Raw genomic sequence first — 112,229 nt, forward strand, 5'->3', positions numbered from 1 at the left:
GTCTTCAAACATGCGGTGGGCATGATCACCGATGTGATCGAGGATGTTTTCCGGAAGGCGGACATTACCGCCGAGGAAATCGACTGGTTCGTGCCCCATCAGGCCAACAAGCGAATCATCGACGCCTCCGCGCGCAAGCTTGGCATTGCCGAGGAAAAGGTGGTCGTGACGGTCGATCTCCACGGCAACACGTCAGCCGCCTCAGTGCCGCTCGCACTGGCTCATGCCACCGGTCAGGGCAAGATCAAACGCGGCGATCTCGTGCTTCTGGAGGCGATGGGCGGCGGCTTCACCTGGGGTGCTGTGTTGCTTAGATGGTAAAATAATTGATCGGGTCCTAGCCGAATCGGGTTCTTGACCTGGCCCGCCCAATTTCTTAACGTCGCGCCGTCGCGTGTATTTTCAATAGTTTCGAACGGTTGGATGGTCGGATGGGGGGAAAGACGGTGACACGGGCCGATTTGGCGGAGGCCGTCTACCGCAAGGTCGGACTCTCGCGTACGGAATCGGCTCAGATCGTCGAAATGGTGCTTCAGGAGGTTTGCGACGCGATTGTTCGCGGAGAGACCGTCAAGCTTTCTTCCTTTGCCACGTTTCAGGTGCGCCACAAGAATGAGCGCGTCGGCCGCAACCCGAAAACCGGCGAGGAAGTGCCGATCCTGCCCCGCCGGGTTATGACGTTCAAGGCGTCCAATGTGCTGAAAAACCGGATTCTGCGTGCGCATCAGGCACGCAAGGCCGAGAAGAAGGCTGAAAAGAAAGCCTGATCCTTCCAGGCCCGGCGGCAACAGATCCGGTTTGAGCCACCTTGTCATGTGGCATTCCGGTTTGTTGAATGAGAAACGAATCGCCGGCCAGGAGGTGAACACGGGATGGAAAAGAGCCCGGACGCATTCCGCACCATCAGTGAGGTCGCCGAGGAGCTCGACCTGCCGCAGCATGTGCTGCGTTTCTGGGAGACGCGCTTTTCACAGATCAAGCCCATGAAGCGCGGCGGCGGCCGTCGCTATTACCGCCCGCAGGACGTGGAGCTGATCAAGGGCATCCGTCACATGCTCTATGATCAGGGCTATACGATCAAGGGCGTGCAAAAGCTCCTGCGTGAGAATGGCAATCAGTTCGTCATCGCCATCGGCCGCGGCGACATGGCCGCCGTGGAGGCGATTGCGCAGCAGAAGCTAGCCGAGAAGAACGCAGCGGCTTCCGAGGAGGAACTTGTCATCGGCAAGCCGAAGGTGAAGCCGCGAAGCCGCTTTTTCGGCCTCGGCCGCGAGGAGGATGGTCCGGTCGCAGCAGACGATGGCCGGCTTTCACGCGACAATCGGGCGCTTCTGCAAGAGACTTTGTTCGATCTTCTGGAATGCAAGCGCCTGCTTGACCAGGTGCGGTAAGCCGCCTTTCGCTTTCAGGAAATTTTGCCAGCAAAAAGGCCCGCTGGGAGGCGGGCCTTTCGGTGTTTTGGTTTTGCCTGCCGTCAGTGCGCCAGCACCGCCAGTAGCAGAAGCGCGATGATGTTCGTGATCTTGATCATCGGATTCACCGCCGGACCAGCCGTGTCCTTGTAGGGGTCGCCGACCGTATCGCCGGTAACGGAAGCCTTGTGCGCTTCCGAGCCCTTCTCATGCTTCACGCCGTCCTTGTCGATGAAGCCGTCCTCGAAGGACTTCTTGGCATTGTCCCAGGCGCCACCGCCCGCCGTCATGGAGATGGCGACGAAAAGCCCCGTGGCGATCACACCGAGCAGCATGGCGCCAAGGGCGGCGAGCGCCTCGTTCTTGCCACCGATGAGGTAGATCACCGCGAAGACCACCAAGGGCGACAGGACCGGCAAAAGCGAAGGAACGATCATTTCCTTGATCGCGGCCCGGGTCAGAAGATCGACCGCACGGCTGTAGTCGGGCTTGTCCTTGCCCTCCATGATGCCGGGCTTCTCGCGGAACTGCCGGCGCACCTCCTCAACGATGGCGCCACCGGCACGGCCGACGGCCGTCATGGACAGGCCGCCGAACAGGAAGGGCAGCAGACCGCCGAAGAGAAGCCCCACCACCACATACGGGTTGGACAGGGCGAAATCGACCGTCACGCCATCGAAGAAGGTGCCTGGCGCGGCATTCTCGGAGAAGAACTTGAGGTCTTCCGTATAGGCTGCGAAAAGCACCAGCGCGCCCAGACCTGCCGAGCCGATGGCGTAGCCCTTGGTGACGGCCTTGGTCGTGTTGCCCACCGCGTCGAGCGCGTCCGTGGTCTGGCGAACCTCGCCCGGCAGGTCAGACATTTCGGCGATGCCGCCTGCATTGTCGGTGACGGGGCCGAAAGCGTCGAGCGCCACCACCATGCCGGCCAGCGCCAGCATTGTCGTGACCGCGATGGCGATGCCGAAGAGGCCGGCAAGATTGTAGCTCACCAGAATGCCGCCCACGATGACGATGGCGGGCAGCGCGGTCGCCTCCAAAGAGACCGCCAAGCCCTGGATGACGTTCGTGCCGTGCCCCGTGACGGAAGCTTGGGCGATCGAGCGGACCGGCCGGTAGCCGACGCCCGTGTAGTATTCCGTGATCCAGATGATGAGGCCGGTGACCACCAGCCCGACCAAGCCGCATACGAAGAGTTTTGCGGCGGTAAAGGACGAGCCGTCGCTGGCCGAGAACTCGGTGCCGCCGCCCAGCCAGAGCCAGACGAGAAGCGCCAGCGCGACCACCGAAAGGATCGCCGTTGCCCAGAACCCCTTGTAAAGCGCGCCCATGATGGAATTGTTGGAGCCGAGCTTCACGAAGAAGGTGCCGATGATCGAGGTGACCACGCAGGCCGCACCGATCGCCAGCGGGAAGAGCATTAGGGTGACCGCGTCCGAATCGGTGAAGAAGATCGAGGCCAGAACCATCGTGGCCACGACGGTGACCACATAGGTCTCGAACAGGTCGGCCGCCATGCCGGCGCAGTCGCCGACATTGTCGCCCACATTGTCCGCAATGGTGGCTGGGTTGCGCGGATCGTCCTCCGGAATACCCGCTTCAACCTTGCCCACAAGGTCACCGCCCACATCGGCACCCTTGGTGAAGATGCCGCCGCCAAGACGCGCGAAAATCGAGATCAGGGAGGCGCCGAAGCCGAGCGCAACCAGCGCATCAACCACCGTGCGGTCCGTGGGCTCAAAGCCCATCGGCCCCGTCAGCACCCAGAAATAGACGGACACGCCGAGGAGCGCCAGGCCCGCCACCAAAAGGCCAGTGATTGCGCCCGACTTGAAGGCGATGTCCAGCCCCGCTGCGAGGCTGCCCGAAGCAGCCTGCGCCGTGCGAACATTGGCGCGCACCGAAACATGCATGCCGATGAAGCCTGCAGCGCCCGAAAGCACGGCGCCGATCAGAAAGCCAACGGCCGCCGCAGCGGTCAGCAGCCACCAGGCCAGGAGAAACACGATCACGCCGACGATGGAGATGGTTGTGTACTGGCGGGTAAGATAAGCCTGCGCGCCTTCCCGAATCGCGCCGGCGATCTCCTGCATGCGCGCATTTCCCTGATCGGCCGCAAGGACCGATTGCGTCGCCCAGACGGCGTAAAGTACGGAAAGCAGGCCGCAGGCGATGACGACGTAAAGCATAGTCATTGCCAATTATCCCTTGATTTCGGCCCGCTGGAACCCCTCCCGGGCCTAGAGAAAGGCCGCCGGCGGATCGCGCCGCGACCTTAACCGAGCGCTTATGCGAAAGACATCGCGCAAGGTCAAGGTTTTGTCGTCTATTGCACCATTTTCGTCTGTTTACCGGTGCGCTTGTTTCATAAGCGGCCCAAGAAATGGGAGCGGCGGCGGACAGTAAGAGCCGCTTCGAATCTCGCTTGACGCAAGAAATGCCGTCAGGCCGCCTTCAGCCACCGCCGGCGCAAGGCGAGAAGCCCAAGCAGGAAAAGACAGAATCCCACCACCGGGAAGACAATCCAGTTAAGCCATTCCCAGCCGAGCGCATTGTAGACGCGCCCTGACATCAGCGAAGCAAAAGCCACTGTGGAAAACAGTATGAAATCATGCGTGCCCTGGACCTTGTTCTTTTCCGCCGGGCGGTAGCATTCGGCCACCATGGCCGTGGCGCCGATAAAGCCGAAGTTCCAGCCCACGCCGAGCAGGATGAGCGCCAGCCAGAACTGCCACAGGGCGATTCCGGAGAGCGCGACCGCGCCGCAAGCGGCAAGCAGAAGAAGGCCTGCAGCCACCACCGTCTCCTTGCCAAAGCGGGCGATCAGGCCGCCGGTAATGAAGCTCGGCCCATACATCGCCATCACATGCCAGGAGATTCCGAGAGTAGCTTCGTCGGGTGAGAAACCGCAGCCCACCATGGCGAGCGGTGCGCCGGTCATGATGAAACTCATCAGCGCAAAGGCGCTGACACCGCTCAAGAGAGCGACGAGGAAGCGGGGCTGAAGGAGGATCTGCAAAAGAGGGCGAGCGGGCTCATTGTCCTGAACGGTCTCAGCGGGCACGTCATCTTTTGCAAGGCGCAAAAAGGAAAGAATGACCGCCCCGATGGCGGCGAGGCCGACAACACCGGCGAAGGCGCCGGCAAACATGATGGGCGCGAACAGTTCACGCGTATGGATCGCCACCTGCGGCCCGATGATGGCCGCGAAGATGCCGCCGCCCAGTACCCAGGAGATCGCTCGCGGCTTGAAGTCGGCCGGTGCGTTGTCGGCCGCCGCAAACCGGTATTGCTGGACGAAGGCATTGCCCGCGCCGATCAGCAGCATGCCGAAGGCAAACAGCCAGAAATTCATCTGAAAGAGGGCGCCCGTCGCGACCACACCGCCCAAGGCCGTCACACCCGCGCCGGAAATAAAACCGTTGCTCCGCCCCACCAGCCGCATCAGCATTGCGGCGGGCAATGCACTGATGGCCACGCCGACCGTGTAGCCGGTCACAGGCGCGGTAGCGAGCGACTTGTCGGCTTCGAGCAGGTAGCTTCCCGCCAGCGCGCCCATCGAAATGGCAATGGTGGCACTGGAACCGACGATCGCCTGTGAGGCCGCGAAGATAAGCGCGGTCCGCCGGGCTTCCCGATAGGCCGCGCCTTGGCTCACCGCCGATCCCGTCCCCTGCCCTCGCCGCGCACGCGGCGGGCTACGCGGTCAAGCACCGCGTTGACGAGCTTCGGTTCTTCCTCCTCTCCGTAGAACGCCTTGGCGATGTCGACATATTCGGAGACGGCCACGGGAACCGGAACGTCCTTGCGTTTCATCAACTCATAGACGCCCGCGCGCAGGATAGCACGCAGCGTTGAATCGAGGCGCGAAAGCGGCCAGTCTTCCGTCAGCGACTGTCGGATGATCGGGTCGATGATCTTCTGGTTCTCCACCACGCCGGCCAGAATAGCACGAAACCACTGGGCGTCGGCCTCGCGATAGGTCTGGCCGTCGATCTCGCGGCCCAAGCGGAAGGCCTCGTATTCGGCAGTGGTTTCCAAAAGGCCGGTGCCTGCCACGTCCATCTGGTAGAGCGCCTGAACGGCGGCTAGCCTTGCGGCGCCGCGCTTGTTGGCAGGACGGACGCCAGCCGGTTTGCCGGCATGATCGGGATCCGCCACGTCAAACTCCCAGTTGTTTTTTCAGCGCGATCATGCGCAGGGCCGCTTCCGCAGCCGCATATCCCTTGCCGCCAGGAGCGTTCGAGCCCTCGCTCTTTTCGATTCGTGCGAGAGCCTGCGCCTCGTTTTCCACCGTCAGGATACCATTGCCGATTGCAAGCTTGTGCGACACAGCAAGATCCGTCAATCCGCGGCTCGATTCATTTGCCACCACATCGAAGTGATAGGTCTCGCCACGGATCACGCAGCCGAGCGCCACAAAGCCGTCATAGGCGGTTCCGCCCTTTTCTGCCGCGGCGTGGGCGAAGGCGATAGCCGCGGGAATCTCCAGCGCGCCTGGCACGGTCACCACGTCATAGGACGCACCTGCCTTCTTGAGCGCGGCCTCAGCCCCGGCTAGCAGGCCATCGGAAAGGTGGTCATAAAAACGCGCCTCGACGATAAGGAGGCGAAGGTCGTTGGTCGTCATGGTTGCTCCTTGTCAGCGACGACGCTCCATGAAACGGCCCCGGTTTCGGCCGCCGCCCGCGGATGGCTATGCTCAGGCACAGTTCCGCATGGTCAAGCTGAAGAATGAGGACGTGGGAAGCATTCCGCCATTCCCGACCAACGGGCCGACAAAAACCTCCCTGTCCCCATCACCCTCGAGCTTGACCCGGGGACCATTCCTGAACGGTCCCAGACCTGCAAGCGATCGATCTGTGAGGCCGTTGCTATTAGGCTTCTTGGCTCGCCTCCGCAAGCCGCGCGGCATAACGGGCCATCATATCGACTTCGAAATTCACCCGGTCGCCCGCCTGCCGTTCGCCCCAGGTAGTTACGGCAAGGGTGTGCTGGATGACCAGCACGTCGAAGCGGTTGCCTTCAACCCGGTTCACCGTGAGCGACGTACCATCGAGCGCGACCGATCCCTTCGGCGCGATGAATTTCGCCAGCTCGGCGGGAGCCTCGATCACGAATCGTATCGCGTCGCCTTCCTCTCGGCGATCGACAATCTCCGCCATGCCGTCCACATGGCCCGAGACGATATGGCCGCCAAGCTCGTCGCCCACCTTCAGCGCCCGTTCGAGGTTGATCCGTGTGCCCTCGCGCCACTCCGCCACGGTGGTCAGGCGCAACGCTTCTTCCCATGCCTCCACCTCGAACCAGCGGCTGTTCGCCCCCTGCTCGGGCAGAGCGACCACCGTCAGACATACGCCCGAGCAGGCGATGGAGGCGCCGATATCAATCGTTGCCGGATCGTAATTCGTCTCGATGCGCAGCCGGAGCCCCTCCCGCAAGGGCTGGATTGAACGGACCGTTCCGACATCCGTGACAATGCCCGTAAACATCAATCCGCCCTCACATATTCGAAATAGTGATCTTCTCCGAAGCTCGCCTGCCGAAGCAGGCGAAAGCCGGAAGGTATATGATCGGGATCGACGGGCGCGGCAATCCCGCGCGCGCCGATCGACCCGGGGCTAATAAAAAGGCAGAGCCGGTCGACCAGCCCCTCCGCAAGGAATGCGGCTGCCGTGCTGGCTCCACCCTCGACGAGAAGGCTTGAAAAGCCGCGCGCGGCAAGGTCGTCCAGAAGCTCCGGCAAGGCGATCTGGCCGTCCATCGCCTCGACGGCGAGAAATTCAGCGCCTGCCTCCTTCAGCATCGCGCGGCGTGCCGGGTCCGCCTCTCCTCCGGCGGCGAGGAACAGCGGAACCTCCTTGGCGGAGCGGACCAGCTGAGAATCGATGGGCAGCCGCAAGAGTCGGTCGAGCACGATCCGTGCCGGCGAGCGCGCGGAAAGCCCCGGCAGACGGCAGGTCAGCAACGGGTCGTCGACTAGCGCGGTGCCAATGCCGACCAGAATGGCGTCGGCCTCCGCGCGCATAACATGCACCTGCCGCCGTGCAATTTCACCGGTGATCGGCACCTGGCCCTCGCCTTGGATGCCAATCTTACCATCGTTCGAAAGAGCAAGCTTCAGAATCACTTCCGGCCGTTTCTTCGTTGACCGGGTGAGATAGGCTTTCAGAAGATCGGCGGCTTCTTCCGCCAGCACGCCTTCCGTCACCTCGATGCCGGCGGCGCGCAGCATGGCATAGCCCCGGCCGCTCACGCGCGGGTCCGGATCGCGCGCAGCACCCACAACGCGGGCCACTCCCGCCCGAATGAGCGCCTCCGCGCAAGGCGGCGTGCGGCCATGATGAGCACAGGGCTCCAGCGTGACATAGGCAACCGCGCCGCGCGCGCGCTCCCCCGCTTCGTCGAGCGCCTGCGGTTCCGCATGGGGACGACCGCCAACCGTAGTCACGCCACGCCCGACGATGTAGGGCCCGATGCCGTCATCGCGCACCAGGAGCGTTGCCACCGAAGGATTGGTGCCGGTGAGGCCAAGATGCCGCCGCGAAAGCCTTATCGCTGCGGCCATGTAGCGCTGGTCGTCATGCGGCGAGAAGGATGCGCCCTGCATCGGCCGGCTATTCTCCGTCCGCTCCTCCGCCCCGAAGTTCGCCCAGCACGTCCTGGAAGTCCTTGGCCTCGCGGAAATTGCGGTAGACGGAGGCGTAGCGCACATAGGCCACGTCATCGAGCGATTTCAGCGCCTCCATGACGAGCAAGCCGATCTCACCCGAAGGTATCTCGCTCTCGCCGGAGCTTTCGAGCTGGCGCACGATGCCCGTCACCGCCCGCTCCACGCGCTCGGGATCGACATTGCGCTTCCTGAGCGCGATATCGAAGGAGCGGAGCAGCTTGTCCCGGTCGAAGGGGACCTTGCGACCAGATCGCTTCACGACGGTAAGATCGCGAAGCTGCACCCGCTCGAAGGTGGTGAAACGGCCGCCGCAGTCCGGGCATGCGCGGCGGCGGCGGATGGCCGCGCCGTCCTCAGCGGGCCGTGAATCCTTCACCTGGGTATCCTCGGATTGGCAATACGGGCAGCGCATGTCAGGCTTCGCGATCTTACAACAGCGGACCTAGCCAAGATAGGGATAGAGCGGGAAACGTTCAGTAAGCGCCAGGACTTTCTTCTTCACCGCTTCTTCCACAGCCCGGTTGCCCTCATCGGAATTCGCACTCTTCAACCCATCCAACACTTCGGCGATCAGCTTGCCAATCTGGCCGAATTCTACAACGCCGAAGCCGCGCGTGGTGCCTGCCGGCGTGCCAAGCCGGATGCCGGAGGTGATGAAGGGCTTTTCCGGATCGAAGGGGATGCCGTTCTTGTTGCAGGTGATGTTGGCGCGGCCAAGTGCCGCCTCGGCGCGCTTTCCGGTGGCGTTCTTGGGGCGCAGGTCGACCAGCATCAGGTGGTTGTCCGTGCCGCCGGAGACGATATGGAGGCCCGTCTCCTGAAGGCTCGCGGCGAGCGCGCGGGCATTCGCCACCACCTGCTGCGCATAGGCCTTGAATTCCGGCTCCAGCGCCTCGCCGAGCGCGACCGCCTTGGCCGCGATGACATGCATCAGCGGACCGCCCTGCAGACCGGGGAACACGGCGGAGTTGATCTTCTTGGCGATCTCCTCGTCGTTGGTGAGGATCATGCCGCCGCGTGGCCCGCGCAACGACTTGTGCGTGGTCGTGGTCACCACATGGGCATGCGGCAGCGGCGAGGGGTGGACATCTCCCGCCACGAGGCCAGCGATATGCGCCATATCGACCATCAGATACGCGCCAACTGAATCAGCGATCTCGCGGAACCGCTTCCAGTCCCAAATGCGCGAATAGGCCGTTCCACCGGCCAGGATCAGCTTGGGCTTATGCTCATGCGCCAGCCGCTCAACCTCTTCCATGTCGAGAAGGTGGTCGTCCCGGCGCACCCCGTAGGAAACCACGTTGAACCATTTTCCGGACATGTTGACGGGCGAGCCGTGCGTCAGATGGCCGCCGGCGTTGAGATCAAGCCCCATGAAGGTGTCGCCCGGCTGCAGCAGCGCCAGAAACACGGCCTGATTCATCTGGCTGCCGGAATTAGGCTGAACATTGGCGAATTCGCAGCGGAACAGCTTCTTGGCCCGCTCGATCGCCAGTCCCTCGATGACGTCGACAAATTGGCAGCCGCCATAATAGCGGCGACCGGGATAACCTTCGGCATATTTGTTGGTCAGGACCGTACCCTGAGCCTCCATGACCGCACGCGAAACGATGTTTTCCGATGCAATGAGCTGAATCTCGTCCCGCTGCCGACCCAGTTCATTGCGAATGGTCGCAAAAATTTCGGGATCGGCTTCTTCGAGCGGCTTAGAGAAAAAGTTCTCTGTCTCGACCGCTGCGGCGGACGCGTGTGCCATGGCAGTGACATCCCTTGCATGAATTGACGGACATGTGGCGGAGCCAAGCGCCCCTTAGCATTTTTCGCACAGCGCAACCACGCCCTGCACGCATTTTTTGCCGCAAGGGACATGCCGCCGACAAGATGCGCACCAGCTCTGGCGATCCACGCGAATGGCGGCCCTCACCCGTCGGAGAGCGGCGAATGCGCTCGCGCCTGCCTTCAAGCCCGCCGTGTCATCCCTCTTTTCATGCGGGTTTCATGCGGGCCTGAAATCGCAGCCCGCTACAGGGCGGTCGAAATCTGCAGTTCCGATGCGCCGTCGAGCCCGTAGATGTCGTCGCGGAAATGCACGACGCCGTCGCCCGTCGACCAGGCGGAAAGATAGACGAAGTAGACCGGCACGGGATTGGCGACCGGAATATGCACGTCTTCCTGAGTTTGGATCGTCGTCTCGATCTGGCGGCGGTCCCAGCCGGGCGTGTCGCGCAGGATCCATGTGACGAGGTCGCGCACATTCTGCACGCGCACGCAGCCCGAAGAATGGAAACGTTCTTGATCGCGGAACAGATTCTTCTCCGGCGTGTCGTGCATATAGACGGCGTGCGGGTTGGGAAAGTTGATCTTTATCGTCGCCATCGCATTGATCTTGCCGGGATCCTGGCGGAAGCGATAGCGCGTGGCTTCATCCGTGGACCAGTCGACCGTCAGCGGATCCACCTCGGAGCCGTCCGGCGCGATCATGCGGATGTTGTTGTCGCGCAGATAGTTCGGGTTCTTCCGCATCAGCGGAATGATGTCGCGGCGCACGATGGAAACCGGCGCGTTCCAGTACGGATTGAGAATGATCTCGTTGATTTTGGAAGAAAGGATCGGGGTCTGACGGTCTACCTTGCCGACGATAGCTGTATGGCGCAACACAACGCGGCCGTTCTCGACCGCCTCGATCGAGGCGGCGGGAATGTTGACCATCACGTAGCGGTCGCCAAGCGGCTTGGAAGTAAGGTCGCGCAGGCGACCGAGATTGGTCTGGAGCTGCCCTAGCCGGACAGGTGCAGAGACGTTGAGCGCCGAATAGGTGTACTGCCCTGTTACACCGTCAGCCGGCAGACCGTGACGGGCCTGAAACCGCTTCAAAGCCGCATCGACATAGGTATCGAAGGCCGGAGACAGGCCAGCCCGCGTCGAAAGGTCGCCCGAGATCATCAGCCTGCGGCGAAGGATTTCCACATCCGGATCGATGACACCGATCTGCAGCTTCTTCGTGGCGGGCACCGTGGGCCACCCGCCGCTCGCCACGATCGTGGAATAATCGGCGATCGCACGCTCCACGAAGCCAACCGTCTGCGGGCTGAGCACGGGCAGTGTGGAAGATACCTCGCCGCCGGCACTGACCTGGGCGTCAAACTGGTCCTGCCAAGCGCCCCGGCGTGGTGCGTTGATGACCGCTTCGAGAAAATTCTGAGCCTGCGCCGAGCCGGAAAAAGCCGCTGCCGCGGCGGCTCCTGCTCCGCCCAGAAACATTCGGCGACTGGTCTTCATCAGACAACCCTCATCATCACGGCAACTCTCGGCGTTTCAAACCCAAGCTTGCGGAAACAGCGTTAATTTTTCGCCAATCGGTGCAAGAACCCTCGCACGGACAAAGCCGACAAGGGATCACCGCTCGTTGCCAACGCGGTGATATGGACCCATTTGTAGGCAATTATGTTATTAGCGTGACGCCTTCCCACGTAGACGAAATACGTTCGCTTACCGTGGCTGATAAGCAACAAAAGACCGGCGCCCTGCTGGACGCCGGTTTAAAAATGTTGCCTCTTTCTGACCGGTCGCCCCCGGCCTCAAACGGCATCGGTCACATGCGGTAGGCGATGGTGTCGTTCCAGAAGCGGTCGAGCCGCTGCAGGGCCCGGTTCATCTGGCGGAACTCCTCCGCCTTGATGCCGCCCACCTGCTCGATCGAGCCGATATGTCGATCATAGAGCCTGGAGACCACCTCCGCCACTTCCCGACCCTTGTCGGTCAGGCTGACGCGTACCGACCGGCGGTCGACGCGCGAGCGCTGATGATGGATGAAGCCCAGATCGACGAGCTTCTTGAGGTTGTAGGAGACGTTGGAGCCGAGATAGTAACCGCGCGAGCGCAATTCCCCCGCCGTCAGCTCGGCATCGCCGATATTGAACAGGAGCAGCGCCTGTATGGCATTTATGTCGCTGCGGCCCTGACGCTCGAACTCGTCCTTGATAACATCCAGAAGGCGGCGGTGCAGCCGCTCGACGAGCTGGAGCGCTTCGAGATAGAGTGAGCGCAGCGCATCGTCACGCTCCTTGCCGACGGGTTTGTTTTGTGTCGCGGATCGCGAATTGATCATGACTGTGCCTTTCGTTTGACGCCGGTGATTTTTTGTTCTTTCACCTGGGGCGACCCTAACGGCGGCACCTAAAATTCGACTTAAACGCCAAGCTTAACAACGCCTTACAGGCGAAAGCCTGCATATAGGGCTAAAAAGGCGTTAACCTCGGTTAATTCTCGGAGCGGCGGCGCTCCAGATGGATGAGGATGCGCAGCCCCGCATAGAGGCCTGCAACGACCGCGTGCAGTATGATGATGAGAGGCCAGCGGCCGTAGAGTTCGGGGAAGAAGCCGTACATCACGACCTCCGCACCAGCACAGGCGAACCAAACCACCGGCCCCCAGGAGGCCAGCATCCACAATCCCACGGCCGCGAAGGGAAACATTACCGCAAGGGGCGTGGCTGCCAGCTGCCAATAGACCGGCATCAGGTCGAAGCGCCACTCCGACCCCTCGTAGAAGCCGAGCAGCCGCACCCAATAGCCCACGCCGTAGACGAGACAGGCAAGGGCCGCCGCCCGCTGCAGGAACTCCAGCGCGATCTCGAACGGGGACTGCCGGGCAGGCAGGCTTGCGGCACCTTCCTCCGTCACCGGTCCCGATCCTCCTCGTTCAAGCCGCGGGCACTCCTGTCTGCATGTCCGGTGATTATGTGCGGCATCCCGTCGCGTCAACCAGCACACGCACTTTGAGAAATCAAAACCCAGCCGAACCCGCTTGCGATATTATACGGCGGCTGCATGATAGGGGCGTAAAGCGGAGAAAAGATTGTGAACAGGACCAATCGGGCGAGGCTCGACATACGCAGCGTCGACGAGATCACCGGCAGCCGCAGGCTGCGCCGCATGCGCAAGGCGGACTGGTCGCGCCGGCTGGTACAGGAAAACCGCCTTTCGGTGGACGATCTGATCTGGCCCATCTTCCTTACGGAGGGAGAAGGCCGCGAGGAGCCTATCGCCGCGATGCCCGGGATATTCCGCTATTCCGTGGACCTGCTGCCAAAGCAGGCCGAACGCGCCGCCCGCCTCGGCATCCCCGCGATCGCCACCTTCCCCAATATCGACATGGCGAAGCGCGACACCACCGGTTCCGCCATTCTCGACCCGGACAATCTGATCAATCGAGCGACCCGCGCTATCAAGGAAGCGGTGCCGGAAATCGGCGTCATCACCGATGTGGCGCTCGACCCGTTCACCGATCACGGCCATGACGGCATCCTGCGGGACGGCATCATCCTCAACGACGAAACCGTGGAGCAGATCGCCGAGGCGGCGGTTCTGCAGGCGGCCGCGGGTGCCGACATCATCGCACCCTCGGACATGATGGACGGGCGCGTCGGCGCCATTCGCGATGCCCTCGACGCCGCCGGCTTCCAGCATGTGGCCATCATGTCCTACGCTACCAAATTCGCGTCGGCATTTTATGGCCCCTATCGAGAGGCAGTCGGCACGGGCGGACTGCTGAAGGGAGACAAGAAGACCTACTATATTGACCCTGCCAACACTGACGAGGCGCTGCGCGAGACGGAGCAGGACCTGTCGGAAGGCGCTGACATGGTGATGGTGAAGCCAGGTCTGCCCTATCTGGACATCGTGCGGCGCATCAAGGACACGTTCGCCGTACCCACATTCGCCTATCAGGTGTCTGGCGAATACGCGATGATCAAGGCGGCAGCGGCCAATGGCTGGATCGATGGCGAGAGCGCCATGATGGAGAGTCTCACCGCCTTCAAGCGCGCCGGATGCGACGGCGTCCTCACCTACTTCGCGCCCCAAGCGGCCGAAAGGCTGCGCAGTTGAGACTGGCGGCTTCTTGACAATCCGCCGGCATTCCCCATCTGCGGTCCAGGCGGATTGCCGCGGTTCACGTGAGGCTCATCAATGGCAGTTAAAACGATCGATATTTCGCTTAATGAGGACCGCTTTGACGCGCGGGCATTTTCCGGCGTCCGAACGCGGCGCATCATCGCCTTCTGTATCGATTACATATTGATTGCGCTTCTTCTCATACCCGTGGGCCTTCTGGTGCTGTTGCTCGGCCTCATCACCATCGGCCTCGGCTGGTTGCTCTTTTCGGTTCTGGGGCCGCTGACTGCCCTTCTGTACGTGGCCGTGACGCTGGGCGGGCGGCACCAATCGACCATCGGGATGCGCATGATGGATCTGCGGCTGGAAAGGCTGGACGGCGGACGGGTGGACCCGTTCCTGGCCATCGCTCACACGGTCCTCTTCTGGATCGGCAATGCGGTGCTGACGCCCTTCATCCTGCTTCTTGCGCTTATCACCCGCTACAAGCGCACGCTGCACGATCTCCTACTTGGCACCGTGGTCGTGCGCGCCTGACAAAAGGCTTCCTGCCCCTGCCCTGTTTGCAAGGTGCAAAGTTGCGCTCAACTGACGGCTCAGGGCAATTCCATCCTTGCGGCATATTTCGCCGTGCTTATTCTCTGGCCCATTCGCGGGCCCGCAGCCCGTGACCAACTGAGCAGTGGTGCGGGCGATGGCCGACTTTCATGTCTGGATGACCTACGCGATCATCCTGGTGACTGTTGTTGCCTATGCAAGCGACCGCTTCGCGCTGGAGCAGGTTGCGCTCGCAAGTCTCGCGGCATTCCTCCTTCTCTTCGGCATCTTCCCCTTCGAGCATCCCGGGCATGGAGCCATCCATGCGGAGAATCTTCTGGCGGGCTTCGCCAATCCGGCGCTCGCGACCGTGCTGGCGCTGCTGATTGTCGGTCAGGGACTTTTCGCCACGGATGCCATGGACGCCCCGGCGCGCATCATCGGCCGGCTTGGCGGCCGCTCTCACTGGCGGGCCATCGCCTTAACGGTGCTCACCGCCGCGGCCGTGAGCTCAGTGCTCAACAACACGCCGGTGGTAGTCATTTTCATTCCCGTGCTTGTGGCGATGGCCGCCAAACAGGGCTTTGCCCCGTCCAAGGCGCTGATGCCCCTCTCCTTTCTCACCATCCTCGGCGGCATGACTACCATCATCGGCTCGTCAACGAACCTGCTGGTGGCCGGCGTGGTCGCGAACTTCGGCATCGGAGTCGGCTTCTTCGACATCACCATTCCCGGGCTGGTCCTCGCCCTTGCTGGTGCAGTCTATGTGCTGGGGATCATGCCGCACATTTTGCGCGACGCGGGCAGCGAAAAGGATTTCCGGCAAAGCGTGTCGGGCACGCACTTCATCGGCGAGATCCGGCTCACCCCTGGCCATCCGTTCCTTGGTATAGAGTCGCGTTCCGGCCTTTTCCCCGGGCTAGGTGAACTCACGCCCAAATTGATCATCCGCCGCGGCATGAGCTTCTATCCGCCCTTTGACAACGTGACGCTCTCAGAGGGTGACCGGCTGGTGATCACGGCCACGCGGCGGGCCTTCATGAAGGCCCTTTCCCAAGGCGGCGCCGGCATCATTTCCAGCGTCGATTCGGAACGCTTCATGAAGACCGGCGATCCGACCCAACCGCTCGGGCCGGACTACCACATCGCCGAGGCCATCATTCCGCCAGGCTCGCGCCACGCCGGCCGAACGATCCGCAATGCCGGCATCGACACAACGCACGGCGTTCATATGTTGGGCGTCCAGCGCAAGCATCGGATGGGACGCACACCGCTTTCGGAAATCCGGCTGGAGCCGGGCGACACGATCCTCATAGGCGGCAGCGACCGCGCGCTGGAGGAGTTGCGTCAAAGCCATGATCTGCTGGTGCTGGAATGGTCTGCAGAACCGGTGCCGCAGCCCCGCAAGGCTGGAATCGCATTCACGATCTTCGCCGCAATCGTGGTGACGGCTGCCTTTGACATACTGCCCATCGTCGCTTCCTCCATTACCGGAGCATTCGCGATGATAGTCACCGGATGTCTTACGCTTCCGCAGGCGGCCCGGGCTTTCGACCGTCAGATCTTCCTGCTGGTCGGATCTTCTATCGCTGCCGCGACCGCGCTGGAGCAGACAGGAGGCGCCCAGCTCATCGCGGAAACAGCCGTCAGCCTGCTGAACGGGCAGAGCGCCGCCGTGGTGATGTCAGGTTTCTTTGCGGTGGTTGCGCTGCTGACCAATGTTCTCTCAAACAACGCTACGGCGGTCCTCTTCACCCCGATCGGCATCGGCATAGCCCAAGCGATCGGCGCGCCGCCAATGGCTTTCATCGCCGCCACGATCTTCGCAGCCAACTGCTCCTTCGCCACCCCGATCGGCTATCAGACCAACCTGCTCGTCATGGGGCCAGGCCATTATTCCTTCGGTGATTTCGTCCGGGCAGGCACGCCGCTGGTCATAATAATCTGGTTGACCTTTTCCCTCTTCGGTCCATGGTATTATGGATTTTGAAGGCCTGGCAGAAGGCCCGCGCGAAGCATCCGCTTGAGAAGAACGCCTGCAGAAATGACGCAGCACTCCGCCCATTCGCCTCAGTTCTTCCTTACGGCGCCCTCGCCCTGTCCGTATCTCGAAGGACAGTACGAGCGGAAGGTTTTCACGCATCTGGTGGGCGCCAAGGCGCCCGAACTCAACGACCTTCTTACCCAGGGCGGCTTCCGCCGCTCGCAGAACATCGCCTACCGGCCCGCCTGCGAGAATTGCCGGGCCTGCGTGTCGGTGCGCATCCTGGCGCAGGAGTTCTGTCTGTCGAAGAACATGAAGCGCATTCTCAAGCGCAACGCCGACCTCATCGGCACCGCGCGCCCGGCGGAGCCATCGACGGAGCAGTATTCGGTGTTCCGCGCCTATCTGGACGCGCGCCACCGGCGCGGAGGCATGTCCGACATGACAGTGCTCGATTATGCAATGATGGTGGAAGATACACATGTCGACACCAAGGTGATCGAATACCGTCGCCGCGGACCCGATTCCTTCGTGACCGGACGTGGCGAGGGAGAGCTTCTGGCCGTGGCGCTCACGGACCAGATGAGCGACGGTCTTTCGATGGTCTACTCCTTCTACGACCCGGAACTGGAGGGTCGCTCTCTCGGCACCTTCATGATCCTCGACCACATCCGGCGGGCAGCGGCGGCAGGCTTGCCGCATGTCTATCTCGGATATTGGGTGAACGGATCACGCAAGATGGCTTACAAGGTGCGCTTCCGCCCGCAGGAGCATCTGGGCCCCAATGGCTGGGTCCGGTTTCAGCAGGAGGACTAACCGAAAGGCGAGGTCCTCCACGCAGTTGCCGTAATATAACCCTTATCTATGCGACAAAATTTAGGTTGATGCCTGCAAGGTTGCGGCTATTCAGGATAACCGGCCGTTGCGGCGGGGTGGTAAGTGCAGCAGTTCGGCGGCGTGAGAAATGAGAGCCGTGTTCGGGATCAATCATGTTCGTGATCGGACAGTAGTGCTCGGGGAGAGCCGATAAGGTCTGCCCATGTCGGCCCTCGAAACGTATCGGCCCATCAGGAACAGTGACATGTTGCAGGTAGCGAACGGACCCAAGAATCTTGCGCTTCTGACGGCGAACGGAGCGAGCATCCGGCGCCATAAGTACTTCCGCGATCTTCGGGTTTTCCTGCCGTTCGTTGTGCTTGCCGCCGCTCTGCAGGTGGCGACCTACCTGTTCATCGTTATTCGCGCGGGCCGGACGGACTGGGGGAACATGTCTACCGTCCTGGCTTTCACCGCCGCCATCCCCCTCATTGCCGCAAGCACGCTCAGTGCCTTCCGGCGCCATGAGGCGCCGATCACGGTTGCTGTCATCGTTTCCATGGTTCTGACGGCGTTCGTGGTCGCCTTCCTTTCTGCAGCGCGTATTCCGCTGAGCTACACCAGCCTTATGTGGTCGCTGCCAGTGTTTCCCCTCGTCATGGCCTATGCGAATCTGAAATTCCACCAGTCCGTGGGAGACCGGGTGGCCATCCTTCCGTTTGACCGGGCCGAGTGGCTGCAGAGCGTGCTCGGCACCAACGTGCCGATCCTGTCTTCGCACGACGTGGATTTCAGCAATGTCGATGCCGTCATCATCGACCCCAGGGAGCATCTCTCGCAGAAATGGCTCGAAATGCTGACCCGCTGCCACATGAGCCGGGTGGAGATCATACCCTGGCCCCTATTCATCGAGACGCGCCTGGGGCGGGTCGACATCAGCACGTTCGAAATCGCCCATATAACCTACAGTCCAAGCCAGATCCTCTACATGCGTGCCAAGCGGGCGCTGGACATTGCCGCCGTCATCCTGACCCTGCCCATAACCCTTCCGCTCGGATGTCTAGTGGCCATCTACATTCTGCTGAAGGATGGCCGGCCGATGCTTTTCGTGCAGAAGAGGCGCGGCTATGGAGCCCGTTCCTTCAACCTCTACAAATTCCGTACGATGTATAACGGGTCGTCGGGAGGAAGCACCGAACGCGGCGACAAGCGCATCATTCCCGGCTGCCATGTGGTCCGGCGGCTGCGGCTCGACGAGCTGCCCCAGCTTTACAACGTGCTCATCGGCGAGATGAGCCTCATAGGCCCCAGGCCCGTGGCCGAATATGTGGAACGCGATTCGATCGCTGTGGAGCCCAAGTACGAGCTCCGCACCCTCATCCGCCCTGGCCTGACCGGATGGGCTCAGGTCACCTCTGGCTACGCTGCGACCGTCGAGGAGGAGCTCGAGAAGCTGGCCTATGACCTGTATTACATCAAGCGGATCTCGTTCGACCTCGACCTGCTGATCATCTTTCGCACCATAAAGACTCTTGTTCTCGGGAAAAGCGCTCGCTGATTACGGCCTCAGGGTGGCCTCTCCCTTCAGAGCGCACCGGGTTAGCTGAGTTCGGAAAGCGGAAGAGCCTCTGTCTTTTTGTTCCTGGCTCCATGAAAGAAGCCAGTGTCCGTCCGCACCCTACGAGCAACAGACTGAACCATCAGGAATTGGATCGAAACCCGGCACATCCTCGCTTTCAGGTTTCCGAGAAAACCCGGAAGGGAGACAGGATCTTGCCCATGCAGATTCCGGACGGAACTGTGGAAAAACAATATGTTAGAGCAATTCAAGGGTTTCCACGAAATCCGAACTGCTCTAATGTAGAATCTGCGACAGGAAGAGCTTTGTGCGTTCGTGCTGCGGGTTGTCGAAGAATTCGGCCGGCGTGTTCTGCTCCACGATCTGCCCCTGATCCATGAAGATCACGCGGTTGGCCACCTGGCGAGCAAATCCCATCTCGTGGGTGACGCAGATCATGGTCATGCCCTCGTGGGCCAGATCCACCATCGTGTCGAGCACTTCCTTGATCATCTCCGGATCGAGCGCGGAGGTGGGCTCGTCAAAAAGCATGATGCGCGGATTCATGCATAGCGCGCGGGCAATGGCCACGCGCTGCTGCTGCCCGCCGGAGAGCTGGCCCGGATATTTGTTCGCCTGCTCGGGGATGCGCACCCGCTCAAGATAGTGCATGGCTATCCGCTCTGCCTCGCGCTTCGGCATTTTGCGCACCCAGATGGGCGCCAGCGTGCAGTTCTCCAGAATGGTCAGATGCGGGAACAGATTGAAGTGCTGGAACACCATGCCGACTTCGCGTCGCACCTCATCGATCTTCTTGAGGTCGTTTGTCAGCTCGATGCCATCGACGATAATCCGGCCCTTCTGGTGTTCCTCGAGCCGGTTGATGCAGCGGATCATGGTGGACTTGCCGGAACCCGAAGGGCCGCAGACCACGATGCGCTCGCCACGCATTACCTTCAGATTGATGTCGCGCAGCACGTGGAACTCGCCATACCACTTGTGCATGCCGATGATCTCGATGGCAACCTCCGTATCGGAGATCTGCAGTTTGGAGCGGTCGGCCTGGGTGTCTACACCGGTCGCGTTCTGGGCAGCCATGTTCCTTCTCCCTGAATCATCGCCTGTGGCCGGTGTGAAGCCGGCGTTCCATGAAAATTGAATAGCGCGACATGCTGAAGCAGAAGAGCCAGTAGATGAATGCCGCAAAGACGAGCCCCGTCGCGGCCGTCGTCGGGGTAATCCAGTTCGGGTCCGAGAAACCGCGCCGCACCGTCCCCAAGAGATCGGCCAGTCCGATGATGTAGACTAGGCTCGTATCCTTGAACATGCCGATGAATGTGTTCACGATACCCGGAATGACGAGTTTGAGCGCCTGCGGCATGATGACCAGACGCATCATCTGCCAGTAGCCGAGCCCCAGTGCCATTGCCCCCTCATACTGGCCTTTGGGCACCGCCTGCAGCCCGCCGCGCACCACCTCGGCCATATAGGCGGCGGAAAACAGCGCCACGCCGATGAGCGCTCTCAGAAGCTGGTTGAAGGTCACGCCGACCGGCAGGAAGAGCGGAATCATGAAGGTCGACATGAAGAGGACGGTGATCAGCGGCACACCGCGCCAGAATTCGATGAAGACCACCGAGAACAGGCGGACCGCCGGCATGCTGGAACGGCGGCCAAGCGCAAGCAGTATGCCGAGCGGCAGCGAAGCCGCAATGCCCGTGAGCGCCACCACCAGCGTCAGCATCAGCCCACCCCAAAGATTCGTGGGCACGGGGCGCAAGCCGAAGTCTCCGGCCAGAAGCACGATCAGCATAGCGACGACGAACGGCGGCAGCAGAACCCTCAGGAGCACGCCGTTCTGCTTTGCTCCCGCACGAACGGCGGCAAGCACGCTCGCGCCAGTCGAGGCAAGCGCCGTAAGGAACGAAAGCAGGGCCAGCGGCGAGAAGCGGAAGGTCAGAAGCACCATCCGTCCGCCCGTAACAACATTGGCCAGTATGAGGAGAAGGAAAGCCAGCGCAACCAGCCACGTGGCAACCCTGATCAGCTTCGGCGATACACCGGGATTGCCGGAGGCGAAGATGATCGAAAGGAAGGCCGCCACGATGAAAAGCAGCGCGATCCAGCTTCCGCTGATAGTAAACCGGCCGCCGGTAAGCAGAACCAGCGCTACGAAGGGATAGACGATCAGCAGAAGAACGGCGTTCAGGCGCTTGTAAGGCACGGCTGGAATGGCCAGCCCAGCCCCCAGAATGACAAGCAGGAGCAGCGCCAGATCGACACGCCAGCGCTCATCCAGCGGATAAAGACCATACATGAACTGGCCGAGCTTTGCCGAAACGAAAGCCCAGCAGGCGCCAACCGGTCCGCCCTCGCCGGCAAGGCAGGCCTGGCGGTCGCTGCCGACGAAAACGCCGGAAAGCAGCGCCCACTCGATAATGTTCCATGCGGCCCAGACGCAAAAGATGCTCAGGGCAATGGTCAGGACCGCATCAAAGGGCGTGGCGAAAAGGTTCTTCCGCACCGTCGCCAGCAAACCATATTCGCTCGGCGGCGGCGGGAGCGCCGGCTTCTGCTCGCGGGCGACGTAAAAGGCGACTTGTTCCTGCATGCCTCCTCCTACCGCTCCACGAGCGCCACGCGGGCGTTAAACCAGTTCATGAAAGCCGACGTGACGACGCTGAGACCCAGATAAACAACCATCCAGATCGCAACCACTTCGACCGACTGCCCCGTCTGATTGAGCACCGTGGAACCGACCGCCACCAGCTCCGGATAACCGACCGCGAGGCCGAGCGAGGAATTCTTGGTCAGGTTCAGGTATTGGCTCGTGAGCGGGGGGATGATGACGCGGAAGGCCTGCGGCACGACGACCAGCCGCAGCGTCGCGCCACGCGTCAGCCCGAGCGCATAGGCGGCCTCCGTCTGCCCCCATGAGACGGCCAGAATACCGGCGCGCACGATCTCGGCAATGAAGGCGGCGGTGTAGAAGGAGAGCGCCAGAAAGAGCGCCAGGAACTCTGGCTTGACCTGCCATCCGCCCACAAGATTGAAGCGTGTCGCCTCCGGAAACTCGAAGGTAACCGGCAAGCCGCTCACAACAAAAACCGCCAGCGGCAACCCTAAGATGAGCCCCAGGTTTGGCCACAGCAGGGATCGGCGTTCTCCGGTGCGCATCTGCCGCAGCCGGTTCAGCCGGGCAAGCACAAGCGCGCCCGCGATGCCGATGAGGAAGGCGACGAGCGTCCAGATCGCCACCGGATCGAACCTTGCCGCCGGCATCTGCAAGCCGCGGTTGGACAAATAGGTGCCGAACGGCAGTTCCACCGCCTGACGGGGCAGAGGCAGAACGGAAAGCACGCCGAAATACCAGAACAGGATAACCAGCAGCGGCGGGATATTCCGGAAGGTCTCGACGTAGACCGTCGAAAGCCCGCGCACGAGATAGTTGCGCGAAAGGCGGCCTACCCCGATGATGAAGCCTATGATGGTGGCAAGGGCAATCCCGGAACCGGCTACAATCACCGTATTGGTGAGCCCGACCAGCAGGGCGCGGCCATAGGTGGAATTGCTGCTGTAGTCGATCGGCAATTGGGCAATGTCAAAGCCTGCCCGGGAGGACAGAAAGCCGAACCCGGACGCGATTTTGGCCTGCGCGAGGTTTTGCACCGTGTTGTTGATGAGCCATGCGGCAAACGCCAGAATGGCAATGATCATCACGATCTGGATGATCAGCCCACGCACTCTGGGGTCGCGCATGAGGGTCACGCGCGGCTCGGAAATGCTTGCAGCTTCAGCCGTCATTTGATCCGCCATAGGCGCCATCGGCCCACTCGGGCCGGGTCGGCGTCGTGTCGCCAGGAACCGCGCCCGCGAAGGCGCGGTTCCTCGTTGTCAGATCAGCGGATCGGCGGCGCGTAATGCAGACCGCCCTTCGTCCAAAGGGCGTTCATGCCGCGCTGAATCTTGAGAGGCGTCTCCGGCCCGACATTCCGGTCGAAAATCTCGCCGTAATTGCCGACCGCCTTGATGACATGAACCATCCAGTCTTTGGTGAGGCCGATGTCCTCGCCAAAGGTTCCGTCCAGGCCGAGAAGACGGCGGACATCGGGATTGTCCGAATTCAGCATCTCGTCGACATTGTCCTGGGTAATACCCAGCTCCTCGGCATTGAGCAGGCCGAAATGAACCCACTTCACGATGTCGAACCACTGTTCGTCACCCTGGCGCACGGCGGGGCCAAGAGGCTCCTTGGAGATGATCTCCGGCAGGATGACGTGCTCGTCGGGATTGGCAAGCTCCAGACGCGAGGCATAAAGGCCGGAGGCGTCCGTCGTCAGCGCGTCGCAGCGGCCCTGCTCATAGGCGGCGTTCACATCCGCCTGCGATTCGATGACGACCGGATTGTAATCCATGTTGTTGGCGCTGAAGTAGTCAGCAAGGTTTAGCTCCGTGGTGGTGCCAGCCTGCACGCACACCGTGGCGCCCGAAAGCTGTAGAGCGGAGGTGACATTCAGGTCCTTGCGGACCATGAAGCCCTGCCCGTCATAGTAATTCACGCCGACAAAGTTGAGGCCGAGCGCGGTGTCCCGGTTCATCGTCCAGGTCGTATTACGCGCCAGCATGTCGACTTCGCCGTTCTGCAAGGCGGGGAAGCGCTGCACAGCCGAAAGCGGCGAATATTCCACCTTGCTGGCATCGCCCTCGAACACGGCTGCGGCCACCGCCTTGCAATAATCGATATCGAGGCCCTGCCATTCGCCCTGATCGTTCTGTGATGCAAAGCCCGGCAAACCGGTATTGACGCCGCAACGCAGAACGCCCCTGCTCTTCACATCGTCGAGCGTGGCCGCGGACGACGGCGCTGCGGCCAGAGCGACAAAGGCCGAGCCGAGCAATACCTTGATCAGATGCTTCATGATTGTTGACCCTTTTTTCTTAACGCGCAGGGCTTATCCCCTATGAAACGTGCAAAGCCAGCCACCTCAGCCACCCCCGCGGCGGCCTGGCGCCGAGCTTTTCTCCCAAGCACGGCGCCCATCGAATGCCATAATTCAGCGCGGGTCAAGAGAGAATACCGCTGAAACACAGGCTTGTGCAGCGCATACGCAGAGCCTAAGCGGGTCTGCAAACGGGAACAATCGTGAGAGGCAAGAATGGCATCCAACGGAAGAAAGGCCGGTCCCAATACGAGGCTCGCCCATATGGGCAACGATCCGCATGGCTTCTACGGCTTCGTCAACCCGCCGGTCGTGCACGCCTCGACGGTTCTGTTCCCCGATGCGGCCACGATGGCCGCGCGCAACCAGAAATACACCTATGGCACGCGCGGCACGCCGACGACAGAGGCACTGGCCCGGGCGATGGACGAGCTGGAGGGATCCGCCGGAACCATCATCGTGCCGTCAGGGTTGGCGGCGATCTGCGTGCCGCTTCTGGCCTTCCTGTCGGCGGGCGACCATGTGCTGATCGTCGATTCGGTCTATCATCCGACGCGCCGTTTCGCCGACACCATGCTTCAGCGCCTGGGCGTAGAGGTGGAGTATTACGACCCTCTGATCGGGGGGGATATCGCCCGGCTGATGAAGCCGAACACGAAGGTCGTCTTCACCGAATCGCCCGGCTCCAATACCTTTGAGGTGCAGGATATCCCGGCCATCGCCGCAGCGGCCCATGCGGGGGGCGCGGTGGTGATGATGGACAACACCTGGGCCACGCCCCTCTTCTTCCGCCCGCTCGATCACGGCGTCGATATCTCGATCCACGCGGCGACCAAATACCCGGCGGGCCATTCGGACGTGCTCCTGGGCACCGTCTCGGCCAATGCCGCGACCTGGGAAACCCTGCACGAAACCTTCATCACGCTTGGCGTGTGCGCCGGGCCGGACGACGTCTATCAGGTGCTGCGCGGCCTGCGCACCATGGGCGTGCGGCTTGCCCGCCACCAGGAAAGCGCGCTCGCCATCGCTCGCTGGCTGGAAAGCCAGCCCGGCGTGGCGCAGGTGCTGCATCCCGCGCTTGAATCGCATCCTGGCCATGCCATCTGGAAGCGCGACTTTTCGGGCTCCAGCGGCATCTTCTCCTTCGTGCTATTCGGCGGCGGGCAAAAGCAGGCGCACGCATTTCTGGACGCGCTCGAAATTTTCGGGCTCGGGTGGTCGTGGGGCGGCTTCGAGAGCCTTGCCACACACGTTTTCCTTGGCGATCGGACGATCGCCAAGGGCGATTACGCCGGGCCGATCATCCGCCTGCAGATCGGTCTTGAGGACGTGGACGACCTCAAGGCCGACATCGAGCGCGGGCTTGCGGCCGCCGCCCGGGTTTGAACTCTGCCTACCGGTCGGGGCGTGCCGAAAAGCTGGGTGTGGCCTTTGGCAAAAGGGAGCGTAGAGGGGAACCAGCCTGTTCTCCCTTCTCTCGCGCTTTAGCCTGTAGAGCGTGTGGGCACCCTCGACGCAGGTTGGCGGCAGGCATTAAAAATCATGGACCGGTCGCCTACTATCGCGCTTTTCCATTCCCGCTGCGTCGACAATTTCCCTCTGCGCAAAATTCGAGTTTTCAGTCGCGCTCCCAACCTGCGACCATTCCTGAGCGCGCCGTAGGATAATCCGCGAACGGCCTTGCATTGGAGGCGGTGTTGACATCCAATTTCATGTGTAATATTTTTCTTACACATGAAACGGAACAACGATACAAACCCGTCGGGAGATCAGTTGCTGCGTGTATTCTCGGCGCTCGCCAATCCACATCGACTTAGGATCGTGGCGACGCTCAGCGCGAACGGCCGCAACTATATCAGCCAGCTGGCGCGGGAGGTGGGCATCAGCAGACCGCTCTTGCATCTGCACCTGCAGAAGCTGGAGGAGGCGGGTCTGGTAACCAGCAAGCTGGAGCTTTCGGATGATGGAAAGGCGCTCAACTACTTTGAGGTCACGGATTTCAAGATCGTGGTCTCTCCACGAATGATCGAGACCGCCGTCCAGACCCTGACGGCAGACAGCAAGAAACAAGGAGACTGAGAATGCCCGGAGATGGCGGTGCCTGGATGGGTGCTGTTGTACTTACACTCGGCACGGTAATCATCGTCACGGTTATCGTGCAATTGACGGCAGCCTGGAAGGCGCGAACAAGCCTCGCGCGCGAAAATGGCTTCCGTGAACTTGCAGAAAAACTGAATGCAGCACTGGCCAACATTGCAGAAAGCGGCAAGCAGATCGAAGCGAGGCTTGCCAGCATCGAATCAAGGCTTGCAGTGATCGAAAAGACGCTTCGCGAAGTCGAGTAACAGTCAGGATCATCTCGCGAGCCGCCCGGACCTAACAACCGAGCTCTGCTCAATCTGCATTCATTCAGCAATCCGGCCGCTGCTCAGCACTGCCGGAAAGGAGAACTGCTATGCTTCAGATTTCACGCCGCTCGTTCATGCAAATGGCCGCTGCGTCAACAGTGGTTGCCGGCGCATCTGCCGGCTCATCCCGCGCAAGCACCCAGTCTGCAGCGGCTGGCAAGCTCATAGATACCCACCACCATATTTTTCCGCCTGGCCTTCAAGACTGGCTGGTGAACCGCGGCGTCCTTCCACAGGATCGCTCGACATGGCCAAACTGGGCTCAATGGAGCCTGGATGAGACGATCGAAATGATGGAATCGGTCGGCATTGTTGGGGCGATCGCAAGCCAACCCGCCCCCCTTTCCCTCTTTCCCACGGCCGGGGAAGCGCGCGAATGGACTCGCGTCATCAACGAGTCGAGCGCGGAGGTCGTTCGCGACAACCCGAAGCGGTTCGGCTTTTTCGCCTACCTGCCCCTGAACCATCCGGCGGTAATGGTCGAAGAGGCGGTTTACGCGCTCGACGAGCTTGATGCGGATGGGGTCATGTGCATCACCCACTCGGGCGACAAGTACCTCGGGCACCCGGATTATGCCGAGCTTCTTTCCGAGCTGAACCGGCGCAAGGCGACCCTGTTCCTCCACCCGGACCGGATTGACCTGCCGTCACCCGGAAGCGTTCCGTACTGGCTCACCGACTTCATGTTGGCGACCACTCGGACTGCGCTCAGCCTCATCCTTTCCGGCGCGCTCGACCGCAACCCCGATCTTTCGATCATCCTGTCCCATGCCGGCGGGTTTCTTCCATACATCCACGGCCGGATCTTCCACCTGGACGAAACGGAGGGGCGCGACGGAGCCAAGGCGGCTGAGAGCCTCAAGCGCTTCTACTACGACACGGCCTTGCCTATGTCGCCTTACGCGACTGCGCCACTTCTTCAAGCGGCGCTGCCCGACAGGATCCTGTTCGGAACTGATTGGCCGCAGGTGCAGACCAAAGGCATAGCTGAACAGTTGGCAGAAATGCGCGAGGATAAGGAATTAGACAGCGCTCTCAGGCAGAAGATCATGTCGGACAATGCAAGGGCGTTATTCCCTCGTTTTGCGTCTTAGTGAACCCGCCGGCCGTTCAGGTCTGTAGCAGCGCTATGGTCCAGTGAAGGCTCGCTTAGCTTTGATCAGCAGGAGGACCGCGTCGAACCCGGACCAAACCCGTTCGTCACAAGGTTATCATCCATGTCTTAGGTACAAACTGTTACCTATCTCTCCGGGCAGGACAACAAAAAGCTGGCGACCCCGGCAGGATTCGAACCTGCGACCATCGGCTTAGAAGGCCGGTGCTCTATCCAGCTGAGCTACGGGGCCCGGCGCGGAGCGGCCAGGATCAGTGGGTCCACGGGATTTTCCGGTCATAGCGGAAATTTTCCGCATAGGAAACCTGGCGGCGCTTCGGCCTCTTGGGCTTCTCGACTTGATAGGGGATGCCGTTCTTCTGCGCATAGGCGATGGCATCCTCCAGGGTCGGGAAGTTGAGGCGCACCTGCCGCCGGGTATCCGACGAGCTGGTATAGCCCATCAGCGGCTCGATCCGGGGCGGCGACTGGGGCTCGAACTCCAGAACCCAATAGCCTGTCTTGGCCGTGCCGGATTGCATGGCTGTCCGGGAAGGGCTGTAGATGCGCGCGGACAAGATGAACCCTCTTCCTGTTTACCGTCACCAAAGGCCCGGAACGACCGCTCCGGGCCTACGCTTGCAAGCCAGGCGGCCTATGGCCGCAAAACCGTTCCTGCAGGGGCGGCAGGCGCCGAAGCAGGCTGGTCGGAGCGGCAGGATTCGAACCTGCGACCCTCTGCTCCCAAAGCAGATGCGCTACCAGGCTGCGCTACGCTCCGAAACGATGTTTTCCCTAGTGTTTGCGTCGGGCAAACGCAAGAGGTCATTCAGCACGCAGGCAGAGCGGCGAGCCGGGCGATGTCTTGAACGATGAAAGGGGCGGATTGAAAAAGGACACCCGCCGCAAACAGTTTGCGGCGGGTGTCAGCTGCGCTGCCTGAGACTTTACTGCGCGCCCAACTGCTGGCGAAGAATGTCCTGCACCAGCATGTCAGGATTGTTTTCGCATTCGCTCATCACCGTTTCGACGGAGATGTCAGGGAAGCCGCTCATGGCTCCGGACCCGCCCGCCGCACTGCCGGTCGTGTCGTTCCTGGTACCGGCGGTGGTGGTAGTGTCGGTGCCCGGCAATGCCTCCTCCGCGCTGGTGTCGGCCCCGGCTGCCATATCCGTTTCCGTTTCGGGGCTTGCATCAGGAGTGGCGGGTGCCTCAGCCGTGGTGCTGGTTTCCGCGTCAGCGCTCGGGGCGGCACCGGCCGTAGTGTCCATGCCAGCATCTGCTCCTGGGGTCGTGCTGGCGGTGCTGTCCATGCCTACGCCTGCGCTCTGAGCGGCCTGATAGCCGGCGATGAAATAGATCCTTTGCTCAGCCTGCTGGTCGTCCAGGCCGGCAAGCTGATCGCAGGTGAAATCCGAGGGCATGGCTCCCATGCCAGAAGATGGCGCGCTGCTGTCCTGTGCCACGGCCATTCCGGCGCCGAACATCAGCGCCAGGACGCCCACGGAGGTCTTGAGAAGGATCTTCATGATCAAACTCCCGTTCAATGTGGTTGGTGCGAATCGTTGCACGCCCGCCGAACAAACTGCCGTCCCGGGTGTTCCCTCGTTTTCGGATTTGGCTTGAGCGGAAGCGGCCTCAGCCTTCAGTCGAAGGCGGCCTCGTTGGCAATCCCGATCACCTCGGCCGCCAGGGCGCGTGTGATGCGCATCTTGCGCTCAAGAGCGGCCCGGTCGAGCTTGTCCACAATGTCCCGGGCTGTGGCCAGAGAGCGCTCGATGCGGCGCATGAGGAACCGCACCACGCGCGGATCGATGGCAATCTGCCGGTCCGCGAACAGCTTGGTGATCACACCCGCCAGCAGCATGTCGTCAGGCGCCTCGATCTCGACGACCGTCGCTGCCTTGAGCCGGGAGAAGAGATCGGGAAGCTCGATACCCCACGCCGCCGGTAGGCTGCGCGCGGTCATTAGGAGATTGGTGCGCGCGACGCGGACCGTGTTGATGAGGTGGAAGAGGCCCGTTTCGTCACGCGGCAGCATATCCGCGCCATCGATGAGGATGGGGCCTTCTTCCGCCGCCGCAAGCGCATCGGGCCCGATCGTTCCAACCTCTATGGGCGTCGCACCGGAGCAGTCGCACCAGATCTCAGAAAGATGCGTCTTGCCCGAGCCCGCGGGGCCCGCAAGCACAACCACGGGCGCCGGCCAGTCGGGCCAGCTTTCCACCAGTGCCACGGCCCGCTCGTTGGCGGGCGTGACCACCAGATCGTCGCGCGAGAACGCCTCGCCATGGGCGAGGTCGAGCGGGAGCTGTCGCGGCCTCAGATCTTTGCGCATTCAGCTTTCCCCCGCCTTTCGTGGAGGCGGCCGGTGACCGCTGTAAAGCGGAGAAGAAAGGTAACGCGAGAGCGCGAATCGCACCAGAACGGCGATCGCCGCCGCCGAGGGCACCGCAATCAGCAGGCCCACAAAGCCGAACAGATAGCCGAAGGCAAACAGGGAGAACATCAGCCAGACGGGATGAAGGCCGACGCTCTTGCCCATCAGCCAGGGCTGCAGGATGTTGCCTTCCACGAACTGGCCGCTGAAGAAGATCGCCGCAACGCCCGCCACCCAGTACCATTCGGGCCAGAACTGCACGACGGCGACACCCAGCGAAAGAGCGAGCCCCACCAGCGAGCCCACGAAAGGAATGAAGCTGATAAGGCCCGCGAACAATCCGATAAGCAGGCCGAAATTGAGACCGATGAGCGTCAGGCCCGCGGCGTAATAGACGCCGAGGATCAGGCAAAGCGTTCCCTGTCCGCGCACAAAACCTGCGGTGGCCATGTTGATGTCCCGAGCGATCTGGCGCACGGTGTCGAGGTGGTCGCGCGGCACCCAGCCATCCACGGTTTCCACCATGTTGTCCCAGTCGAGAAGCATGTAGAAGGCCACGACGGGTGTCACGACGAAAAGGCTCGCCAGATTGAGCAGCGCCAGGCCGGAACTCCAGACAGAGCGGAACAGCGTCGCCACGAAACCGGTGCCCTGAGCTAGCAGCGTGTTGAGCCCTTCCTGAAGCGTCCGGCTGTCCACACCGACCGTGTCTTCCAGAAAGCCCGGGTCGAGACGCGTGATCAGCGCCTGAAGGCGGGAGAGATAGTCCGGCAGACGCGCCGCGAATTCGACAAGCTGGTTGCTCAGTGCAGGGATGATCACCATCAGCGCCAGGGTGAGCACGAGGAGAAACCCGACCAGAATGACGATCGTGGCGGCCAGCCGCGAAAAGCCGAGCCGCTGAAGCCGGTCGGCCACGGGGTCGAGAAAATAGGCAAGTACCATCCCGGCGAGAAAAGGCAGCAGGATGGAGGAAAAGACGTAAAGGAAGAGAATGAGCAGCGCAGTCGCAAGCAGCCAAAAGGCAAGCTGGCGGATCGGCACATGCAGCGGTGCCTGCTCAGCCTTGTCCCTTTGGGGTGCCGGTGTCGACATAGCCGCCCATATGCTTGATCCAGCCCACGAGATAGGCCGCGCCGGAAGCTATGGTCAAGAGACCAGACAGATAGACGAGGATGCCGTAGACGATCCCGAGGGAAAACGACAGCGACAGCCCGGCAAGAACGAGCGATGCCAAAAGGAGTTGGGCCAGGGTGTTCGCCTTCGACACTAAGAGCGGCTTCATGGCCACCGGATTGCCCATGACGGCCGAGAGCACCACGCCGCCCACGATCAGCCCGTCGCGCGAAACCGCCGCTACCACCAGCCACAGCGGCAGATGGCCCATATAGCCCAGCACCACGAAGACGCTGACGAGAAGGAGCTTGTCGGCGATCGGATCGAGATAAGCGCCGAGATCGGAGCGCTGGTTGAACTGGCGGGCGATGAAGCCATCAACGCCATCCGACAGCGCGGCGGCGACGAAACCGGCAAAGGCCCAGCCTACCCGGCCGCTCAGCAGTGCGAACACGACGGCCGGAACCAGCAGGAAGCGCACGAGCGTGATGAAATTGGGAATGGTCAACCCGCCATACACCTCTCTACCGGTCGGCACTTGAGGCCTGTATTGTGTGGCATAGATGACGGCCCTGCAGCCGGGCTTCAAGAGGCAAGATCATGCGCTTGCCGCTTCGGTCCACAGGCGCACGCTCCTGTGTGTGCCGCGCGCCACACTTCTTGCGGCCGCCGTCCCTTCGTGCCAATAGCCACGCAAGACGAGCGCCAGCGGAAACAAGCCGATGAGCGGAACAGGGAAAAAAGGCCTCTCCTACGCCGATGCCGGTGTCGACATCGACGCTGGCAATGCGCTGGTGGAGAAGATCAAGCCGCTGGTGCGCTCCACGCGCCGGCCGGGAGCCGATGGCGAGATCGGCGGCTTCGGCGGACTGTTCGATCTGAAGGCGGCGGGCTTTTCCGACCCTGTGCTGGTTGCGGCGAATGATGGCGTAGGGACCAAGCTCAAGGTCGCTATCGAATCGGGCCGCCATGACACGGTCGGTATCGATCTCGTTGCCATGTGCGTCAACGACCTCGTGGTGCAGGGCGCCGAACCTCTCTTCTTCCTCGACTATTTCGCCACCGGCCGGCTGGACCCCGACCAGGGGGCGGCAATCGTCTCGGGCATTGCCGAAGGCTGCCGGCAGGCCGGCTGCGCGCTGATCGGCGGCGAGACTGCAGAAATGCCCGGCATGTACCGGGATGGCGACTACGATCTGGCGGGCTTTGCCGTGGGGGCGGCCGAGCGCGGCAGACTCCTTCCGACCGATGACATCGTGGAGGGCGACGTCCTTCTCGGTCTCGCCTCGTCCGGCCTGCACTCGAACGGCTTTTCGCTCGTCCGCCGGATCGTGGCGGAAAGCGGGCTTTCCTGGGACGACCCCGCTCCCTTCGATCTGGACCGCTCCCTGGGAGAAGCCCTTCTCGAACCCACGCGGATCTATGTGAAGCCGCTTCTAGCCACCATTTCCAGCACCCACGGCATCAAGGCCTTGGCACACATCACCGGCGGCGGGTTCCCCGAAAACATCCCACGCGTATTGCCGGATGCCTTTGCCGCGGAAGTCGATCTCGACATGATCGTTGTGCCGCCCGTCTTCTCCTGGCTTGCGCAGACAGGGAATGTCGAGCCGATGGAGATGCTGCGCACCTTCAACTGCGGCATCGGCATGATCGCGGTTGTCGCCTCCGGCCAGGCCGCGCAGGTGGCGGCGGTGCTGCAGAAGGCCGGCGAGCATGTCTCGACCCTCGGCAGGATCGTGCCGCGCCGCGACGAGGGCGTCATCTACCGGGGAGCGCTCGGCCTATGAGGCAAAGGAAAAAGACCGCCATCCTCATCTCCGGCCGCGGGTCCAACATGAGCGCCCTTCTGCGCGCCGCGGCCGACGCCGACTTTCCTGCCGAGATCGTCGCCGTCATCAGTGACAATGCGGATGCACCGGGCCTCAAAGCTGCCGAAGCCGCCGGCGTTCCCGCCATTGCCGTCCCGCGTGCGGATTTCACTGACCGGGCCTCGCACGAAGCGGCAATGGAGGCGGAGCTTGCCGAGCGGGAGGCGGAGCTTATCTGTCTGGCGGGGTTCATGCGCCTGCTTTCGGCCGGTTTCGTCGCGCGACGGGAGGGCCGGATTCTCAACATCCACCCTTCCCTTCTCCCGCTTTTTCCCGGACTTCACACCCATGCGCGCGCGATCGAGGCCGGAATGCGTGTCCACGGCTGCACGGTGCATTTCGTGACGCCTCAAATGGACGCAGGCCCCATCATCGCCCAGGCCGCCGTGCCTGTTCTGCCCGGCGATACGGCAGACGCGCTGGCCGGACGTGTGCTGCAGGTAGAGCACCGTCTCTACCCGTTGGCGCTTGCTCTCGTGGCATCCGGCAGGGCGCGCATGGAAAACGGCAGAACCATGCTTTCAGACGCCGTCGAGATCGGCTGGGGCGAGCGCTCAATGCTGCTCGTCCCCTCTTCCATCGAGGACAGGGTGGATTTGGAAGACCTGGCACGGCTGACACCGTGACGGCGAAAGACCTATTTGGTCCGGTTGCGCTCGCTTTGGCTTCCTAGCGCGCTGGCTTGCTGCCTTTCAGATGCCGTGTGGCGGCTTTCGGACTTCGATTGAGTCTCGTCTTTCAGAACGGCCGAAGCCGCACTGCGGGTCTTTTCCAGGCCTCGGTCTACGGCTTCCTTCGCGCTGTCGCGCATCTTTTCGCCGTAGGGTGCGAGATAGGCTTCTTCCACCTTGGTGCGCGGCATCATCGCGCCCACGGCCGCTCCTACCGCAACGCCAAGAGCGCCGAGGATGAGCGGCTCCTGCTCCAGCGAATCCGTCAGCATCCTGCGTGCGCTGCTACCTGCCTCACCGGCCCTGCGGCCAACGCTGCGGGCAGTCCCGCTTACCCTGCTCGCGGCCGACGACGCCGCTTCTCCGGTAGCGCTGTAGGCGGCGCCAACTCTATCGGTCAGCGAGGCTCCCGAATCCTGTGCGTTTCTGTCACCGTACGGAGCGCCGCCTTCAAGAGGCTCCAAGCCACTGGCGCCTTCCCAGACTTCGGCGCCGCTTGCGCCGAATGTGTCGGCAGCGGTTGCGTCTTGTCCATTGTCCCGGCCGTTCCAGCCATATTGGCGCGCGCTCGGCCCGCCGCCCATGAAAAGCCAGGCGACTCCGGCGCTGATCATAGCGAGAGGCAGCGGATTGTCGCGCACTTGTGCCTTGAGGTTGTCGAGGGCAATCTTGCCATCGGAGTTTCTGAAATAGGCGGTGAACTCATCGACGAGCTGCCCCGGTGACAGCTTTCTTTGCAGCGACTCGGCGGTTTCGGTCATCCTGGAGCGAACCGATTCGGCCTCATGCTCCAGCTCCGCTGATGTTTTTTCGGTCATCTGGTCTGTTCCTTGATTGCGTGCGCATCGCGCGCGAGCTGTTCCTGCGTCCTTTCGGGCATGAGATTACTGGCCGAAATGTTCGACGTGCCCATCCGCACCAGAATGAGCCCCACGATGGCGACCACGCCGCCTACGATCAGGGATGCCCATCCGGCGCCCAGGCCGAGTTCGGCCAAGGCCAGGACCAGCGCCTGAAGGAGCACCAGCAGGGCCGCCAGAAGGCAGATGCCGCCGGCGACAATCTCCATGCCTCCATTGCGGACCTGATCGAATTTCTCGGACATTTCGGCGCGCAGCAGCCGGAACTCGGTCCGAACGAGCGTGGCGGCCTGTTCGGTGAGATCAGACACCAGAGTGATGATGCTGCGTTGATCTTCCCTCGTACTCATTTCATCCTCCCGCGTAAGGCTTGGGCGCGTCCCGCTCGGCGGCGGAGCGGTCCGTTTGCGTTGCCCCAGCAACGGTAGTCTGGGCGAAGCGGCCCAGGGCGATTCCGACCAGGACCGAGCCCATCAGGAAGGCCGCCGGGTGTTCGCGGCCGAACCGCCTTACGTCACTGACGATGTCTTCAAGCCGATTTTGGGAGACGGCACTGGAAAGCTGCTCCAGGCCGCCAGCAGCCTGGGCGAGAATCTGGGCGGCAGGACCCTGGTCCTTGCTCGCGAGCTCGTCGCTGGCGCTGCGGATCGCATGTGCGAACGCGCTCATGCTTTCGGAGGCGGTCTTTTGCACGTGCCCCGCCTGCCGCCTGGCCTCCTGCTTCGCCTCCGCTCCGATCTCGGCTGCGGTATCGCGGATGGAGCTTGCAGTGCCTGAGGCTGAACTGTCCGGTTTTTGCGTACCGGACGAACGCGTGGTGGCCGACATGATGCTCTCCTTACGCCAGACCAAGGAAGGAGAGGATTGCCAGAACCACGACAATGAGGCCGATCAGATAGATGATGGAGTTCATAGAACCCTCCCAAGGATGGTTTGAACGTCCAACCAACAGAACGGCGCGGGGTTCCAGACGTACTCAAAAGTTGAAGGTCCGGAGCGATTGCAGTCCGAATTAGCTGCGCATCGCACCGGCCGCTGTGCTGACCGGATCAGGCGCGCGCTCGGGGTTCCATTTCGGCGTCGATCTCTGCGCCGAGAATCAGCACGATCGTCGAAATCCAGATCCACATCATCATGCCGATGACGGCGCCGAGCGCCCCGTAAGTGGCGTTGTAGTTGGCAAAATTCTGTAGGTAGAACGAGAAGGCCCAGGAGGCGACGAGCCAGCCGAGCGTCGCAAAAATCGCGCCTAGGCTGAACCAGCGCCATCGCGCATGCTTCCGGCTCGGCCCGAAACGGTAGAGCGCCGACACCGCAATCAGAACTGCAATCACCAAGCCCGCCCAGCGCAAAACGGCAACGAGCAGTTCGGTGCCTCGTCCGAGATTGAGGAAGGCGAGAATGGCGGGCACCAAGCCCATGACGACGATGAAGATGGCGGCAAGGAGGATTGCGCAGAGGGTGAAAGCCAGCGTAAGCAGGCTAAGGCGGATGAAGCCGCGTTTCTCCGTGTCGTCATAGGCAATGTTCATGGCCTCGAACAGCGCCTTGACGCCACCGTTGGCGCTCCACAGGGCGAATGCCAGACCGATGACAAAGCCCACGCCTAAGACATTGCTGTCCTGGGCTGCAAGTGAATCGAGTTGTCCGCTGATAATCCCGACGGCTGCTTCGGGAAGAATGCCGCTTAGCTGCTCGACATGGCTGGAAATCACGGCGGGGTCGGCTATGAGGCCGTAGAGCGATACGAGAGCCCCGAGCGCCGGAAACAGCGCAAGGAGGAGGTAGAACGTCACGCCCGCTGCGACGAGGGGCACGCTATCAGTGCTGAAGGAGCGCATGACGCGCCGAGCGATGTCCCGCCAGCCAGCGCGCCTGCCGGACGAAAGCGCGTTGCTCCCCTGAAGCGCAGGCCCGTGCTTCACGTCAGCCATCGGCAACCTCCATGAGGCGCCCAATCATTGCCGGAGCCGATCGTTCCGCCTGAACGGCGGGCGCCTATAGGGGCAGCGCCCGCACCCAGACTTTGGTGTCGTGGAAGGCTGCGCCCCCGTAGGGCGCGATAGAATCCGCTCCCGTCAGCACGTTGATTCCCTCCCCGCGCTCATGCGCGTCGTTCGGCCAGATGCCTTCTGCGATCACCACGCCGCGGCGCACGCCGTCGAAAAGCTTCGCATGCAACACGACCTCGCCGCGATGATTGCCGATCTCTACGCGGGCGCCATCCTCGATTCCGAGTTCGGCAGCGTCATCGGGATGCAGCATCAGCTCGGGCCGGCCCTCGCGCTTTCTCGAAGTCGGGGTTTCCGAGAAGCTTGAATTGAGGAAGCTGCGCGCAGGCGACGTGGCGAGCCGGAAGGGATGTTCCGGGTCGGGGGATTCGATGAAGTCCACATGATCCGGAAATTCCGGCAGACGGGTATAGGGGCCCTGCATACCCATCGACTGCGGCGGCCGGTTGGGACCCGGCGTGCCCGTCCAGTCGGGACGGAAGCGGAACTTCCCATCGGGATGGCCAAAGCCGTTCAGGAAATGAGCGGTCTCGAAATCCGGCTGAACGTCCGCCCAGCGCTCGTGGCGGAAGCTCTCGAAGGTGCCGAGCCCCCGCCGACCTAGCATCCAGTCCAGATGCTCGCGGGTGGAAAGTCCGAAGCCCGGGAGGTGCGCCACGCCCAGCCGTTTGGCCAGTTCCTCGATGACGAACAGATTCTCCCGCGCCTCCGCCGGCGGATCGATGAGCTTCGGCCCCAGCAGAATGTGCTGATGCCCGCCGCCGCGGTAGATGTCGTCATGCTCCAGGAACATGGTTGCTGGAAGTACGACGTCTGCGAGCTTCGCCGTGTCCGTCATGAACTGCTCATGGACGCAGACAAAAAGATCATCGCGCAGAAAGCCGCGCTTCACCAACCTCTGTTCCGGCGCGACATTGGCGGGATTCGTGTTCTGGATCAGCATGGCGGTGACAGGCGGACCGCCATGAAGGGCGTCCGGATCGCCCGTCAGCACCGCGCCGATCCGGGACTGGTCGAGCGAACGTACCGATGGATCGGCAAAGGCCGTGCCCTCGATCAGCGACTTGTCGAGGCCGAAGATGCCGGAATTGGAATGGAACGCGCCGCCGCCCTCATACTGCCAGGCGCCTGTCACCGCCGCGATGGAGAGCGCCGCGTGCATGTTGACAGCGCCGTTGCGATTGCGGGTAAACCCGTAGCCCAGGCGGAAATAGGTCCGCTTCGTTTCGCCCACCAGCCGCGCAAAGGCCTCGATGTCGGCGGCCGGTACGCCGGTGATGACCTCGGCCCATTGCGGCGTCCGGGTGGAAAGGTGCTTCTCCAGACCCCTCGGATCATCCGTGTATTTGTCGAGATAGGCCCAATCGGCAAAACCGTCGCGGAAGAGCACATGCATGACCGCGCATGCAAGCGCGCCATCCGTGCCCGGCCTAACGATCAGGCCCATATCCGCCTGCTTCATCGTCGCGTTGTCGTAGACATCGATGACGACGATCTTCGCGCCGCGCTCCTTTCTCGCGCGCACTGCGTGCGTCATCACGTTCACCTGCGTGGCGACGGCGTTGGTGCCCCAGATGACCACGCAGTCGGCCTTCGCCATTTCGCGCGGGTCTGGTCCGCGCAGCGCGCCCGTGCCCATTACATAGCCGGACCATGCGGGATTGGTGCAGATCGTATCGAACTGCTTGGAATAGCGCTTGGCGTGGGTGAGCCGGTGGATGGAATCGCGCTGCACGAGGCCCATCGTGCCCGCGTAGTAATAGGGCCAGACTGATTCGGCCCCATGCTTTTCTTCCGCCTTCAGGAAGGCCTCGGCCACGTGGTCAAGGGCGGCATCCCAGCTTGCTGTCTTCCATTGACCTTCTCCTTTGCCCCCCGCGCGAATTAGAGGCTGCAGAAGGCGGCCCGGATGGTGCACGCGCTCGGCGTAGCGCGCCACCTTGGCGCATATCACGCCGGCCGTGTAGCTGTTGTCCTTGGCGCCGTGAATGCGGGTCACGCGGCCGTCGACGATCTCCACGTCGAGCGCGCAGGTGGACGGGCAGTCATGGGGACAGGCCGAGTGGCCGATACGGATATTCGGGTGCGTGTTCATAGCGAGCGAAACTACCCTCATTTGCCGTCCGATAGTAGCCCGGATGGGTCAAAGCTTTTGCATTCATCCATCAGCGCCCGTGATGGCTGCGCAAACCAAGACAATGTCTTGACCGGCGAGGGCGGCTGGCTGAAACTGCCGCGCACCTAGGCCAGCAGCAGGAGGAAAAGCATGGCACGCCTCACGGCCCTCGCGACCGGTCTTGCAATCTCGCTCGCCGCCGCAATGCAGCCTATTCCGGCTCTGGCAGCCGATTTCATCGGCGTCTACGGAGCGGACGACGTCATCTGCAGCCATCAGAACGTGCAGAGGGCGATTCGGCGCGGATTTCGCCACCAGGTCACCCATGTGCCGAATCTGCCCGACGTGGACATCGTGGATCTCTACGGAGCACGCCTGACTCGGCATGAACCGGCAACCTTCAACAGCCCCATCGAGCGTCGCTATTGCCATGCCACCGCCCGCCTCTCCGACGGTGCGGACAAGTCCATCTGGTTCCTGATCGAATATGGCCAGGGCTTCGCCGGAATAGGTGACAATGTGGAGTTCTGCATGGCCGGCTTCGACCGTTGGAACGTCTACAACGCCAATTGCCGCGTGCTACGCTGATACGGGCCACCGCGGCCGCAGCCGGATTGATGACCGCCATCCTGGCGGCCATGCCGTATCTGGCTGGCCCGGCAATGGCGGGCTCGGGCGATGGCAGGCCCGCTTTCGATTTCTATGTTCTGTCACTGTCCTGGTCGCCCAGCCACTGTGCCGCGGAAGGCGAGGACGCCAACCCTCGCCAATGCAAGAGCAGCCGACCCTACGGATTCATCGTTCACGGCCTGTGGCCGCAATTCGAGAAGGGCTATCCGGAGTTCTGCGCCTCGAACGAGCCGGATCGTGTGCCTGAAAGGCTGGCGCGGGCCTATCTCGATCTCATGCCCTCGCCGGGGCTGATCGGGCATCAGTGGCGCAAGCACGGCACCTGCACCGGATTGGGGCAACAGGAATATCTCGATCTGGTGCGCCGGGCACGCGAGCGTGTTGCTATTCCGAAAGAATTCTCCAGGCTAGCACAACCGCTGACGATGCCGCCGGAAGCAGTGGAGGAGCGTTTCATCCGCGCCAATCCCAGACTTCCCGCGGAGGGCGTTGCAGTGACCTGCGACCGGCGTCGCCTGCGCGAAGTCCGCATCTGCCTGACGACTGATCTTCGGTTCCGGTCCTGCCCTGAAGTGGACCGCGACGCCTGCAACAGGCACGAGGTGCTGATTCCGCCGGTGCGGTAAGAGTCCGGACATGCTGTGTGCTCGTTGCGCTGCGGGCAAAAAGAAAGCCGGGCCTTGCGGCCCGGCTTTGACTGGATGTTCTGTGCCCTGAGGTCAGAAGCTCATACCGAAACCAACCAGGACCTTGTGGCTGGTGACGTCCACATCGTAGTCGCCGCTGGCGAGCGAGAAGGTCTCGCTGCCAAGATCGGTGTAGCGGTACTCAAGCCGCGCGAAGGACTGATCCGTCACCTTCACATCGACACCGGCGCCAGCCGTCCAACCCCAAAGGGTCTGGTCGTCCGAAGAGGTGGCATCGGAGAGCTCGTGACGTCCGCCCGCACCACCGGCCGTGCCATAGACGAGCACATTGTCAGTGGCCGCGAAGCCGAGACGCGCGCGGATCGTGCCGTCGACACCGCCCTCAGTGGAGAGGCCGGCATTGTCGCCATCCATACCGTTGTAGCCGATATCGCCTTCAACGCCGTACACGAAGCTGCCGGACTGCCAGTTCCAGCCGGCAAAGGCATTGCCGACGAAGCCATCGGTGTCGATGTCATTGGTCACGCCCGCGGCATTGGTCGCCTCGGTCGAACCATTGAAGCCGTAGCCGAGCGCGACACCCGCATAGGGGCCGGCCCAGGTCGCCACGGGTGCCACTTCCATCGGCGCGGCCGGCGGTGCCGGCGGCTGCTCATAGACCACATCAGCAGCATAAGCGGGTATCGCCACGGAGGCGAGCGCCGCGGCTGCAGCGATGCCTACGATCTTTTTCCTGTTGGCATTCATATTTTAGACTCCTTGCCAATGAGCAATCTGGAACGGTCGAGATGCCAGGGAGGCCGGCAAAACGTCCGTGGGTTGCCCCAACCGCTGGCCGTTTAAATGTAGGAACGGCTTTGCGGTTCCGCCAGCGACAGGGAAAAGCGGCAAAAGATGGCCGCAAAGTGGCTTTTGCTAAAATGTGGCCTATGCCGGCAATCGAATGGTCACTGCTGTGGCATGAACGCAACAAGATTGATCAGGGTCCAAACGCCTCAAATGCCCATAAAATGCCCGGTATTTGCCTGGAGAAGCCGCGTCCAGCGCTATGAATTGCCGGTGATAACCTTATATGAACCATAAATGTAATCTCCGGCTGCAGCCGTTCTTGCGAAAGGGGTCTTCGATCGATGCGGCGGGAAGTGACACGCGCCCTGATCACCGGCGGGGCGAGGCGTATCGGACGGGCGATCGCGCTCGACCTTGCCCGGCACGGCTTCGCGGTCGCCATTCACTGCAATACTTCACGCCAAGAAGCAGAAGAGCTCGCCTCGGCCATTGCAGCGAAAGGCGGAAAGGCCTGTGTGCTCGCCGCCGACCTTACCCGGCCTGATCAGGCCGAAAGACTGGTGGAGAGGGCGGCAGCGGAATTGGGGCCGATCGGCCTTGTGGTCAACAACGCCTCCCTCTTCGAGCGCGATTCGCTGGCTGATTTCACCGACGAGATTTGGGACCGGCATTTCGCCTTGCACGTAAAGGCCCCTGCCCTGATTGCCAGAAGCTTCGCTCGGCTGCTTCCGGCCGACGCGCAGGGCCTGATCGTCAACATGATCGATCAGCGTGTCTGGAGACCGACGCCCGGCTTCTTTAGCTACACCCTGTCGAAATCTGCACTGTGGGCAGCCACCATCGCCATGGCCCAGGCGCTTGCGCCGCGAATCAGGGTCAATGCCATCGGCCCCGGTCCTACCCTGCCCGACCAGTACCAAGACGTGGAAGGCTTCCGTCAGGAAACTGCGGCGCTCCCGCTCGGCCGGGGTCCTAACCTTGCTGAATTCGGCGCCACGATACGTTATCTGTGGGAGACGCCCTCGATCACAGGACAGATGATCGCGCTCGACGGAGGCAAGCACCTCGGGCAGGGCAAGCAGGAGTCCGCAGAATCGTCCCGATGAACAGCCCATCCTTGGAATCCAGAGACCGGAACGCGCCGGAGATAACGGACGGGACAGCATCCGCTTCCGTACATTGGGATAGCGCGGGCACGGACAAGTCGCCTGACACCGGCATCGATGTCATCAGGGCGATGGTCAAGCGCCTGCCCAACGCGCCCGGCGTCTACCGCATGATGAACGCTGCGGGCGATGTGCTTTATGTGGGCAAGGCGCGCAGCCTCAAGAAGCGGGTCACGAACTACGCCCAGGGCCGAGGCCATTCCAACCGAATTGCGCGCATGATCCGCGAGACGGCCTCGATGGAATTTGTCGTCACGTGGACGGAGATCGAGGCGCTGCTTCTTGAAGCCAACCTCATCAAACGCCTGCGTCCGCGCTTCAACGTGCTCCTGCGCGACGACAAGTCGTTTCCCTATATCCTGCTTACCGGCGATCATCCGGCCCCGGGTCTTTTCAAGCACCGTGGCGCGCGCTCGCGCAAGGGCGACTACTTCGGGCCGTTCGCCTCCGCGGGCGCCGTGGGACGTACGATCAACGCCCTCCAGCGCGCCTTCCTCATCCGCACCTGCACGGACTCGGTCTTCGAAAGCCGCACGCGGCCCTGCCTGCTGTACCAAATCAAGCGCTGTTCGGGGCCGTGCACCGGCGAGATCAGCACAGAGGATTATGCCCGTCTGGTTGCCGAGGCGAAGGACTTCCTTTCCGGCCGCTCCAGCAAGGTGAAGGCGCAGATCGCGGCCGCCATGCAGGAGGCCTCGGAGGCGCTCGATTTCGAGCGCGCGGCCGTCTATCGCGACCGCCTTGCTGCGCTTTCCCACGTGCAAAGCCATCAGGGCATAAACCCGCAGGGGGTCGAGGAAGCGGATGTTTTCGCCATTCACCAGGAAGGCGGCCAGAGCTGCATCCAGGTGTTCTTCTTCCGCACGGGGCAGAACTGGGGCAACCGCGCCTACTTTCCGAAGGCCGACCCGGCTCTCGGAGCGGGCGAGGTGCTGGGCTCGTTCCTGCCCCAATTTTATGAGGACAAACCCTGCCCCCGGCTGGTTCTCCTGTCCCATGAGATCGAAGATCAAGCCATTCTCGCCGAGGCGCTGTCTGCACGGGCGGGTCGAAAGGTCCAGGTGCAGGTTCCCCAGCGCGGTGAAAAGAAGACCCTAACCGAACACGCCCTTCAGAACGCGCGCGAGGCGCTGGCCCGTAGGCTGGCCGAAACCTCCTCGCAGGCGCGACTGCTGGAGTCTTTTGCCCAAACCTTCGGGCTCGACAGGGTGCCGAGGCGCATTGAGGTCTATGACAATTCGCACATCATGGGCACGAACGCCGTCGGCGCGATGGTCGTCGCCGGGCCGGAGGGCTTCGTCAAGAACAGCTACCGCAAGTTCAACATCCGCTCGACCGACATCACGCCGGGCGACGATTTCGGCATGATGCGCGAGGTGATGCAGCGTCGCTTCGCCCGGCTCATCAGAGAGGAAGGACTGCCTGCGAACGGCAACGGCGAGGCGGAGGCGGACGCCTTTCCCGCCTGGCCGGACGTTATCCTTATCGACGGCGGACAAGGGCAGCTTTCAGCGGTCAGGCAGATTCTCGAGGATCTCGGAATCGCCGGCGTTGTGACGGCGATCGGCGTCGCCAAGGGCGTGGATCGCGACGCTGGCCGCGAGCGCTTCTTCATGGAAGGCAGGTCGCCCTTCTCTCTCCCCGTGCGCGATCCGGTGCTCTATTTCGTTCAAAGGCTGCGCGACGAGGCGCACCGCTTCGCCATCGGGTCGCATCGGGCACGTAGAAAGAAGGAGATGGTCCGCAACCCGCTGGACGAGATCGCCGGCATCGGGCCCGGGAGAAAACGGGCGCTACTGCATCATTTCGGCACGGCCAAGGCGGTCAGCCGAGCCGGTATCGAAGATCTGATGCAAGTTGACGGAATTTCGGAAGCGATCGCACGCCAGATCTATAATCATTTCCATGAGGGCGGTTAGGCCGCAGCAGGGTTGCTTGACCCCGCCCTGCGCTCCTGATTTCACTGAGGGCATTATGAGTGAGCAATCCATGCAGCAGCGCCGCGCCTTCAACCTGCCCAATCTGCTTACTTATACACGCATCATGGCGGTGCCTCTGATCGTGCTGTGCTTTTTCCTGGAAGGCCGCCTGCAATCCAGCGACTTTGCGCGCTGGTCGGCGCTCGCCATCTTCCTCGCTGCAAGTGTGACCGACTATTTCGATGGCTATCTTGCCCGCAGCTGGAAGCAGACGTCGAATATAGGCAGAATGCTGGATCCGATCGCCGACAAGCTTCTGGTCGCGACATGCCTGCTTCTGCTAGCCGCCGATACCGATCGCACCATTGCCGGCTGGACGCTGTGGGCGGCAATCATCATTCTGTGCCGGGAAATTCTGGTCTCGGGGCTCAGGGAATATCTGGCTGCGCTCAAGGTGAGCGTCCCGGTGACCCAACTGGCCAAGTGGAAGACCACCATCCAGATGCTCGCGATAGGCTTTCTGCTCGCCGGCCCGGCCGGCGACAAGATCGTTCCTTATATTACCGAGTCCGGGATCGCGCTTCTGTGGTTTTCGGCGCTGGTCACGCTCTATACCGGCTATGATTACTTTCGCGCCGGACTGAAGCACATCGTGGAGGAGTGAGCGGTGAAACTCGTCTATTTCGCCTGGGTGCGCGAGCGCATCGGCAAGGAGGTCGAGACGGTCACCCTGCCGGCCGATGTCGGAACGGTGGCGGACCTTCTTAAGTGGCTTAAAGAGCGCGGCGGCAACTATGCCGCTGCGCTGGAACATCCCGACATTATCCGCGTCGCCATCGATCACGAGCATGTGACACATGAGACGCCGCTGCCGCGGGACGGCGAGATCGCGCTTTTCCCGCCCATGACCGGAGGGTGAGAATGACCCTGCCCTGTGTCCCGCATGTGCGTGTGCAGGCGGAAGATTTCGACGTGGCCGCCGAGATCGAGCGCCTTGCGGGCGGACGCAGGGACGTGGGCGCAGTGGTCACGTTCACCGGCCGCTGCCGCGATGAGGGCGGGAGGCTCGCCGCCCTGGAAATCGAACACTACCCCGCCATGGCGGACAGCCAGATAAACCGCGTCGCGCAGGAGGCCGCGAGGCGCTGGCCCCTAACCGGTCTTACGATCATCCACCGCTTCGGCAGGATCGAGCCCGGTCAGAACATCGTGCTGGTCGTCACCGCCTCGAGCCACCGCAAGGCCGCTTTCGAGGCGGCGGACTTCCTTATGGACTACCTCAAGTCGCGGGCCCCCTTCTGGAAGAAGGAACACCCCGTGCAGGGAGAGCCGGCGCGATGGGTCGAGGCGAAGGGGGAAGACGAGGAAGCGCTGAAGCGCTGGTGAGCCTGCCGCTCAAACTATGGCGGAGGCGAAAGGCCGAGGTCTGATCCGTAACATCCATGTCACGAAACGGCCCCGGCACCTTTTATGATCGCGGCCTCCGCAAGCGTGCGTTTAACCGACGATTTCGGTTTCAGCGAACCAGTAGGCGATCTCCTGGGCGGCAGTCTCCGGACCGTCGGAGCCATGCACCGAGTTCTCGCCGATGGACTTCGCATAGAGCTTGCGAATTGTGCCCTCGGCGGCTTCCGCCGGGTTGGTGGCGCCCATGATCTCGCGGTTCCTGGCGATCGCGTTCTCGCCTTCCAGCACCTGCACCACCGTCGGACCAGACGACATGAACTCGCACAGTTCGTTGAAGAACGGCCGGTCTTTGTGCACGGCGTAGAAGCCCTCCGCCTGGCGGCGGCTCATCCAGACGCGCTTGGATGCAATGACGCGCAGACCCGCATCCTCCAGCATTTTGGTGATGGCGCCGGTAAGGTTGCGTGCCGTCGCATCCGGCTTGATCATTGAAAAGGTGCGTTCGATCGCCATCTCGGCTCCTTCATAATATGAGAAACATCAGGGGATGGGCGTCTATAGCGATGCCGGCCCTTCCTGTGAAGAGCGTTCAGTAGCTTGCCGCAGTGCGGAGCGCGCCCCTATTTGCGGTTAACGGCACCGACGAAATTGATGGAAAGAACGCGGCGGGATCGGCTAATCAGATTTAAACGGAGCGGAGGCGGGCGATGGCAATGAAGCGCCACTTCGAGATGATGGCGGCCTATAACCGGTGGGCAAACAGCCTCCTGTACGATGCCGCCGCACAGCTCTCTTCGGAGGAATACACCCGCGATGTGGGCGTTTTCTTCAAGTCCATGATGGGAACGCTCAACCATATCCTGGTGGCAGACCGCATCTGGATGAAGCGCTTTACCGGAGAGGGCGATGCGCCGGCACGGCTCGACACCATTCTGCATCAGGCATTCCCCGCGCTCAGAATTGCCCGCGAGGCCGAAGACAGACGCATCATCGCCTGGGTCAATGGTCTTACCGAACAGGCGCTTGAGGGCCGCTTCACCTACATGACCGCCATCAACCCGCGGACCGTGTCGCAGCGCCTGGCCCCTGCCCTCACCCATTTCTTCAATCATCAGGCGCACCATCGCGGCCAGGCGCACGCGATCCTCTCGATACTCGGAAAGGCACCGCCCTCCCTCGACCTGATCTATTTCCACAGGACGGCAGAGGGAAAAGTCTACGCCTGACAACCACCAGAGTGGCAAATAGTCGACCAGATCCCATTGTGATGGATGGCGGCTGGTCAAAGATCATGCGTGCCCAAAGCTGCTTTTCGCCGCTTTTTATAGCAATGTATTTATAGTACTAAATTTAGTCTATTTTTATTCAATTATGCTTCTCAACTATTCTAATAAAACTTCTCAGAAAATGAAATACGTTACTCACCATTATGGGCATTCATTGTTCATGTATCCTTGTTTGCTTGTATCTTTGTTCTGCTTTTGATTCTGCGGCAACAAAGCACCAGGAGTGAGTTATGCTTAAGTCAAAACGCAGTCTGCTTGCGACAATAGCGGGAAGCGCCCTCGCGCTTAGCCTCGCAATGCCGGCTTCAGCGCTTGATCTGGGTGGCGCTGTCGGTGGTGTGGTCGACAGTGTTGGCAGTGCGGTCGGCGGTGTCGTCGGCGGCGTCAGCAGTGCTCTCGGCGGGGGCGGCAGTGTTGTTGGCGGTGGCGGCGGCAGCGTCAGCGGCGGCAGCAGCAGTAGCGCCAGCAACAGCAGTGGCGGGGGCAGCAACAGCAGCGGGGGCGGCAGTAGCGGAGGCGGGAGCGGCGGCAGCCTGGCCAGCAGTGTCGGCGGCGCGGTCGGCGGTGTTGTCAGCGGTGTCGGCAGTGTCCTCGGTGGAGGTGGTGGTGTCCTCGGCGGCGGCAGCAGCCTTTTTGGCGGCTCCAAGAACGGGATGACCGGTCTTGATCTCGGCATCGCGAGCGTAGGCGTCGGTCAGAGGAGCAATGGCGGCCTTGGAGCGGACGTTGAGGTGAACCTCGGCGGCATCGCCAATGGAGATGTCAACGCAACCATCGGCGGCCAGGACACCCTCGCTAGGGTCGATGCCAACGCCAATGCTTTGAACGATGAGGTCACGCTCAACAGCAAGACGTCATTGTTCGGAGAGAACGGTGTCTTCAACACTGAAAACAAAGGATCCTTGCTGGGCACGCCTGCCGAGGCTGACATCAATATCGGCGGCGGCAGAGGCATGCTTGGGCTGATCGACCCGGATGTCTGTATCGGCAGGTCTTGCGGCGGTCCCGCTGATCCGGGCCCTGGCGATCCCAACGATCCGCGCGACCCACGCGATCCGCGCGATCCGATCAGTCCGCGTGATCCGAGCAATCCCCGCGGTCCCAACAACCTCACGGACATCATCAACGACATGTCGCCGACTGAGCTTGCCCGGAACAAGAAGCTCTGCCGCAACATCCTGGCGCAACCGAACTCCTATGACCGGGATCTGGTTGGTCTCTGCCGGATGCTGCAGTTGGCAAGCCGCTAAGCGACACTGAAACCTTGGGGGAAAGGCCCGCGCCCGCGCGGGCCTATTCTTTTGTCATTCGCAGAGGATGGGCTTGCATGTGCAAGCAGGCTCCGCCAAAACACGCGGCCATGCTTGCCATTAATGATCTTTCTCTGCGCGTCGCCGGCCGGCTGCTCATTGAGCATGCCTCCCTCACCCTGCCTGCCGGGACAAAGGCGGGGCTTGTCGGACGCAACGGCACCGGCAAGACATCTCTCTTTCGTGCGATTACCGGCGAGCTTTCTCCCGAAACCGGTTCGATCAGCGTGCCCAAAGGCACGCGCATCGGGCAAGTGGCACAGGAAGCGCCCGGTACGGACGAGCTGCTTATCGACATCGTGCTGCGGGCCGACACGGAGCGGGATCGCCTCATGCGCGAGGCCGAGAAGGCGACCGATCCGCACCGCATCGCCGAAATCCAGACGCGCCTTGCCGATATAAACGCCCATTCTGCGGAAGCCCGCGCGGCGGCCATTCTCGCCGGCCTCGGTTTCGATGAACGGGCGCAGAGGCGGCCCGCCTCCTCTTTCTCCGGCGGCTGGCGAATGCGTGTCGCGCTTGCTTCCGTGCTCTTTGCCGAGCCAGACCTTCTGCTTCTTGATGAGCCGACCAACTATCTGGACCTGGAAGGCACCATGTGGCTGGAAAGCTATCTGGCGCGCTATCCGCACACGGTCCTGCTCATCAGCCACGACCGCGACCTTCTTAACCGCGCCGTCTCCGCGATCGTGCATCTGCAGCACAGAAAGCTCACCTTCTGGCGCGGCGGCTACGATCAGTTCGCCCGCCAGTATGCCGAGAAGATGGAGCTGCAAGAGAAGCTGCGGGCAAAGCAGGAAGCGCGGCGCAAGCATATGGAGGCGTTCGTTGAACGTTTCCGCTACAAGGCCTCCAAGGCGCGCCAGGCGCAGTCGCGGCTGAAGGCCATCGCGCGCATGCAACCCATCCCGGCGACCGTCAACGAACACGTCATCCCCTTCCGCTTTCCCGATCCGGCAAAGCCGGTCGCCTCGCCCATCGTGGCGATCGAGGGGGGCGCGGTCGGCTATGAGCCCGGAAAGCCGGTTCTGAAGAACCTCAATCTGCGCATCGACAATGACGACCGCATCGCGCTGCTTGGCGCCAATGGCAACGGCAAGTCCACCTTCGCCAAGCTGATCGCCGGCAGGCTCAAGCTGGAGGCCGGCACGATGACGCTGGCGCCGGGGCTTTCGGTCTCGATCTTCGCCCAGCACCAGCTTGACGACCTGCGGCCGGACGAAAACGCCTATCAGCATCTGCGCCGCCTGATGCCGGACGCTCCGGAAGCCAAGGTGCGGGCGCGCGTGGCCCAGTTCGGCCTGTCGACCGAGAAGATGGAAACGCCGGCTAAGGATCTTTCGGGCGGTGAGAAGGCGCGGCTTCTCATGGGGCTTTCCGCCTTCCAGGCCCCGCATCTCTTCATTCTGGACGAGCCGACCAACCACCTCGACATCGACAGCCGCGAGGCGCTGGTGGAGGCTCTCAACACCTATGAAGGCGCGGTGATCCTCATCAGCCATGACCGACACCTGATCGAGGCCTGTGCGGACAGGCTCTGGCTGGTCGATGAGGGTACAGTCCGGCCCTATGACGGCGACCTGGAAGATTACCGGGCGCAGACCACCGGAGGCGCAAGCCGCACGCGGGAGAAGCGGGAAGCCGAGAAGGTCTCGAAAGCCGACCGCCGCCGCGAGGCGGCAAAGCGGCGCGCCTCGCTCGAACCTTTGGCACGAGAGATTAAGGCGACGGAAGGCCTAATCGAGCGCACGCGCAAGCGCATCGCGGCAATAGAGGCGGAGATGGCCGATCCGCGAATTTATGAGCGCGATCCAGCCAGAGTGGCGGTGCTTGCGAAGCAGCGCGTCGAGCTGTCTCAACTCGTTGAGCAGCAGGAGGAAAAGTGGCTGCAGCTCTCGGCCGAGTATGAAGAGGCGATTGCCGAGTAGCGTCCCGTCACTCCATATCGAGGAGGCGGGAAGGCGGAAACCGCCCTCATTGCACCGCCGGAGGCTTCAGAAGGTGCAAAAGCCTTTCTACCGTGAGGTCCTCGATATCGAGGAATGAATCGTCTTCCCCGATATTCTGGGCCGCCGGGTCGGGCACTGGCTGCTCTGCCCCTCGCGGCTCGGGCGGCGGCAGAGCGCGGCGCTCTATTTCCGAGCCATCCGGGTCCGGCGCCTCCAGCGGAGGAACCTGGATCGGGCCGACCGCACCGGGCGTAGGCTGCTCCTCTGGCCGCGCGGGCGCTGCTTCTTCGGCCCGGCGCCTTGCCTCCTCCGCCTCGCGCTCCTGCCGTTCGCGCTCTTCGGCAGCCCTGCGCGCCCGCTCCGCCTCCCGTTCGAGGCGCACACGCTCGGCCTCTTGGGCGCGGCGGGCAGCTTCGGCCGCCTCGCGTTCGGCAGCACGCGCAGTGAAATAGCGCATTTCACGGCGCAGACGCTGACGTTCGAGCAGCACGGCCTGCATATGTTCGACGCGCGCCTGCTCCAGCTCCAGGGCGCGCTGGGTGAGAAACCGGGTAAGCGGGTCCGTATCGAGCACGGGCCGGCTCTCTCCCAAAGGTCCGCGCAAGGAGAAGCGGATCATCGGCTCGGAGCCTGACACGGACTCCGCCCCGGCATCATAGGTGATGGAGCCGCTCGCCGAAACGGTGCGCTCTTTAAGGTTGGCTGCAGCCTCAACGCTCATTCGGGCGCCATCGCTTTCCAGATGCACCGGCGCCATCCGCGCCACACCATCAGCGAGGGTGAAGGCGAATTTTATATCGCCCGCAGGATAGCTTCCCCGTCGCACCAGTGCGGGGGCGAAGGCGGCTACGCTCTCAGCGTCAATCTCTACACCGAGCTTGTCCGCTTCCGCGATAATGGGAGCAAGCGCCCTCCTGTCGAAACCAGAAATGACGAGGTTTTCCAAGGCGGCCGAGCCGGAGCCGGACAACGCCGCCGTCATGGCGTCCACCGACTTGCCAGCCGACGTGACGCTGGCGCTGACATCCGCAAGGCCCGAAAGCCCGCCGCCCGGCAGTAATCGTTCAAGCGGCACGCCATTTAGCGAAAACTGGGCAGCAAGCAGGCCGGTTCCGGCATCGTTGCGCAGCTCGGCAAGCCCTTCGAGCACTCCGCCAAGGTAATGCGCGGAGAGATCGGAAATGGCCATCCCCTCCGGCCCAAGCCGGACGTGAAAGCGCGCATCCTCGGCTGTGGCCGCGTTTCCGATCCACACCTTTCCGGCGGAAAGCTCGACGTTCGCGGAAAACGGCGCCGTCACGTCCTGCCGGAAGGGCGCCTGCGGCCAAGGTCCGCCGCCCGCCTCGAAAGCGGCGGGCCCCAGGACCATCTCAATCCCCGGGCGAAAATCAAGTCCGCCAAGCGCCAGAGAGCCCGTGAGATGGGGCAGGCCGTCGCGCAGGGAACCTTTGAGGTCGCCACTAACATCGCTTCCCGCCACCTGCCCGGCAAGGCCTCTCATGGAGAGAACGCCTTCGCGATAGTCCAGCGCTGCCGAAAGCTCCACCGGCAGGCCGTAGCCAAATCCCGGCAATGAAACACCCGCCGCGGCAAGCCAGGGTTCCAGATCCTCAGCTTCAATCTGCGCCTGGCCCACGGCGGCGAACCCTTCGCTGCCAGGCTTGATCGTGCCCGTGAAGCTGGCCTGGAGACCCTGTCCCCTGACGCGGAACATGCTCTCCAAACCCTCCGCCGGTGTGCCGGTCGCGGAAAATTCCACATCCACCGCGCCGGCGAGCCCGAGCGGCAGCGCGGGCAGGCCCGCGAGAGCGTAGAGAGTCGCGGCCTCCTGGTTACGCGCGGCAAGCTGGATGGAAACCTGCCCTTCCTCGACCGGCATCTCGCTGCTCGATAGCGAAAGGCTGAAGCCAGTTCCTCCAGCAAGGCCCCGGGCACTCACGGAAAGCCCCGGTGTCCCCTCCCCGTCTGCAGCCGCACTCGCGATGATATCGATCTCGCTGTCGGCGAGGAGGCCCGGATACTGGCTGGCGTGCCGGTTGAGCGTGGTGAGGAGACGGTTGCCGGGGAAGCGCTGCGCCAGAAGCTCTACGAGCGGCGCAAGATCGACCGCCACGACCGTGGCATCCACCTGCCCTGTCGGCTCTCCGCCTAGCCCGGCTAAATTGCCGGTGGCGCTGATATTCGCGTCGGCAAGGCCGGTGAGGGTCAAGCGGTCGATCTCAAGCCGCCCTTCCCGCAGGCGCAAGGCCGTGTCCACCCGCTCCGCCGTCAGTCCCTCGACCGAGACGGGGCCGGCCACGATCTCCAGATTCACGTCATGATCGGCAAGCCGGTTGCGGCCTGCATCGTCTACGAACAGCGAGGCGAAGGCGCGCATGCCTTCCACGTCCAATTTGCTGCCGTTGAGCTCCAGCAGCAGCGATGGCCGGGCGCCTGCTGGGCTCTGCCGGTCGATGGCGCCGGTAAAGCGGGCATCACCCAAGATCAGCTCGAGATTCTGGAAGCGCTGCCGCTCGTCGGTCAGCGTCACATCGGCGCTGAAACCGGCGGCGGGCAGCCGGCGGATTGCCTCGTCCACATCTCGGGCAAGCCAGGCGGCAAAGCCCGAAGGCTGCTTGACGGCGAGAAGCATATGCCCTTCGAAGGAAAGCCCCTCGCCTGTTGCCAGCAAGCCGTCACCCTCGAAGCGGGTGCGGCCCGGCAGCGTGGCCGCCAGCGATTCGATATTCCAACCCTCCGCCACCGGCCGCGCCCGCAGGTGAATGTCGCGAACCGTGGTGTCGCCCGCGACGATAGCCGGCAGATCGACGGCTATCGTGCCGGGAATGGAGGGCTTCGGCAAACCGGCGATGAAGCGTGTCAGAGCCTGAAGCCTCTCATCCGCCGAGAGACCCGACATGATGCCACCCTCACCCTCCACCGCATCCAGCCGGATCTGCGCGCCATCGGCTTCGATAAGGAATGAGGGTTCGGCACCGAGCTCCACCAGCGCGTGGCCTTCGGCAACATAGGGATCTTCCGGAGAACCCGTTTCGAAGCGGAATTCATCGACTCTGAGGCGCTGGTGATCGAGTGCGAAACGGCCTGAAAGGCGGTTGCCGGCCTCGACGATCGTTCGCTCCTCACCCATCCCGGCGGCATCAATTGTCAGCAGGCGAAAGGTGCCGTCATAAAGCCCCGCCTCTCCCTCGAACCGCGCCTGACCATCCGTTTCCAGAAGAAAGGGATAGTGGTCGGGCTGAACGGTAATCCGAACCCGCATGTCTCCTTCCTCGCTCGCGGTTCCAGTGGCGGAGGCAAGGTTGACGGGAATGCCGTTGACCGTCAGCGTTCCGTCCACGCGCCAGGGGCCGGCCAGACTGCGCGCGGAAACTCTTGTGTCAATGTCGCCAAGCGTGACGATGCGACCGCTCGCTCGCTGATGTATCCTGATCGTTCCGTCGCTGATCGTCAGGTTTTCAAGCGTGACCTGCCGTGGATCGAACGGGGTGGACGGCCGAACGGCCCAATCGATGCGCCCATCCTCGCCGATCTCGATGTTCATGCTCGGCCTAATGAGCCGCATGTCGAAGATCAACAATTCGCCGGAAAGAAATGGCGCCAGCTCCGCGTCCATGGAGAATTCCTCCACGGTCATCGCAGGCTCGCCAGGCGCAGCGCCGGCCACCACCACATCTGTGAAGGTGACGGACGGGAATGGAAGCAGCCGGGCGCGCGCCGTTCCCTCCACTCGCACGTCGCGGCCCAGAATGCGGCCGGCCTCACGCTCGAAGGCGGCGCGGTAAGATGTCCAGTCGATAAAATAGGGCGCGACCAGCGCCGCCGTGAGCGCCAGCACCACCAGGCTACCGATGAAGACGAACAGCCGCGCCAGGGTCTATCTTCCTTTCTTGCCCAAACAGAACGACGACACCAGGTCCGATCCGCAGAGACTGGCTACCCCCCAGTCATATCGAAGATCTTGCCGGGATTCATGATGTTCAGCGGGTCGAGCGCCTGCTTTATCGAGCGCATCACCTCCACACCGGCACCGTGCTCGGTCTCCAGATACCGCATCTTGCCCTGACCGATACCATGCTCGCCCGTGCACGTCCCGCCCATGGACAGTGCGCGCATGTTCAGGCGCGAGACGAAACTCTCCGCACGCCGGACTTCGTCGCGATTGTCCATATCCATAAGCACCGCGACGTGAAAATTGCCGTCGCCGACATGGCCGACGATGGGCGCGATGAGGCCGGTTTCGGCGATATCGGCCTCGGTCTCCACGATGCAATCGGCCAGACGGGAGATCGGCACGCAGACATCCGTGGCGAGCACCTTGCAGCCCGGCCGCAGGGTGACGGTCGACCAGTGGAAATCATGCCTCGCCTTCCAGAGCCTCTGCCGCTCCTCGGCGGCGCTTGCCCAATCGAGGCGGCCGCCGGAAAATTCCGCGGCGATCTCGCCGAACATCTGCGCCTGCTCGGCAACGCCCGCCTCGGTGCCGTGAAACTCCACAAAAAGGCAGGGGCCTTCCGGAAACGCCGTCTTGGAATAGCGGTTGATGGCCTGCACGCCGAGCGTGTTCACCAGTTCAATGCGTGCGATTGGAATGCCCATTTGGATGATCATGATCACAGCGTTGCAGGCCGCCTCCACGCTCGGGAACGGGCAGACGCCGCTGGAAATCGCCTGAGGAATGCCGTGAAGCCTGAGCGTGATGGCCGTGATGACGCCGAGCGTGCCTTCCGATCCCACGAAGAGCCGCGTCAGGTCGTATCCGGCAGAGGTCTTGCGCGCGCGTCTGGCTGTCGTGATCTTCCTTCCATCCGCTAGCACGACATCGAGCGACAGAACGTTCTCACGCATGGTGCCGTAGCGCACGGCGTTGGTGCCCGAGGCCCGCGTTGCGGTCATGCCGCCCAGCGTGGCGTTCGCGCCGGGATCGATCGGGAAGAAAAGGCCCGTATCGCGCAGATACTGGTTCAGTTCCTCCCGCGTGATGCCGGGTTCCACGGTGCAATCCAGATCCTCCCGGTTGACGGCGAGCACGCGCTTCATGCGCGACATGTCAAAGCAGATGCCGCCTCGCGGGGCGTTCACATGGCCTTCCAGCGACGTACCGACGCCGAAGGGAATGATCGGAACGCGGTGCTCCGCGCAAATCCGCACCGCCTCCTGCACCTCCTCGGTGCTTTCGGGAAACAGCACGCCGTCCGGCGGCTGGTTCGGAATATAGGTGGTGGTGTGGGCGTGCTGCTCCCTCAAGGCCATGCCCGTCTGCAGCCTCTCACCGAAGCGGGCGGACAGCCGCTCCAGCGCGGCCGCTATCCGGTTATCGTTCCGCTCCGCCACCATGGCCATGCCTCATCCTCCGCAACTCGTTTCTCGGCTCTTGAGATCACGAGGGCCTTCCGGTTAATCCCGCTCCAGCATATCGCAGCCTTGCTCACCTGCGGCAAGCGCAACAACAGGCGAAAGGTCATGGAGCCGATCGGCGCCCCGCATATTTCACGAATCTTCGATATTGAGGAGGAGTGGATCGATTATAACGGCCACCTCAACATGGCCTACTACACCGTTCTGTTCGATCGCGCGTCCGACGAGGTCTCGGAGCGGCTCGGCATGGGGCCTGCCTATGCAAAGGCCCGGAGGCTGACCACCTACACGGCCGAAATCCACATCTGCTATGTGCGGGAACTCCATCTTTCCGATCGTGTGACGGCCACTTGGCAGCTTCTCGACCACGATGAGAAGCGTCTGCATGCCTTTCAGGAGCTGCGCCATGTGGACGGCTGGCTCGCGGCCACATGCGAGAGCCTGACGCTGCATGTGGATATGGGCGGGCCGAAGGTGACGCCCTTTCCGCCTGACGTGGCGGCCCGCATCGATAACGTCGCCAAAGCCCATGCGGCCCTTCCGCGGCCGGAGCGGGCGGGCCGCACCGTCGGCATCCGCCGTAGAACGTAACGTCGCCTTAGCCAAGCATCGTTCAGCCTTGACCGGATCAAGGATTTGTTAACCCTAACGATCTTTGCACAACTAAGCGCCCCTCCCCTTCCTTGATGCGGCCCGGCCGCGCTCCAGAATACTTCTGTACCGCTTGACGATTCGCGGCGGGGTCCGGCGTTACGGGGAGATATCCTTGAAGGTCGACGTGGAGCAGATGTCGCAGAGGCTGGCGCGAGACCCGAACATCAGCGACTATGATTTCTGGCGCGCCCTGAAATCCCTGGAAGACGAGCTTTACCAGATCAGGAACAGACGGCGGCCAATCCCGATTGACCTTATTTTCGCCCGCGCCATCCTGCGCCGCGCTCAGGAGACGCGGCGCAGGGCGTGACGAGCGCTCAGGCAAGCTTTTCCTTCAGGAAATCCACCGTGCGCCGCCAGGCGAGATCGGCGGCTTCCTTATTGTAGCGCGCTTCGGACGTGTCGTTGTTGAACGCGTGGTTGACGCCCTCATACATGTGGATGGTGTATTCCTTGCCGGCCGCTTCCAGCGCCTCGCGAAAAGCATGGATGCCGGCATTGATGCGCTCATCGAGGCCCGCATAGTGAAGCAGAAGCGGCGCCTCGATCTGCTCCACCTCCTCCGGGTCCGGCTGAGCGCCGTAATAGGCGACCGCCGCGTCGAGCTCCGGAGCGTTCACCGCCAGGCTGTTAACCATGCCGCCGCCCCAGCAGAAGCCGATCGCGCCCACCTTGCCGTTGGTGCCCTCCAGCCCCTTCAGATAGGCGATGGTGGCTACGCCGTTTGCGATGGTCTGCCCCCGGTCGAGCTCACCGAACATCGAGCGCGCCTCGTCCTCATCTTCCGGCGTACCGCCAAGCGGCGAAAGAAAGTCAGGCGCGAGCGCGACAAATCCCTCGAGCGCCATCCGCCGCGCCACGTCGCGGATATGGGGATTGAGCCCTCGATTCTCATGGATCACGATGACGGCGGGCAGCGACCCCTGCATCTCCGCAGGGCGCACAAAATAGCCGCGCATCTCGCTCTCGTTGCCCGGATAGGTGATGTCCTCGGCGCTGAGCCGCGCGTCATCCTCCGGCACCATGGCCGCACGAGCCGAATTGGCCGCCAGCATCGGCGCAATGGCTGCGGCGGCCGCGCTGGACCCCGCGAGCTTTGTCAGCTTATCCATGAAGGCGCGACGATCGAGCGTGAGGTGCGTGTATTCGTCATAGGCGTCGATCATCGCCTGGGTGATTTGCGTTTGCGGCATGGTCTTCTTCCCTCCTCCTGGCCGGCATCCATATCCTCGGTTCCCCTCCGCCGCAGCGAGAATAGGAAGTGCCGCAAAACGGTCCAATCAAGGCTGTTCAATGCCGCGTGAAACCGGCCTTGGCCTGGGGAGCACAAACCGGTACAAAAGGAAAACGCTTGGGCTCAGTGCCCCGAATCACCATATGCGGAACTGATGTCAGGTTTTCCGGACGATTTGCCGTTCTTTGGCGATGATGAAGCGCCGCGGGCTACGCCGCGTGCCGGCGGCATTGCCGCGCGCGCCATGGCGGCACGGCAGGCGCCGCGCTATCTTGAAGGGCTCAACCCTGAGCAGCGGCTTGCCGTCGAGACTACGGAAGGGCCGGTGCTTGTCCTGGCCGGCGCGGGCACGGGCAAAACGCGCGTGCTGACGACCCGCATCGCCCACATCCTGGCCACGGGAAAGGCTTTTCCCTCCCAGATTCTCGCCGTCACCTTCACCAATAAGGCCGCGCGCGAGATGAAGACGCGCGTGGAAATCCTCGTTGGCCAAGCGGTCGAGGGCATGCCCTGGCTTGGCACGTTCCACTCCATCGGCGTGAAAATTCTGCGCCGCCATGCCGAGCTGATCGGGCTTTCCTCCTCCTTCACCATTCTGGATACGGATGATCAGGTTCGCCTGATGAAGCAGCTCATCCAGGCGGAGGGCATCGATGACAAGCGCTGGCCCGCACGCCAGTTCGCCATGATGGTGGACGGGTGGAAGAACAAGGGGCTTGCACCTGCCGATATACCCGAGGGCGATTCCCGCGCCTTTGCCGGCGGCCGCGGGCGCGCGCTCTATGCGGCCTATCAGGAGCGGCTCAAGACGCTCAATGCCGTTGATTTCGGCGATCTGCTCATGCATCCGATCCGCATTTTCCGCGAGTATCCGGATGTGCTAGCCGACTACCACCGGAAGTTCCGCTACATCCTGGTGGATGAGTACCAGGACACCAACACCGCGCAGTATTTGTGGCTGAGGCTTCTTGCGCAAAGGCCGCGCCGCTCCGCCCCGGAGGGCGCAGGCGCCGAAGAAAGGAGCGCTCCAGTCAACATCTGCTGCGTGGGCGATGACGATCAGTCGATCTACGGCTGGCGCGGCGCGGAGGTGGACAACATCCTGCGCTTCGAGAAGGACTTTCCCGGCGCCAAGGTCATCCGGCTGGAGCGCAACTACCGCTCCACCGCCCACATCCTCGGCGCGGCCTCCCACCTCATCGCGCACAACGAGGGGCGGCTGGGCAAGACGCTGTACACGGAGCATGTCGATCCGGACGACGTCAAGGTCAAGGTGCACGCCGCCTGGGATTCGGAAGAGGAAGCCCGGGCCGTCGGCGAGGAGATCGAGGCGCTTCAGGCCAAGGGCCATGCGCTCAACGACATGGCGATCCTGGTGCGCGCCTCCTTCCAGATGCGCGAATTCGAGGATCGCTTCGTTACGCTCGGGCTCAACTATCGCGTCATCGGCGGCCCCCGCTTCTACGAGCGGCAGGAAATACGGGACGCACTCGCCTATTTCCGCGTGGTGGCGCAAGGCGCGGACGATCTTGCGTTCGAGCGCATCGTGAACGTGCCCAAGCGGGGGCTCGGCGAAGCGGCGGTGCGCCAGATCCACGATGTGGCACGTTTGCGAAATACATCCCTGCTCCAGGCCGCGCGCGATCTTGTCGGAACCGAGGAGATGAAGCCCAAGCAGCGCTCTGCGCTGCGCAATCTCGTGGAAAGCTTCGAGCGCTGGCAGGGCATGCTCGACCGCACGCCGCATACGGAGCTTGCCGAACTCATCCTGGAGGAGTCCGGCTATATCGATATGTGGAAGAACGACCGCTCGGCCGAGGCGCCTGGGCGGCTCGAAAACCTCAAGGAGCTGATTCGCTCCATGGAGGAATATGAAAGCCTGCGCGGCTTTCTGGAGCATGTCGCTCTCGTGATGGATGCCGAGCGCGACGAGGAGCTCGATGCCGTCAACCTCATGACGCTGCACTCGGCCAAGGGTCTGGAATTCGACACTGTGTTCCTGCCCGGCTGGGAGGAAGGCCTCTTCCCGCATCAGCGCTCGCTCGACGAGGGCGGACGTGCGGGCCTCGAGGAGGAGCGGCGCCTCGCCTATGTGGGGCTGACGCGCGCCAAGAAGAACCTGCACATCTGGTTCGCCTCCAACCGCCGCATCCATGGGCTGTGGCAGTCAACCATCCCGTCACGCTTTCTGGACGAATTGCCCGAAGCGCATGTGGAGGTGGTCGAGGAGGCCAGCGCCTATGGAGGATACGGCCGGCCGCTTGGCCACCGGCAGCCCGGGCGGCCCAATCCGTACGGCCCGTCACGCTTCGACGAAGCGGGCGATGTCTTTTCCAGCAGCTATGCCACGCCCGGCTGGCAGCGCGCGCAGAAGAACCGCACGGACGCTACTGCAAGGAACTGGGGTACGCGCTCCGGCCATCAGGTGGAGCGGATCGGCTATGGCGAGCCCGATTCCGGCTATGGCGCGGGACGCGGATCCGTAAAGGGCCGCACCATCGAGGGCGAACTGGTGGCCAAATCCGTCTCCGACCAGCCCTCGCCCTTCAAAGTGGGCGAGCGCGTCTTCCATCTGAAATTCGGCAACGGAAATATCGCCGCCATAGATGGCAACAAGCTTACCATCAATTTCGACAAGGCCGGACAGAAGCGCGTGCTCGACGGCTTCGTCGAGCGGGTATAGCGGCACTCTCTCTCGTCATCCCAGAGCCGTGAAGCGGCTATCTGGGACCCAGCAATGCCATCTCCGCCGTTGCTCTGGATGCTGGCTCTCGCTACGCTCCGCGGGGTGACGGTGGGCGCAGAGCCCCTTTATTTCTGCAATCCTGAGACGGCCTATACCGCGTGCGCGAGGCGGACAAATTCTTCCACCGAAAGCGTTTCGGCGCGGCGCGTGCCGTCAATGCCTGCGCGCGCGAGCAGGGCTTCCCCGCCCAGAGATTTGAGGCTCTGCCGCAGCATCTTGCGCCGCTGGCCGAAGGCCGCTTCCGTTACCCGGGCCAGCGTTTGTCCATCCACCGCATGCGGCTTTTCGCGCGGCACAAGATGAACAACCGAGGAGGTGACCTTGGGCGGCGGCGTGAATGCCCGAGGCGGAACATCGAACAGGATCGCCGCTTCCGTGCGCCAGCCTGCAAGTACGGAAAGCCGGCCATAGGCTCCGTCCCCCGGTTGCGCGATGATGCGCTCAGCCACCTCACGCTGGAACATCAGCGTCATGGAGGTGTAGAAAGGTGGCCAGTGCTCCGATGTGAGCCAACGCACCAACAGTTCGGTGCCGATGTTGTAAGGCAGGTTGGCGACGATCTTCACCGCATCGGCATCTCCAGCCAGCGCGGGAAAGTCCGTCTTCAGCGCATCACCTTCTACGATCTGAAGCCGTCCGGGATAATGCGCGGCGATCTCCTCCAGCGCGCCTATGCAGCGCTGGTCTCTTTCGATGGCGATTACGCGCTCGGCACCCTCCAGAAGAAGCGCGCGCGTAAGCCCTCCTGGTCCGGGCCCGACCTCTACTACGGTCACGCCGTCAAGGCGGCCCGCCGCGCGCGCGATGCGCCGCGTCAGATTGAGATCAAGCAGAAAATTCTGCCCGAGCGCCTTTTTTGCGATGAGACCATGCCGCCGGATCACCTCGCCCAGCGGCGGAAGCCCGTCCACACTCATGAAGCAGTCCGGGCAACATTGTCGGCAAGCCGCCGCGCAAGCTTGATCGCTTCCATCAGGCTTTGCGGCCGGGCGACGCCCTTCCCGGCAATATCGAAGGCCGTGCCGTGGTCCGGCGAGGTGCGGATGAATGGCAGGCCGAGGGTGACGTTCACCGTCTCATCGAAGGCCAGCGTCTTCACCGGGATCAGTGCCTGATCGTGATACATGCAAAGTGCAGCGTCATAGGCGCTGCGCGCCGCCTTGTGGAAAAGGGTATCGGCAGGGAGCGGACCGAAGGCATTGATCGCTTCCGCGCGCAGCGTCTCAATCGCGGGCTTGATGATCTCGATGTCTTCCCTGCCCATCGAGCCTTCTTCGCCCGCATGCGGATTGAGCCCCGAGACCGCAATCCTCGGGGCGGCAATCCCGAAGCGCTCGACAAGATCGCGCGCAACGATCCGTCCCTTCTCCTCGATCATCTCGCGTGTGAGGCTCCCCGGCACCTCGGCAAGTGCCTGATGCACCGTCACAGGCACTGTGCGTAGATCGGGACCTGTGAGCATCATGACCGGGATCACGGTTTTTCCCGTGTGGCCTTTCGCAAGATGCCCGAGAAATTCGGTGTGACCCGGAAAGGAGAAACCGGCGTCATAAAGCACTTTCTTGGCGATCGGACATGTGACCAGTGCGGCGGCGCGGCCGGCAACGACATCCTCCACCCCGCGCCTGATCGCTTCGATCACGCCTGCGGCATTCGCCTGCGCCGGAGCGCCGGGGGCATCAACAAGCCAGTTTTCAAGCGGCACCACGGGCAGCGCCGCATCAAATCGTGCTGCTGCTTCGGCGGGTGTAGTCTCCACTATGGGAATGTTGAGTCCAAGCCGTCCTGCCCTGGCAGCAAGCAGCGCCGCGTCTCCAAGCACGTAGAAAGCCGGGAGCGCGGCCGCTTTCCGCATACGCCAGGCCGCGATGATGACTTCCGGCCCGATACCCGAAGGCTCACCGATGGACACCGCCAGAGTTGGCATACGTCAGAGCCGCGGTCTAGCGCCGGTGAATACGGGCTTTCTGGCGCAGCTCCGCCGTGTATTCCTCCGACAGGTTCTGATACGATGAGTCTCCCGATTCCTGGCTCTGGAAGACCAGCTTGGCCACGTGATCGTCGGACACCTCGCGCGCGCTGCACACGCCGATGAATTCGACGCCGCGATCCGTCTCCCGCACCGGGGTAGCTTCCCCCGGGCGCGTCTTCGTTATGTAATCCTTCCAATCCGGCGGCAGCTCCGGTGCCAGCACGCGCCCAAGATCCTTCACCGTCACGTCGATAAGGCCCTTGGCGAACTCGACCGTGCTTTCGCAGCCGTTGAAGCGGTCGCGCATTGCCTGAGCCTCGCGCTTTCGCTTGGCCAGAAGCTGCCCGCGCTGGCCGGAAGGGACAACGAAAATCACCTGCTGCAGCAAATATTCGGTGGCAGTTGGCTTCTGCCCGCCCTGCTGCAGCATCCTGCGGACGACCTCCGCCTCGCTCAGCGTTTCCACCCTGCTGTTGCGTGCCTGCAGCACGCGTGACCAGCCCATCTGCGTGCGGATGAACTCCTTGAAATGTTCCTTGGTCACGCCGGATTGGGCTAGGATCTGATCGAGCTGGGCGACAGAAAGCTGGTTGGACGAAGCGAAGTTGGCATAGGACTGGTCGACCTGAGCATCGGTAATATTGATACCGAGGCGCGCCATCTCCTGCCGCCGCAGCACCTGGTCGATCATCTCCTGCGCCGCAAGTTCGTTGATATTGCCGCTGCGCCGCATCAGCCGCAACAGCGCCGCACGCCGCTCGATATCGTAGCTCGTCACCGGCCGGTCGTTGACGACGTAGCGGATCTGCGTAGCCATAGCAGGCACGGCCGTGACCGCAACAGCTCCAAGCGACAGGGCGGCCGCCAGCGCCAGCATCGCCGTTGAAACGCGCATTCTCCGCGCCAGCATCGTATCAGTCTTCCTCGTCATGCATGCTCATGCGGCCATATAGCCTTAGCCTGACGCTAATTCTATCATAAGTTCCGGCGGCAAAACTGTGACAAGGCTACCTGTCGCCAAAGAGCGCCCCCGAGCTACTACCGAAATCACCGAGCGTGCGCAGCGAGATGTTGAAGCCGAAACTTTGCTTGGTTTCGCCTCCCGCTGTGCGCTGCTGCGAGAACGACATCAGATAGGTGAAGCATTCATCATCATAGGCGAAGCCGAAGGTGTTCCGCACCAGGGTCTCACTCTCGATGTCGTAGGTCGCCGACGCAAATCCGCGCCAGTTCTCGTTGAAGCGCAGGGATGCCTGCGCGCCGACCTCCTGGCGGTCGTTACCGAAGCCGTATTCGGGCTGGCTCTGGATGTAGGCATAGTGCACGTTGGTACTGACCGGCCCAACCGCCCCGCCTGCCCTCACCTCGCCGCGACGCAGCTCGAACGTCTTCTCATCGAAGCGGCCGGCGGCCGAGACCGCAAGTCCGCCAGGGCTCACGATACCAAACAGACCGACAAAGTCGGAGACGTCCGATTCAAGACCGGAATAGGCGCCTACATTGACGAGATCAGACGAAGCGAAGGAATTCTCACCCGCCAGATGGTAGGATTGGCCAAAGATGCCATGCGCCGTCCATCCGCCGGCAAAGTTGCCGGAATAGCGGATGCCCAGATTGGCCCGTGTTCCGCCCTCGATGCGGTCGTAGCCTGAGAACTTGTCGCGCTCGAACAGAGTGGTGGCGTCGAAGACCAGCGACTGCGCGTCCTCATTAGGGATGCCGACCCGCCCGTGATAGGGCTCGTCCGGGCGGGCGAAGATCTGGGCCATCGGCTCCAGCACATGAGACGAGGAAGCCATGGAGAACAGGACCGGCCAGCGCGCTTCCAGCCCGGCGGTCGCCATTGAGCGATAATATGAGGAGCGGATATCCGCCGCGCCGGGAGCGAAGGCTTCGACCTGCGTGACCGCCCCTGCCGAAAGATTCGAATAGATGGCGTCGCCGCGGGCATGCAGAATGGGCGTTATGACGAGACCCGCGCTGGTGACGAACGAACGGCGCCACTCCGCCTCTGCCGTCAGGCGACCTGACTCGCCCTCCAGCCCCTGCAGCTTATCTCCGCCGCCATACATTCCCTCTTCGCGATAGAGCGACTGCGCATTGACATCGATGTCCAGCTCCCCGCCGGCGACAGCCGCATCGGGCGTGTAGGTGTAGTCGAGGACCGGCAGCACCCAAGGCTGCTTGTCGTTGCGGGCCGCAGAGCTTGAATCCAGCACGCTTTCCTGCACCCGGAAGTGGTAGCCCCTGAGATCGAAATAGTTGCGGTCGTTGAGCCCGGTCAGGTACGCCTGAGAAGTCTGCACCGCACCGGAATAGCCCTCGATGGCGTAGGTGCGGGCAAAATTCTTGTCCGTCTGGGCCATCACGTCCCAGCCGACCTTCCACCGCGGATTGATGTCGAATTCGCCTCTCGAAGCAATCATTCCGCGCGTGGTTTCGTGGCTGTCCACCTCGTTGGCAGCCCATTCCTGCGGGTTCTGCTGCTCAATGCCGGCGATACGGAGATTGTAAGACCCGTTGTTGAACTGCTGCCGCCATTCCGCCTCGCCCAAGAAGCCCTGCTTGGTATAGCCGGTGACCGCCACGGTCAGATCATAGGTGGGCGAAAGCGCGAGATAATAGGGAACGGTCAGCCCGAAGCCGAGTTCACTGCCGCCCTTGATGCTGGGCATGAGGAGGCCGGACTTGCGCTTCACCGTGGGGTCGGCGATTTCGAACACAGGAAGCCACGCGAGCGGCAGGCCGAACATCTCGAACCGGGCATTTTCAAAGCGCACGGTCTTCGCCTGCCCGTCCCAGATGACCTTCCTTGCCTTGATCTGCCACAGAGGTGGCCTGTTGGGCTTTTCCTCGCAGGGCTCGCAGGCAGTGTAGACAGCCCTATTGAAGGTCGTCAGCCGACCAGCGGTGCGCTCCGCGTTTTCGGCGGCGAAATAGGTGTCCTCCACCGTTTCCACGCGCAGCGCCTGTACGAAGCCTTCGCTGAAGTCATCCGTGACGTCGATTTGGTCGGCAAGGATGCGATTGCCGTCCCGCTCGACGATTTCCACATGGCCGCTGGCGACCACCCGTGAGGTGTCGCGATGATAGGTGACTCGCTGGGCCACCAGCCGATTACCGTCATACTCGATCTGCACGCCGCCTACGGCTGTAACCGTGTTCTGATCCTGATCGTAGACAAGCGTGTCCGCGACGAGCAGCATCTGCGCGTCGGGATCGATATCCTCCTGATCGAACTGGGCGGAGGCCGGAAAAGCCCACGCCGCAAGCGCAAGCAGAGCCACGCCTGCCTTCGCGCGCAACCGCTGCAAGCGGGCGGTTCGGCGATGTTTTTCAGCCGCTCCCCCCACTAGCCATCCTCCTTGAATAAAAGGAATGTCACCCCAAAGAACATAGCCACCAATACCGGGGTCCATGCTGCCGCAATGGGAGGCACGAACCCTGCACTGCCGAATGCTCGAACAAGAACGGAGACCACATAAAGCAGAAAGCCGGCAAACACGCCACCCAAAATCACCGTCGCGGATTGCCCCATCCTCGTAAATCGCATGGAGACCGTCGCCGCGATCAGCGTCAGCGCGATGAGCAGCGGCGGCAAGGTCAATAGCGAATGGAACTGCATCGCGAAAGCATTGGCGCTGAGCCCCAGAGCGTGCGCCGCCTCGATCATGCCCGGCAACGCAAACACCGAAACCGATTCGGGCTGGGTGAGCTGCTGGCCGACCAGTTCGGGCCTCAGCCCGGTAGGCACCCGCATCGTCTCGATGTTCTCGGGCGGGTTGCGGCCCTGCCTCCTTACGACGTCCAAGAGCTCCCAATAACCGTCGCGCAGTTCGGCCCGAGCGGCATCCAGCCTCTCGGCCACGCGCTCCTCCCGGATGACCAGGAATACAGGTCGTATGAGAACTGTCCCGCCCTCAAGCGCCGCCTCCGCGCCGATGATCGTCTCGCCCTCGTCGCTTCGCTGTTTGATCCAATGCTGACTCTGACCTTCCGCAGCCGTTCTTGCGCCGCGTACTTCGGCCTCGACCGCCTGGGCGGTGGAGAAGGCGCGGGCCGCGATCGGGTTCAGCACGACGACTGCCAGAAGTCCAAGAATGAAGGCCCCGAACGCGATCGGCGTGAGAAACTGCCATGCCGAAATGCCGGCCGCGCGCGCGACAACCAGCTCGTATTTGCGGTTGAGGCTGATAAGGGTAATGATGGCCGCTACCAGCCCGATAAAGGGCACGGCCTGAAGCATAATGAAGGGAAGCTGCAGGGCGGCCAGAGAGAGCGCCCAACGCACCGAATAGCCCTCCAGCTCACTTGACCGGCCGGCAATTTCCGTGAAGCTCACGATAAAGACGAGCGCGGCCACGCCGATGAAATTCCACGCGGTGATTCCCGCGTAGCGGCGGAAGAAATAGCGGCCAAGAGTCGGGCCGATCATGCGCGCCCTCCCGAAGCCAAAAACCGCGCCCGCAGCCGCACGAGACGCTCAGATACGACCTGCAGGTGCGAGAGGAGTCGCTCCGTCCAGTGCGCTGGCAGTTCCATGACCCGGTTGGTCGCGATGAAGCCGATGCACATCAGAATCATGCCGATCGGTACGGCGTAGAGCACGAAAGCAAAGATGGGTTTCGTCTCCGCCTCGTTTCCCGCATAGAAGCCGGCCCAGCGCACCAGAAGACCGATCGTCATGGTCGTAATCATCGGATGGATACGCGCCTCGCGGAAGGAGCGCGCATCGCCCGCCACCGCAATGCCGATAAGTGCGAAAACGATCGGATAGAGCCATTCCGAAAGGCGCATGTGCAGCTCGGCACGGTAGCTCTGCGGCTTGTGTGCAAAGAAACTGTCGTTGGGGTCCGGATTTATGAGCTCCGGCAGATAGCGATCCTTCGGATACAGAACGGGCGTACCGCTTCCATTGGTGAACTCGGAGAGGTCGAAAGCATAGGCATCGAACCGGATCACCGAAATCTCGCCGTGCGCCGTCTGGCGATGCACCTCGCCCTCCTGTAGGATAAGCACACTACCCTGCTCCCGCTCCAAGGCAGCACCCCGCCGGGCGTGATAAACGAGCTTCAACTCGGGATCGCGGCTGTCCGCCACGAAGATGCCGCCGAGCAGGCCGTCGGGCAGCCTTTTCGATACCTGCACGAAGAGGCTGTCATCCACCTCGTGGAATGTGCCTTCCGAAAGCACGGTTGTGATCAGGTTAGCATTGGCGCGCGCCAGGATCTGCCGCATGGTCTGGCGCGCATAGGGCTCAAGCAGATTGTTGATCGCGAACGCGGCGACGCTGGCCGCAACGGCAACGATCAGAATCGGCCGGATCACCGTCGTGCGGGGAGATCCGGCCGCGTTGATCACAACCAACTCCGAATCCGCGTTCATGGTCGCGAGCGTCTGGGCCACCGCGATGCCGATGACGAACGGCATGATGACGGGGAGGACGGCCGGCAGAGCCAGAAGCGCCACGGTGAAGAAGGTGGCGGCCGATTGCCCGCTGCTTGTTACCAGATCGATGCGGTTGAGAACCTGCGTGGTCCAGACGATGAGGACGAGCCAGGAGAGGGAGGCGGCGAAGATCGCCAGCGTCCGCCGCAGAATATAGAGCTCGATCACCTTCATCGCCGGGTATGTTCCTCGCGTTGATGGCCACTATTGGGCGTGCCGGCGCAAGGAGCGGCAGGAACGTCCCCGCGCGAATTTGATGCAAACAGGCCTAAGGAAGCGGAAAGGAACGCGGTTAACAAGAGCTTGCCGCCACATTCGGGCGCCTCTGCCGCCTGCTTTCCGAAGAAAAGGCGCCGCCCGGCCTCTTGCCAATTCATTCAAAACCGCCAAGATCGCGACCGCCTCTTTCTTGCGACAACAGGACATCCCATGACCGAGAAACCGACCGTCACCTTTGCAAAATTTGCTGCGCCGAAGAAAGGCAGTGTGATCGTCCTCGTGCCGGAAGGGGGGAAACTGGGCGAGCCCGCGGCGGCTTGCGATCCGGCTGACATTCTTCCGAAGATATTCGCGACGACTGACTTCAACGGCAAGCTCGCCGCCAGCGTCGAGGCGCTTGCCCCGCAGGGCACGGCCTATGACCGGCTCACCGCCGTCGGCACCGGCAAGGTGGACGGTCTTAACGAGGAAGCGTGGCTGAAGATTGGCGGCGCGGCAGCGGCGGCCGCCAAGAACGCCACCGAGGTGACGCTCGTGGCCGACGTCGCGGGCGCCGAAATTGCAGCCGCCGACATTGCCTCGATCGGTCTCGGTATCCTGCTGCGTTCCTATGTCTTCGACAAGTACAAGACCAAGAAGGAGGAAAACGGGGCGAAGCAGCCCAGCAGGGGTAAGGCGGTCAGGTTCACCATCCAGTGCGCCGATCCGGCGGCGGCGCGGAAAGCATTCGCGGACGCCGAAGCGGTCGCTGACGGCGTCTATCTGGCGCGCGACCTGGTCAACGAACCGGCCAATGTGCTGGGTCCGGTGGAATTCGCTGAAAAGGTGCGCGAGCTCGAAGAACTCGGCGTCAAGGTCGATATCCTGACCGAGAAGGAATTGCAGAAGCTCGGCATGCGTGCCCTCCTTGGCGTCGCGCAAGGCTCCGTGCGCCCGCCGCGGGTCGCCATCATGCGCTGGAGCGGTGGCAAGGTGAGGGAAAAGCCGGTAGCCTTCGTCGGAAAGGGCGTCGTCTTCGATACCGGCGGTATCTCGATCAAGCCGGCCGCCAATATGGAGGATATGAAGGGCGACATGGCGGGTGCCGCCGCCGTGGTCGGTCTCATGCGCGCACTGGCAGCGCGCAAGGCCAAGGCGAATATCGTCGGCATGATCGGGCTGGTCGAGAACATGCCCGACGGCAATGCACAGCGCCCGGGCGACATCGTCACTTCCATGTCGGGACAGACGATCGAGATCATCAACACCGATGCGGAGGGCCGGCTGGTGCTGGCGGACCTGCTCTGGCACTGCAAGGAGCAGTTCAAGCCGCAATTCATCGTCAATCTGGCCACTCTGACCGGTGCCATCCTGATCGCCCTGGGCAATGCCTATGCAGGTCTTTTCTCCAATGACGACCAGCTCGCCGAACGGCTTGCGGAGGCGGGCAACGCCACCGGGGAAAAGGTCTGGCGTATGCCGCTCGGCCCGGAATACGACAAGCTGATCGACACCAAGAACGCCGACATGAAAAATACCGGCGGACGCAATGCGGGCTCGATCACGGCGGCCCAGTTTCTGAAGCGCTTCGTGGGCGAGACGCCCTGGGCTCATTTGGACGTGGCAGGAACCGCGATGGCTTCGCCATCGAGCGAGATCAACCAGTCCTGGGCCTCCGGCTTTGGCGTGCGCCTGCTCGACCGGCTAGTAGCCAATCACTACGAGGGGTGATCGCCCTTTGGAAGTCCTCTTCTACCATCTGACCGAGTCGACGCTCGAAGAGGCACTGCCTCCCCTGGTGGAGAAATGCCTCGAACGAGGCTGGCGGGTCGGAATCCAGACGGTGAGCGAGGAACGCCGCGACGCGCTCGATGCGCGGCTGTGGACCTTCCGCGACGACGCCTTCGTGCCACACGGAACGGACCGGGAGCCGCACGCTGCCGAACAGCCTGTGCTGCTTACCACCACCGCCGCCAACCCGAACGGGGCGACGGTGCGTTTCCTCGTGGAGGGCGCCGCGCCCGAAGGACTCAATGGCTACGAGCGCGCGGTCTTCCTGTTCGACGGTCACGATACAATGCAGCTCGAGGCTGCCCGCGAGCACTGGAAAGCCATGAAGGCCGCCGGCCATGACGTGACCTATTGGCAGCAGGGGCCGGACCGACGGTGGCAGAAGAAGGCGTGATGCCAGCCTGAAAGCTTCGAGCCCCGCTCGCCCAGCGTCCGCACCCAGCCGTTACGGCGGTCTATTCGATCTCTTCCTTGAGCAGGCCGGCAACGAAATCTTCAAGCCCCGTTCGGCGCTCCCGGCGCAGGCGTTCAGCCGCCACGATGGCGCGCACCGACTCGAAAGCGCGGTTCAGATCGTCATTGACGATGACATAGTCGTAGTCGCGCCATTGCTCGATCTCATGGCGCGCATTCTTAAGCCGCTTTTCTATGATCTCGGCCGTATCCTCCGCGCGCCTCGTAAGCCGCGCCAGCAATTCCTTCATGGTTGGCGGCAGTATGAAGACTGAGACGATGTCGTCCGGCATCTTCTCGCGCAGCTGCGCAGCCCCCTGCCAATCGATGTCGAACAGCATGTCGCGGCCTTGGGCGACCGCCTCCCCCACCGGTTTGCGCGGCGTGCCGTAATAGTTTCCGTGCACTTCCGCCCATTCCAACAGTTCGCCACTGTCGCGCAGCATCTCGAACTCGCGCATGGTCTTGAAATGATAGTGCACCCCTTCAATCTCGCTGGAGCGGCGGGGCCGGGTCGTTACGCTCACGGAGAGCTGGAATGCCTCGTCATGCTCGAGGATGCTGCGCGCGATGGTGGATTTGCCCGCGCCCGACGGAGAAGAGAGCACGAGCATGATCCCCTTGCGGCGGATATTGGCGGACGGGGACGCGGACGGCATTTCTACTCCAGATTCTGTAGCTGCTCGCGGAACCGGTCGATGGCGGCCTTCAGCTCCAGGCCGATCGCCGTGATCGAGGAGGCGTTGGACTTGGAGCAGAGCGTATTCGCTTCCCGGTTAAACTCCTGTGCAAGGAAATCAAGCTTGCGGCCGACCGGGCCGCCAGCGGCGAGCAGCGCGCGGGCGGAGGCGACATGCGTTTTAAGCCGGTCGATCTCCTCGCGGATATCGGCCTTGGTAGCAAGGAATGCCGCCTCCTGGTAGAGCCGTGCTTCGTCGAGCTCCGGGGCGGCATCCATCAGCTGGCGAAGCTGCTCCTTAAGACGCGCGCGAATGCTGGAAAGTTCGCGTGAGGGATCCGCTTCCGCCTGAAGCGTGAGGGCCTCGATTTCGGCAAGTTGCCCCTCGAGAATAGTACCGAGCGATGCCCCCTCGGCCTGCCGCGCGGCGGCCAGTTCCTCCAGCGCCCTGTCCAGCGCGGCAAGGGCCAGAGCATCCAGCCGTTCGCGTGTTTCCTCGTCGGCCGTTGCATCTGGCGCCTCCAGAACACCGCGCAGCGCAAGCAGCCCATCGGCGCGCGCTGGAGCCGCGCCGTGCTCCTCGTGGAGCCGGCGGGCAAGCTGCGCGAGCTGGAACAGAAATTCCTCGTCCACCACGGGACGGCGAAGGTCTGCTTCGCGTGTGATGGTCAGGCTTGCCTGAATGTTCCCGCGCGAGAAGCGCTGGGCGATACGCTGCTTGACCGGCTGTTCGAGCCGCTCGTGTCCCGGCGGAAGCCGCAGGCGCGCCTCTAGCCCCCGTCCGTTGACCGAACGCAACTCCCAGTACACCGTCGCCGCCTCGTCTTCGAGCGAGGCGCGGGCAAAGCCCGTCATACTCTCAAGCGCCATGCCTTCCCCCGCCGCGCTGTCCCGCCGCAGAGCCGTGCTGCTTCGTCAGTCGTCCAATTCCTGACCGATTGCGTTTTCCGTATCGGCAGCCTCGGCTGCCGCCTGTGCCGCCCTTTCCCGCTCGATTCTACGCCAGCGCGCTACGTTTTCATTGTGCTCAGCCAGAGTGGAGGCAAATACGTGGCCGCCATTGCCGTCAGCCACGAAATAGAGCTCGTCGGTGCGCGAGGGATTGGCGACCGCCTCCAGTGACGCCCGGCCCGGAATGGCGATCGGCGTGGGCGGGAGACCGTCGACCAGATAGGTGTTGTAGGGCGTTTTCTTCTCCAAGTCCGACCGATATATCGGCCGGCCCGCCGGCTTTCCCTCGCCGCCGAACAGGCCGTAGATCACCGTGGGATCGGACTGCAGGCGCATGCCGCGCTCCAGCCGATTAAGGAAAACGGCGGCCACGCGGGAGCGCTCGTCGGCCCTGCCTGTCTCCTTTTCGACGATCGAAGCCAGCGTGACGAATTCGTTGATGTCCTTCAGCGGAAGGTCCTCAGCGCGCCGCTCCCAGATCTCCCTCACCAGCTCTTCCTGCTGCGCCGCCAGCCGCTCGACCACCTCCTTGCGCGACAGGCCGCGCGTGAAGCGCAGCGTATCGGCGGCGAGGCTTCCCTCCGGCGGCAGTTCCTCCGGCAGTTCGCCCGACAGTTCCTCGGTCTCCGCAATGCGCTTGAACACCTGGGCTACCGTCAGCCCCTCGGGGATGGTAAGCGAGTAAAGGACCGACTTGCCGCTTTCCAGAAGCTCCATGATATCGCGCATGGAGGCCCCGGCCTTGATCTCGTACTCGCCCGCCTTCAGCCGGCCATCGGCGCGATGGATGCGCACGCCGAGACGGAAAATCCGCGCGTCGCTGATCAGTCCGCGCCGCTCCAGCGTCTCCGCAATCTCGCGCACGCTCGTTTCGGGCGGGATCATGACCGTCTCGGTGGTTGTGGAGGGACCCGGAGCGTCGAAAGCCACCTTGCCTGCATAGAAACCGATTCCGGCGACCACCAGAAGAAAAACAATCGAGGAGACCACGAAATTGAGGAACACCACGAACTGGTTGCGCGACTGGCGGGAGCGCTTTGGCGGTGGCGGCGTGCCCAGCTCGGGACGAAGCGTCTCACGCGCCGACCTGGCCAGAATGGGCCGCCCCGGCTGCTCCGTCGATCTGCTCAACTCACCCGAATCCCCGCTCATCGTCTCCTTATTCTCCTGCGTCGTCTCCGGCCATCAAAGACGCAGACTGCGGCACAATCACGTCAAGGCTTGGCGGGGCCGTGGGTGTCTTGCGATCAACCCTCGTAGCGGCGGAAGACCAGCGAAGCGTTGGTGCCGCCAAAGCCGAAGGAATTGGAAAGCACCACGTCAATGCGGCGCTCACGCGGCTTGTTGGGCACCAGATCGATCGCCGTTTCGGCCTCGGGGTTGTCCAGATTGAGCGTCGGCGGCGCCACGTTGTCGCGAAGCGCGAGGATCGAGAAGATCGCTTCCGCCGCACCGGCCGCACCGAGTAGATGCCCGATGGAGGATTTGGTGGACGACATGGAGACCTTGTCTGCCGCGTCTCCCATCAGGCGCTCCACGGCCTTCAGCTCGATCGTGTCGGCCATGGTGGAGGTTCCGTGCGCGTTGATGTAGTCGATGTCCGCTGGAGACAAACCGGCTCGCCTGAGTGCGGCGGACATGCAGCGATAGGCCCCGTCGCCATCTTCGGCAGGCGCGGTGATGTGATAGGCGTCGCCCGAAAGGCCATAACCCACCACCTCGGCATAGATCCGCGCCCCGCGTGCCTTGGCGTGTTCCAGCTCTTCCAGAACCAGCACGCCCGCGCCCTCGCCCATGACGAATCCGTCGCGGTCGCGATCGTAGGGCCGCGAGGCCTTTTCGGGCGTATCGTTGAAGCTGGTGGAAAGCGCGCGGCATGCCGAGAAGCCCGCGATTGAAAGGCGCGTGATCGGCGATTCGGCACCGCCGGCCAGCATCACATCCGCATCCCCCAGCATGATCAGCCGGGCGGCATCTCCGATGGCATGCGCGCCGGTCGAGCAGGCCGTGGCCACGGCGTGGTTCGGGCCCTTGAGCCCGTGCCGGATCGAAACCTGGCCGGAGACGAGATTGATGATGTTGCCCGGGATGAAGAACGGGCTGATGCGGCGCGCGCCGCGATCGCGAAGCTGGTAGGCGTTTTCGGCAATGCCCTCAATGCCGCCGATGCCGGAGCCGATCATCACGCCGGTGGCGCAGCGATCAGCCTCTGTCTTCGGCTCCCAGCCAGAATCGGCCAGCGCCTGATCGGCGGCGGCGATGCCATAGATAATGAAATCGCCCACCTTGCGCTGCTCGCGCGGCTCCAGGAAAGCGTCCGGATCGAACGCGCCCTCGCCTTCACGCGGAATCGGATTGGCGATCTTGCAGGGCAGGTCCTCGACCTCGAACTGCTCGATCCGCCGTGCTCCGCTCTTGCCTGACAGCAACTGCCGCCAGCTGTGCTCGGCACCGAGGCCGAGCGGCGAGAGAAGCCCCATTCCGGTGACGACGACGCGCCTCATGTCGTGGATTGTCTCGCCTTTTTGGCCGCGCGAAAGACAGGCCGGACTTGCGTCAGGCCGTCGCCTTTTCGATGTACTTCACCGCGTCGCCTACGGTGAGGATCGTCTCGGCGGCGTCATCGGGAATCTCGACCCCGAATTCTTCCTCGAACGCCATCACCAGTTCAACGGTGTCGAGGCTGTCCGCGCCCAGATCGTCGATGAAGCTGGCCTGTTCGGTCACCTTGTCGGCGTCGACGCCAAGATGCTCGACGACGATTTTCTTGACGCGTTCTGCGGTATCGCTCATTTTGAGTACCCTCGACTTCACCAATGTCTGGTCTTCGTTAGCGGCAGGCTTTCAGCTAATCAAGCTGAAAAGATGGCCGTATCAACGGCTTTCCGGCCCATTTCCACGCCTCTTTAGCAGCCTGCCGGCCCCCTCACCTGTTTCCCCTAGGAACGGGTGCGGCATAGCACGACGCCTTCTTCCGGCCAAGCTCGCCTCTGACGCTATTTGGCGCCTATCCGCCAGGGGGCAACCGGCGAATCGGGTCAAATCATGGCCATCCCGCCATTCACATGCAGGGTCTGCCCCGTCACATAGGCCGCCTCGTCGGAAGCCAGATAGACGACCGCGGAGGCCACCTCCGCACCCGTGCCCATACGCTTCATGGGTATGGCAGCCATGATGGTTTCGCGCTGCTTTTCGTTCAGCTTGTCGGTCATGGCCGATTCAATGAAACCCGGCGCCACGCAATTGACCGTGACGTTGCGCGTGGCGATCTCGTGGGCAAGCGACTTGGAGAAGCCAATGAGGCCCGCCTTGGAGGCGCCATAATTCGCCTGGCCCGGATTGCCGGTGACGCCCACGACGGACGTGATGTTGATGATCCGCCCCCACCGGCGGCGCATCATCGGATGGGTCAGAGCGCGCGCAAGCCGGAAGGCCGCGGTCAGGTTGACCTCGAGAACGGCGTCCCAGTCCTCGTCGCTCATGCGCACGAACAGCCCGTCGCGCGTGATCCCCGCATTGTTGACAAGGATATCTACGCCTTCCAGCTCTGCTTCCGCTTTGGCGGCCAATTCCTTGACCTCCTCCCGATCCGACAAGTTTGCAGGAAAGATGCGGACGCGATCGCCGAGCTCGCCGGCAAGCGCTTCGAGCTTTTCCACGCGCGTGCCATGCAGGCCGACCGTGGCGCCCTGCGCGTGCAGAGCACGCGCGATCGCCTCGCCGATCCCGCCGGACGCCCCGGTAACCAGCGCCTTGCGGCCGCTGAGATCAAACATCGTCTTCTCCCTCTCCATGCAATTCCGGGAAAAAGCGGATACCGTTTCCGCGCGGAACTGCGAAACAGAAAATTAGATCATTCGGCGTTTCCACAAAACGCCGAAATGATCCAGAGCTTCGCTATAGCAGCGCCTTCATCGCCGTTTCGATGTCCGCCGGATTGTTGACGGGTACGGCGGCGAGATCGCGATTTATACGGCGGGCCAAGCCCGTCAGCACCTTGCCGGCGCCGATCTCATACAATGTCTCTACGCCGTTTTCGCCCAACCATTCCACCGTTTCGCGCCAGCGGACGCGCCCTGTCACCTGTTCGACAAGGCGGCTGACGATCTCCTGCGGATCGGAAAGCGGACGGGCGGTCACATTGGCAACCAGCGGCACAGAGGGCGCCTTTGCCTCCACCTCCGCCAGCGCCTCACGCATGCGCTCGGCGGCAGGCGCCATGAGGGCCGAATGGAACGGCGCTGATACCGGCAGCATGATGGCGCGTTTTGCGCCTTTTTCCGTGGCGAGCCGGGCTGCCTCTTCCACTGCCGCTTTCGCGCCGGAGATGACGAGCTGCCCGCCCCCATTGTCGTTGGCGATCTGGCAGAGGCCTGTCTGTTTCGCCGCATCGCAGGCGGCTTCGACATCGGCCGTCTCAAGCCCGATGATGGCGGCCATCGCCCCCTCGCCTACTGGAACGGCGGCCTGCATGGCGTTGCCGCGGATGCGCAATAGCCGCGCCGTATCGGCAAGAGAGAAGGTGCCTGCGGCGGCAAGGGCGGAATATTCGCCCAGCGAATGGCCGGCGACATAGGCCACCTTGCCCACAAGCGAAAGGCCGCCCTTCTCCAGCACGCGCATGACCGCCATCGACACCGCCATCAGCGCGGGCTGGGCATTGGCCGTGAGGGTGAGTTCGTCCTCGGGCCCTTCCCACATGATCCTGGAAAGGCGCTGGTCCAGCGCGTCGTCCACTTCCTCGAAGACCTCGCGGGCTTCGGGAAAGGTTTCGGCAAGGTCACGGCCCATGCCGACGGCCTGGCTGCCCTGGCCAGGAAAGGTAAAGGCGATGCTCATCGGCGGCTATCTCCGGATTGCGTGCGCGATGCGGCGCAGGTGGTGGCCCAACGGCAGGCCCGCGTCAAGCCCTTTGCGCGAGGCCTTCCGAAACGCGGGCTGACATTTTGTCAGGAAATGTCAAGCGATGAGAGATCCTCTATGGCAAGCGCCCCGCGACTAGCCTATATGAAGCCGGCTTTGGCTCCGGCGCCTGCGCCGGGCTGCGGTGTGTCAGCGCACGGTATTCCCTTTAACGACGGTCCTCATGCAGCCAGCCATTTCCATTTCAGAGCTTTCCAAGGTCTATGATTCGGGGTTTACCGCCCTTCACGGGATTGACCTCGAGATCATGAACGGCGAAATCCTCGCGCTCCTCGGACCGAACGGCGCGGGCAAGACGACGCTCATTTCCATCATCTGCGGCCTCGTCAATCCGACCAGCGGCTCCGTCCGCGTGCAAGGCCATGACATCATCCGCGACTATCGCGCCGCACGCGCCCTGATCGGGCTTGTGCCGCAGGAACTGCATGTCGAGACCTTCGAGACCGTGTGGGATACGGTGAGCTACAGCCGCGGACTTTTCGGCAAGAAGCCTAATCCGGCTTTGGTCGAGCGGCTGCTCAAGGATCTTTCGCTGTGGGAGAAGAAGGACAGCAAGATCCTGCAGCTTTCCGGCGGAATGAAACGCCGCGTCATGATCGCCAAGGCGCTGGCGCACGAGCCGAAGATCCTGTTTCTGGACGAGCCCACGGCGGGCGTGGACGTGGAACTGCGCAAGGATATGTGGAACCTCGTGCGCCGGCTGCGCGAGGACGGCGTGACCATCATCCTCACCACCCACTATATCGAGGAAGCCGAGGAGATCGCCGACCGTGTGGGCGTCATCAACAAGGGCCGGCTGATCATCGTCGAGGAAAAGGCCGAGCTGATGCGCAAGCTCGGCAAGAAGCAGCTCACGGTGGAACTCAACGAGGCGCTGGAAACGCTACCTGAGACGCTCGGCCGATACGACCTCAAGCTGGAAGGCGGCGGTGAGCGCATCGTCTATCAGTACGACACGCAAGGGTCCCGTTCCGGCATCGGCTCCTTGCTTGCCGATCTCAACCGGGCGGGCATCTCGGTCAAGGATATTGCCACCGAGCAAAGCTCGCTCGAAGACATCTTCGTCAATCTCGTGGAGGAAAGCCGGTGAATTTCGAAGCCGTCAAATCCATCTACATTTTCGAGATGGCGCGCATGCGGCGCACGCTGCTGCAGAGCGTCGTCTCGCCCGTGCTTTCCACATCTCTTTATTTCATCGTGTTCGGCGCGGCGATCGGCTCGCGCATCGAGGAGATCGACGGCGTGAGCTATGGCTCCTTCATCGTGCCGGGCCTCATGATGCTGACGCTGTTGCAGAACTCCATCTCCAACGCGTCCTTCGGCATCTACTTCCCGAAGTTCGTCGGTACCATCTATGAGGTGCTTTCAGCGCCCATCTCCTTTTTCGAGATCGTGCTTGGCTATGTAGGGGCGGCAGCCTCAAAATCGCTCATCCTCGGCGCCATCATCCTTGCGACGGCACATCTGTTCGTGGACGTGGAAATCCGCCATCCCTTCTGGATGCTGTTTTTCCTTGTGGCCACGGCGGTCACCTTCAGCCTGTTCGGGTTCATCATCGGCATCTGGGCCGACGGTTTTGAAAAGCTGCAGCTCATTCCCCTTCTGATCATCACGCCGCTCGTCTTTCTCGGCGGCTCCTTCTACTCCATCGAGATGCTGCCGGAGTTCTGGCAGAAGGTGACGCTGGCCAATCCGGTCCTTTATCTCGTCAGCGGCTTCCGCTGGAGCTTCTACGAGACCTCGGATGTGAGCGTGGGCGTGAGCATAGCGATGATCGCCTTTTTCCTGGTCGTGTGCCTGACGCTGGTGTGGTGGATCTTCAAAACCGGATACAAGCTGAAGGCTTGAGGCCTGAGAGGAGCCGCTTCGAGGCCAAAAGCGGCCCTGAAAGCCTTGCAACCTGACCAAAACTCTGTATAAGCGCGCGGTCCGCCGGTCTCAGCCGGGGGCTGAACGGAGGGCCGGGCGACTTTTCGTCCGCCGCGAAGCAGAAGTGCTTCCGCCTCCCGTGTCTCCGCTCTCGACCGTCTCGGAATGCGCCTTTCTTCACCGGCAAATGCCGGCAAGGAGGTCGCTGAGGCTTTAGCCGCTGGATCGGCCGGACGACGAGAGAAGAAAGGCAAGACATGGCACTTTACGAACACGTGTTCCTTGCCCGGCAGGACCTCTCGCCGCAGCAGGTCGATGCGCTTGTGGAACAGTACAAGGGCTTCATCGAAAGCGGCGGCGGCAAAGTCGGGCGGATCGAGAACTGGGGACTGAAGTCCCTCGCCTATCGGATCAAGAAGAACCGCAAGGCCTATCTCGCGCTCCTCGACATCGACGCTCCCTCAGACGTCGTCAAGGAAATGGAGCGGCAGATGAGCATCAACGAAGACATTCTGCGCTTCATGACCGTCCGCGTCGAGGCGCACGAAGAAGGTCCTTCGGCCATGATGCAGCGCCGCGACGATCGCGGGCGCCGTGACGACCGCGGTGCGCGCCGCGACCGGGATGAGGGCCGCCGTGCGCGCGAGGATGAAGGAGACGAATGATGGTCGATATCAATCAGATTCCGACGCGGCGTCCCTTCCATCGCCGTCGCAAGACTTGCCCGTTCTCCGGTGCCAACGCGCCGAAGATCGACTACAAGGACGTGAAGCTTCTGCAGCGCTATATCTCCGAGCGCGGCAAGATCGTGCCTTCCCGCATCACGGCGGTGAGCCAGAAGAAGCAGCGTGAGCTTGCTCGCGCCATCAAGCGCGCCCGCTTCCTCGGCCTGCTGCCATACGTGGTCAAGTAATCTGCTGCGGGCGTCCTCACGGGCGCCCGCATTCCCCTCCCGCGATCGGGCGTGGGAACGGGAAGGTCTTTAACCCGAGTTGAGGCTGTTGCCCGCATCAAAACGGCGAGCCTCTAACTGCCACCGGGCAGGACAGCGAACCCAAAGCCTTTTGGCGCCGTTTCCTGGCCTGCCTTGCGCATTCATCCCCGGCATCGGCCGGGAGAAAGGAAACGGAACGATGGAAATCATTCTTCTGGAACGTATCCCACGCCTCGGCCAGATGGGCGACGTGGTGAAGGTGAAGGACGGCTTTGCGCGCAACTTCCTTCTGCCGCAGGGCAAGGCGCTGCGCGCCAGCGAGGCCAACAAGAAGAAGTTCGAGGCCCAGCGCGTCCAGCTCGAGGCGCGCAACCTCGAGCGGCGCAAGGAAGCAGAGGCGGTTGCCGAAAAGCTCGACGGACAGAGCTTCATCGTGATCCGCTCCGCTGCAGAAACCGGCCAGCTCTACGGCTCGGTGTCGCCGCGCGACATCGTGCAGGTGCTGGATGAGAACGGCTTCAAGATCACCCGCAACCAGGTGGAGATGCACCATCCGATCAAGACGATCGGCATCACCAATGTGAACATTGCCCTGCACCCGGAAGTGATCGTCACGATCTCGCTCAACATCGCCCGCTCCGAGAGCGAGGCGGAACGCCAGGCCCGCGGCGAAAGGCTTGATTCGGCCGAGGCGATCTATGGCGAGGACATCAATGAAAGCGCCCGGCCTGAGGAGTTTTTCGAGCCAGACACCGGATATACGTCTGAGGCTGAGGCCGAAAGCGCGGGCGAGACGGACAACGCCTGAAGACACTCTAGGCTGTCTTGAAGATCAAGGCTGGGTCATTACGACCCGGCCTTTCTTTTTGATTCGCTTGGATTTTCCAAAATTGAGCAACTCAGGCTGAGCCAGCCCCGTTGAAAGATTGAACCAGAAGGCGGCGCCCTGCCCGCTCGCCGCGAAAGCCCGCAGGAAGCTGGCCTTACGGCAGTCTTTGGGACAGGGCGGTGCCGCTCCGCCACCTCTTTCAACGGCGCAGCATCTGTTACATAATCATAATCTCAACAAAGCGGGGCAGCGATGAATCCTTTGTTGCGCAGTTTTGTCTCACGCCTTGTGCAGACAGGATCATTGACGATCACCGACGCCAGCGGCCAGGTGCATCGCTTTGGAGACGGTTCGGGCGATCCCGTGCACGTCGTTCTCCGTACCAAGCATGCTGAGCGCCGGATAGCGCTGGACCCTATGCTAGCGGTGCCGGAAGCCTACATGGACGGGGAGCTCGGTTTCGAGCAAGGCGACGTGCTCGCCCTCCTCAAGATTGCCTATCAGAATCTCGAACGCGGCGGCAAAGAAGCGCTCGTCATGAAGTTTGGCGAGGGGATCCGCTATCTCTTCCGCAGAGTCTATCAGTTCAATCCGGCTGGCCGGTCCAAGCGCAACGTCGCGCATCACTACGACCTGTCGGGCGAGCTTTATCGGCTGTTCCTCGATGAGGACATGCAATATTCCTGCGCCTATTTTCCGGAGCCGGACATTTCACTCGAGGAGGCCCAGCGCGCCAAGAAGCGCCACATCATGGCCAAGCTCGCGCTCGAGCCGGGCCAAAAGGTGCTCGACATCGGTTCCGGCTGGGGAGGCCTCGGCCTCGAAATAGCCCGTCTTTTCGATGCGAATGTGCTCGGCGTCACGCTTTCGGAGGAGCAGCACGCCGTCTCCTGCAGGCGAGCCGAAGAGGCGATGCTCGCCGACAAGGCCCGCTTCGAGATCGCGGACTACCGCGCGCTCAAGGGCCCCTTCGACCGCATCGTCTCCGTCGGCATGTTCGAGCATGTGGGCGTCAACCACTACCGCACATTCTTCGACAAGTGCGCGCAGTTGCTGACCGACGACGGTGTCATGCTCCTGCACACGATCGGCCGCACGTCCGGTCCCTCCGTCACCAATGCCTTTATCCGCAAATACATCTTCCCAGGCGGCTACATTCCCGCCTTGTCGGAGATTTTGCCGGCCATCGAAAAGGCCGGCCTGATCGTAACCGACATTGAGGTGCTGAGGCTGCATTACGCGGAGACGCTGAAGCATTGGCGCGAGCGCTTCATGGCCAACCGCGAGAAAGCGGTGGAAATCTATGACGAACGTTTCGCGCGCATGTGGGAGTTCTATCTCGCCGGTTCGGAGGCAGCCTTCCGCTGGCAGGACATGGTGAACTTCCAGATCCAGATTGCCAAGAAGCGCGACACGCTGCCTTTGACGCGCGACTACATCTCCGAGGTCGAAAGGCAGCTTGCTGCGCCCGGCGGGCGGAAAGCCTTTACTCACGCGGCGGAATAGGAATATTTCCCCCATCTGCAACTGATTCGCTGTCAAGCGGAGAAGTTCGATTGCGCGCGGAATCAGTTGGCGCGAGGGCCATCCGTGTGAATAGTGTGCATTGCGTGGTTTGATTCGGCCCGCGCCGCAGGTGGGCTTACACCGGGAGGTGTGACAGGCTACACAGAAACGTATCTGGGGGGTGTCGGATTCGCCTTGGCGGTTTCCGGCAGCCGGTAACGACAACGGATAGCGAATGGCCGACGTAATCCGCAAGCTGAACCCGGCGGAAAAACCGCTTTACCGCGAACCGCCCAACAATATCGAAGCCGAGCAGGCGCTTCTTGGGGCCATTCTCGTCAACAACGACGCCTTTTACCGGGTGTCGGATTTCCTCAAGCCCAACCACTTCTACGAGCCTCTGCACCGCAAGATCTACGAGGTGGCGGGCGAGTTCATCCGGATGGGCAAGATCGCCAATCCGGTGACGATGAAGACATTCCTGCCTGCAGAAGAGAAGGTGGGCGAGCTCACGGTCGCGCAATATCTTGCCCGCCTTGCGGCGGAAGCTGTGACCGTCATCAACGCCGCCGACTATGGCCGGGCCATTTATGATCTGGCGATCCGCCGTGCGCTGATCACGGTCGGCGAGGACATGGTCAACATCGCCTTCGATGCGCCGGTGGACATGTCTCCGGCCGATCAGATCGAGGACGCCGAACGGCGCCTGTTCGAGCTTGCGGAAACCGGGCGCTATGATGGCGGTTTCGAGAGCTTCGGGGACGCCACTAAGACCGCGATCGACATGGCCAACGCCGCCTTTATGCGCGACGGCCATCTTTCCGGAATCGCGACCGGCCTGCGCGATCTTGACCGGCGCATGGGCGGTCTGCAGCCTTCCGACCTCATCATCATCGCCGGGCGTCCCGGCATGGGCAAGACGTCGCTCGCCACCAACATCGCCTTCAACATCGCCTCCTCCTATGAGCCGGTGCAGCAGGCGGACGGTACCTTCAAGGCCAAGAACGGCGGCGTGGTCGGCTTCTTCTCCCTCGAAATGTCGTCGGAGCAGCTCGCAACCCGCATCATCTCCGAGCAAACGGAAATCCCCTCCTCCAAGATCAGACGCGGCGAGATCACCGAGGCGGATTTTGAGAAGCTGGTGGGCTGCGCGCAGATGATGCAGAAGATTCCGCTCTTCATCGACCAGACGGGCGGCATCTCCATCGCCCAGCTTGCCGCCCGCGCCCGGCGGCTGAAGCGCCAGCGCGGCCTCGACGTAATCGTCATCGACTATGTGCAGCTCATGACGGGCTCCTCGCGGCGTGCGAGCGAAAACCGGGTGCAGGAGATCACGGAGATCACGACCGGTCTCAAGGCGCTTGCCAAGGAGCTCAACGTCCCGATCATCGCGCTCTCGCAGCTCTCGCGTCAGGTGGAAAACCGCGACGACAAGCGCCCGCAGCTCGCGGACCTACGCGAATCCGGCTCCATCGAGCAGGATGCCGACGTAGTTCTTTTCGTCTATCGCGAGGAATATTATCTTAAGAACCGTGAGCCCAAACCCGGCACGGACGAGCATCTGAAATGGGAAGCAGAGATGGAACAGGTGCGCGGTAAGGCCGAGGTCATTATCGCAAAACAGCGTCACGGCCCCACGGGCACGGTCAATCTAGGCTTCCAGGGCGAGTTCACCCGCTTCTTCGATCTGGCCGAGGACTCGCACCTGCCGGAGCGTTTCGACTAGTGCCATACGATCCCACGACGAAAAGCGCGGGCCCGCCGCCGCCTTTGGCGGGCGGGAGGTTGACCATCGACCTTTCTGCGCTCGTGGCCAATTACCGGTTGCTTGCGGAGCGATCGCGGCCTGCAAAGGCTGCCGCCGTGGTCAAGGCAGATGCCTACGGGCTTGGCATCGAGCCCGTTTCCCGCGCTTTGTGGGCAGCCGGCTGCCGCCACTTCTTCGTGGCCATGCCTCAGGAAGGGTTGACCCTGCGCTCGGTACTGCCGGAGGCGCACATTTTCGTCTTCAATGGGCTCTTCGGCACGGAGGCCGCAAGCGCCTACCGTGAAGCGCGGCTGATTCCCGTCCTCAACTCCCAGAGCGACATCTCCATCTGGGAAGCGCATGGCTGGGACGGCGAACAGCCCCGCCCCTGCGCCATCCATGTGGATACGGGCATGAACCGGCTCGGGCTTACTGCGGAGCGGGCGAAGGCGCTTGCCGAGGACAACGCTCTGACGGGCGCGCTAAGCCCGCTTCTAGTCCTGAGCCATCTGGCCTGCACCGACCAGCCGGATCACGCGATGAACCGGCGGCAGCTCGAATCTTTTCAGGCACTTCGGGCGCTTTTCCCACAAAGCGAATCAAGTCTGGCGAATTCCGGCGGCATCTTTCTTGGCGGCGATTTCCTGTGCGACCTCACCCGCTGCGGCATCGCCCTCTATGGCGGCCGTCCGGTGAGCGGCAAGCCGAACCCGATGCGGCCTGTGGTGACGGCCGAGGCGCGCGTGGCGCAGGTCCGCCGCATCGCGGCAGGCGAGGCCGTCAGCTACGGCGCCACGGAGGTGACCCGCGATACCATCATTGCCGTATGCTCTGTAGGCTATGCCGACGGGTATCCGCGCTCAGCGTCAGGCGCGGGCGTGCCGTTGCGGCAGGCGCCCGGCGCGCATTCCGGTGCCGCCGGATTCATCCATGGCCGGCGGGTGCCGGTGTTAGGCCGCATCACCATGGACCTTACCCTCTTCGACGTGACCGACCTCGGACCCGACGCGGTAGCGGTGGGCGATCATATCGAGCTCTTCGGCCCCAACATGCCGATCGACGAAGTGGCCGAGGCGGCAGGCACGATTTCCTACGAGCTGCTGACATCCCTCGGACGGCGGTATCACAGGGATTATGTGGGAGGGGAGGTTTGAGTAAGCCGCCCCTCTTCCTCTTGTTCCGCCTGTCCGGTGCCACTGGCTTCCGGCACGTGCCGCATGGGAGGCCCATCGGGACTCAGTGCTGATGGCAAAGCCGCGTTTCCAGTTCGTCTGCCAGAATTGCGGCACGGCGCATGCGCGCTGGGCCGGCAAGTGCGAAGGCTGCGGCGAGTGGAACACGCTTGTCGAGGAAGGCACCGTAGGCGGTATCGGCGGCGGACCGCAATCGCTGCGCAAGGCGCGCCCCGGCCGACCTGTGGCGCTGACGACACTGTCCGGCGAGATCGAGGACGCTCCGCGCATCATCACCGGCATCGGTGAACTCGACCGTGTCACCGGCGGCGGGTTCGTGCGCGGATCGGCAATCCTGGTGGGCGGCGACCCCGGCATCGGCAAGTCCACCCTGCTTACACAGGCCGCCGCAGCGCTGGCATCACGCGGGTATCGCATCGTCTATGTTTCGGGCGAGGAGGCGGTGGCGCAAATCCGTCTGCGCGCGCAGCGGCTGCGCGTGGCCGAAACACCGGTGGAACTTGCCGCCGAGACCAATGTGGAAAACATCCTGGCCACCATCGGCGAAGGCAGGCGGCCCGATCTCGTCATCCTCGATTCCATCCAGACGCTTTGGACCGAAACCGCCGAATCCGCGCCCGGCACCGTGACCCAAGTGCGCGCCTCGGCCCAGGCCATGATCCGCTATGCCAAGTCGACGGGCGCGGCCATCGTGCTTGTCGGCCACGTGACGAAGGAAGGGCAGATCGCCGGTCCCCGGGTTGTCGAGCACATGGTCGACGCCGTGCTCTATTTCGAGGGCGAAGGCGGCCACCATTATCGCATCCTGCGCACGGTGAAGAACCGCTTCGGGCCGACGGACGAGATCGGCGTCTTCGAGATGGGTGACAAGGGCCTGAGTGAAGTGCCCAACCCGTCCGAACTGTTCCTGGGCGAGCGCAGCGCGGCTGCACCTGGCGCGGCTGTCTTTGCCGGCATGGAGGGTACGCGCCCGGTGCTTGTGGAGATTCAGGCGCTGGTGGCCCCCTCCCCGCTCGGTACGCCACGGCGCACCGTTGTGGGCTGGGATACGTCGCGGCTCTCCATGGTGCTTGCGGTTCTCGAGGCTCATTGCGGCGTGCGGCTGTCCACCCACGACGTCTATCTCAACGTCGCGGGCGGCTATCGCATCTCCGAACCGGCTGCCGATGTGGCGGTTGCCGCGGCCCTCGTCTCCTCTCTGTGCGGACTTGCCCTGCCCGCCGATTGCGTCTATTTCGGCGAAATCAGCCTTTCGGGCGCCGTCCGCCCGGTTGGGCATGCGGCAAGCCGTCTTAGGGAAGCCGAAAAATTGGGGTTTACCAAGGCCGTCATGCCGCAGGGAAACGAGGAGCTTGGCACCGGCATCGCGGCGAATGCGTATCGGCCGGAAGCGCTGGCGGATCTTGTTGCCCGGATCGCAGGATCGAGGACGGCAAGAGAATGAGGGAAATGGTCGCCGGGCGCCCGGGAACCGCGCGGGGGAATGCGGCGTAAGGGAAAATGGGTCACAATGCCGATCACGCTGCTTGACGGAATTCTCATCGGCTTCACGCTCGTATCCGCGATGCTGGCGATGGTGCGCGGCTTCTCCCGCGAGATTCTGTCCATCGCCTCGTGGGTGATTGCAGCGATCGCTGCCTACTTCCTCTACCCCTTGGTTCTGCCCTATGTGACGCCCTATATAGGCAATGCGACGATCGCGCTGGCAGTGGCCGCTGCGGCGGTCTTTTTCGTCGTGCTCATCGTCGTGACGATCATCACGATGAAGCTCGCCGATTTCATCGTCGACTCGCGCATCGGCGCGCTCGACAGGACGTTGGGCTTTCTGTACGGGGCGGCGCGCGGCGTGCTGGTGGTTGCCGTGGCGCTTCTGTTCCTCAACTGGCTCCTGGGCTCCAGCATGCCGAGCTGGATCGCCGAGGCCAAGTCGCGTCCGCTGCTGGAAGGCGTCGGAAAGTGGCTTCAGGAGCTGTTGCCGGAAGATCCCGAAACTTCGATCCTTGACCGTCTGACACCCGATTCAGCGCAAGAGGTCGAGACGGGCAACTGACGCGGCTCAAGGGCCGAGACGCAAGTAAGCGACAGACACGAGGCGCGGCCATTATGGCGACAGACGACAATCTGCCTCCCTCAGGCGAAGCCGACGATCATTTCCATGACGAATGCGGCGTATTCGGCATCTTCGGACGCCAGGACGCGGCAGCGATCGCCACGCTCGGCCTTCATGCGCTGCAGCACCGCGGCCAGGAGGCTGCGGGTATTGTCTCCTTCGACGGCAGCCAGTTTCACGTCGAGCGCCATATCGGGCTGATAGGCGACACCTTCACCAAGCCTGCCGTTCTGGAGAGGCTGAAGGGTGCGCGCGCCATTGGGCACACGCGCTATTCGACCACCGGCGGCTCCGGCCTGCGCAACGTGCAGCCCTTTTTCGCCGAGCTTGCCGAAGGCGGGCTTGCCATCGCGCACAACGGCAACATCACCAATGCCATGACGGTGCAGCGGCGTCTTCAGAAGGACGGCGCGATCTTTTCTTCCACCTCCGACACGGAGACCATCCTGCATCTGGTGGCGACCAGCAAGGAAACCCATCTCAACGCCCGCTTCATCGATGCAGTGCGCCAGCTGGAAGGGGCCTTCTCTCTCGTCGCGCTCACCTCGAAGAAGATGATTGGCTGCCGCGACCCGCTCGGCATCCGCCCGCTGGTGCTGGGAGATCTCGACGGGGCCTATATCTTCGCCTCGGAGACCTGCGCGCTCGACATTATCGGTGCGCGCTTCGTCCGCGACGTGGCACCCGGCGAGATGATCGTGGTGACGGAGGAAGGTATCGAAAGCTTCTTCCCCTTCGAGCCTCAACGCCCGCGCTTCTGCATCTTCGAGTATATCTATTTCGCCCGGCCTGACTCCTCAGTGGAGGGCCGCAATGTCTACGAGGTGCGCAAAAGGATTGGCGCTGAGCTTGCGCGCGAGAATCCGGTGGAGGCGGATATCGTGGTGCCTGTGCCGGATTCCGGCACCCCGGCGGCCATCGGCTTTGCCCAGGCTGCGGGGCTTCCCTTCGAACTCGGCATCATCCGCAACCATTATGTGGGCCGCACCTTCATCCAGCCGACCGATTCCATCCGCCATATGGGCGTGAGGCTGAAGCACAACGCCAACCGCCGCTCGATTGAGGGTAAGCGGGTGGTGCTGGTGGACGACTCCATCGTGCGCGGCACGACCAGCCAGAAGATCGTCCAGATGGTGCGCGACGCCGGCGCCAAGGAGGTCCACATGCGGATCGCCTCTCCGCCCACGCGGGCCTCCTGCTTCTACGGCGTGGACACTCCCTCCACCGCCAAGCTCCTCGCCTCGCGCATGTCGATCGAGGAGATGGCCGAGTTCATCCGGGTCGACTCTCTTGGCTTCCTGTCGATCGATGGCCTTTACCGGGCGGTCGGAGAAGCCGGACGCAACGGGGACGCCCCGCAGTTTTGCGATGCCTGTTTCACCGCCGAATATCCCACGCAGCTCACCGACAGGCATGGAAGCGACAATGTGCGCCAGCTCTCGCTGCTGGCAGGAGGGCAGTGACGGGCCTTACGGCGTAATCAGCTTCAGGCCCACGATTCCCGCCAGGATGAGCCCGATGCAGGCGAGGCGAAGAGCCTCCGCCGATTCACCGAACAGCAGAATGCCGAGCACCACGGTGCCGAGCGTTCCTATGCCCGTCCACACGGCATAGGCCGTGCCGAGCGGCAGGGACTTGAGCGCTACCCCGAGCAGCCCCAGGCTGATGACCATTGAGGCCACGGTGGCCAGGGTCGGCCATGGGCGGGTGAAGCCGTCCGTATATTTCAGCCCGACCGCCCAGCCGACCTCGAACAGACCCGCGGCAAACAAGGCAATCCACGCCATGCCAGTCTCCAATCAGAGCCGATGAGGCCGTCCTCATCTGGAGGGGAAATGCGCGGGGCCGTCCCCGCGCCGCGGAAGCTGGCAGTTGACCGCTCCGCGCCTGATAGGCGAAACGGGTTTCGCCGCAGCGCGTTTCATACTATCACCGCCGCGACGAAGCCAAGTCTGAAGGATATTATGCCTGCTATGCCTGATCTTGCCGGCCGCATTGCACTCGTTACCGGAGCTTCCCGCGGCATCGGCTATTTCCTCGCCAAAGGACTGGCCGCCGCCGGAGCTCACGTCATCGCCGTCGCGCGTACCGTGGGCGGGCTGGAGGAGCTGGATGACGAAATCAAGGCCCTAGGCGGCGAGGCCACGCTGGTTCCGCTCGATCTCGCCGACATGGCAGGTATCGACCGGCTGGGTGGCGCCATTCACGAGCGGTGGGGCAAGCTCGACATCATGGTCGCCAATGCCGGCATTCTGGGCGTGATTTCCCCTATCGGGCATGTCGAGGCCAGGGTTTTCGAAAAAGTGATGGAGATCAATGTTATCTCCGTCTGGCGGCTCATCCGCTCTGTCGATCCGCTGCTGAGGGCGTCCGATGCGGGGCGCGCGATCGTCATGTCGTCGGGTGCCGCTCACTCGGCACGTGCCTTCTGGGGGCCGTATGCCGCATCCAAGGCTGCGGTGGAGGCGCTGGTGCGCTCTTGGGCGGACGAGACAAAGAATATGCCGCTCCGCGTCAACGCGGTGAACCCCGGCGCCACCCGCACCGCCATGCGGGCGCAGGCCATGCCGGGGGAAGACCCGGCCACGCTGCCCCATCCTTCCGAGGTGGCCGAAAAGATCCTGCCGCTGGCGAGCCCCGACCTTCAGGAGACGGGCCTGATTTTCGATGTGCGCCGCGGCCGGTTCCTGCGCTACCGGCTGCCTGAATAAATGCTTTCATTACTCGATTGACCTCATCCTGTCTTCCGTTACCCTGCCGGCAGCAACGGCCGAAAGAAGCCGTACCGGGGAAAGGGGTCTGCCACCCGATAGGGATGGTTCCGATCAGTTTGCTGACGACGGAAACGCTGCGGGATAGGTCCCGGTGAGGAGAGGAACGGAATGCTGACGGCCATTGCGCTCGTAGCCGTAATTCTGGCCCTATGGCTGCTTGCCGCGCTCTATGTCATCCTGCGGCTGGGCATCGGCCTGCATCAGGCCATGCTCTATGTGCCGCTGAAGGTGCTCTTTCGCGTCAAGGATCGTCCGATGCTGGTCGCGCGGGCGGCGCAGCCGCCGATCATATATGCGGTATGGCATCAGTCACGCCTGGAGCCGGCGCTGATGCTGTCGCTGCTGCCAGCCGATACGCTGCACATCCTCGACGAGGATTCGGCGCGGGCGTGGTGGCTGGACCCCTGGCGGGCGCTGGCGCGGACCATCGTCTTCAACGCGCGTCACGTCTTCGTTAGCCGCAGGCTGGTCCGCCGTCTGCGCGGCGGAGGGCGGCTTGCGGTTTATCTGCCTGATGACGAGGCGCCCGACCCCAAAGCCTTCCGCCTTTTCCGCGCGATCGCGCGCATAGCCCAGAATGCGGAGGCGCGCATCGTGCCCATCCATGTGGACGGCGCCGGGCGGACATTCTTTTCGCTTGCGCCGGAAAAGGAGGGACGCCGGCTCGCACCCCGCCTTTCAATCCTCACACTCGAGCCGCAGACCATTGCTGAGATGGTGGCGAGCGCCGAGGGAGAGAAGCCGCTTGGCGCCAACGCCTTCTTCGACCGCATGATCGCCGTGCGGCGTTCGGTCGCCAGAAAAGAGGATGGCGACCACGAAGAAGGAGACAGCCGCATCGCGGCGTAGAGGGTAGAGACCTCGCCGTCAGCCCTCTTCCGCCACCTTCGCCGCCGCTTCCTCGCGCGCGGCGCGGCGTGAATAGGCGCGCACGCTGAAGCCCAGGAAGATGAGATAGGCCACCGCCGAAACGGCCAGTGTTAACCACGTATAGCTCGCCAGAAGCAACGTGTAGAAGACAAGCGCCAGCATCAGCGGGACGGCGAGTTCGCGGCGCACCCGGTTGCCGGAAACCTTGCCCGAGTAGACCGGCAGGCGGCTCACCATCAGAAACGCAATGACCACCGTATAGACGCACGCGCCGAACGCCACCATGCGATTGGGAGCAAGCCCCAGAAAACCGAGATAGATCGGCAGCATGACCAGCCCCGCGCCGGCGGGCGCCGGCACGCCGACGAAATAGTCCCCCTGCCAGGCTGGACGGCTGTCGTCGTTCAGCATGACGTTGAAGCGGGCAAGCCGGAGCGCGCATGCAATCGCAAACAGCAACGCGGCGATCCAGCCGATGGCTCCTGCCCGGTCGAGCAGATAGGCATAGAGCACCATTGCCGGGGCGGCGCCGAAATTGACGATATCGGCAAGCGAATCCATCTCCGCGCCGAATTTCGAGGTTGCTTTCAGCATGCGCGCGAGACGCCCATCGATCGCGTCGAGAAACGCGGCAAAGAGCACCATGATTACGGCGGTTTCGATCTGATGCTCGAAGGCAAGGCGAATGCCCGACAGCCCCGCGCAGATGGCAAGTATCGTGACGAAATTGGGCACCATCAGCCGCAGCGGAATCTCGCGTATGCGCGGCCCGCCGCCACCATGAGGCTCAAATGGCGGAAACGGGCCGTTCATGAGACGCGAACCAAGGGCGGGGGCGCGTCACTGCCGAATTCGGCGATGATCGTCTCGCCACCAACGGCGGTCTGACCCACCGCGACACGGGGGCGCGCCCCGGCCGGCAGATAGACATCCACGCGGGAGCCGAAACGGATGAGGCCGAAGCGCTCTCCCACCGCAATCTCACTCGGCGCCTCGGCCCAGCAAAGGATGCGCCGGGCCACGAGACCGGCAATCTGCACCACGGCGACTGGACCGTGCGGACTTTCGATAACCAGACCGTTGCGCTCGTTCTCGGCGCTTGCCTTGTCGAGATCCGCGTTCAGGAACCGCCCGGGCCGATATTCTATCAGCGAGATGCGTCCCCTGACCGGCGCGCGGTTTATGTGGCAGGAAAAGACATCCATGAAGATGGAGACCCGCATCCTGTCCGCACCGTCGAGTCCGAGTTCCGGCGGCGGGGTTGCGGGCCCTACGGCCGAAACCACCCCGTCTGCCGGGGCAATGACGAGCCGGTCGTCCACAGGCGTCACCCGGGGCGGATCGCGGAAGAAGTAGGCGCACCAAGCCGTCAGCAGAAGGCCGATCCAGAAAAACGGCTCCCAAAGGATACCAAGGAGGATCGAACCGATAACGAAACCGGCGATGAAGCGGTAGCCCTCCCGGTGGATGGGCACGAACGTTTTTCTGATCGTGTCTGCGAGACTCATCTCTTCTGCACGCCCTAGGCGATCTGTCAGAGCCGACTTCCTATCGGAAAGCCCGGCAGCCTGCAACGCGGCGGCCGATAACCCCTGTTCATTGCCTTTCCGCGCCTGCACCTGAGGAACCACGAAGGCGGCGGTTTTCCGCTCGCGGTTAGACGCGTCAGATACGCACTCGCAAGTTCATTTCAATAAGACATAAAACGTGATCATGGGTTTCTGCAAATCCCGTCTGTCGGTGCGACAACGGCGCTCTAGGTGCCCTTCTATGAACGCATGTTGTAGGAGGGAGCGATGAAGCACCAGAATCCGCAAGAACTGGCCGCCGCAGCAACGACCTACGCGCAGCCTCCGCAGCGGAGAATGTCACGCAGGGAACGGATCGAACGCTGGGCTGAGATTCTCGAATGCCATCAAGGTCCCATCAATGCACTGAGGCAGGTGGAATATCTGCCCCCGCAGGAACGGCGGGCCTATCGCGGCGTGAACACCCCCCTCACCGTGGCCTTCAACGATCCGGTGCTACGCGAGGAAGGTCTTGCAGGCGACCGTCTTGGGGACGCGATGGATTTCTTCCAGCTCAGCGATTCCGAGGCGCATGCTCTGCTGTGCGATTGCCGCTATCATGGCCGGATGACCGGTAGCGGCCTTGCCCACAGGCTGCGCCGCCATGCGCAGGCAAGCGAGCGCCGCGCAAGGATGTGGCAAGCCGTTGGCCGCTTCTTCGGCTTCGCCTCAGGACGGACGGCCTGACACAAGCAGGATGCTTGAGATGTGCCTGATCCGGCACTGCCGGGTCAGGCATTATTTAATTATTGCTCAAAGCAGGCCGCCCTTCGTCAGTAGCTCGGCACCTTTCGTACCAGAACACCCATCTCATCTTCCTCCTGGGCACGGCGCAGGCGCTCTTCGGCACGACTGGCCTCGCGCTGCCGGTTCCACATCTCGGCATAGAGACCGCGCGCGGCAAGCAACGTCCGGTGCGTTCCCCGCTCGGCGATGCGGCCGTCACGCAGCACAATGATTTCGTCCGCGCCGATGACCGTGGAAAGCCGGTGAGCGATGACCAGCGTCGTGCGGTCGCGGCTCACCAGATCGAGAGCCGCCTGGATCTCCTGCTCGGTATGGGTGTCGAGCGCCGATGTTGCCTCGTCCAGAATGAGAATCGGCGGGGCCTTCAGGATCGTGCGGGCGATGGCGACCCGCTGTTTCTCGCCGCCGGAGAGCTTCAGGCCGCGTTCGCCGACAAGCGTATCGTAACCTGCAGGCAGGCTCTCGATGAACGGGCCGATCTGCGCCAGCTCAGCGGCGCGTCGCACCTCCTCGTCCGTCGCGTCTGGCCTACCGTACCGGATGTTATAGCGGATCGTGTCGTTGAAGAGCACCGTGTCCTGCGGCACTATGCCGATCGCCGCACGCAGGCTCTCCTGCGTCACGTCGCGAATATCCTGGCCGTCGATGCGGATCGCACCTTCCTGAATATCGTAGAAGCGGAAGATGAGGCGCGAGATGGTCGACTTGCCCGCCCCAGAGGGGCCGACGATAGCCACAGTCTTTCCTGCCGGAATCTCGAAGCTGATGCCCTTGAGGATTGGGCGGTCGGGGTCGTAGGCGAACACCACGTTCTCGAACTGAACGTGGCCGCTGCGGACCCGAAGGGGCTTGGCGCCCGGCCGATCCTGCACTTCCGGCGTCTCGTCGAGAAGATCGAACATCTGCTCTATGTCGGTCAGCCCCTGGCGAATCTCGCGATAGACGAAACCGATGAAATTGAGCGGGATGGAGAGCTGCATCAGCATGGCATTGATGAAAACGAAATCGCCCACCGTCTGCGTGCCCTGCATCACCTCCCAGGCCGACAGAGCCATGACCGCGGTCATGCCAACGCCGAAGATCATCCCCTGTCCGAAATTCAGCCAGCCGAGCGAGGTCCAGGTTTTCGTTGCCGCTTCCTCGTACCGCGCCATGGAGCGGTCGAAGCGGCGGGCTTCCATCGCCTCGTTGTTGAAGTACTTTACCGTCTCGAAATTGAGCAGCGAGTCGATCGCCTTGGTGTTCGCTTCGGTGTCGGAGTCGTTCATCTCGCGGCGGATGGTGATGCGCCAGTCACTGGCCTTCACCGTGAACCAGACGTAGAGCCACACGATCACCGCGATGATCGCCACATAGGTCCAGCCATAGGCGAAGGTGAATATCCCCGCCGCCAGTGCGAACTCGAGCAGCGTCGGTACGGTATTGAGGATGGTGAAGCGGACGATCGTGTCGATGCCCTTGGTGCCGCGCTCGATGATGCGCGATAGGCCGCCCGTCTTGCGCTCCAGGTGAAAGCGCAGCGACAGATTGTGCATGTGCACGAAGGTGCGGTAGGCGAGCTGGCGCACCGCATACTGCCCGACACGCGCGAACAGCGCATCGCGGAGCTGGTTGAACCCGAGCTGGATCACCCGCATCAGATTGTAGGCGACGACCAGCATCAACGGGCCGGCAAGGAAGGCCGGAAGATAGGCCGGTGCAGCCCCCTCGCCCGAAAGAACGTCCGTAGCCCATTTGTAAGAGTAGGGCACGAGCACCAGGACGACCTTGGCAAGCACCAGAAAGGCGGTGGCCAGGAGCACCCGCATCTTCAGGTCGGGCCGGTCCGCAGGCCACATATAGGGCCACAGATTTACGAGCGTACGGAGCGTGGAGCCGGATTCGGCGGAGACTGTTTTCTGCGGCACGAGGCGTCCTCAGCTTTTCTGGTCGGATGCAGTGCCCGCGACGCAGGCCTCAAGCAGCCCGCTTACGGATGCGGACAAGGCTGCAAGTGCCGCTCGGTCAACCGTGTAGCATGAGCGGCCGCCCTCGGGCTTCATACGTATAAGACCTGCCTCCAGCATCACCTTCAGATGTTGGGACACTGTGGACTGGGCAAGCGGCATGTGGTCGACCACGTCCTTGCAGCAGCAGCCCTCGACGTTGGAAAGGTGGCGCAGGATTCTTATGCGAGCCGGGTGCGAGAGCGCGGCAAGCGAGCGCGCCAGAGCGTCGTCTGATGCACAGCGGGAGATGCCACCGGGCGCGGACTGCGGGTGTTGATGTTCGATACTGCCTTCCATCGGTCATCGTCGATATACGATAACCAATGGAGTAACAATGTGGCTTACGGAAAAAATCAACTGGTCTGCAGCCGGTTATGGCAATGGGTGAAAGCGAACAGATCAGCCGCGCGGATCCGCGGCGGCGGATTTCTCAGGCGTGATGGCCTGATTGCCTATGGCCTCGAGGTCCGCCTTCACGCCCTCTTCAGTCTCGTTCGGAATGGTGAAGATTTGCCCCGGCCAGATCAAATCCGGATCGCGAATCTGATCCTGATTGGCAAGATAGATGGTGGTGTAGCGAATGCCGCGGCCATAAACGCGCCGGGAAATCTGCCAGAGCGTATCACCGCGGCGTATGATGACCGCTCCTTCGACCGGCTGAAGCCGCGGTGATGTGACCGCGACGCCACCCTGATCAGAAGGCCGGGCAAAACCACCGGCGGAAGCCGACTGGGTCTGCTCCTCCCGGCTGGCGCTCGATTGAGCGATGGACGACTCGCCAGACACAGCACCCTCATCCGCGCGGCTGGATGCAGACTGCGCGGCTGCGTTGCCCCCGGCGGCCGGCTGCTCATCAGCGAAAGCGTCAGCCTGCGTAGCGCCATCAACGGCTTGAGCTCCGGAGGATTCGCGATCTTCCCGGTTGTCCTCCTGAGCATCTCCGCCGCCCGCTTGCGGCATGTCATCCGCCTGACGCGGCATCGCCGCGGGCGCAACCGCCGCGATCTGCTCGCCCTCGGGCCGCTCGAAGGGAACCGCCGCGCGCGCAACCACCGTCACGCCGTCATCAGCAAGCACATCGGCACGGATGATATAGTCTCCCACGGGCAGATCCCGTTCGGCCTCTACGAGGAAGCGCCCCTCAGGTGAGACCCGCGTCTGGTCAAGCAGGATGTCATTGGCATAGACGCGCAGCAGACGGCCGGGTTCGGCCCTGCCGGCCACGAAGACCTCCCGCCCGTCAATCTCGACCGCCTCGATAAAGGGCAGGTTATTCGACGGCTGCGGCTGGGCAGCCTGACCAGCCGCATCGGTTTCGGCGCGCGCGACCACGCCAGGCGCCTCATTAGCCGGCTGGTCCGGAGCGGAAGACACGGCTTGGCCGGAGGCTCCATCGCCCGGTGCCGCCTCCGGCGCTTCGACGATTTCAGGAACTTCGCGCCTGGCGTCCTCCGCCGAGGCGATGTCTTTCGGCTTACCTGAATCGGTCCGGTCCGCCGTTTCTGCGGCATCATCCTGTGCGCCTAGCGCTTCCGCCACGTGTGAACCGGCTTCGTCGTGAGTTTCAGGTTCGGCCGGCTTCCCGGACGCTGCCGGCGCGGATTCGTTCTCCGTCTGCGCGGGGCCTTTTCCAGGAAGGTTCGGCACCGAGATCAGGCGGCTCGGCTCACCAGGCTGCTGCACGAGCGCCACCACCTCGCTACTCCCGGCCGAGGGAATGGAGACGATAGCGGTTTCCATGGATGTTGCGACCACGTTGTCCGGCGCAGTGGCGCGCAGCACGATGTCGTGCTCGCCGGGCTTAAGCGGCTTGTCAAGAATGGCCGCGAAATCTCCAGTCGGTCCCGCCTTGGTTGTGGCAAGCACGGTCGCTCCGCTCAGGATCTCCACCTCCGCGTCGGGTGCGGCGGCACCCGCTACGACGAGCGATCCATCCGGTTCGGCACGCAGGAGATGGAAAGAGGGGACAACCACCTGTTGTTTCGCAGCTTCGTTCGCCTGTGTAGCTTGCTCCGAGGCAGCCGGTCCGGTCTCAGGCTTTTCGCTCTCTGCTCCCTCTCCGGAAGGCACACGGGCCTGTGTCGCTGCAGCTTCAGGCGCGGCGGTGGCCCCACCCGAACCAGCCTGCCGATCGGCGGCCGGATCAGGCGTTCCAGCAAAGTAATAGGCCGCTCCGCCGGCGATCACGGCGCCGAGGAGGAAAAGCAGAATTCTATATGGAGTGGTCGCCATAAAAGCGGTCCCTCAATCCCTTGGACAGCTCTATCCGTTTTTGGAGCAACGGACAAGGAAAAGCCCGCAAAACGCCTTGGCAGCATGCGGGTTGCGTCGGTTTGGCGGCGATGCCCTATGGCTCCTTTGGCGCTCTTCATCGCTCGCCCCTGTTCCAGAGCGTGCGCAGCATCGGCCAGGTGTAGATCGCGAGCGCCAGCCAGATCAGCGCGAAGGCCAACAGGCGCTCGCTGCCGAACGGCTCCCGGAAGACGAAGACGGCGATCAGAAAGATCAGCGTCGGCGCGACATACTGCATGATCCCGATCGTGACATAACGCAGCAATTTGGCACCAAAAGCGTATAAAATCAAAGGGATAGCGGTAACCGGACCGCAGCCGACCAGGAGCCACACATCGCGGGGCTGCGACAACCGGAAGTGCCCGTCGCCTGCCCACTGCAGCCAGAGAATATAGACAAGGGCCGGCACGCTGATAATCAGAACTTCCAGGAAAAAGCCCTGACTGGGACCTATGGGCAGGGTCTTCCGCAAAAAGCCGTAGACGGCGAAAGAGACGGCCAGCATTAGCGAAACCCAGGGCAATCCGCCCGCCTCCACCGTCAAAACCACAACGCCAGCGGCGGCGAAACCTATGGCCAAAAGTTGTATGCGGCTCAGCCTTTCGCGTAGCAGAACCGCACCCATGCAGACTGAGACCAGAGGATTGATGTAGTAGCCGAGCGCGGCCTCCACCGTTTGCTCCGCCGCAATCGCCCAAACGTATGTGGCCCAGTTCGCCGAAATGATAGCGGCCGTCAATGCGGCCATGGCGAGCGTGCGCAGTGAGCGAAAGGCGCGCCTGATATCGGCGGTACGGCGGAGGGAAAGGAGCACGAGACCGGCGACCGGTACCGACCACAGCACGCGATGCGCCACCACCTCGGCGGGCGGTATGTGGGCGACTGCCTTCATGTAAATCGGCAGAACACCCCACAGCAGATAAGCCGAAAGCGCATAAAGGAAGCCGCGCGCGGACTCCTCCTCCGCCCGGGATTCGGGAACGGTGTCAGCCATGGTCTATTCGGCCGCGAGGCCCTTCCTTTCCCGGTTCTTCACCAGCTTGTAGACGATGGAGTCCATCAGAGCCTGGAAAGATGCGTCGATGATGTTGTCTGAAACGCCGACGGTCCACCAACGTTCGCCGGTCGAATCGTTCGATTCGATGAGCACGCGGGTGACCGCCTCGGTACCGCCATTGAGAATGCGTACCTTGTAATCCGCCAGCGCCAGATCGGCAAGTTCGGCTTGATATTTGCCAAGGTCCTTCCTGAGCGCGATGTCAAGCGCATTGACGGGCCCATGGCCTTCGGCCACGGAAAGCCGCTGTTCACCATCAATGGTGATCCGCACCACGGCCTCCGAAACGGTCTTCAGGTTGCCCCGCGCATCGAAGCGGCGCTCGACCATGCAGCGGAATCCGTCGACCTTGAAGAACTCCGGCACGCTGCCAAGGATGCGCCGGGCGAGCAACTCGAAGCTGGCATCGGCCCCCTCATAGGCATAGCCCATGGCCTCGCGCTCCTTGACGATGGCGATCAGCCGGTCGAGCCGCGGGTCCGTCTTCTCCACGGCAATACCGCGCCGCTTAAGTTCGACAATGAAGTTGGACTTGCCGCCCTGATCGGACACCATGACACGACGCGTATTGCCCACGGCCTCCGGCTCCACGTGCTCATAGGTCTGCGGATCCTTCAGGATGGCCGAGGCGTGAATGCCCGCCTTGGTGGCAAAGGCGGAGGAGCCCACATAGGGCGCCTGCGGATTAGGCGCGCGGTTCAAGAGCTCATCGAACGCATGCGCAACGCGTGTGAGGCTGGCGAGCCTTTCCCGCGTGATGCCGGTGGTGAAGCGATCCGCATAGGCCGGCTTCAGCATGAGGGTCGGGATGATGGTGATCAGGTTGGCATTGCCGCAGCGCTCGCCAATGCCGTTTAGCGTGCCCTGGATCTGGCGCGCGCCCGCATCGATCGCCGCAAGCGAATTGGCCACCGCCTGGCCGGTATCGTCATGCGCGTGAATGCCGAGATGGCTCCCGGGAATGCCGGCGGTGATCACGGCGGAGACGATGTCGCGCACCTCGCCCGGCTGAGTGCCGCCATTAGTATCGCACAGAACAACCCAGCGGCAGCCCGCCTGATAGGCTGTCCGGGCACAGGCAAGCGCATAATCCGGATTGGCCTTGTAGCCGTCGAAAAAGTGCTCGCAGTCGAGCATCACTTCCTTACCAGCGGCGAGTGCCGCCGCCACGGAAGCGCGGATGCCTTCCAGATTCTCCTCGTTGGTGGTGCCAAGCGCCACCCGTACCTGATAGTCCCAGCTCTTCGCGACGAAGCAGATGGCGTCGCTCTGCGACTGCAGGAGCGCGGCAAGCCCCGGATCGTTGGATGCCGATATCCCTGCCCGCTTGGTCATGCCGAAGGCGACGAAGGTGGCGTTGGTTGTGCGCTTTCTGGAAAAGAACGCCGTGTCCGTTGGATTGGCGCCCGGATAGCCGCCTTCCACATAGTCCAGGCCCAGGTCGTCCAGTAGGCGTGCGATGACGATCTTGTCCTCTACCGAGAAATCGACGCCCGGCGTCTGCTGTCCGTCGCGCAGCGTCGTGTCGAAGAGATAGATGCGCTCGCGGCTCATCGCACGCCCTCCGGTGGCCACCGGTCCGTGTCGTGATCTGGATGCTGGCGGCTCGAACGGCGGATATCGGCCAGAAGCTCAGGCGCGCTGCCGTCCTCCGTCGTGGCCCCGGGCAGACCGGCAAGCTCCGCGAACCAGGGCATGCGCGCTTCCGTACCGTACTGGTTAGCGGGCTTGACGCGCTCGGGATGGTCCAGCGAGCCGAGCGCGATGCTGATGTGGCCTGCCTTCAGGTTGCGGTAGGTGAGCGGCGTGCCGCAATCGCGGCAGAAACCGCGCTCGACCGGATCAGAACTGCGGAAAATGGCGATCGTGCCGCGCGTGACCTCGAAATCCTCCAGCGGCACACCCGCAAGCGGTGCGAAGTAGGAACCGAACGCCTTCTGGCACATTCGGCAGTGGCAGATGTGAGGGTTGTGCGGCTCCCGGTGCAAAGCATAGCGCACCGCCCCGCATTGGCAGCCGCCTGTGATCGGCTCGCTCTTCATTGTCTGTCCTCCGGAGGCCAGATTTCCGTGTCGTGATCCGGATGCTGATAGGAGATGAGATCGGCGAGATAGCTCGCGTCCGAGAGATCATCCATCGTCTCCCGGGCAGGCAGTTCATGCAGGCTGTCGAAGTAAGGCAGCTTCGCCTCCACGCCCCACTGGATCCGCGGTGCGAGCTCTTCCGGATGATCGAAAGCCCCAATGGCAAGCGCGAAGCCGTCGCCGCCGTCCTCAGGTGCCTCGAATGTCAGCGGCGTGCCGCATTCGGCGCAGAAGCCGCGCCGCACATGATTGGAGGACTGAAAGCGTTTCGGCTCGCCGCGGGTCCATTCGAACTTCGCGTGGCCCACCGACACAAGCGGGGCATAGAAGTTCCCGAACGCCTTCTGGCACATCCGGCAGTGACAGATTGAAGGCCGGCCGAGCGCGCCTTCGATACGGAAACGCACCGCCCCGCACTGGCAGCCGCCGGTGTAGACAGGTTCGTTGTCGAGGCTCATGGCAAACTCCTTTCAGCCTCACTCCGGCGCGTGACAGACGGCCTCGACGTTGTTGCCGTCCGGATCGAAGACGAAGGCGCCGTAATAGTTCGGGTGGTAGTGCGGCCTCAGCCCCGGCGCACCGTTATCCCGCCCGCCGGCGGCAAGCGCGGCCGTGTAAAAGGCATCCACCTCCGCCCGGGAGCGGGCGGTGAAAGCGACATGCTTCGGCTCGCCGGAGATGCCCGTTTCGTGCAGCCAGTAGACGGGCCTGTCGCGGCCGTAGCCGCCGACCTTCACGCCGCCCGTATACTCGGCAGGCACCATCATGAGAAGCTTGGCGCCCAGCGGCGCGAGCGCCCTGTCATAGAACGCCTTGGCCCGCTCGAAATCCGCGACCTTGATGCCGATGTGGTCGATCATGAGACTACCCCTCCCGAAAAGTTGCGTTGCACGCCGTGACCTCGGCCGGAAGGCCGGCGACGAAGACGATGTGAAGGCTGGCAGCACATGTTGCCACCGGGCTCACCGCTTCACCTCCCACTTCGTCCTGCGCTCGCCTGTTTCCGGGTCCTTGTAGTCCATGAGCTGGACGCCCTGTCCCGACAGCTTGTCACGGATGGCGTCCGCCGCGGCAAAATTCTTTTCGCGGATGAAGGCGAGGCGCGCGGCAATCCTCTCCTCGATGGCGGCGGGATCGACCGCTGCGCTCGCCGCCTTGGCCGAGAACCACTCCTCTTCCGTTTTCTGAAGGATGCCGAGCAGTTCCCCGCTTGCCTTCAAGCGCCGCCGGACCTCCTTATCGCCCTTGGCCGTTTCGGCGCGCAGCTCATGCAGAGCGGCAATGGCGCCAGTGGTGTTAAGATCGTCCTGCAGCGCACGCAGCATATCGGAGGAAATGTCGCTCCCCTCGGCCTGCACATCGCCTATTGCCCGGTACCAGCCATCCAGAACGGTTTCAGCCTCTTCCAGCTTGCGCACGGAAAAATCGAGCGGTTCGCGGTAGTGCGTCATGAGCATGGCAAGCCGCAGCACTTCCCCGGGCCACGACCGGCCACCGAACTTCTCCGTATGCAAGAGCTCGTGAATCGTGACGAAATTGCCCTCGGATTTCGCCATCTTGCGGCCCTCCACCTGGAGGAAGCCATTGTGCATCCAGTATTTCGCCATCACCGGCGTGCCATGGGCACAGCGCGATTGCGCAATCTCATTCTCGTGATGCGGAAAGATGAGATCGAGCCCGCCGCCATGGATGTCGAAGATCTCCCCCAGATAGGCCGCCGACATGGCCGAACATTCGATGTGCCAGCCGGGCCGGCCGCGGATCGTGATCTCCCTGCCTTCGACCACGAAGCGGCCTTCCCAGCCTGGCTCCTGCGCCGAAGATTCCTTCCACAGCACAAAATCGGAAGGGTTCTTCTTGTGCGGATCGACGGCCACGCGCGCGCCAGCCTGCTGGTCTTCCAGCCTGCGTTTGGAGAGTTCTCCGTAGTCCGGCATCGAAGCCGTGTCGAACAGGATTTCGCCTTTTGCGACATAGGCATGGCCGCGGTCGATGAGAGTCTGAATCAGGCTCACCATGTCCGTCTTTCCGTCCGCGCGCGGCAGCACGAACTCCGTCGCGCGCGGCTCGGCCGTTGGTTTCAAACAGCCGAGCGCTTCCACATCGGCGTGGAACTGGCGGGCGGTTGTCTCGGTGACCTTGCGGATGGCCTCGTTCAGCGTCAACCGACCAGCTTCGATCTCTCCACCGAAATCGCGTAAGGCGCGGGCGTTGATCTTGTCGTCCACGTCCGTGATGTTGCGTACATAGGTTACGTGCTCGGCGCCGTAGAGATGGCGCAGCAGGCGGAACAGCACGTCGAAGACGATCACCGGCCGCGCATTGCCGATATGAGCGAAGTCGTAGACAGTCGGCCCGCACACATACATGCGCACATTGCCGGCATCGAGAGGGACGAAATCCTCCTGGCGCCGCGTCAGCGTGTTATAGACCCTGAGCCCCCTGAATGCTTCGGACATGGCCTTTATTCCGTCTCAAAATGCACATGGCTCGCTCCGGCCTGCTGGCCAGGGCGTTTTTCGTATTCGGGATTGAAATGAGCGAAAACGACCGGACCAGCGAGGAAGCGCTAGCCGATAATGCAAATGCCGATAATGGCGTACAGCGTTTTCATGGCGGCTCTTATCGCCTTCGCGGCGGGCGCCGTCAAGCGCGATTTCGGACAGCCCCTCATTTTACCCCGGGCGACATGATGAAGGAAAGTTTTAAGCCTGTTCGCGCATTTTAGGGACCCGTTCCTGGCCTCAGGCGTTCGGGACATGATTTCGACCGATTTCGCAAACCAAGTGAGCGACAGAAAAGGCAGCAAAAGTCAGGCATGTATCATGTACCCGGAAGACAGCACACAGAGCCCAGCGCGGCAGGAACGGGAGCGAGCTGAACCGGAACTCGTTCGGGAGTACCGGCGGGTAGGCCCAGCTGCCATCAACGCGGCGCTTCTGTGCAGGCCCAAGAAAAAGGAAGAACCCAAGCGGTCATACGAGCCGCATGAGGAGATTTAGGCCCAGCACGGCCATCACGAGGCCAATAAGCGTGTCGAGAACACGCCAAGAGGCGGGCCGCGCAAAAAGCGGCTCCAGAAGCCGGGCTCCATATCCCAGGCCGAAGAACCAGAGGAACGACGCCGAGATGGCGCCGATGGCGAAGCTCGTGCGGGCAGCCCCTTCATAGGCGCCCGACAGGGAGCCGACCAGAAGCACCGTGTCCAGATAGACGTGCGGGTTGAGGAAGGTGAAGGCCAGGCACGCGCCGACCGCAGCCTTGAACCCCGCAGGCCCGGATTTGGCGGCATGAAGCGCATCGGGATGAGTGGCTCGCCGGAAGGCGGTGAAGGCGTAGGTGAAAAGGAAAATCGCGCCTCCCACCGTCACTGCGGTAATCAGTGCGGGCGAGCGGGAGACCAGCGTGCCGAGCCCCGCGACACCCGCCGAGATCAAAAGCGCGTCGGACAGGGAGCAGATCAGGCACAGGATGAAGACGTGCTGGCGCAGAAGCCCCTGGCGTAGAATGAAGGCATTCTGCGCTCCGATTGCGATGATCAGCGAACCGCCAAGAAAGAGACCGGACAGGAACGGAGAATAAAGCGCCTCACCCATGGGTGCGGATTTGCCCGAGAGCGTCGGCAGATGCAACAGCAGGAATTGGCAATCGCCGCCAGGCTATCAAGGCTTTCTCACTCAGAACAATTGCAACTGCTCAGCCGCGCTCTCCGCCGGCCTGTCCTGCGCCGGCTCGGCCCGCTCCTGAATCTCCGGCCCTAAATTGGCAACGCTGTTCACGCGATCGGAGACCGGAATCGCCTCGAAGAAGCCGGGTTCCGCCGAGCGCAGCAGATCGGCCACGTCGCGCGGCTCGCTGCGCACGCAATCGAGCCAGCGGGAAAAGTGCTCGGGCGGGATGACCACTGGCATGCGCGAGTGGATCGCGGCAAGATCGTCCGATGCCTCTGTGGTGAGAATCGCGCCGGTGCCGATCTCGCTGCCGCCGGGCTCCATCCATGTCTCCATCAGTCCCGCGAAGGCGATCAGCCCGCCGCTTTTGGGCCGCAGCCAATAGGGCTGCGCGCGGCCCTTGCCCTCGCGCCGCCACTCATAAAAGCCTGAGGCTGGCACCAGCGTGCGACGATGGCGCATGGCCGCGCGGAACGCGGCCTTCTGCGCCGCCGTTTCACTGCGTGCATTGATGAGCAGCGGCATGTCCTTCGGGTCTTTTGCCCAAGCTGGAAGAAGACCCCAGCGCACGAGCAGCGCCTGCCGCTCCGGCAGGTTGGAACCCGACGGCTGGCGCGGCCCGGCAGCTATCATCAGGATGGGCTGTGTCGGCGAAATATTGAAGCGCGGCGGAAAATCCTCCACATCCATGATGTCAAACAGGGCCGCCACATCTTTCGGCGTGCTCGTCAGCGCAAAGCGTCCGCACATGCTCCATTTCCCGATGCTGATTCCACGAGATGGCGTTGCCACGCCGAAGCCGGGCGGTAGAGTAGAGACCATGACTCAGGATGCAACAGGGCCAGGCGTTATCCACGCCGTTTCGGTGGCGGTGCTTTGCGACGGGCGTTTTCTTCTCGTCCGACGGGGGCGCGCGCCGACGCGCGGACAGTTCGCCTTTCCCGGCGGACGGGTCGAGGCGGGCGAAGCGGCCGAACAGGCGGCCCGGCGTGAGCTTTTCGAGGAAACCGGCTTGGAGGCAGCGGACCTTGCGCCCGCGGCCGAAGTCACCCTCGAGGGCGATGACAGGCGGCTATACCGGCTGGAGGTTTTTCGCGCGGACAGCGTCCAGGGCACGCTGCGGGCGGGCGATGATGCGGATCACGCAGGCTGGTATACGCTCGAGGAAATGCGCTCCCTGCCCGTCACAAAAAGCACGCTGGAGGTCGCCGAGACCGTAGCCTGCACAGCGGTTTCGTCATGATTCCGCGCTCCAGCGGCAATTCCGCAAAACCGGAACCGGTGAGGCGGCGCGGGTCCCTTCTCGCAGCAACCTTGACTTGGCTGGTCCTAACGTCTTCCCAGGCCACCGCCCAGGCGCCCTACGACCCGCAACTCATGCGTCTGGCCGAGATCCTCGGCTCCGTCCATTTCCTGCGTACCTTATGCGGCGAAAAGGACGGCCTCTGGCGCGCCCAGATGGAAGCTCTTCTAGAGGCGGAAGCGCCATCGGAAGAGCGCCGGGCGAGGCTGATCGCGAGCTTCAACCATGGCTACCGCTCCTTCGCCGCGGTCTATTCGAACTGTACACCGCATGCTCTCGCCGCGATCGACCGCTACATGAAGGAAGGCGAGGCCCTTTCCCGCGAAATCGTCCGGCGCTACGGCGACTGAACGGCTGCCGGGCTCAGCCTCACCGCCCTTCACCATTCGTTCACCATGCCCGCCAGGTGTCGCCGTGCCGTCGTATTTTTCGTGCTACTTCTCAAGAGGGGACGAATTGGACGCGGCGCAGTTTCCGCCGCACGCCGAAGACGGGTGAGCTTTCATGCATGTGACTGTCGCTGATCTGGAAGCGCTGATCGAGGAGGAAAAGCGCACCACTTGTGCCGAGTGCCATAGCGCCGCTTGGGCCGAAGGGCTTCACGCAGGCATCGAGCCCGAAATAATCGCCGAGGCCGCCCTTACCACCGCCCTGACCGAGCTGGGCAAGAGAGGCGGCGAGGAAGCGCTGATGGCGCTCCTGGAACGTATGCGCGAACGCGCGCTTGCTGGAGATTTTCTCCCGGCCCGCACCCGTCATTGAGCCCGCCGCCGCCTTCGGCTATCTGTAGAATTGTATGCCGCCGCTGATGGCAGCACCCGATTCTCCGAAGGTAGGCGATGCCGATCCGTTCCCTCCCCGAGACATTCAAGGGGCCCGGCCTGACTATCACCGCCGTCATGCTGGCCTGGGCGGGACTTACCGGCTCGGCTCCGGACGCGCTGGCGTTGAGCGACACCCCGTCCGGCCAGGCTCTTGTCGGACAGAACGGCGAAGGCTCAATGGAGCGTACTCCCCTGCCCGATCCATCGGCGGCCGATCCCTCGGGTGGATGGCCTGGGGGCGAGGCCATGCGCCACGATCCGGACGGTCCGGTACCAGAAGTTCTTTACGATTTCGACCTGTTGCCCGAGCCGGTGGCGAGGATGCGGCGACTCATCATCGAAGCCTGCCGCAGCGGCGACCTGGAAAGGCTGCGACCGCTGATCGGGGAAGGGCCAAACGCGACCCAGCTCACTCTTGGGCCTCTCGAGGGTAACCCTATCGATTTCTTGCGCGAGAGCTCGGGCGATGAAGACGGCCAGGAAATTCTGGCGATTCTGCTCGAAGTGATGGAAGCCGGGTTTGTGCATCTCAACCCAGGCACCGAACGGGAGCTCTACGTCTGGCCCTATTTCTTTGCCGTGCCGCTGGAGGAGCTGACGGCCAGCCAGCGCGTCGAGCTGTTCAAGCTGGTGACGGCGGGCGACTACGAGGAAATGAAGAGTTTCGGCGCCTACATCTTTTACCGCGCGGCCATCACGCCGGAAGGGCGCTGGGTCTATTTCGTGGCGGGCGATTGAGCCGCGGCGGCTCTTGCCGCTTGAGGCGAAGGCGCTTACCTACGGCTCGGGGAACGCCGACCGGATTCAAGTCTTGCCATGCCCGCAATCCAGCTTACCGACCGCACAGTCATCCTCGCCGCAGGCCCCGACGCCCGATCGTTTCTGCAGAATATCGTCACCACGGATATTTCGGCACTGGCCGAGGGAGAGGTTCGCCCGGGCGCGCTGCTTTCGCCGCAGGGCAAGATCGTGTTCGATTTTGTCATTTCCCGCGCGGGGGAAGACACCTTCCGGCTCGACTGCCGAAGGGACATTGCAGAGGCTTTCCTCAAGCGCCTGATGCTCTACCGGCTTCGCGCGAAGGTGGAACTTTCGCTTCGGGAAGAAGCACTTATAGCCGTATCATGGGACAATGATTCAACGGCTTCACAAAATGATTCAACGCTCCTCGACCGGCGCTTTCCGGAGATGCTCGGAGTACTGCGCCACTATGGGAAGGCTGTGGCGGAAGAGTGCGACATTGGGCTCTGGCACCGCCTTCGTATCGAGCATGGCGTTGCCGAAGGCGGCTGGGATTACGCATTCGGCGATGCCTTTCCGCATGACGTGCTGTTCGACCAGAACGGCGGCGTGGGGCTGGCGAAGGGCTGCTATGTGGGACAAGAGGTCGTCTCGCGCATGCACCATCGAGGCACGGCACGCAGGCGGCTGGTGATCGTCGAGGGGGAAGCTCCCCTGCCCGCCCCAGGCATGGAAGTGACGGCGGAGGGCCGCACCATCGGCGCGCTCGGCTCGGTTTCCGACAGGATCGGACTGGCTATCGTGCGTATTGACCGCGCGGCGGAGGCGAATGCCGCTGGAACACCGATCCTTGCTGGAGGAGTTAAGCTCTCGCTGCGGCCGCCCGCCTACGCCCGTTTTTCGCTGACGGAATCCGGCGGCAAGGAAGGCACGGCCTGATGGCTGGGGCCAAGCCACCGCGCGCCTGGCAGCGCATGCTTTCGGGCCGCCGGCTCGACCTGCTCGATCCCTCTCCGCTGGATATCGAAATTTCCGACATTGCCCACGGGCTTGCCCGTGTCGCGCGCTGGAACGGGCAGACCGCAGGCGACCACGCCTTTTCCGTCGCCCAGCATTCACTCATTGTGGAACGCATCTTCCGCATGATGAACGGCGACGTCTCGGCGGACTGGCTGCTGGCTGCCCTTCTGCACGATGCGCCTGAATATGTGATCGGCGACATGATTTCGCCTTTCAAGGCCACACTCGGCGATGACTACCGCTCGGTCGAACAGCGTCTGCAGCGCGCCATTCATCTGCGTTTCGGCCTACCTGCGGACCTGCCAGCCGAACTCAAGCGCGCGATCAAGCAGGCGGACCGTGTTGCCGCCTATTTCGAGGCCACTGAGTTGGCGGGCTTCGGCCATGGAGAGGCGGCGCGCTTCTTCGGCCGGCCGCGCGGGGTTTCGGCCGATGCGCTGATGCTCGACCCGCAGCCCGTTCGTGCCGCACAGAACGCATATCTGTCGCGATTTGAGGCAATCGAGCGGAGCCGGTACAAAGCCGAGGGCCGATGAAGGTAGCCACTCAGGAATTGAATTTGAGGGGCATGCCCATAGCGACCCAATCCTTCATCTCATCAATCCGCTCTCGTGTCGGCAACCGGAGCCTCTTTTTCCGAATGACCTTCGGAGATTTTCTTCTCTGTCATCCAGCCTTGAAAAGCCATGTATAAGGAAACGAGCTTGCCTCGAGGAGAGGCGCATATTCTTCATCGAATGGGCAATTTACGGAAACGATTTATCGAATGGAGCCGCCGGGGGCATTACGCTTTCGGAGGATGGGTATAGCGCCCGTAGGAGCTCCGTTCTCTGTTCCTTCCGTCCCGCCCATGAATGTACAGCTCCACGCCCTCCCGGCGAGCCCGCTCACGCGCTACGTCAATAGCTTCCTGCTGCGTGGCATATGTTCCGCTCGCTCGCGATGCACCGGCAGTTCTTGACACTCCACCTGCCGCCGCTGGGCACCACGTGTTGTCCCTTTTTCGACATCGATTACGCCTTTTATTGCCTTGTACGAGCACCGATCCGGTCAGAAAAGAATACCACCTATCGCCCCTGCCGCTCCAGCCGGTCGATGAACCATCGGGTAAGCCTTACCCAGACCTCGTCCTTTTCGCCCGCATCCTCGCAGCCATGGTCGAGATTGGGGTTGTCGTTCACCTCGATGACGTGAACGCCTTCCGGCGTCTCCTTCAGATCCACTCCATAGAGCCCATCACCGATACAGCGGGCCGCGCGCACGGCGATATCGATTACCTCAGGCGGGGTTTCGGCGAGGCTGAACACGCGGAAACCGCCCTCTTGAGGCTTTCCGCGGCGCTCGTGATTGACAATCTGCCAGTGCTTCTTGGCCATCAGATATTGCACTGAGAAAAGCGGTTCGCCGCCCAGCACGCCGATGCGCCAGTCGAACTCTGTCGGCAGATATTTCTGAGCGATCAGCAGGTCCGAATCCTCAAGCCACTTGGCGGCAAGTGCCTGAAGCTCGGCGAGATTGGCGGCCTTCTTCACCCCGCGCGAAAATGCACTGTCGGGAATTTTGAGCACGAGCGGAAAGCCCAGGCTGTCGGCTGCCGCCTCCAGATCCTGAGGCCCCGTGATCATCACCGTCGGCGGCACGGGCACGCCATTATGAAGCATTAGCTCATTGAGATAGACCTTGTTGGTGCACCGGATCATCGACAGTGGATCGTCGATGACGGGCATGCCCTCCTGCTGGGCACGGCGGGCGAACCGGTAAGTGTGGTTGGAGATCGATGTCGTCTCTCGGATGAAAAGCGCGTCGTAATTGGCGAGCTTCGCCAGATCCTTCTTCGTGATGGGCTCGACCTCCACGCCCATCTTCTCCGCGATGCGGGACCAGTGCTTGAGGGAGCCCACAGTCGAGGGCGGGAGTTCCTCATGCGGATCGATAAGCGTGGCAAACGTATAGCGCGCGGGCGTGCGCGCCCTGGAGTCGCGCCACTGGCGGCTGGTATAGGTGTCGAGGCTCGCCAGGAACCGCGCCTTCTCGTCAGGCTTCATACGGTTGAGAGGCAGGAAGCCGATTTTCCTGATCGTCGCCCACTCGCCGTCCGCGATCGACACCTCCAGGGCCGGCGCGCGGAACCAGTCAAACAGCAGCCGGGCGAAGCGATCCCAGGCCCTGGACGGGCCGATACCAAAGAAGACAGTTACCGTGGAGGGAAAACTGCCGCCCACATCCTTGCGGCAGCGGTTGAGCGCCTGCTCCAGCTCCGGCAGCGCATTTTCATAGAGCTTGCGGCCGGACAGATCTATCATCGTCTCAACCGTGGGGATCACCTTGTGCCCGCGCGAGCTAGCAAGAAGCGAGGCATAGTAGCCGCGGCTCTGATAGCCGTAATTGTTCGACAGATTGATGATCTTCGGCCGCTGGCCGCGGAAGAGCGCCGGATGGGTAAGGTAATCGCGGCTGGTGATGATCTTGTGCGGCGTTGCCACCTGATCGAGATCGCCCGGCCTGCCGGTGAGAATGACCCAGCTCATTGGTTCCTCGATAGATCCTTCTGAAAGCGCAGCGCCGCGGAGCCATCTTCGTAATAGGCTTCACGGCGCCCGATACGGCGGTATCCGGCGCGCTGATAGAGGCCGATGGCGCGCGCATTGTCCTCGCGCACCTCAAGACGAAGGATAGGGCAGCCGCGCGAAAAGGACGCCTCCTCAGCGGCCGAAAGCAGCCGCTGCCCCACACCGGCCTTCTCATGCGCAGGATTGACGGCCAGCGAATAAAGCCGGGCGACTCGGCTGCGCGCCCGGAACAGAATCAAGGCATATCCCAGGATGACATCATTGCCGTTGGCGACCAGCAGACCGGCGCTAAGGTTGCAAACATGGCGACGAAAGGAGCGGCGTGAAATGCGGTCCGAACCGAAGACGCTGTTCTCGATGGATACAAGCGCATCGATGTCGGAGACACGAGCCGGACGAATGTCGGCGGGCATTTGGGTCGGGATCACCTCGGATCAGGACCCGGAGTCATATCACTACCGTATAGGACTTCCAGCGGGAAAATAGGATGCCCTCCGGGCCGCGCGAACCGAGCGCGGAAAAGCAGGACCTTGTACCGCCGCGGGTTCCGGGTATTCCTAAAGGCCCGATTAGGACTTAGCGTTCACAATCAACGCCAGTTGAAGAACATGAGGGCTGGATGGAGACCTTTATATATCCGGACGACGTGTTGACGACAGCCGGCAGGTTGTGGATCGAGGTCGTGGACTTTGCCATCGCCTATTCTTTCTCTGTCCTGGGCGCGATCATTCTTATCATTGCCGGCTTCATCGTGGCCGGGGCGCTGCAGCGATGGACCTACCGTGGGCTTGGTCGCTTCCCCTCCTTCGACGAGACGTTGCGACGGTTTCTTTCGAAGGTCATCCGATACTCCGTTCTCGTTCTGGTCGGTGTCACGGTCCTCGCGCAGTTCGGTGTGCAGACGGCGAGCATCATTGCCGCCCTCGGCGCGGTAGGCCTCGCCATCGGCCTTGCCCTGCAGGGCACATTGCAGAACATCGCCGCCGGCATCATGCTGCTCGTGCTCAAGCCCTTTCGCGTGGGCGAATATATTGACGCCGGCGGAATCGCAGGAACCGTGCAGGAGATCGGGCTTTTCGCCACGGAGCTCACCACGTTCGACGGGGTTTACGTGCTTACGCCCAACAGCGAGCTGTGGAACCGGGCAGTGACCAACTATTCCCGCAACCCGACCCGCCGTCATGACCTGGCGATCCGGATTGGCTTTGAGGACGATATCAACCGTGCATGCGACATTCTGATGGAGCTGGCCCTGGCCGACAAGCGGGTGCTAGCCGTACCCGCGCCGGAAACCATGGTGACGGAGATCCGAGATAGCGACGTCATCGTCAATCTGCGCTACTGGACAGCGGCCTCGGATTACTGGTCGGTACGCTTCGCCCTCAACAAGGCGGCCAAACTGGCCTTCGACAAAAACGGGATCACCATTCCCTATCCGCAGCACAGTGTTCACTACACCCCGCGGGATGCGTCATCGGCCCCGGCGAAGTAGTTTAACGATGCCCGCAGCGTTCCCGCAGCCTCGGCGGAAGCATCAAAATTATTGAATGATTCGCTCTGCCAATTCATTTGAACAAATGACGCAGTGCAGTAGGCTGCGGCTTCCCAGCATGAGGATGTAACCTATGGTCAAGGCCGCTTCCGCACGACACGCTGCACCGTCTTTCCCTTGGCTGATCGTGTTATGCGGCTGCCTGATCGCAGCCATCAATTTCGGGCCACGTTCGGCCATGGGCTTCTTCCAGCTTCCCATGCTCGAGGACCGGGGCTGGGACAGGACCACATTTGGGCTGGCCATGGCGATCCAGAACCTGCTGTGGGGCACCGGCCAGCCTGTCTTCGGAGCGATCGCGGACCGGTTCGGAACCTGGCGCGTGCTTGCGCTCTCCGCCGTCCTTTACGGGCTTGGCCTGTTCCTGATGGCCACTGCGCCAACCCCCCTCATGCTGCATATCAGCGGCGGCGTGCTTGTCGGGCTGGGAGTCGCGGCGGGCTCCTTCTCGATCGTTCTGGCTGCCTTCGCCCGTCACGTGCCGGCGGAAAACCGCACATTCGTCTTCGGGATCGGCACCGCGGCTGGTTCGGCCGGCATGTTCATTTTCGCACCGATAAGCCAGGGCCTGATCGAAGCCTATGGGTGGTCCGATACGCTGATCTATATGAGCATCGGGATGCTCATCATCCCGGTACTGGCCATTCCTCTTGCCGGCAACTCCAAGAGCGCCAGTGTCCGGCAAGCCGAGTTCGAGCAGAGCTTGGGGGCAGCGCTGCGCGAGGCCTTCGCCCATCGCAGCTTTGTGCTGCTTGTTTCGGGCTTCTTTGTCTGCGGCTTCCAGGTCGCTTTCATCACGGCGCATTTTCCCGCCTATGTCGGCGACCTTGGGATCGATGCCAGCTACGCGGTGATCGCGCTGGCCCTGATCGGCTTCTTCAACATCATCGGCTCGCTCGCCTCCGGCTTCATCGGCCAGCGCTATCCGAAGGCCATCTTTCTCGCTCTCATCTATCTCGGCCGCTCTATCGCGGTTACGGCCTTCCTGCTCCTGCCGCAGACTCCGACAAGCGTCATCGCCTTCGCGGTCGTGATCGGGCTGTTGTGGCTGTCCACCGTAGCGCCTACCAACTCGCTGGTCGCCATCATGTTCGGCACGAAATATCTCGGCATGCTGGGCGGGATCGTC

General features: G+C 62.6%; 112 protein-coding genes and 2 tRNA genes (2 of these 114 only partly in view). 52 read left to right on the forward strand and 62 right to left on the reverse strand.

What is annotated here, in order from left to right:
* The 3 genes from NYR54_RS10945 to NYR54_RS10955 all read left to right on the forward strand — a co-directional run.
* Positions 1-321, forward strand: partial view of a beta-ketoacyl-ACP synthase III gene (locus tag NYR54_RS10945; protein ID WP_261515693.1) — the 3' portion only. 651 nt of this gene lie to the left of the window's left edge; 321 of the gene's 972 nt are visible here — the last part of the coding sequence; its start codon lies off the left edge, out of view; the stop codon is at positions 319-321.
* A 110-nt stretch (positions 322-431) separates the two neighbouring features.
* The gene (locus tag NYR54_RS10950) at positions 432-767 is read left to right on the forward strand and encodes an integration host factor subunit alpha (protein ID WP_261515694.1); all 336 of its coding nucleotides are present in this window, start codon (positions 432-434) and stop codon (positions 765-767) included.
* 105 nt (positions 768-872) lie between these two features.
* Positions 873-1,391: a MerR family transcriptional regulator gene (locus NYR54_RS10955; protein ID WP_261515695.1), complete on the forward strand. Its 519-nt coding sequence runs from the start codon at positions 873-875 to the stop codon at positions 1,389-1,391.
* 83 nt (positions 1,392-1,474) lie between these two features.
* Here NYR54_RS10955 and NYR54_RS10960 read toward each other — a convergent pair whose 3' ends face one another.
* The 11 genes from NYR54_RS10960 to NYR54_RS11010 all read right to left on the reverse strand — a co-directional run bounded on the left by NYR54_RS10960 (position 1,475) and on the right by NYR54_RS11010 (position 12,767).
* Positions 1,475-3,607, reverse strand: a complete 2,133-nt coding sequence (locus tag NYR54_RS10960; RefSeq protein WP_261515696.1) for a sodium-translocating pyrophosphatase — start codon at positions 3,605-3,607, stop codon at positions 1,475-1,477.
* A 248-nt stretch (positions 3,608-3,855) separates the two neighbouring features.
* The gene (locus NYR54_RS10965; RefSeq protein WP_261515697.1) at positions 3,856-5,070 is read right to left on the reverse strand and encodes an MFS transporter; all 1,215 of its coding nucleotides are present in this window, start codon (positions 5,068-5,070) and stop codon (positions 3,856-3,858) included.
* Positions 5,067-5,573, reverse strand: a complete 507-nt coding sequence (nusB, locus tag NYR54_RS10970; RefSeq protein ID WP_261515698.1) for a transcription antitermination factor NusB — start codon at positions 5,571-5,573, stop codon at positions 5,067-5,069. Before nusB ends, NYR54_RS10965 begins: the two co-directional genes overlap by 4 nt.
* Position 5,574: 1 nt before the next feature.
* Positions 5,575-6,042 (reverse strand): 6,7-dimethyl-8-ribityllumazine synthase, encoded by a 468-nt coding sequence (ribH, locus tag NYR54_RS10975; RefSeq protein ID WP_261515699.1) that lies wholly within the window; start codon positions 6,040-6,042, stop codon positions 5,575-5,577.
* Positions 6,043-6,289: 247 nt separating this feature from the next.
* The gene (locus NYR54_RS10980) at positions 6,290-6,904 is read right to left on the reverse strand and encodes a riboflavin synthase (protein ID WP_261515700.1); all 615 of its coding nucleotides are present in this window, start codon (positions 6,902-6,904) and stop codon (positions 6,290-6,292) included.
* Positions 6,904-8,022 (reverse strand): bifunctional diaminohydroxyphosphoribosylaminopyrimidine deaminase/5-amino-6-(5-phosphoribosylamino)uracil reductase RibD, encoded by a 1,119-nt coding sequence (ribD, locus tag NYR54_RS10985; RefSeq protein WP_261515701.1) that lies wholly within the window; start codon positions 8,020-8,022, stop codon positions 6,904-6,906. Before ribD ends, NYR54_RS10980 begins: the two co-directional genes overlap by 1 nt.
* Before the next feature lie 7 nt (positions 8,023-8,029).
* Positions 8,030-8,497 (reverse strand): transcriptional regulator NrdR, encoded by a 468-nt coding sequence (gene nrdR / locus NYR54_RS10990; protein WP_261515702.1) that lies wholly within the window; start codon positions 8,495-8,497, stop codon positions 8,030-8,032.
* A 30-nt stretch (positions 8,498-8,527) separates the two neighbouring features.
* Entirely contained in the window at positions 8,528-9,841 is a 1,314-nt protein-coding gene (glyA, locus tag NYR54_RS10995; protein ID WP_261515703.1) for a serine hydroxymethyltransferase, read from the reverse strand.
* A gap of 266 nt (positions 9,842-10,107) precedes the next feature.
* A complete protein-coding gene (locus NYR54_RS11000) occupies positions 10,108-11,364 on the reverse strand; it encodes a L,D-transpeptidase family protein (RefSeq protein WP_261515704.1) in 1,257 nt (418 codons plus the stop codon).
* Between the two features lie 313 nt (positions 11,365-11,677).
* Complete coding sequence (gene ldtR, locus NYR54_RS11005; RefSeq protein ID WP_261515705.1) at positions 11,678-12,193, reverse strand: transcriptional regulator LdtR; 516 nt, start codon at positions 12,191-12,193, stop codon at positions 11,678-11,680.
* 151 nt (positions 12,194-12,344) lie between these two features.
* Positions 12,345-12,767: a DUF6163 family protein gene (locus NYR54_RS11010; RefSeq protein ID WP_261515706.1), complete on the reverse strand. Its 423-nt coding sequence runs from the start codon at positions 12,765-12,767 to the stop codon at positions 12,345-12,347.
* 177 nt (positions 12,768-12,944) lie between these two features.
* On the opposite strand from NYR54_RS11010, the gene hemB reads away from it, so the two are divergent.
* The 5 genes from hemB to NYR54_RS11035 all read left to right on the forward strand — a co-directional run bounded on the left by hemB (position 12,945) and on the right by NYR54_RS11035 (position 18,874).
* Positions 12,945-13,973 (forward strand): porphobilinogen synthase, encoded by a 1,029-nt coding sequence (hemB, locus tag NYR54_RS11015; RefSeq protein ID WP_261515707.1) that lies wholly within the window; start codon positions 12,945-12,947, stop codon positions 13,971-13,973.
* Between the two features lie 81 nt (positions 13,974-14,054).
* On the forward strand, positions 14,055-14,516 hold the full coding sequence (locus tag NYR54_RS11020; RefSeq protein WP_261515708.1) for an RDD family protein: 462 nt from the start codon (positions 14,055-14,057) through the stop codon (positions 14,514-14,516).
* Between the two features lie 157 nt (positions 14,517-14,673).
* Entirely contained in the window at positions 14,674-16,506 is a 1,833-nt protein-coding gene (locus tag NYR54_RS11025) for an SLC13 family permease (protein ID WP_261515709.1), read from the forward strand.
* A gap of 54 nt (positions 16,507-16,560) precedes the next feature.
* On the forward strand, positions 16,561-17,316 hold the full coding sequence (locus NYR54_RS11030; protein WP_261515710.1) for an arginyltransferase: 756 nt from the start codon (positions 16,561-16,563) through the stop codon (positions 17,314-17,316).
* A 265-nt stretch (positions 17,317-17,581) separates the two neighbouring features.
* A complete protein-coding gene (locus NYR54_RS11035; protein ID WP_261515711.1) occupies positions 17,582-18,874 on the forward strand; it encodes a sugar transferase in 1,293 nt (430 codons plus the stop codon).
* A gap of 297 nt (positions 18,875-19,171) precedes the next feature.
* Here NYR54_RS11035 and NYR54_RS11040 read toward each other — a convergent pair whose 3' ends face one another.
* The 4 genes from NYR54_RS11040 to NYR54_RS11055 all read right to left on the reverse strand — a co-directional run bounded on the left by NYR54_RS11040 (position 19,172) and on the right by NYR54_RS11055 (position 23,796).
* A complete protein-coding gene (locus tag NYR54_RS11040) occupies positions 19,172-19,972 on the reverse strand; it encodes an amino acid ABC transporter ATP-binding protein (protein WP_261515712.1) in 801 nt (266 codons plus the stop codon).
* A gap of 16 nt (positions 19,973-19,988) precedes the next feature.
* Positions 19,989-21,485: an amino acid ABC transporter permease gene (locus NYR54_RS11045; RefSeq protein ID WP_261515713.1), complete on the reverse strand. Its 1,497-nt coding sequence runs from the start codon at positions 21,483-21,485 to the stop codon at positions 19,989-19,991.
* An 8-nt stretch (positions 21,486-21,493) separates the two neighbouring features.
* Entirely contained in the window at positions 21,494-22,678 is a 1,185-nt protein-coding gene (locus NYR54_RS11050) for an amino acid ABC transporter permease (protein ID WP_261515714.1), read from the reverse strand.
* Positions 22,679-22,773: 95 nt separating this feature from the next.
* A complete protein-coding gene (locus tag NYR54_RS11055; protein ID WP_261515819.1) occupies positions 22,774-23,796 on the reverse strand; it encodes an amino acid ABC transporter substrate-binding protein in 1,023 nt (340 codons plus the stop codon).
* A gap of 234 nt (positions 23,797-24,030) precedes the next feature.
* Between NYR54_RS11055 and NYR54_RS11060 the strand changes: the two genes are divergently transcribed.
* The 4 genes from NYR54_RS11060 to NYR54_RS11075 all read left to right on the forward strand — a co-directional run bounded on the left by NYR54_RS11060 (position 24,031) and on the right by NYR54_RS11075 (position 27,316).
* Positions 24,031-25,200, forward strand: a complete 1,170-nt coding sequence (locus NYR54_RS11060) for a cystathionine beta-lyase (RefSeq protein ID WP_261515715.1) — start codon at positions 24,031-24,033, stop codon at positions 25,198-25,200.
* A 387-nt stretch (positions 25,201-25,587) separates the two neighbouring features.
* Complete coding sequence (locus tag NYR54_RS11065; protein ID WP_261515716.1) at positions 25,588-25,893, forward strand: ArsR/SmtB family transcription factor; 306 nt, start codon at positions 25,588-25,590, stop codon at positions 25,891-25,893.
* Between the two features lie 2 nt (positions 25,894-25,895).
* On the forward strand, positions 25,896-26,159 hold the full coding sequence (locus tag NYR54_RS11070) for a hypothetical protein (protein ID WP_261515717.1): 264 nt from the start codon (positions 25,896-25,898) through the stop codon (positions 26,157-26,159).
* 110 nt (positions 26,160-26,269) lie between these two features.
* On the forward strand, positions 26,270-27,316 hold the full coding sequence (locus tag NYR54_RS11075; RefSeq protein ID WP_261515718.1) for an amidohydrolase family protein: 1,047 nt from the start codon (positions 26,270-26,272) through the stop codon (positions 27,314-27,316).
* Positions 27,317-27,491: 175 nt separating this feature from the next.
* On the opposite strand, the gene NYR54_RS11080 is transcribed toward NYR54_RS11075, so the two are convergent.
* The 7 genes from NYR54_RS11080 to NYR54_RS11110 form a co-directional block, all read right to left on the reverse strand.
* Positions 27,492-27,568, reverse strand: a tRNA-Arg gene (locus tag NYR54_RS11080).
* Positions 27,569-27,587: 19 nt separating this feature from the next.
* On the reverse strand, positions 27,588-27,893 hold the full coding sequence (locus NYR54_RS11085) for an ETC complex I subunit (RefSeq protein WP_261515719.1): 306 nt from the start codon (positions 27,891-27,893) through the stop codon (positions 27,588-27,590).
* A 126-nt stretch (positions 27,894-28,019) separates the two neighbouring features.
* Positions 28,020-28,096 (reverse strand) — tRNA-Pro (locus tag NYR54_RS11090).
* A gap of 166 nt (positions 28,097-28,262) precedes the next feature.
* Complete coding sequence (locus NYR54_RS11095) at positions 28,263-28,844, reverse strand: RodZ family helix-turn-helix domain-containing protein (RefSeq protein WP_261515720.1); 582 nt, start codon at positions 28,842-28,844, stop codon at positions 28,263-28,265.
* Positions 28,845-28,960: 116 nt separating this feature from the next.
* Complete coding sequence (gene hdaA, locus NYR54_RS11100; RefSeq protein WP_261515721.1) at positions 28,961-29,653, reverse strand: DnaA regulatory inactivator HdaA; 693 nt, start codon at positions 29,651-29,653, stop codon at positions 28,961-28,963.
* Entirely contained in the window at positions 29,654-30,790 is a 1,137-nt protein-coding gene (locus tag NYR54_RS11105; RefSeq protein WP_261515722.1) for an AI-2E family transporter, read from the reverse strand.
* On the reverse strand, positions 30,756-31,319 hold the full coding sequence (locus NYR54_RS11110) for a CDP-alcohol phosphatidyltransferase family protein (RefSeq protein ID WP_261515820.1): 564 nt from the start codon (positions 31,317-31,319) through the stop codon (positions 30,756-30,758). Before NYR54_RS11110 ends, NYR54_RS11105 begins: the two co-directional genes overlap by 35 nt.
* 214 nt (positions 31,320-31,533) lie before the next feature.
* Between NYR54_RS11110 and purM the strand changes: the two genes are divergently transcribed.
* On the forward strand, positions 31,534-32,601 hold the full coding sequence (gene purM / locus NYR54_RS11115) for a phosphoribosylformylglycinamidine cyclo-ligase (RefSeq protein WP_261515723.1): 1,068 nt from the start codon (positions 31,534-31,536) through the stop codon (positions 32,599-32,601).
* The gene (gene purN / locus NYR54_RS11120) at positions 32,598-33,308 is read left to right on the forward strand and encodes a phosphoribosylglycinamide formyltransferase (protein WP_261515724.1); all 711 of its coding nucleotides are present in this window, start codon (positions 32,598-32,600) and stop codon (positions 33,306-33,308) included. Before purM ends, purN begins: the two co-directional genes overlap by 4 nt.
* 11 nt (positions 33,309-33,319) lie before the next feature.
* Here purN and NYR54_RS11125 read toward each other — a convergent pair whose 3' ends face one another.
* The 5 genes from NYR54_RS11125 to NYR54_RS11145 all read right to left on the reverse strand — a co-directional run bounded on the left by NYR54_RS11125 (position 33,320) and on the right by NYR54_RS11145 (position 38,320).
* The gene (locus NYR54_RS11125; RefSeq protein WP_261515725.1) at positions 33,320-34,171 is read right to left on the reverse strand and encodes a DUF3618 domain-containing protein; all 852 of its coding nucleotides are present in this window, start codon (positions 34,169-34,171) and stop codon (positions 33,320-33,322) included.
* On the reverse strand, positions 34,168-34,563 hold the full coding sequence (locus NYR54_RS11130) for a phage holin family protein (RefSeq protein WP_261515726.1): 396 nt from the start codon (positions 34,561-34,563) through the stop codon (positions 34,168-34,170). The genes NYR54_RS11125 and NYR54_RS11130 overlap by 4 nt, the downstream gene beginning before the upstream one ends.
* 1 nt (position 34,564) lies before the next feature.
* Positions 34,565-35,041 carry a hypothetical protein gene (locus NYR54_RS11135; RefSeq protein ID WP_261515727.1) on the reverse strand — a complete coding sequence of 159 codons (477 nt, stop codon included), beginning with the start codon at positions 35,039-35,041 and terminating at the stop codon, positions 34,565-34,567.
* 221 nt (positions 35,042-35,262) lie between these two features.
* Complete coding sequence (locus NYR54_RS11140; protein ID WP_261515728.1) at positions 35,263-36,147, reverse strand: YihY/virulence factor BrkB family protein; 885 nt, start codon at positions 36,145-36,147, stop codon at positions 35,263-35,265.
* 64 nt (positions 36,148-36,211) lie between these two features.
* Positions 36,212-38,320: a molybdopterin-containing oxidoreductase family protein gene (locus NYR54_RS11145; RefSeq protein WP_261515821.1), complete on the reverse strand. Its 2,109-nt coding sequence runs from the start codon at positions 38,318-38,320 to the stop codon at positions 36,212-36,214.
* Between the two features lie 171 nt (positions 38,321-38,491).
* Here NYR54_RS11145 and NYR54_RS11150 point away from each other — a divergent pair, with 171 nt between their 5' ends.
* Positions 38,492-38,929: a hypothetical protein gene (locus tag NYR54_RS11150; protein ID WP_261515729.1), complete on the forward strand. Its 438-nt coding sequence runs from the start codon at positions 38,492-38,494 to the stop codon at positions 38,927-38,929.
* 29 nt (positions 38,930-38,958) lie between these two features.
* Positions 38,959-39,597: a ribonuclease T2 family protein gene (locus NYR54_RS11155; RefSeq protein WP_261515730.1), complete on the forward strand. Its 639-nt coding sequence runs from the start codon at positions 38,959-38,961 to the stop codon at positions 39,595-39,597.
* Positions 39,598-39,690: 93 nt separating this feature from the next.
* Here the strand turns inward: NYR54_RS11155 and NYR54_RS11160 are convergent, their stop codons facing one another.
* Positions 39,691-40,365: an outer membrane protein gene (locus NYR54_RS11160; protein WP_261515731.1), complete on the reverse strand. Its 675-nt coding sequence runs from the start codon at positions 40,363-40,365 to the stop codon at positions 39,691-39,693.
* Positions 40,366-40,748: 383 nt separating this feature from the next.
* Between NYR54_RS11160 and NYR54_RS11165 the strand changes: the two genes are divergently transcribed.
* From NYR54_RS11165 to NYR54_RS11185, 5 genes are read left to right on the forward strand one after another with little or no spacing between them, the layout of a single operon-like run.
* Positions 40,749-41,513, forward strand: a complete 765-nt coding sequence (locus NYR54_RS11165) for an SDR family oxidoreductase (protein ID WP_261515732.1) — start codon at positions 40,749-40,751, stop codon at positions 41,511-41,513.
* An 11-nt stretch (positions 41,514-41,524) separates the two neighbouring features.
* Positions 41,525-43,492: an excinuclease ABC subunit UvrC gene (gene uvrC / locus NYR54_RS11170; RefSeq protein WP_423738610.1), complete on the forward strand. Its 1,968-nt coding sequence runs from the start codon at positions 41,525-41,527 to the stop codon at positions 43,490-43,492.
* 55 nt (positions 43,493-43,547) lie between these two features.
* Complete coding sequence (gene pgsA, locus NYR54_RS11175) at positions 43,548-44,156, forward strand: CDP-diacylglycerol--glycerol-3-phosphate 3-phosphatidyltransferase (RefSeq protein WP_261515734.1); 609 nt, start codon at positions 43,548-43,550, stop codon at positions 44,154-44,156.
* Positions 44,157-44,159: 3 nt separating this feature from the next.
* Complete coding sequence (gene moaD, locus NYR54_RS11180) at positions 44,160-44,411, forward strand: molybdopterin converting factor subunit 1 (RefSeq protein ID WP_261515735.1); 252 nt, start codon at positions 44,160-44,162, stop codon at positions 44,409-44,411.
* A 2-nt stretch (positions 44,412-44,413) separates the two neighbouring features.
* Complete coding sequence (locus NYR54_RS11185; RefSeq protein WP_261515737.1) at positions 44,414-44,878, forward strand: molybdenum cofactor biosynthesis protein MoaE; 465 nt, start codon at positions 44,414-44,416, stop codon at positions 44,876-44,878.
* 111 nt (positions 44,879-44,989) lie between these two features.
* Here NYR54_RS11185 and ndk read toward each other — a convergent pair whose 3' ends face one another.
* Positions 44,990-45,412, reverse strand: coding sequence for a nucleoside-diphosphate kinase (gene ndk, locus NYR54_RS11190; RefSeq protein WP_261515738.1), 423 nt, complete (start codon positions 45,410-45,412; stop codon positions 44,990-44,992).
* 200 nt (positions 45,413-45,612) lie between these two features.
* Here ndk and NYR54_RS11195 point away from each other — a divergent pair, with 200 nt between their 5' ends.
* From NYR54_RS11195 to NYR54_RS11205, 3 genes are all read left to right on the forward strand, one after another.
* Entirely contained in the window at positions 45,613-46,125 is a 513-nt protein-coding gene (locus NYR54_RS11195; RefSeq protein ID WP_261515822.1) for a DinB family protein, read from the forward strand.
* A 290-nt stretch (positions 46,126-46,415) separates the two neighbouring features.
* Positions 46,416-47,435 (forward strand): hypothetical protein, encoded by a 1,020-nt coding sequence (locus NYR54_RS11200; RefSeq protein WP_261515739.1) that lies wholly within the window; start codon positions 46,416-46,418, stop codon positions 47,433-47,435.
* Positions 47,436-47,545: 110 nt separating this feature from the next.
* Positions 47,546-49,423, forward strand: a complete 1,878-nt coding sequence (locus NYR54_RS11205; RefSeq protein WP_261515823.1) for an ABC-F family ATP-binding cassette domain-containing protein — start codon at positions 47,546-47,548, stop codon at positions 49,421-49,423.
* A gap of 46 nt (positions 49,424-49,469) precedes the next feature.
* Here the strand turns inward: NYR54_RS11205 and NYR54_RS11210 are convergent, their stop codons facing one another.
* Together NYR54_RS11210 and NYR54_RS11215 are read right to left on the reverse strand one after the other, a co-directional pair.
* Positions 49,470-53,318 carry an AsmA family protein gene (locus NYR54_RS11210; RefSeq protein ID WP_341484302.1) on the reverse strand — a complete coding sequence of 1,283 codons (3,849 nt, stop codon included), beginning with the start codon at positions 53,316-53,318 and terminating at the stop codon, positions 49,470-49,472.
* A gap of 62 nt (positions 53,319-53,380) precedes the next feature.
* A complete protein-coding gene (locus tag NYR54_RS11215; RefSeq protein ID WP_261515740.1) occupies positions 53,381-54,787 on the reverse strand; it encodes an FAD-binding oxidoreductase in 1,407 nt (468 codons plus the stop codon).
* 120 nt (positions 54,788-54,907) lie between these two features.
* Here NYR54_RS11215 and NYR54_RS11220 point away from each other — a divergent pair, with 120 nt between their 5' ends.
* Both NYR54_RS11220 and NYR54_RS11225 read left to right on the forward strand, forming a co-directional pair.
* Positions 54,908-55,393, forward strand: a complete 486-nt coding sequence (locus NYR54_RS11220; protein WP_261515741.1) for a thioesterase family protein — start codon at positions 54,908-54,910, stop codon at positions 55,391-55,393.
* A gap of 175 nt (positions 55,394-55,568) precedes the next feature.
* Positions 55,569-55,766 carry a hypothetical protein gene (locus tag NYR54_RS11225; RefSeq protein ID WP_261515742.1) on the forward strand — a complete coding sequence of 66 codons (198 nt, stop codon included), beginning with the start codon at positions 55,569-55,571 and terminating at the stop codon, positions 55,764-55,766.
* A gap of 7 nt (positions 55,767-55,773) precedes the next feature.
* On the opposite strand, the gene NYR54_RS11230 is transcribed toward NYR54_RS11225, so the two are convergent.
* On the reverse strand, positions 55,774-56,649 hold the full coding sequence (locus tag NYR54_RS11230; RefSeq protein WP_261515743.1) for a dienelactone hydrolase family protein: 876 nt from the start codon (positions 56,647-56,649) through the stop codon (positions 55,774-55,776).
* Between the two features lie 195 nt (positions 56,650-56,844).
* On the opposite strand from NYR54_RS11230, the gene NYR54_RS11235 reads away from it, so the two are divergent.
* Positions 56,845-59,373 (forward strand): ATP-dependent helicase, encoded by a 2,529-nt coding sequence (locus NYR54_RS11235; protein WP_261515744.1) that lies wholly within the window; start codon positions 56,845-56,847, stop codon positions 59,371-59,373.
* A gap of 152 nt (positions 59,374-59,525) precedes the next feature.
* On the opposite strand, the gene rsmA is transcribed toward NYR54_RS11235, so the two are convergent.
* The 6 genes from rsmA to lptF form a co-directional block, all read right to left on the reverse strand.
* Positions 59,526-60,353, reverse strand: coding sequence for a 16S rRNA (adenine(1518)-N(6)/adenine(1519)-N(6))-dimethyltransferase RsmA (gene rsmA, locus NYR54_RS11240; RefSeq protein WP_261515745.1), 828 nt, complete (start codon positions 60,351-60,353; stop codon positions 59,526-59,528).
* Positions 60,350-61,363 carry a 4-hydroxythreonine-4-phosphate dehydrogenase PdxA gene (gene pdxA / locus NYR54_RS11245; protein WP_261515746.1) on the reverse strand — a complete coding sequence of 338 codons (1,014 nt, stop codon included), beginning with the start codon at positions 61,361-61,363 and terminating at the stop codon, positions 60,350-60,352. Before pdxA ends, rsmA begins: the two co-directional genes overlap by 4 nt.
* A 16-nt stretch (positions 61,364-61,379) precedes the next feature.
* The gene (locus tag NYR54_RS11250; RefSeq protein WP_261515747.1) at positions 61,380-62,339 is read right to left on the reverse strand and encodes a peptidylprolyl isomerase; all 960 of its coding nucleotides are present in this window, start codon (positions 62,337-62,339) and stop codon (positions 61,380-61,382) included.
* Between the two features lie 76 nt (positions 62,340-62,415).
* On the reverse strand, positions 62,416-64,761 hold the full coding sequence (locus NYR54_RS11255) for an LPS-assembly protein LptD (protein WP_423738606.1): 2,346 nt from the start codon (positions 64,759-64,761) through the stop codon (positions 62,416-62,418).
* The gene (lptG, locus tag NYR54_RS11260; RefSeq protein ID WP_261515749.1) at positions 64,761-65,843 is read right to left on the reverse strand and encodes an LPS export ABC transporter permease LptG; all 1,083 of its coding nucleotides are present in this window, start codon (positions 65,841-65,843) and stop codon (positions 64,761-64,763) included. The genes NYR54_RS11255 and lptG overlap by 1 nt, the downstream gene beginning before the upstream one ends.
* Positions 65,840-67,030 (reverse strand): LPS export ABC transporter permease LptF, encoded by a 1,191-nt coding sequence (gene lptF / locus NYR54_RS11265; protein ID WP_261515750.1) that lies wholly within the window; start codon positions 67,028-67,030, stop codon positions 65,840-65,842. The genes lptG and lptF overlap by 4 nt, the downstream gene beginning before the upstream one ends.
* A gap of 255 nt (positions 67,031-67,285) precedes the next feature.
* On the opposite strand from lptF, the gene NYR54_RS11270 reads away from it, so the two are divergent.
* Together NYR54_RS11270 and NYR54_RS11275 are read left to right on the forward strand one after the other, a co-directional pair.
* Positions 67,286-68,785, forward strand: coding sequence for a leucyl aminopeptidase (locus tag NYR54_RS11270; protein ID WP_261515751.1), 1,500 nt, complete (start codon positions 67,286-67,288; stop codon positions 68,783-68,785).
* 7 nt (positions 68,786-68,792) lie between these two features.
* On the forward strand, positions 68,793-69,239 hold the full coding sequence (locus NYR54_RS11275; RefSeq protein WP_261515752.1) for a DNA polymerase III subunit chi: 447 nt from the start codon (positions 68,793-68,795) through the stop codon (positions 69,237-69,239).
* A 61-nt stretch (positions 69,240-69,300) separates the two neighbouring features.
* Here NYR54_RS11275 and gmk read toward each other — a convergent pair whose 3' ends face one another.
* The 7 genes from gmk to fabD form a co-directional block, all read right to left on the reverse strand.
* Complete coding sequence (gene gmk / locus NYR54_RS11280; protein ID WP_261515753.1) at positions 69,301-69,957, reverse strand: guanylate kinase; 657 nt, start codon at positions 69,955-69,957, stop codon at positions 69,301-69,303.
* 2 nt (positions 69,958-69,959) lie between these two features.
* Entirely contained in the window at positions 69,960-70,847 is an 888-nt protein-coding gene (locus NYR54_RS11285) for a YicC/YloC family endoribonuclease (protein ID WP_261515754.1), read from the reverse strand.
* Between the two features lie 45 nt (positions 70,848-70,892).
* On the reverse strand, positions 70,893-72,080 hold the full coding sequence (gene mltG, locus NYR54_RS11290; protein WP_261515755.1) for an endolytic transglycosylase MltG: 1,188 nt from the start codon (positions 72,078-72,080) through the stop codon (positions 70,893-70,895).
* Between the two features lie 95 nt (positions 72,081-72,175).
* Positions 72,176-73,432, reverse strand: coding sequence for a beta-ketoacyl-ACP synthase II (gene fabF / locus NYR54_RS11295; RefSeq protein WP_261515756.1), 1,257 nt, complete (start codon positions 73,430-73,432; stop codon positions 72,176-72,178).
* Between the two features lie 52 nt (positions 73,433-73,484).
* The gene (locus NYR54_RS11300) at positions 73,485-73,721 is read right to left on the reverse strand and encodes an acyl carrier protein (protein WP_011581104.1); all 237 of its coding nucleotides are present in this window, start codon (positions 73,719-73,721) and stop codon (positions 73,485-73,487) included.
* 245 nt (positions 73,722-73,966) lie between these two features.
* A complete protein-coding gene (fabG, locus tag NYR54_RS11305) occupies positions 73,967-74,704 on the reverse strand; it encodes a 3-oxoacyl-[acyl-carrier-protein] reductase (protein WP_261515757.1) in 738 nt (245 codons plus the stop codon).
* Between the two features lie 121 nt (positions 74,705-74,825).
* The gene (fabD, locus tag NYR54_RS11310) at positions 74,826-75,767 is read right to left on the reverse strand and encodes an ACP S-malonyltransferase (RefSeq protein WP_261515758.1); all 942 of its coding nucleotides are present in this window, start codon (positions 75,765-75,767) and stop codon (positions 74,826-74,828) included.
* 247 nt (positions 75,768-76,014) lie between these two features.
* Between fabD and NYR54_RS11315 the strand changes: the two genes are divergently transcribed.
* The 11 genes from NYR54_RS11315 (at position 76,015) to purF (ending at position 87,502) form a co-directional block, all read left to right on the forward strand.
* Complete coding sequence (locus NYR54_RS11315; RefSeq protein ID WP_261515759.1) at positions 76,015-76,941, forward strand: ABC transporter ATP-binding protein; 927 nt, start codon at positions 76,015-76,017, stop codon at positions 76,939-76,941.
* Positions 76,938-77,699 (forward strand): ABC transporter permease, encoded by a 762-nt coding sequence (locus tag NYR54_RS11320; protein WP_261515760.1) that lies wholly within the window; start codon positions 76,938-76,940, stop codon positions 77,697-77,699. The genes NYR54_RS11315 and NYR54_RS11320 overlap by 4 nt, the downstream gene beginning before the upstream one ends.
* 278 nt (positions 77,700-77,977) lie before the next feature.
* A complete protein-coding gene (gene rpsF / locus NYR54_RS11325; RefSeq protein WP_261515761.1) occupies positions 77,978-78,385 on the forward strand; it encodes a 30S ribosomal protein S6 in 408 nt (135 codons plus the stop codon).
* Positions 78,385-78,633: a 30S ribosomal protein S18 gene (gene rpsR, locus NYR54_RS11330; protein ID WP_011581252.1), complete on the forward strand. Its 249-nt coding sequence runs from the start codon at positions 78,385-78,387 to the stop codon at positions 78,631-78,633. Before rpsF ends, rpsR begins: the two co-directional genes overlap by 1 nt.
* A 220-nt stretch (positions 78,634-78,853) precedes the next feature.
* The gene (rplI, locus tag NYR54_RS11335; protein WP_261515762.1) at positions 78,854-79,462 is read left to right on the forward strand and encodes a 50S ribosomal protein L9; all 609 of its coding nucleotides are present in this window, start codon (positions 78,854-78,856) and stop codon (positions 79,460-79,462) included.
* A 273-nt stretch (positions 79,463-79,735) separates the two neighbouring features.
* Positions 79,736-80,989 (forward strand): cyclopropane fatty acid synthase, encoded by a 1,254-nt coding sequence (locus NYR54_RS11340; protein WP_261515763.1) that lies wholly within the window; start codon positions 79,736-79,738, stop codon positions 80,987-80,989.
* Positions 80,990-81,224: 235 nt separating this feature from the next.
* Positions 81,225-82,715 carry a replicative DNA helicase gene (locus NYR54_RS11345; RefSeq protein ID WP_261515764.1) on the forward strand — a complete coding sequence of 497 codons (1,491 nt, stop codon included), beginning with the start codon at positions 81,225-81,227 and terminating at the stop codon, positions 82,713-82,715.
* Positions 82,716-82,774: 59 nt separating this feature from the next.
* Positions 82,775-83,890 carry an alanine racemase gene (gene alr / locus NYR54_RS11350; protein WP_261515766.1) on the forward strand — a complete coding sequence of 372 codons (1,116 nt, stop codon included), beginning with the start codon at positions 82,775-82,777 and terminating at the stop codon, positions 83,888-83,890.
* 91 nt (positions 83,891-83,981) lie between these two features.
* Positions 83,982-85,373, forward strand: coding sequence for a DNA repair protein RadA (gene radA, locus NYR54_RS11355; protein WP_261515767.1), 1,392 nt, complete (start codon positions 83,982-83,984; stop codon positions 85,371-85,373).
* A gap of 66 nt (positions 85,374-85,439) precedes the next feature.
* Positions 85,440-85,979 (forward strand): CvpA family protein, encoded by a 540-nt coding sequence (locus NYR54_RS11360; RefSeq protein ID WP_261515768.1) that lies wholly within the window; start codon positions 85,440-85,442, stop codon positions 85,977-85,979.
* Between the two features lie 53 nt (positions 85,980-86,032).
* The gene (gene purF, locus NYR54_RS11365) at positions 86,033-87,502 is read left to right on the forward strand and encodes an amidophosphoribosyltransferase (protein ID WP_261515769.1); all 1,470 of its coding nucleotides are present in this window, start codon (positions 86,033-86,035) and stop codon (positions 87,500-87,502) included.
* A gap of 6 nt (positions 87,503-87,508) precedes the next feature.
* Here purF and sugE read toward each other — a convergent pair whose 3' ends face one another.
* Positions 87,509-87,826, reverse strand: a complete 318-nt coding sequence (sugE, locus tag NYR54_RS11370) for a quaternary ammonium compound efflux SMR transporter SugE (RefSeq protein WP_261515770.1) — start codon at positions 87,824-87,826, stop codon at positions 87,509-87,511.
* Positions 87,827-88,003: 177 nt separating this feature from the next.
* On the opposite strand from sugE, the gene NYR54_RS11375 reads away from it, so the two are divergent.
* A complete protein-coding gene (locus NYR54_RS11375; RefSeq protein ID WP_261515771.1) occupies positions 88,004-88,750 on the forward strand; it encodes an SDR family NAD(P)-dependent oxidoreductase in 747 nt (248 codons plus the stop codon).
* Between the two features lie 171 nt (positions 88,751-88,921).
* Positions 88,922-89,662 (forward strand): 2-acyl-glycerophospho-ethanolamine acyltransferase, encoded by a 741-nt coding sequence (locus NYR54_RS11380; RefSeq protein ID WP_261515772.1) that lies wholly within the window; start codon positions 88,922-88,924, stop codon positions 89,660-89,662.
* Positions 89,663-89,680: 18 nt separating this feature from the next.
* Here the strand turns inward: NYR54_RS11380 and pssA are convergent, their stop codons facing one another.
* Both pssA and NYR54_RS11390 read right to left on the reverse strand, forming a co-directional pair.
* Complete coding sequence (gene pssA, locus NYR54_RS11385; RefSeq protein WP_261515773.1) at positions 89,681-90,496, reverse strand: CDP-diacylglycerol--serine O-phosphatidyltransferase; 816 nt, start codon at positions 90,494-90,496, stop codon at positions 89,681-89,683.
* Positions 90,493-91,191, reverse strand: coding sequence for a phosphatidylserine decarboxylase (locus NYR54_RS11390; protein WP_261515774.1), 699 nt, complete (start codon positions 91,189-91,191; stop codon positions 90,493-90,495). Before NYR54_RS11390 ends, pssA begins: the two co-directional genes overlap by 4 nt.
* A gap of 288 nt (positions 91,192-91,479) precedes the next feature.
* Between NYR54_RS11390 and NYR54_RS11395 the strand changes: the two genes are divergently transcribed.
* Positions 91,480-91,938 (forward strand): hypothetical protein, encoded by a 459-nt coding sequence (locus NYR54_RS11395; protein ID WP_261515775.1) that lies wholly within the window; start codon positions 91,480-91,482, stop codon positions 91,936-91,938.
* A gap of 86 nt (positions 91,939-92,024) precedes the next feature.
* Here NYR54_RS11395 and NYR54_RS11400 read toward each other — a convergent pair whose 3' ends face one another.
* The 9 genes from NYR54_RS11400 to cysS form a co-directional block, all read right to left on the reverse strand.
* Complete coding sequence (locus tag NYR54_RS11400; RefSeq protein WP_261515776.1) at positions 92,025-93,905, reverse strand: ABCB family ABC transporter ATP-binding protein/permease; 1,881 nt, start codon at positions 93,903-93,905, stop codon at positions 92,025-92,027.
* 9 nt (positions 93,906-93,914) lie between these two features.
* Entirely contained in the window at positions 93,915-94,283 is a 369-nt protein-coding gene (locus tag NYR54_RS11405; RefSeq protein ID WP_261515777.1) for an ArsR/SmtB family transcription factor, read from the reverse strand.
* Between the two features lie 102 nt (positions 94,284-94,385).
* Positions 94,386-96,218 (reverse strand): LysM peptidoglycan-binding domain-containing protein, encoded by a 1,833-nt coding sequence (locus tag NYR54_RS11410; RefSeq protein ID WP_261515778.1) that lies wholly within the window; start codon positions 96,216-96,218, stop codon positions 94,386-94,388.
* A gap of 136 nt (positions 96,219-96,354) precedes the next feature.
* Positions 96,355-97,272, reverse strand: a complete 918-nt coding sequence (rarD, locus tag NYR54_RS11415; RefSeq protein WP_261515779.1) for an EamA family transporter RarD — start codon at positions 97,270-97,272, stop codon at positions 96,355-96,357.
* A 3-nt stretch (positions 97,273-97,275) separates the two neighbouring features.
* On the reverse strand, positions 97,276-98,889 hold the full coding sequence (gene cimA, locus NYR54_RS11420) for a citramalate synthase (RefSeq protein WP_261515780.1): 1,614 nt from the start codon (positions 98,887-98,889) through the stop codon (positions 97,276-97,278).
* On the reverse strand, positions 98,886-99,377 hold the full coding sequence (locus NYR54_RS11425; protein ID WP_261515781.1) for a GFA family protein: 492 nt from the start codon (positions 99,375-99,377) through the stop codon (positions 98,886-98,888). The genes cimA and NYR54_RS11425 overlap by 4 nt, the downstream gene beginning before the upstream one ends.
* Positions 99,374-99,877, reverse strand: a complete 504-nt coding sequence (locus NYR54_RS11430) for a GFA family protein (RefSeq protein WP_261515782.1) — start codon at positions 99,875-99,877, stop codon at positions 99,374-99,376. Before NYR54_RS11430 ends, NYR54_RS11425 begins: the two co-directional genes overlap by 4 nt.
* An 18-nt stretch (positions 99,878-99,895) precedes the next feature.
* A complete protein-coding gene (locus tag NYR54_RS11435) occupies positions 99,896-100,279 on the reverse strand; it encodes a VOC family protein (RefSeq protein WP_261515783.1) in 384 nt (127 codons plus the stop codon).
* A 102-nt stretch (positions 100,280-100,381) separates the two neighbouring features.
* Complete coding sequence (cysS, locus tag NYR54_RS11440) at positions 100,382-101,878, reverse strand: cysteine--tRNA ligase (RefSeq protein ID WP_261515784.1); 1,497 nt, start codon at positions 101,876-101,878, stop codon at positions 100,382-100,384.
* A gap of 26 nt (positions 101,879-101,904) precedes the next feature.
* Here cysS and NYR54_RS11445 point away from each other — a divergent pair, with 26 nt between their 5' ends.
* Entirely contained in the window at positions 101,905-102,147 is a 243-nt protein-coding gene (locus tag NYR54_RS11445) for a hypothetical protein (protein ID WP_261515785.1), read from the forward strand.
* A gap of 247 nt (positions 102,148-102,394) precedes the next feature.
* On the opposite strand, the gene NYR54_RS11450 is transcribed toward NYR54_RS11445, so the two are convergent.
* Positions 102,395-103,015 carry a LysE/ArgO family amino acid transporter gene (locus NYR54_RS11450; RefSeq protein WP_261515786.1) on the reverse strand — a complete coding sequence of 207 codons (621 nt, stop codon included), beginning with the start codon at positions 103,013-103,015 and terminating at the stop codon, positions 102,395-102,397.
* An 81-nt stretch (positions 103,016-103,096) separates the two neighbouring features.
* Positions 103,097-103,840: an SOS response-associated peptidase gene (locus NYR54_RS11455; RefSeq protein WP_261515787.1), complete on the reverse strand. Its 744-nt coding sequence runs from the start codon at positions 103,838-103,840 to the stop codon at positions 103,097-103,099.
* Between the two features lie 70 nt (positions 103,841-103,910).
* Here NYR54_RS11455 and NYR54_RS11460 point away from each other — a divergent pair, with 70 nt between their 5' ends.
* From NYR54_RS11460 to NYR54_RS11485, 6 genes are all read left to right on the forward strand, one after another.
* A complete protein-coding gene (locus NYR54_RS11460) occupies positions 103,911-104,333 on the forward strand; it encodes an NUDIX hydrolase (RefSeq protein ID WP_261515788.1) in 423 nt (140 codons plus the stop codon).
* The gene (locus tag NYR54_RS11465; RefSeq protein WP_423738607.1) at positions 104,330-104,743 is read left to right on the forward strand and encodes a TIGR02301 family protein; all 414 of its coding nucleotides are present in this window, start codon (positions 104,330-104,332) and stop codon (positions 104,741-104,743) included. The genes NYR54_RS11460 and NYR54_RS11465 overlap by 4 nt, the downstream gene beginning before the upstream one ends.
* Before the next feature lie 154 nt (positions 104,744-104,897).
* Positions 104,898-105,155, forward strand: a complete 258-nt coding sequence (locus NYR54_RS11470; RefSeq protein WP_261515790.1) for a hypothetical protein — start codon at positions 104,898-104,900, stop codon at positions 105,153-105,155.
* Between the two features lie 77 nt (positions 105,156-105,232).
* On the forward strand, positions 105,233-105,955 hold the full coding sequence (locus NYR54_RS11475) for a cytoplasmic protein (protein ID WP_261515791.1): 723 nt from the start codon (positions 105,233-105,235) through the stop codon (positions 105,953-105,955).
* Positions 105,956-106,033: 78 nt separating this feature from the next.
* Positions 106,034-106,897 (forward strand): CAF17-like 4Fe-4S cluster assembly/insertion protein YgfZ, encoded by an 864-nt coding sequence (gene ygfZ / locus NYR54_RS11480; RefSeq protein ID WP_261515792.1) that lies wholly within the window; start codon positions 106,034-106,036, stop codon positions 106,895-106,897.
* A complete protein-coding gene (locus NYR54_RS11485) occupies positions 106,897-107,514 on the forward strand; it encodes an HD family hydrolase (protein WP_261515793.1) in 618 nt (205 codons plus the stop codon). Before ygfZ ends, NYR54_RS11485 begins: the two co-directional genes overlap by 1 nt.
* A gap of 248 nt (positions 107,515-107,762) precedes the next feature.
* Here the strand turns inward: NYR54_RS11485 and NYR54_RS11490 are convergent, their stop codons facing one another.
* From NYR54_RS11490 to NYR54_RS11500, 3 genes are read right to left on the reverse strand one after another with little or no spacing between them, the layout of a single operon-like run.
* Positions 107,763-108,020, reverse strand: coding sequence for a DUF2188 domain-containing protein (locus NYR54_RS11490; protein ID WP_341484300.1), 258 nt, complete (start codon positions 108,018-108,020; stop codon positions 107,763-107,765).
* A gap of 25 nt (positions 108,021-108,045) precedes the next feature.
* A complete protein-coding gene (locus NYR54_RS11495; protein ID WP_261515794.1) occupies positions 108,046-109,506 on the reverse strand; it encodes a RimK family protein in 1,461 nt (486 codons plus the stop codon).
* A complete protein-coding gene (locus NYR54_RS11500) occupies positions 109,503-109,961 on the reverse strand; it encodes a GNAT family N-acetyltransferase (RefSeq protein ID WP_261515795.1) in 459 nt (152 codons plus the stop codon). Before NYR54_RS11500 ends, NYR54_RS11495 begins: the two co-directional genes overlap by 4 nt.
* Positions 109,962-110,167: 206 nt before the next feature.
* Between NYR54_RS11500 and NYR54_RS11505 the strand changes: the two genes are divergently transcribed.
* The gene (locus tag NYR54_RS11505; protein WP_261515796.1) at positions 110,168-111,040 is read left to right on the forward strand and encodes a mechanosensitive ion channel family protein; all 873 of its coding nucleotides are present in this window, start codon (positions 110,168-110,170) and stop codon (positions 111,038-111,040) included.
* A 133-nt stretch (positions 111,041-111,173) separates the two neighbouring features.
* Positions 111,174-112,229, forward strand: partial view of an MFS transporter gene (locus NYR54_RS11510; protein WP_261515797.1) — the 5' portion only. The gene runs 183 nt beyond the window's last position; only the first 1,056 of its 1,239 coding nucleotides appear in the window; its start codon is at positions 111,174-111,176; the stop codon falls past the right edge of the window.

Origin of the sequence: Chelativorans petroleitrophicus (assembly GCF_025398195.1) — a bacterium.
Lineage (GTDB): Bacteria > Pseudomonadota > Alphaproteobacteria > Rhizobiales > Rhizobiaceae > Chelativorans > Chelativorans petroleitrophicus.

Coding starts and splice junctions, on each gene's coding strand:
- NYR54_RS10950 (WP_261515694.1), top strand. CDS start 432: ATGGGGGGAAAGACGGTGACACGGGCCGATTTGGCGGAGGCCGTCTAC.
- NYR54_RS10955 (WP_261515695.1), top strand. CDS start 873: ATGGAAAAGAGCCCGGACGCATTCCGCACCATCAGTGAGGTCGCCGAG.
- NYR54_RS10960 (WP_261515696.1), bottom strand. CDS start 3,607: ATGACTATGCTTTACGTCGTCATCGCCTGCGGCCTGCTTTCCGTACTT.
- ribH (WP_261515699.1), bottom strand. CDS start 6,042: ATGACGACCAACGACCTTCGCCTCCTTATCGTCGAGGCGCGTTTTTAT.
- NYR54_RS10980 (WP_261515700.1), bottom strand. CDS start 6,904: ATGTTTACGGGCATTGTCACGGATGTCGGAACGGTCCGTTCAATCCAG.
- ribD (WP_261515701.1), bottom strand. CDS start 8,022: ATGCAGGGCGCATCCTTCTCGCCGCATGACGACCAGCGCTACATGGCC.
- nrdR (WP_261515702.1), bottom strand. CDS start 8,497: ATGCGCTGCCCGTATTGCCAATCCGAGGATACCCAGGTGAAGGATTCA.
- glyA (WP_261515703.1), bottom strand. CDS start 9,841: ATGGCACACGCGTCCGCCGCAGCGGTCGAGACAGAGAACTTTTTCTCT.
- NYR54_RS11000 (WP_261515704.1), bottom strand. CDS start 11,364: ATGAAGACCAGTCGCCGAATGTTTCTGGGCGGAGCAGGAGCCGCCGCG.
- ldtR (WP_261515705.1), bottom strand. CDS start 12,193: ATGATCAATTCGCGATCCGCGACACAAAACAAACCCGTCGGCAAGGAG.
- NYR54_RS11020 (WP_261515708.1), top strand. CDS start 14,055: ATGGCAGTTAAAACGATCGATATTTCGCTTAATGAGGACCGCTTTGAC.
- NYR54_RS11025 (WP_261515709.1), top strand. CDS start 14,674: ATGGCCGACTTTCATGTCTGGATGACCTACGCGATCATCCTGGTGACT.
- NYR54_RS11030 (WP_261515710.1), top strand. CDS start 16,561: ATGACGCAGCACTCCGCCCATTCGCCTCAGTTCTTCCTTACGGCGCCC.
- NYR54_RS11035 (WP_261515711.1), top strand. CDS start 17,582: ATGTTGCAGGTAGCGAACGGACCCAAGAATCTTGCGCTTCTGACGGCG.
- NYR54_RS11040 (WP_261515712.1), bottom strand. CDS start 19,972: ATGGCTGCCCAGAACGCGACCGGTGTAGACACCCAGGCCGACCGCTCC.
- NYR54_RS11045 (WP_261515713.1), bottom strand. CDS start 21,485: ATGCAGGAACAAGTCGCCTTTTACGTCGCCCGCGAGCAGAAGCCGGCG.
- NYR54_RS11050 (WP_261515714.1), bottom strand. CDS start 22,678: ATGACGGCTGAAGCTGCAAGCATTTCCGAGCCGCGCGTGACCCTCATG.
- NYR54_RS11060 (WP_261515715.1), top strand. CDS start 24,031: ATGGCATCCAACGGAAGAAAGGCCGGTCCCAATACGAGGCTCGCCCAT.
- NYR54_RS11070 (WP_261515717.1), top strand. CDS start 25,896: ATGCCCGGAGATGGCGGTGCCTGGATGGGTGCTGTTGTACTTACACTC.
- NYR54_RS11075 (WP_261515718.1), top strand. CDS start 26,270: ATGCTTCAGATTTCACGCCGCTCGTTCATGCAAATGGCCGCTGCGTCA.
- NYR54_RS11095 (WP_261515720.1), bottom strand. CDS start 28,844: ATGAAGATCCTTCTCAAGACCTCCGTGGGCGTCCTGGCGCTGATGTTC.
- hdaA (WP_261515721.1), bottom strand. CDS start 29,653: ATGCGCAAAGATCTGAGGCCGCGACAGCTCCCGCTCGACCTCGCCCAT.
- NYR54_RS11105 (WP_261515722.1), bottom strand. CDS start 30,790: ATGTCGACACCGGCACCCCAAAGGGACAAGGCTGAGCAGGCACCGCTG.
- purM (WP_261515723.1), top strand. CDS start 31,534: ATGAGCGGAACAGGGAAAAAAGGCCTCTCCTACGCCGATGCCGGTGTC.
- purN (WP_261515724.1), top strand. CDS start 32,598: ATGAGGCAAAGGAAAAAGACCGCCATCCTCATCTCCGGCCGCGGGTCC.
- NYR54_RS11125 (WP_261515725.1), bottom strand. CDS start 34,171: ATGACCGAAAAAACATCAGCGGAGCTGGAGCATGAGGCCGAATCGGTT.
- NYR54_RS11130 (WP_261515726.1), bottom strand. CDS start 34,563: ATGAGTACGAGGGAAGATCAACGCAGCATCATCACTCTGGTGTCTGAT.
- NYR54_RS11135 (WP_261515727.1), bottom strand. CDS start 35,041: ATGTCGGCCACCACGCGTTCGTCCGGTACGCAAAAACCGGACAGTTCA.
- NYR54_RS11140 (WP_261515728.1), bottom strand. CDS start 36,147: ATGGCTGACGTGAAGCACGGGCCTGCGCTTCAGGGGAGCAACGCGCTT.
- NYR54_RS11145 (WP_261515821.1), bottom strand. CDS start 38,320: ATGAACACGCACCCGAATATCCGTATCGGCCACTCGGCCTGTCCCCAT.
- NYR54_RS11150 (WP_261515729.1), top strand. CDS start 38,492: ATGGCACGCCTCACGGCCCTCGCGACCGGTCTTGCAATCTCGCTCGCC.
- NYR54_RS11155 (WP_261515730.1), top strand. CDS start 38,959: ATGACCGCCATCCTGGCGGCCATGCCGTATCTGGCTGGCCCGGCAATG.
- NYR54_RS11160 (WP_261515731.1), bottom strand. CDS start 40,365: ATGAATGCCAACAGGAAAAAGATCGTAGGCATCGCTGCAGCCGCGGCG.
- NYR54_RS11165 (WP_261515732.1), top strand. CDS start 40,749: ATGCGGCGGGAAGTGACACGCGCCCTGATCACCGGCGGGGCGAGGCGT.
- pgsA (WP_261515734.1), top strand. CDS start 43,548: ATGAGTGAGCAATCCATGCAGCAGCGCCGCGCCTTCAACCTGCCCAAT.
- NYR54_RS11185 (WP_261515737.1), top strand. CDS start 44,414: ATGACCCTGCCCTGTGTCCCGCATGTGCGTGTGCAGGCGGAAGATTTC.
- ndk (WP_261515738.1), bottom strand. CDS start 45,412: ATGGCGATCGAACGCACCTTTTCAATGATCAAGCCGGATGCGACGGCA.
- NYR54_RS11195 (WP_261515822.1), top strand. CDS start 45,613: ATGAAGCGCCACTTCGAGATGATGGCGGCCTATAACCGGTGGGCAAAC.
- NYR54_RS11200 (WP_261515739.1), top strand. CDS start 46,416: ATGCTTAAGTCAAAACGCAGTCTGCTTGCGACAATAGCGGGAAGCGCC.
- NYR54_RS11205 (WP_261515823.1), top strand. CDS start 47,546: ATGCTTGCCATTAATGATCTTTCTCTGCGCGTCGCCGGCCGGCTGCTC.
- NYR54_RS11215 (WP_261515740.1), bottom strand. CDS start 54,787: ATGGCCATGGTGGCGGAGCGGAACGATAACCGGATAGCGGCCGCGCTG.
- NYR54_RS11220 (WP_261515741.1), top strand. CDS start 54,908: ATGGAGCCGATCGGCGCCCCGCATATTTCACGAATCTTCGATATTGAG.
- NYR54_RS11230 (WP_261515743.1), bottom strand. CDS start 56,649: ATGCCGCAAACGCAAATCACCCAGGCGATGATCGACGCCTATGACGAA.
- NYR54_RS11235 (WP_261515744.1), top strand. CDS start 56,845: ATGTCAGGTTTTCCGGACGATTTGCCGTTCTTTGGCGATGATGAAGCG.
- rsmA (WP_261515745.1), bottom strand. CDS start 60,353: ATGAGTGTGGACGGGCTTCCGCCGCTGGGCGAGGTGATCCGGCGGCAT.
- pdxA (WP_261515746.1), bottom strand. CDS start 61,363: ATGCCAACTCTGGCGGTGTCCATCGGTGAGCCTTCGGGTATCGGGCCG.
- NYR54_RS11250 (WP_261515747.1), bottom strand. CDS start 62,339: ATGACGAGGAAGACTGATACGATGCTGGCGCGGAGAATGCGCGTTTCA.
- lptG (WP_261515749.1), bottom strand. CDS start 65,843: ATGATCGGCCCGACTCTTGGCCGCTATTTCTTCCGCCGCTACGCGGGA.
- lptF (WP_261515750.1), bottom strand. CDS start 67,030: ATGAAGGTGATCGAGCTCTATATTCTGCGGCGGACGCTGGCGATCTTC.
- NYR54_RS11270 (WP_261515751.1), top strand. CDS start 67,286: ATGACCGAGAAACCGACCGTCACCTTTGCAAAATTTGCTGCGCCGAAG.
- gmk (WP_261515753.1), bottom strand. CDS start 69,957: ATGCCGTCCGCGTCCCCGTCCGCCAATATCCGCCGCAAGGGGATCATG.
- NYR54_RS11285 (WP_261515754.1), bottom strand. CDS start 70,847: ATGGCGCTTGAGAGTATGACGGGCTTTGCCCGCGCCTCGCTCGAAGAC.
- mltG (WP_261515755.1), bottom strand. CDS start 72,080: ATGAGCGGGGATTCGGGTGAGTTGAGCAGATCGACGGAGCAGCCGGGG.
- fabF (WP_261515756.1), bottom strand. CDS start 73,432: ATGAGGCGCGTCGTCGTCACCGGAATGGGGCTTCTCTCGCCGCTCGGC.
- NYR54_RS11300 (WP_011581104.1), bottom strand. CDS start 73,721: ATGAGCGATACCGCAGAACGCGTCAAGAAAATCGTCGTCGAGCATCTT.
- fabG (WP_261515757.1), bottom strand. CDS start 74,704: ATGTTTGATCTCAGCGGCCGCAAGGCGCTGGTTACCGGGGCGTCCGGC.
- fabD (WP_261515758.1), bottom strand. CDS start 75,767: ATGAGCATCGCCTTTACCTTTCCTGGCCAGGGCAGCCAGGCCGTCGGC.
- NYR54_RS11315 (WP_261515759.1), top strand. CDS start 76,015: ATGCAGCCAGCCATTTCCATTTCAGAGCTTTCCAAGGTCTATGATTCG.
- rpsF (WP_261515761.1), top strand. CDS start 77,978: ATGGCACTTTACGAACACGTGTTCCTTGCCCGGCAGGACCTCTCGCCG.
- rpsR (WP_011581252.1), top strand. CDS start 78,385: ATGGTCGATATCAATCAGATTCCGACGCGGCGTCCCTTCCATCGCCGT.
- rplI (WP_261515762.1), top strand. CDS start 78,854: ATGGAAATCATTCTTCTGGAACGTATCCCACGCCTCGGCCAGATGGGC.
- NYR54_RS11340 (WP_261515763.1), top strand. CDS start 79,736: ATGAATCCTTTGTTGCGCAGTTTTGTCTCACGCCTTGTGCAGACAGGA.
- NYR54_RS11345 (WP_261515764.1), top strand. CDS start 81,225: ATGGCCGACGTAATCCGCAAGCTGAACCCGGCGGAAAAACCGCTTTAC.
- radA (WP_261515767.1), top strand. CDS start 83,982: ATGGCAAAGCCGCGTTTCCAGTTCGTCTGCCAGAATTGCGGCACGGCG.
- NYR54_RS11360 (WP_261515768.1), top strand. CDS start 85,440: ATGCCGATCACGCTGCTTGACGGAATTCTCATCGGCTTCACGCTCGTA.
- purF (WP_261515769.1), top strand. CDS start 86,033: ATGGCGACAGACGACAATCTGCCTCCCTCAGGCGAAGCCGACGATCAT.
- sugE (WP_261515770.1), bottom strand. CDS start 87,826: ATGGCGTGGATTGCCTTGTTTGCCGCGGGTCTGTTCGAGGTCGGCTGG.
- NYR54_RS11375 (WP_261515771.1), top strand. CDS start 88,004: ATGCCTGCTATGCCTGATCTTGCCGGCCGCATTGCACTCGTTACCGGA.
- NYR54_RS11380 (WP_261515772.1), top strand. CDS start 88,922: ATGCTGACGGCCATTGCGCTCGTAGCCGTAATTCTGGCCCTATGGCTG.
- pssA (WP_261515773.1), bottom strand. CDS start 90,496: ATGAACGGCCCGTTTCCGCCATTTGAGCCTCATGGTGGCGGCGGGCCG.
- NYR54_RS11390 (WP_261515774.1), bottom strand. CDS start 91,191: ATGAGTCTCGCAGACACGATCAGAAAAACGTTCGTGCCCATCCACCGG.
- NYR54_RS11395 (WP_261515775.1), top strand. CDS start 91,480: ATGAAGCACCAGAATCCGCAAGAACTGGCCGCCGCAGCAACGACCTAC.
- NYR54_RS11405 (WP_261515777.1), bottom strand. CDS start 94,283: ATGGAAGGCAGTATCGAACATCAACACCCGCAGTCCGCGCCCGGTGGC.
- NYR54_RS11410 (WP_261515778.1), bottom strand. CDS start 96,218: ATGGCGACCACTCCATATAGAATTCTGCTTTTCCTCCTCGGCGCCGTG.
- rarD (WP_261515779.1), bottom strand. CDS start 97,272: ATGGCTGACACCGTTCCCGAATCCCGGGCGGAGGAGGAGTCCGCGCGC.
- cimA (WP_261515780.1), bottom strand. CDS start 98,889: ATGAGCCGCGAGCGCATCTATCTCTTCGACACGACGCTGCGCGACGGA.
- NYR54_RS11425 (WP_261515781.1), bottom strand. CDS start 99,377: ATGAAGAGCGAGCCGATCACAGGCGGCTGCCAATGCGGGGCGGTGCGC.
- NYR54_RS11430 (WP_261515782.1), bottom strand. CDS start 99,877: ATGAGCCTCGACAACGAACCTGTCTACACCGGCGGCTGCCAGTGCGGG.
- NYR54_RS11435 (WP_261515783.1), bottom strand. CDS start 100,279: ATGATCGACCACATCGGCATCAAGGTCGCGGATTTCGAGCGGGCCAAG.
- cysS (WP_261515784.1), bottom strand. CDS start 101,878: ATGTCCGAAGCATTCAGGGGGCTCAGGGTCTATAACACGCTGACGCGG.
- NYR54_RS11445 (WP_261515785.1), top strand. CDS start 101,905: ATGGCTCGCTCCGGCCTGCTGGCCAGGGCGTTTTTCGTATTCGGGATT.
- NYR54_RS11450 (WP_261515786.1), bottom strand. CDS start 103,015: ATGGGTGAGGCGCTTTATTCTCCGTTCCTGTCCGGTCTCTTTCTTGGC.
- NYR54_RS11455 (WP_261515787.1), bottom strand. CDS start 103,840: ATGTGCGGACGCTTTGCGCTGACGAGCACGCCGAAAGATGTGGCGGCC.
- NYR54_RS11460 (WP_261515788.1), top strand. CDS start 103,911: ATGACTCAGGATGCAACAGGGCCAGGCGTTATCCACGCCGTTTCGGTG.
- NYR54_RS11465 (WP_423738607.1), top strand. CDS start 104,330: ATGATTCCGCGCTCCAGCGGCAATTCCGCAAAACCGGAACCGGTGAGG.
- NYR54_RS11470 (WP_261515790.1), top strand. CDS start 104,898: ATGCATGTGACTGTCGCTGATCTGGAAGCGCTGATCGAGGAGGAAAAG.
- NYR54_RS11475 (WP_261515791.1), top strand. CDS start 105,233: ATGCCGATCCGTTCCCTCCCCGAGACATTCAAGGGGCCCGGCCTGACT.
- ygfZ (WP_261515792.1), top strand. CDS start 106,034: ATGCCCGCAATCCAGCTTACCGACCGCACAGTCATCCTCGCCGCAGGC.
- NYR54_RS11485 (WP_261515793.1), top strand. CDS start 106,897: ATGGCTGGGGCCAAGCCACCGCGCGCCTGGCAGCGCATGCTTTCGGGC.
- NYR54_RS11495 (WP_261515794.1), bottom strand. CDS start 109,506: ATGAGCTGGGTCATTCTCACCGGCAGGCCGGGCGATCTCGATCAGGTG.
- NYR54_RS11500 (WP_261515795.1), bottom strand. CDS start 109,961: ATGCCCGCCGACATTCGTCCGGCTCGTGTCTCCGACATCGATGCGCTT.
- NYR54_RS11505 (WP_261515796.1), top strand. CDS start 110,168: ATGGAGACCTTTATATATCCGGACGACGTGTTGACGACAGCCGGCAGG.